We start from the raw sequence: 115,343 nt of genomic DNA on the forward strand, positions 1-115,343 counted from the left end.
CTGGCCGGTCAGCCGGTCGAACTCGGCTTGGTACTGCGCGGCGGTGAGGTTGTGCCGGGCCACCCATGGCGGGCCGCCGGTCTGCTCCCAGATGGCGGCGAACAGGGCCTGCCCGCCGACCTGGTAGCCGTCCACCTGCACGAGGCGGTAGCCCTGGCCGGTCAGCCGGTCGAACTCGGCTTGGTACTGCGCGGCGGTGAGGTTGTGCCGGGCCACCCATGGCGGGCCGCCGGTCTGCTCCCAGATGGCCGCGAACAGAGCCTGCCCGCCGACCTGGTAACCGACCACGTGCGCCGGGCGGTACCCCTGGCTGGTGAGCCGGGTGAACTCGGCCTGGTACTGCGCCCCGGTGAGGCCGTGGCGCGCGACCAGCGGCGGTCCGGGCATGCGTTCCCAGATGGCCGCGTACAGGGCCTGCCCGCCCGCCTCATAGCCGTCCACGTGCGTGAGCCGATAGCCCTGGCCGGTCAGCCGGTCGAACTCCGCCTGATACTGCGCCGAGGTCAGGTTGTGCCGCGCCGCCCAGGCGAACGGGCCGGCGGCTCGCGCCGTACCGGCGACGAGGCGCTCGGCGAACCCCGCCGCCGGCACCATCCCGGCCCTGTCCAGGCCGATGAACGCGCCCAGCGCGGCGCCCGCGTGCAGGATGGTGCGCCGGCTGTACGGCATCGATGGGTCGCCCATGTCGTCTCCCCCCAGAGTCGATCGATCATCTCGATCGTGGGACCGGGGAGGGGGGATGACATGAGCACCCCCCTACTCAATTCGGCGACGCGGAGGCGCCTTCCACCGCGTACATGACCAGCGTGGTGAGCACGTCCTTGACCGAGTCGCGCTCGCGCACGTCGCACAGCACGACCGGGATGGTCTCGCTCAGCCCGAGCGCCCGCCGTACCTTGGCCGGGTCGTGGCGGCGGGCGCCGTCGAAGCAGTTCACGCAGACCACGAACGGGATGCCGCGCTGCTCGAAGTAGTCCACCGCCGGAAAGCAGTCCTGCAGGCGGCGGGTGTCGGCCAGGACGACGGCGCCGAGCGCGCCGACGGACAGCTCATCCCACATGAACCAGAACCGGTCCTGCCCGGGAGTGCCGAACAGGTACAGCCACAGCCCATCGCGAATGGTGATGCGGCCGAAATCCAGCGCCACCGTGGTGGTGGTCTTGGACTCCACACCGGAGGTGTCGTCCACCCCCAGGCTGCGCTCGCTCAGCAGCTCCTCGGTGTGCAGCGGCCGGATCTCGCTGATCGTGCCGACCATGGTCGTCTTGCCGACGCCGAAGCCGCCCGCGATGAGGATCTTGATGGCCAAGGCCGAGGCGACCGAGGTCGCCCCCGGCTCAGAGGCTGCGTAGTCCATGCAGCACTTCCCTGTAGATGCGTTCGTCGATGGTCTGCGCCGCCGGCCGCGGGCGCTCGATGGTGACCAGGCCCTCTCGCCGCAGGTCGCTGAGGATCACCCGGGTGATGTTGAGCGGCAGCTTGAGGTGCGCCGCGACATCCGCCACGGGCGTGGGCCTGCGGCACACCGACAGCACGGTGTGATGCTCCGGGATCAGGTCCACGGGCGCGTGGGAGCCGCCGACCGTGGTGACGATGGCCACCAGGTCGAACGTCTCGCCACGCGGGCGCGCCCTGCCCCCGGTCAGCCCGAACAGCCGGATCAGCGGCCCGGGATCCTCCCCGGTCACGGTCTGGCGCCGTTCCAGGCGGGTGCCGGTGCCGCTCCCCTCGGCTGCGAGGAAAGGTGCTCGCCGACCCGCTTGACCATGAGCGCCATCTCGTAGGTGACCATGCCCAGCTCGGCGTCGCCCGAGGCGATCACGGCCAGCCGGGCGCCCTGGCCGGCGGCGGTGACGAACAGGAAGCCCCCCTCCATCTCGATGATCGTCTGACGTACGCCGCCCAGCCCGAAGTGCCGTCCCGCGCCCATGGCGAGGCTGTGGCTGCCGGCGGAGATGGCGGACAGGTGCTCGGAGTCCTCCCGGGTCAGTTCCCGGGAGCCGCCCATGGCCAGCCCGTCGGCGGACAGCACGATGGCGTGCCGGATGCCGGGGACTCGCTGGGTGAGGTCGTCGAGCAGCCAGCTCAGTTCACTTCTGGGGTCGGGCATCGGGATGGTCGTCCTTTCGATTCCATACGTCTTGTCCCTGCTCCGTTTGGCTGCGGCCTTGCTGCCAGCCGCGCTGCATGGACGACATGAGCTGGGAGAGCTCCTCCGGCGAGCGCACCGAGACGGAGCTCCGGTCCGCGCGCCTGGCGGCACGCAGTTGCGGAGCCATATTCGCCTGCGGGACCCGCATCGGCAACCCGTCGAGGTCTTCGTCCGCCTCCTGGGCCGGAACCGTGACGCTCCACTCGACTGACGGGCCGGAGGGGATGGAGGCGCCGGGCACCCGTCGCGTGACGGGGCCGGTCCTCGGCTCGGCGACGAATCCGTTTCCGGGCTCGTCCGCCGAGCCGCTCACAGGTCCGGTTCCGGTCGGCGGTGTCTGCCTCGGTGCGGGGGTGGCTTCGAACCAGGCCACGCGCTCGGGCTCCGAGTCACCTGTGGGCCAGTCCGGGATGTCGCCGGGGCCGCCCGCGTCCCCGTTGTCACCCGGGAACTCCCGGCCGTTCGCGGCCTCCGGCCCGCGGGCCGAGAAGGGCTCCGGTTCGAGGCTCGGGAAGGCATCCGAGGGGAAACTCGGGAAGGGGTCCGGAGCGACGCTGGGGAGCGGGTCCGGAGCGACGCTCGGGAAGGGGTCCGGAGCAACGCTGGGGAAGGGCTCCGGGGCCACGGACACCACGCGGGGCCGGCCGTCGGCGGGCGCCGTGCCGAGCGCGCGCATGGGCCTGGCCACGCGGCCGGTGGTGCGCTCCGCCGTGTGCGTCGCCGCGGTGACGGTCGGGGGCTCGGAGAGGGCGAGCAGGGCGGAGGGCAGCAGCACGATCGCCGTGGTCCCGTCGTACGGCGAGCGGCGCAGCGAGATCTTGATACTGTGCCGGACCGCGAGCCTGGACACCACGAACAGGCCGAGCCGGTCGCTGTCGGCCAGGTCGAACTCCGGCGGGTCGGCCAGCCGGGCGTTGAGCTCGTCGAGGGTGGACTGGTTCAGCCCCAGGCCCCGGTCCTCCACCTCGAGCGCGAAGCCGTTCGCCGCCGTCATGCTGCGGATGTGCACGGTCGTGTCGGGCGGGGAGAAGACGGCGGCGTTCTCCACCAGCTCGGCGACCAGGTGGATCACGTCGGTGACCGCGGCGCCGACCAGCAGCGGGGAGTTCGGCATCGGCGCGACCGTGACCCGGGTGTAGTCCTCGACCTCCAGCACCGCGGCGCGTACGACGTCGAACAGCGGCACGGGGTCGCGCCAGCGGCGCGCGGGGGCGGAGTCGGACAGGATGATCAGGTTCTCCGCGTGCCGCCGCATGCGGGTGGTCAGGTGGTCGAGCTTGAACAGGTCCTCCAGGACCTCCGGCTCCTCGATCCGGCGCTCCATGGTGTCGAGCAGCGCGAGCTGGCGGTGGAGCAGCGCCTGGTTGCGCCAGGCCAGGTTGAGGAAGACCTGGGCGACGCCCTTGCGCAGGGTCGCCTGGCCCACCGCGGCCTCGACCGCCGTGCGGCGTACGGCGGAGAACGCGTTCACCACGCGCTCGACCTCGGCGGTGTGAGCCGGATCGAGGCCGGGGGCCTCGGTGGTCGGATCCACGTCCAGGTCGCCGCGGCGCAGCCGCTCGACCAGCCGGGGCAGCCGCTCCTCGGCCAGCTCCACCGCGGACGACTGCAGCCGCTTGAGCTCGGAGATCAGCGAACGGCCGAACCGGAAGGACAGCGCCACCGACCCGACGACCGCCAGCAGGCCCAGGACCAGGACCAGCCCGATCCGCCAGTACGCCCCGGACTTCAGATCCTCGGACTCGATCGAGGCGCGGCCCAGCTCCGTGTGCGTGTCCCGGTTGATCACGCTGAGGAGGGACTCGGCGTCGCTCTTCCACTCGGCCGGCTCCACCGGCGGTGATCCGTTGGTGTCCCACACGAACAGCCGGTCCTCCACCGCCAGCAGCCGCTTGTACGGGGCGCTGGCGACCAGCCTGTCGTAGCTCGCCCGCAGGGCGGGACCCGCGTCACGCTCGGCGTTGGCGAAGAAGATCCTGCGGCTGGTCATCGCGGCGACGAACGAGGCCCGGTCGGTGGGGGTCATCTTGCGGTGCACGATCGTGTTGGTGAGCACGGCGTGCTCCCGGCCCAGGTACTCCGACGTGGCGCTGTAGGCCGCCATGCCGCGCACCGCCTGGTAGGACGAGACACCGCTCAACGCGTCGCGGTCGCTGAACTGCCGGTTGGCGACGTCGATCAGGTCGTTGTACGCGTCGATGACCTTCACCCGCGGGGACAACCCGCCGTCGTCCGCGGACGCGCGCAGCGACTGGAGGCCGTCGAGCGCCTGCACCAGCGCCTTCACCTCGGCCGGAGTCTCGCCGTCCGCCCCGACGTCAACGGATCCGATGACCTCGCGCAGCCGCTCGGCCTTGCTGTCGGTGATCGGCCGCTGCTCGGCCAGTGGCGCGTACGACCCGGTGCCGCGCGGTGCCGCCGCCGAAAGCTGGCGCTCCTGCTGTAACTCGATGATCAACTCCAGTACCGGCGACCCGATGGCCTCCCACCGGTCCTGCGTCTGGGAGATCGAGGCGATCTCGTCCACGCTGGAGTAAGCGATGAACCCCCACAGGGCGATCATGGAGACCAGCGGAAGCAGGAGGATCCTGAGCAGCTTGGTACGGATCGGCGGGGGCGAGCTCATCCAATATGTCCAATTCCGCGCGTGGTGTGCGCCGCTCAGCCGTCGTGAACTGGTGGTGGCCCCCCAGGTTGCCTGCCACGACTGGTACGTACGCCTGTGGTGCGTCCACTATGCCGATGGGGCACATGCACTTCAAGCTCCAGATGCGAAGAATCAGGCCAAATGGCGTGTTGACTCCATGTCAGCACACGATTCGTGATCGTCATCGTTGGCTTTTCACCCACAGTGACGATTGTCGGACCAGCGCTGCCCGAAACTGCCGCGTGATCTCCGCCTGCCATCATCCGGCCTCATGATCCGTCCCTTGCTCGCGGGCACGTGCCTGGTGAGCATGCTCCTGGGTTGCACTGCTCCCCTCCGGCCGGTGGCGACCCCCACCGTGGCCCCCGCGCCCGCCCCGGCTTCCGGCGAGGTGGCGAGCCCGGCCGTGGCGCACTATCACGCCACCGAACTGCGTCCGGGCGACTGCATCGAGCCCATGCCCACAAGCTTCATGGTGACGGTGGTGCGTTGTACGGTGCCGCATGCGGCGGAATTCGCCACCACCTACGTCATTCCGGACGGCCCGTGGCCGGGCTCCGGCGAGGTACAGGGGCTGGCCGCGGCGGGGTGCGGGCCGAGGATGCGGTACGTGGCGTCGAGGAGGGGCGAAGTCGGTGCGGCCGTACTCGTTCCGGCGGAGGCGGACTGGCCGCGATACAGAACGGCGTACTGCCTGGCCGTTCCGTTCGATGGCGGGAAACTCGTCGGCCGCGTCATCAAGTAAATTGACCCATTCTAGTAACTACTCAATAGCCGATAGTGAGATATCGGAAAATCGCCGATCACCCCGCGATATTCGCCGGCCCATGGGAGGGGTCGAGCAGGAAGTAGTATCCGCCGCCGACCGTGAGCGTGTACCTGTCGAGCGTCTGTCCGGCCAGCCGGCGCTGGACCCCGGCGAACCCCTGCTCAAGGTCGCCCTGGAAGGCCACGAACAGCATGCCCTGGTCGTCGGGGCCGTCATGGTAGGAGTAGCCCCGCCGGAGCATCCTGGGGGCGGCGACCCCTGAGGTGCCTGGGTTGGCGCGGCGGGTATGGGCGTCCAGGGGAGTGATCCGGCCCTCCGGGTCGGCGTCGAACACGGGTCTGCCGGTGGAGTGGGTGCCGTCCAGCCAGGTTCCGTCGCGGCGGCGTCCCATGACCTGCTCCTGTACGGGCACGGGCTCGAGGTCCCACAGCCGGGTGGCGAAACGGATGATGCGGACGACCTGGTAACTACCACCCACCGCCCATCGCGGTTCGCCCGAGTCGGCCGCCACGCGGACCACCTCCGCCGCGTCGGGGCTGCTCCGGTAGGAGGGGTTGCCGTAGCCCTCCATGAAGCCGAACAGGTTGCGGGCCAGTGCCCGCCCTTCGCTCAACTGGCCGCCCGCCCGGAAGCCGTGCTTCTCCCATCGGACTCGAACTCCGGGCACGGCGCGCCGCAACGAGCCGCCCACCTGCCGGGCCAGCTCGGCGGTGCCGGCGCTGACCTGGAGGAGCAGGTCGCCGTGGACCAGGGCGGGGTCGAGCACGTCTCCGACGAAGGTGGGCATCGGCGTGAGCGCGACAGGCCGGGCCGCCGCCAGGCCGGCCTTGTCGAACCACGACGCACCGAGGGCGATGGCCGCCTGTGTTCCGCCGCCGGGCTCGCGTGCCAGCCGGGCCAGCGCGTCGAGGGAGCGTACGGCATCGGCGCCGGATGGTACGTCGAGCGCGGTGAGGACGACGTGCGAGGCGGGGGGCAGGAGTGCGGCGGGCAGCGGAGCGACGTCGGCGGCCTCGAACGCCGGCTCATCGCCGGAGTCCGCGGCGGTCATCGCGCAGACGGCCGTGAGGCCGGCGAGGGCCATGGCGCCGCGCCGGGTCGTGACCCCGGAGCCGGAGGTGCGGGCTTCGGGAGTGCTCACGTCAGGGGTGCCGACCGGCGTGGTGTCACAGGTTCTCCGTACTGTTCGACAGGACACAAAACAACAGGTTTCTGATCGGGTCAAGATCTGTTGCGGAACTGAGACGCTGTAAATAATCAGTCTTGTTTTCAGTGATCGTCCCACTTAGCATTCCCAATCGCTGAGTAAAGCCTACATAAAGCGGACAGTCGGGATAATTCCGACTTTCTTTGGGCATTGTCGCGGGGAGTGCTGTATGTCGGGTTTTGTCCGTGGAAAGCTCCTGGTGATACTGCTCGCGCTGAGTGTCGTCTTTTCGCCACTCCCCGTACTGGGCCAGAGCTCCCGAACCGTCGTACCCGCGGCACTTCCCGATCGCGACAGGCCACCGCCGGCGAGCGCCAAGGCCACGGCGGCCGTCGCGGACGCGGCCGGTCCCGCCGTCTACGCCTACGACGCGGCGGGCATGCTGACCGGCGTCACGCACCCCGGCGGCGAGGCCGCCAAGTACAGCTACGACCTGGCCGGCAACCTGACCGGCATCGAGAGGTACCCCGCGACGCAGCTCTCGGTGATGAGCGTCATCCCGGTCGCCGGCCGGCCCGGTTCGACCGTGCGCGTCTCCGGCACCGGCTTCTCCGCCACCCCGTCGGGCAACGCCGTCTCGTTCAACGGCGCCGCCGCCACCGTCACCGCCGCCACCGCCACCTCGCTCACGGTGACGGTGCCGGCGAGTGTGACCACCGGTGCGGTCGCCGTCACCGTCGGCGGCACCACCGCGCAGGCGGGGACGTTCACCGTGGCCGCCCCCGGACCCGCCCTCACCGCGATCACTCCGCAGGCCGGTCCGCCGACCACCGCGGTCACCGTCACCGGATCCGGCTTCGCGAGCGCGCCGTCGGACAACATCGTCAGCATCAACGGGTTGCGCGCCGAGGTGACGTCGGCCACGGCCACGCAGCTGACGTTCGTGGTTCCCAACGGCGCGAGTTCCGGAAAAGTGCTGGTCGCGACCCCCGCCGGAGAGGCGACCTCAGCCGCGGACTTCCTGGTCCCCCTGACCGCGGTGGACCCGGCCACCATCGAGAACACGACCCGTCTGCAGATCGGCGGCGAGGGGCAGCCCATCCTCATCTCCAGCGCGGGCAAGTCCGCGCTCGTCGTGTTCGACGCCCCGGCGTCAGGCGAGGTCGACGTCGGGCTGACGGGGAGCACTCTGGGCACGATCAACGCGATCGCCTACAACTACGCGAGCACGAAACTCCAGAACGTCACCGTCAGCGGCAGCGGGGGATCACTGCACCTCAGCGGTCTCGCCGAAGGGCGGACCTACCAGCTCTTGCTCGATCCGAGCACGGCGACGGCGACGGGTCAGGTCACGGTGACGCTGTCGGCCCCGGTGTCCGGCGGCCTGCTGTCGCCCACGGCCGCGGGATCGACGGCGACGATCGCCCGGCCGGGCCAGCACGCGGTCTTCACCTTCGCCGGGACCGCGGACGCCGCCGTGAGTCTGGGATTCACCGGCACCACGATCGACAAGTTGTGGAACGTCGCCGTGGTGGCGCCGGACGGCTCGGTGGTCGACGACCAGAGCTACTCCGCCGGCGCGTCAGGTGAGCTCGATATCCCGAAGCTGCCGAGGTCGGGCACTTACCGGGTTGTCGTCGATCCCGCCCTCGCCGCGACCGGCTCGGTCACGGCGACGCTGTCGTCCCCGGTGTCCGGCGGCCTGCTGTCGCTCACGGCCGCGGGATCGACGGCGACGATCGCCCGGCCGGGCCAGGACGTGGTCTTCACCTTCGCCGGGACCGCGGACGCCGCCGTGAGTCTGGGATTCACCGGCACCACGATCGACAAGTTGTGGACCGTCGACGTGACGGCCCCCGACGGCACGAAGGTGGTCGACAGCCGGATCTTCTCCGCCGGCGCGTCGGGGGAGATCGACATTCCGAAGTTGCCGGCGTCCGGCACCTACCGGGTCGTCGTCGATCCCAACACGGGCGGCACCGGATCGGTCACGGCGACGCTGTCGTCCCCGGTGTCCGGCGGGGTGCTGTCGGCGACGGAGGCCGGGTCGGTCGTGACGATCGCCCGGCCGGGCCAGGACGCGGGGTTGACCTTCGCGGGCACCGCCGACGCCGTGGTGAGCCTCGGTCTCACCGCGAACACCTTCGGCAAGACGATCTACCTGGACGTGGTGGCGCCGGACGGGACCGTCGTCGTGGACAACCAGTACCTGTCCCCGACGACCTCCGGTGATATCGACATCGCCAAACTGCCGCAGACCGGCACCTACCAGGTGCTGATCGACCCGGACCAGGCGAGCACCGGCTCGGTCACGGTGACTCAGTCGAGCCCGGTGTCCGGCGGCCAGATCACGGCGACGGGCGCGGCCGCGGTGCTGCCGATCGCGCGGCCCGGTCAGGACGCGGTCCTGACCTTCGCCGGGACGGCGGACCGCCCCGTGAGCCTGGGGTTGACCGCGAACACGCTGACCAAGCCGGTGTACGTCAACGTGCTGGCGCCGGACGGCACGGTCACGGTGAAGAACTTCTTCGTGGGCACCGCGGCCGCCGACGAGATCGACATCGAGAAACTTCCGCAGACCGGGACGTACCGGGTGGTGATCGATCCCAACGACGCGGTCACCGGCTCGATCACGGCCACGTTGTCCGAGCCGCTCACCGGGACGCTGACCTCCACCGGCGCCGGAGTGGCGGCGGCGATCGCGCGCGCCGGTCAGGACGCGGTCCTGACCTTCGCCGGGACGGCGGACCGCGCCGTGAGCCTGGGGTTGACGGCGAACACGCTGACCAAGGCCGCGTACGTCAACGTGCTGGCGCCGGACGGCACGGTCACGGTGAAGAACTTCTACGTCTCGGCTGCGACGGCTGATGAGATCGACATCGTCAAACTTCCGCAGACCGGGACGTACCGGGTGGTGATCGACCCCACTCAGGCGGCCACCGGCTCGATCACGGCCACGCTGTCCGAGCCGCTCACCGGGACGCTGACCTCCACCGGCGCCGGAGTGGCGGCGGCGATCGCGCGCGCCGGTCAGGACGCGGTCCTGACCTTCGCCGGGACGGCGGACGCCGCCGTCAGCGTCGGCCTCACCCCCAACACCGTCAACCAGGCGATGTACGTCAACGTGCTGGCGCCGGACGGCACGGTCGTGGTGAAGAACACCTATGTCTCGGCTGCGACGGCCGATGAGCTCGACATCGTCAAACTCCCGCAGACCGGGACGTACCAGGTCGTGATCGACCCGATTAGGGCGGGGACGGGCTCGGTCACGGCCACGCTCTCCAACCGGATCGCGGCCGGCCCGCTCACCCTGGGCGGCGCCGCAGTCAACGCCACGATCGCCCGCGCCGGGCAGGACGCGGCCTACACCTTCACCGGCACCGCCGCCCAGAAGGTCAAGCTCGCCGTCACCGGGGTGCCGAGCTTCACCGGGCCGATCTACGTGGCCGTCATCAAGCCTGACGGGACCCAGCTCAGCAACACCTACGTATCCGCCAACACGACCGTCAACGTCGCGGACCTTCCCGCGGCCGGAACGTACACGGTCGTGGTCGACCCGACCAAGGGCCTGACCGGGCAGGTCGGCATCGCTCTCGCGACCAGGACCGCGCTCGCGCCGTCGGCGCCCGCCGCCACTGACGCGACATCGGGTCCGGCCGCCACCCCGTCGGCCACCCCGGCGATCCGGCCCGCCACCCTCTTCGGCGAGACGCCGTACGGCGAGGGGGACTGGAAGCCCGACAAGGGCAACCTGCAAGGCGTCGACTGGAACATCCGGCGGGCCGCGCCCGCGACGATCGAGGCGGCACAGGCTCCCGCCGGGGTCACGGCGCTGTCCGGCGTGATCCGGACGATCGACGGCAAGCCGCTGCCGAAGGTCGCGCTGACCGTCGGCCGGGTCAAGGGGGCCACCGACGGCAAGGGCCGTTTCCTGCTCACCGGTCTGCCCGCCGGAACCTCGACGCTCGACGTCGACGGTGCCGCGGCCAGCACGAAGGGCCACCGCTACGGCTTCTACTCGGTCAAGGTGGACCTGGCCGCCGGGCGGACCACCGTGCTCCCGTACACCATCTGGATGCAGCGGCTCGACACCCAGTACATGGTGAAGTTCGACTCGCCGACCACCAAGGAGGTCGTGCTCACCACGCCGAAGATCCCCGGCCTGGAGGTGCGCATCCCGGCGGGGTCGGTGATCCGCGACAAGTTCGGCAAGGTCATCACCGAGCTGGGCATCACGCCGATCCCGATCGACCGGCCGCCCTTCCCGCTGCCGCCGAACGGCATCGTGCCCGTCTACTTCACCGTGCAGCCCGGCGGCACCTTCGTCTTCCCCGACGGCGCCCGCGTCGTCTACCCGAACTACACCAAGCTGCCGCCCGGCCAGACCGTGGACTTCTGGAACTACGACCCGGAGCGGCAGGGCTGGCACGTCTACGGTCATGGCAAGGTGAGCGCCGACGCGACGCAGGTCGTACCGGATCCCGGCACCAAGGTGTGGTCGTTCTACGGCGGGATGTTCAACACGGCGGGACTGCCGAAGTGGCTGCGGGGCTGGTTCAAGGACGTCTGGGACTGGATCAACGGCGACCCGGTGCAACTGTCCACCGGCCAGCTCATGGACTCGCGCACCGACCTCGCCGTCGACGACGTGCTGCCGATCGAGGTCACCCGCACGCTCTACCAGGGCGACACCGCCAACCGTGACTTCGGGATCGGGCAGATCGGGGCCTACAACGCCTTCCTGCATTCGGAGGAGCAGTACCAGGAGGTCGACCTCTACATTCCGGGCGGCGCGATCATCCACTACGACCGGACCTCTCCCGGAACGGGCTTCTCGGACGCGGTCTTCGGCGCCGTGGACACTCCCGGCGAGTACCGAGGCTCGACCATCAGACGCGACAACACGCGCAGTGGCTGGGAACTGTGGCGGCGCGACGGCATGCGGTACTTCTTCCCGCAGTACGAGCCGCTGGCGGAGATCAGGGACCGCAACGACAACACGATCACCTTGACGCGTGACGGCCAGCTCAACCTCGTCCAGATCACCTCGCCCAACGGCAAGTGGATCAAGCTGGCGTACAACACGAACAACCGGGTCACCGGGCTGCGTGACAACATCGGCCGCACGGTGGGCTACACCTACAACGCCGGCGGCCGGCTGGAGACGGTCACCGACACCGGCGGCAAGGTCATGAGGTACACCTACGACTCCGCCGGCCGCATGTTCACCGCGACCGACACCCGGGGCATCACCTACCTGACCAACGAGTACGACGCCGCGGGCCGCGTGGCCAAGCAGACGCTGACGGACGGGCAGATCTACACGTTCGACTACGTCACCGACACCGCCGGGAAGATCACCGAGACCCGGGTCACCCAGCCGAACGGCGCGGTGCAACGGGTCACCTTCAACGCGGCCGGCGCGGCGACCAGTCAGACCGAGGCGTACGGCACGGCCGAGGCGAGCACGACGACCTTCACCCGCGGCACCGGCCAGCGGATCGACTCGATGACCGACTCCACGGGCCGGACCACGTCCATGTCCTACGACGGCGAAGGCCGGGTCACCCAGTCCACCCGGCTGGCGGGCACCCCGGCCGCGGTGAACGGTGTGAAGACCGTCTATGGCGGGCCCTTCGACCTGCCCTCGGCCGTCACCGACGAGTTGGGCAAGACCACCACGTACGAGTACGACGACAAGGGCAACCTCCTCACGGAGACCGACCCGCTGGGCCGGGTCAGCAAGACCCGCTACAACTCCGCGGGCCAGGTGCTCACCGTCACCGACGCGGCCGGCAAGGTCACCACCAACACCTACAGCCTCGGCGACCTGAAGACCTCCACCGATCCGACAGGCCGCGTCACCCGGTTCTTCACCGACAACGCGGGCCGGATCACCCAGACCACCGACCCGGCCGGAGCCGTCGCGACGATCGCCTATGACGCCCGCAACCAGATCGGCTCCGTGACGGACCCGCTGGGCCGGACGTTCGGCTTCGGCTACGACGAGAACGGCAACCGCAACAAGCTCACCGATCCGCGCAACAACTCGATGGCCTGGGAGTACGATGCCTCGGACCGGGTCACCAAGGTCACCGATCCGCTCGGCCGATCGACGGTCACGACGTACGACAAGGCCGGGCAGGTCGCCACCACGACCAGCCGCAACGGCAAGCTGACCAAGTTCGCCTACGACGCCCTCGGCCGGACCAAGCAGGTCGACTACGGCGTCAGCGGCACCACCGCCGAATCGACCGTGGTCTTCACCTACGACGAGGCCGACCGGCTCAAGCGCATCGCCGACACGGCCGCCGGGGGCGACACGGTCTTCACCTACGACGATCTCGACCGGGTCACCCGGGTCACGCGCCCGGCCGGGCAGGTCGACTATGGGTACGACGCGGCGGACCAGCGGACCAGCGTCACCGTCCTCGGCCGGGCACCCGTCACCTACGACTACGACGACACCGGAGCGGTCAAGCGGATCGCCCGCGGAAACGTGGCCGTGGCCCCGCACTACGACGACGCGGGCCGGGAGGACCGCCTGGACCTGCCCGGCGGCTGGAGCCAGCACTACGGCTACGACGACGCGGGCCGGGTCACCGGGATCACCTACCGCCACGGTACGACCGACAAGGGCGGCCTGGCCTACGGCTACGACCCGCTCGGCCAGATCGCCGACGTCACCGGCTCGTTCGCCAAGGTCGCGCTGCCGGCGGCGGTCAGCGGGATGGTCTACGACGCGGCCAACCGGCTGACCAGCCGCTCGGGGCAGACGCTGTCGTACGACCCCGACGGCAACCTCACCGGCGACGGCACCACCACCTACGACTGGAACGCCCGAGGCCAGCTCAAGGGCCTCAGCCGGGCCGGCCTGACCGCCGGGTTCCGTTACGACGCCGAGGGGCAGCGAGACCGCCGCACGGTCAACGGGGCTGTCACCGGCTACCTGGCCGGCGGGGACAACCCCATCGCCGAGACCGACGCGTCGGGGAACGTCACGGCCGAGCTGATGTCCGGCGCGATCGACCAGTGGTTCGGCCGCACCAGCGGGGCCGGGACCCAGACCTATCTCACCGATCTCCAGGGCAGCACGCTGGCGCTCGGCGCCGACGACGGCAGCCTGAAGACGGCCTACTCCTACGACCCCAACGGCGGCACGGCGGTCACCGGTGACGCGGGCGGCAACGGGTTCACCTACACCGGCCGCGAGGACGACGGTACCGGCCTGCTGTTCTACCGCGCCCGCTACTACAGCCCGACGCTCGGCCGGTTCATCAGCGAGGACCCGGTCGGCGTCGACGGCGGGGCCAACCTCTACGGCTACGCGGCCGGCGACCCGGTCAACGCGACCGACCCGAGCGGCAACAGCCCGATGCTGGCCGCCTGCCTGGGCGGCGCGCTGTTCGGCGGCGGCCTGGAATACCTGACCCAGCGGCTGTCCGGCCGCAAGATCGAGTGGGGCAGCGTCGGCACGCAGGCACTGCTCGGCTGCGGGCTCGGGATGTTCGGCAAGGCGTTCCAGTTCGGCAAGGTCGCGCAGTGCGTGGGCAACAGCTTCACCGGCGACACCCCGGTCCTCATGGCGGACGGGACGCGCAAGCCGATCAGCGAGGTGCGGGTCGGCGAGCTGGTCATGGTGACCGATCCGGCGACCGGGGCCACCCGCGGCGAGCCCGTCACCGCGCTCATCCAGGGCCTCGGGTCGAAGAGCCTCGTCGAGCTGACCGTGGACCTGGATGGAGCACGGGGCACGGTCACCGCGACCGACGGGCACCCGTTCTGGGTCCCGGACCGCCGGGAATGGGTCGAGGCCGGCGACCTCGTCCCCGGCACGTGGCTGCGGACCTCCGCCGGCACCTATGTGCAGGTCAGCGCGATCCGGAAGCTCTTCAGATGGGATCGCGTCCATAACCTCACGGTCGGCGGGACGCACACGTTCTATGTGGGCGCCGGCGCGGCGAACCTGCTGGTCCACAACGGTGCCTGCCCGAAGGCGGCCTGGCTCGGCAAGGCCAACTTCACCAGCCAGAAGACGATGAGCAAGAAGTTCGACGCCCACGCCGCCGACTTCGGCATCAAGGGCAACCGCAACAAGGCCTCGATGCAGGCGTTCGAGAAGGCCATGCGGGACCACATGGCCGCGCCGGGAACCAAGATCTACCGGTTCAACTACCGGGGACAGGGCACGGCGGTCGGGTTCATCGATCCCAGTACGGGAAAGATGGTGATGCTCCACGCGGACGGGTCGTTCTGGTCCGCCTGGAACCTCGGAAGCAAGCAGCTCGCGGGCATCATAGACAAGGGCTACCTGTATTGACGGCAGGCGGAGGCGACCCCGCGACGAGCGGGGAGCTGGCCGGGGCGCTTCTCGACGGCCCGCACCGGTTCGGCGGCCGGTGGCTGGACGAGGGCGCCAAGGTGGTGGTGCCGGTGCCCGCGTCCTGGCCGCCGGACGAACGGCTCGCGGGCCGGGTCTCCGCGGGTGCCAGGGCGTCCGGCGTGGACCACGTCCTCGCCGGGCAGGTCGGCGCGCGGCATACCGCCGAAGACGTCCTCGAGCTGCGGGTTCCGCTCGCCGGGCTGCCCCGGTCCGACAGCGGCCTCCTCCTGGCCGTTCCCGGGCTGTCCGGCGCCGTCCTCGTCACAGGGCAGGGATACGCGCTGGTCGCGGGGGAGGCCCGGTTCGTACGGGCGTGCCTGGACACCGGGATCGACGAGGCCAGGGCGAGGTTCGCCAGATACGCGAAAAGGCTGGCCGGCTCGCGGCCGGAGCTGGCGGCGGTCGCCGCGCGGTTCCCCGCGCGACGTCTGTCGGCGTCCACGCCGGCCGAGGTCGCTCCGGGATCCGGGGTGGCCGAGCAACTGGCTCTCATGAGGGCGCTGGCGCGTGGTGACCTGCCCGCCGCCTCCTTCGCGCCGGCCTGGCTGGCCGCCCGCCGACGCGCGCTCGACGAGGGAGAACGGGTCCGCGACGGCCTGGAACGCGCGCTGCTGGACGTCTTCTACGCCCTGGAGGACTACCCGGCCGACCCGGGCCTGCGCGAGCCCGGCGACCTCTCCGACGAGGAGCTGACCTCCCGGGTCCGCGCGTCCCTTGCCGGTCTCGCCCCGTCAGGACCCTGAAGCCGTCAGTCCTTGTACGCGCGCAAGGCCTCGATGACGCTGCGACTGGCGCCGGACGATCTGGCCCCCTGGAGTAAACTCCGCGTCACCGGACCACGGCGGTGAACCGGTAAATCCAGGGACGGCCGTATGAAGCGACCCACGATCGACGACATCGCCCGCAGGGCCGGTGTCTCGAAGGGCGCGGTGTCGTTCGCGTTGAACGGCCGTCCCGGTGTCTCCAGCGAGACCCGCCGCCGCATCCAGGCCATCGCCGCCGAGCTGGGCTGGCAGCCGAACAGCCTGGCGCGGGCCCTGTTCGACGGGCGGCCCGACGTGCTGGGTCTCGTCGTGGACCGGCCGGCGCGCACGCTGGGACTGGAGCCGTTCTTCATGCAACTGATCTCCGGCATCGAGGCCACGCTGTCGGCGGCGTCCGTCGGGCTGCTGCTGCAGATGACCGAGGACCCTGAGCACGAAATCACGATTTATCGGAAATGGTGGGCGCAGCACCGGGTGGCCGGGGTGTTCGTCGTCGATCTGCGGGCCGAGGACGAACGGATCGCCGTGCTGGAGGAGCTGAAGCTGCCCGCCGTGGTCATCGGCGGACCGGAGGGGACGGGGCGGCTGCCCGCCGTCTGGAGCGACGACGCCGGCGCGATCGGCGTCGTGATGGAGCACCTGGCCGGGCTGGGGCACCGCAGGATCGCCAGGGTCGCGGGGCATGAGGAACTCAGGCACACCCGCGTCAGGACCGACGCGATGCGGGCGGCGGCCGCCAGGCTGGGGGTGGCGGCCGTCACCGTGTACGCCGACTACAGCGGCGAGAGCGGCGAGCGGGCCACCCTCGACCTGCTGCGCGGGCCGGGGCGGCCGACCGCCATCGTGTACGACAACGACGTGATGGCCGTGGCGGGCACCGCCGCCGCTCGCGAGGCGGGGATCTCGGTGCCCGCCGAGCTGTCCGTCGTGGCCTGGGACGACTCCGCCCTGTGCCTGCTGGCCCGGCCCCACCTGACGGCGGTGAGCAGGGACATCGCCGCGTTCGGCGCCCAGGCCGCCCGGTCGCTGCTCAACCTGGTCCAGGGCCGGGAGGTCGCCGACTCGCGGCAGGCCGAGCCGCGCCTGGTGGACAGGGGGAGCACCGCCCCCTGCGCTGAATCGGTTCAGTAACCGAGTGGAAATATGCGCGATCAGTCATTGCAACTAAACGGGTTTAGTGATGGCATGGCAGCCAATCCCCGCTGCTCAAGTCCGGAGGGTTGATGACCCCGTTGCGCCCCTTGCATGAATCCTGGATCGTCCGCTCGGCGAGCGGCGACGTGCGGGCTCCGGCCACGGTGCCCGGTTGCGTGCACACCGACCTGCTCGCCGCCGGGCTGATCCCGGATCCCTACCTCGACGACAACGAGACCCGCGTGGCCTGGGTGGGCCGTACCGAGTGGCGTTACGAGACGGAGTTCTCCTGGGACGGCACCGAGCACGAGCACACCGACCTGGTCTGCGAAGGGCTCGACACCGTGGCCGCGATCGAGCTCAACGGTGTTCTCGTGGGCGAGACCGCGAACATGCATCGCTCCTACAGGTTCGACGTCCGCCACGCGCTGCGTGTCGGAGGCAACCGGCTGGCGATCACGTTCCGGCCGGCGCGGGAGTACGCCGAGCGGCTGAAGGAGGAGCTCGGAGACCGGCCGAGCGCCTACACGGAGCCCTACAACTTCATCAGGAAGATGGCCTGCGACTTCGGCTGGGACTGGGGGCCGACGCTGGTCACCGCCGGCATCTGGAAGCCGATCGGGCTGCACGAGTGGAGCGGTGCCCGGCTGACCGCCGTGCGGCCGGTGGTGAGCGTCGCCGACGGCGTCGCCCGGGTCGCCGTGCACGTCGAGGTCGAGCGGGCCGTACAGGAGAAGCTGCTGATCACCGCCAGTGTCTGCGGCAGGTCTGTCATGGGAGCGCTCCCAGCGGACAAAGCGCTGCTTGAGCTCGAAATCCCCCAACCTGAGCTGTGGTGGCCTCGCGGGTACGGCGCGCAGCCGCTGCACGAGCTGACCGTGACACTCGGCGACGACCTCGACGTGTGGCAGTCGAAGATCGGATTCCGGACGGTCGCGCTGGACACGGCGGACGGCGCCTTCACGATCGAGGTCAACGGCCGCCCGGTCTTCGCCAAGGGCGTCAACTGGATCCCCGACGACTGCTTCCCGGCCAGGATCGACCGCGCCCGCTACGCCGAGCGGCTCGCGCAGGCGTGCGAGGCCGGCGTCAACCTGATGCGTGTCTGGGGCGGCGGGCTCTACGAAAGCGACGACTTCTACGACCTGTGCGACGAGCTGGGGCTGCTGGTCTGGCAGGACTTCGCGTTCGCCTGCGCCGCCTATCCGGAGGAGGAGCCGCTGCGTTCGGAGGTCGAGGCCGAGGCCCGCGAGAACGTCACCCGCCTCATGCCGCATCCGAGCCTGGCCCTGTGGTGCGGCAACAACGAGAACATCTGGGGCCTGTTCGACTGGGGCTGGCGCGAGAAGCTGGCCGGGCGTAGCTGGGGCGCGGGCTACTACCTCGACCTGCTGCCCGGCATCGTGGCCGAGCTCGACCCGGGCAGGCCGTACTGGCCGGGCAGCCCGTACTCGGGGTCGATGGACCTGCATCCCAACGACCCTGACCACCACAACATCCACATCTGGGATGTCTGGAACGAACGCGACTACACGGCCTACCGCGACTACCGGCCCCGGTTCGTCTCGGAGTTCGGCTTCCAGGGGCCCGCCACGTACGCGACCATCAGGCGGGCCATCGGCGACGAGCCGCTCACGCCCGACTCGCCCGGCATGCGGCACCACCAGAAGGCGATCGACGGCGAGCTCAAGCTGGCCGCCGGGCTCAAGCCGCACTTCCCGCCGCCCACGAGCTTCGACCAGTGGCACTACCTGACGCAGGTCAACCAGGCCAGGGCGATCCAGCTCGGCGTGGAGCACTTCAGGTCCTTGTGGCCGCACTGCGCGGGCACGATCGTGTGGCAGCTCAACGACTGCTGGCCCGTCACGTCGTGGTCCGCGATCGACGGCGACGGGCGCCGGAAACCGCTGTTCCACGCGCTGCGCCGGGCATACGCCGACCGGCTGCTGACCGTGCAGCCGCGCGACGGCGGGCTGGCCCTGGTGGCCGTCAACGACACCGACGAGCCGTGGGTGAGCACGGCGGTGGCCGCGAGGCTCGGCGTGGACGGCGCGGAGCTCCAGGCCGAGAGTTTCGCCATCGAGGTGGCGCCGCGCGGCGCGGTCACCGTGCCCCTTGGCGTGGGTGAGCCGGCCGACCCCGCCAGAGAGCTGGTCGCGGTGCGCGCGGGGGAGCGCCGGGCGCTGTGGTTCTTCCTGCCGGACAAGGACCTCGACCTGCCCGAGGGGCGGTGCACGGTCACGGTCGAGGGGCGTGACGTCACCGTTGACGCTCACACGCTGGTCCGGGACCTGGCGATCTTCCCTGACCGGGTCCACCCCGACGCCGAGGTGGACGACCAGCTCATCACGCTGTTGCCCGGCGAAAGCCATCGATTCCGGCTCAATCGCGACATCGGAATGAGTGTGCCGATCACCTGGGTGAATGCCCATACCCCCCACCTGGAGATGTAGATGAGAGTCAAGCCGATCATGGCAGGCGCCGCGCTTGCCGTACTCACCGCCTGTTCGGGTGGCGGGGTGCCGCTGACCGCCGGCAGCACCGCCCCCACCTCCGCATCGGCTCCGGGCGGCGGCGCCGCCAAGGACGTGATGGTGAACGTCGCCGCCGCGACCGGCCAGTTCACCGAGAACTTCAACCCACTGGTCCAAGGCGTCCCCAACCTCATGGGCACGTGGGGGATGATCTACGAGCCGCTGATGTTCTTCAACCAGTCCAAGTCCGGCGACGTCCAGCCGCTGCTGGCCACCAAGTACGAGTTCGGCGACGACGGCAGGTCGCTCACCTTCACCCTGCGCGAGGGCGTGAAGTGGAGTGACGGCAAGCCGTTCACCGCCGAGGACGTGGCGTTCAACTTCCTCTACCGGCGGGACAAGAAGGACCTGAACGCGGCCGGCAGCAACATCAAGGACGCCCAGGTCATCAGCCCCACCCAGGTGAAGATCACCTTCACCGAGCGGATGTACACCAAGCTGTCGGACGTCGCGGGCGCCCCCACCTACATGGTGCCCAAGCACATCTGGGAGAAGATCGACAAGCCGAGCAAGGAGACCAACACCAAGCCGGTCGGCACGGGGCCGTTCATCATGGGCGAGTTCACGCCGCAGAGCTACACCCTGGTCAAGAACCCCCTGCACTGGGACACCGGCAAGCCCAAGATCGCCGGACTGCGGTTCTGGACGTACAACAACAACGACGCCTCCATGCAGGCGCTGGTCGCCGGGCAGCTCGACTGGGCCGGGATGTTCATGCCCGAGCCGGACAAGCAGTTCGTGGCCAAGGACCCGCAGCACAACCAGTACAAGAACGAGGCCCACCTCTATATCACCAACCTCATCCCGAACCTGACCAAGGCGCCGCTGAACGACCTGGCCGTGCGCCAGGCCGTCAACGTCGCACTTGACCGCGACAAGATCATCGACCTGGCGTTCGCCGGGCTCGGCAAGCCGGTCAGCCCGCTGGGCCTGGTGCTGCCGCTCTTCCAGGACTACGTCTCGCCGAAGTACGCCTCGCTGAAGCTGGCGTACAACCAGGACAAGGCCCGCCAGATCCTCGAGGCGGCCGGCTACGCCAAGGGCGGCGACGGCTACTACGCCAAGGACGGCAAGCGCCTGTCCATCACCTGCCATCTGGTGACCGGCTGGACCGACTACATCTCGGCCGCCCAGGTCATGAAGCAGCAGCTCAAGGAGGTCGGCATCGAGTTCAAGGCGAAGGAGGTCTCCTTCAACGCCTTCGTCGACATCCAGCAGAAGGGCGACTTCCAGGCGATGCTGTGGAACGCCTGGGGCGGCCCGCTCCCGTTCCAGATGTACAACAACATCCTCAACAGCAAGAGCATGCCCCCGGCCAACCAGAACATGGCCCGCTACAAGAACCAGGCCGTGGACGACGCGTTGGAGCTCGTCGCCAACACCCCGCCGGAGCAGGCGGACACCATCAAGCAGGCCATCTACACCATCCAGGACGCGGTCGTCGCCGATCTGCCCTACATCCCGCTGCAGCAGTCCAGCTCCCTGGCCGAGTTCCGGACCACCAACGTCACCGGCTGGCCCAGCGAGCAGAACCCGTACGCGCTCGGTCTGCCGTTCTCCCACCCCGACAACGGCATCGTGGCCAAGAACCTCCAGCCGGCGCAGTAGTCACATGGCATATCTCTGGCGCAAGCTCGGGTTCTACGCGGTGGCGCTGTGGGCGGCACTGACGATCAACTTCCTCATCCCGCGCCTCATCAGGGGCAACCCGGTCGACATCATCCTGTCGCGCTTCCAGACCAGGCAACCGCCGCCACCGGAGTTCCGCAGGACTCTGGAGGTCATGTTCGGGGTCAGCGACGACCCGCTGTGGATCCAGTACTTCGCCTACCTACGCCACCTGGCCACCGGCGACCTGGGCACCTCCGTCACCTACTACCCGGCCCCGGTGACCACGGTGATCGGCCAGGCGATGCCCTGGACGCTCGGGCTGGTCTCGATCTCGCTGCTGATCACGATGGGGCTGGGCGTCGGGCTGGGCATGGTGGCCGGGTGGCGGCGGGGGAGCTGGCTGGACAGCCTCATCCCGTCCACGACGTTCCTGGCCGCGATCCCGTACTTCTGGCTGGCGCTGCTCCTGCTCTTCCTCCTGGGCGGGGGGCTCGGCTGGTTCCCGCTCAACGGCGCCTACGACTACGCCCATGTGCGCATGGGCTTCACCGGCGACTTCATCGGCAGTGTGCTCTACCACGGCGTGCTGCCCGCGCTCACGCTGGTGATCTCCGGCGTCGCGGGGTGGCTGCTGGGCATGCGCAACATGATGGTCTCGACCATGGCCGAGGACTACGTGGTCATGGCGCGGGCCAAGGGGCTGCGCCCGCGCCGGGTGATGATCGCGTACGCGGCGCGCAACGCCGTGCTGCCCAGCGTGACCGGGTTCGCGATCACGCTCGGCTTCTTCGTCGGCGGTCAGGTAGCCACCGAGGTGGTCTTCTCCTATCCCGGCGTGGGCTTCGCGCTGCTGCAGGCCGTCGGTAGCGCCGACTACCCGCTCATGCAGGGCCTCTTCCTCATGATCTCGGCGGCCGTGCTGGCCGCCAACCTCCTGGTCGACCTGCTGTACGGGCTGATCGACCCCCGAGTGCGGAAGGCGGGCTGAGGTGACCGTTGTTGTGAGCCTGGCCGCTCCCCGGGACCGGCTGCTCGGCCTGCCGAGATCGGGCAAGCTCGTCACCGGCCTGGCGATCGTCGGCTTCTTCGTCGCGCTCGCCGTCATCGGGCCCATACTGGTCGGCGACCCCGAGGCCCTCGTGGCCGGACGGCTCGACCCACCGTCGGCGCAGCTCTGGCTCGGCTCGAACGACACCGGGCAGAGCGTGCTGGCCCAACTGCTGCACGCCACACGCGGGTCGATGCTGATCGGCCTGGTCGCCGGGGTGCTGGCCACGGCGGCCTCGCTGATCGTCGGCGTCGTCGGCGGGTATGTCGGCGGCTGGCTGGACGAGGCGTTCTCCCTGCTCAGCAATGTCACGCTGGTCATCCCCACACTGCCGCTGCTGATCGTGGTCGCCGACTACGTCGAGGACAGCGGCCCGATCACCTACGCCCTGATCATCTCCCTGATCAGCTGGGCGGGCCCGTCGCGGGTCATCCGGTCGCAGGTCCTGTCGCTGCGCAATCGCGACTACGTGGACGCGGCCCGGGTGAGCGGCGAGCCGGGCTGGCGGATCATGATCTTCCACATCCTGCCCAACCTCACCCCCGTCATCGCCTCCGGGTTCGTCTGGGCGGTGATCGGGGCCATCCTCACCGAGTCGGGGCTGTCCGCGCTCGGCCTGGGTGGCGGCTCCGTCACCTCCTGGGGAGGGATGCTCTACTTCGCCCAGAACGGCTCCGCGCTCTCGCTGGGCGCCTGGTGGTGGTTCGTTCCGCCGGGGCTGTGCATCGCCGCGCTCGGCACCGGGCTCTCGCTGATCAACTTCAGCATCGACGAACTGATGAACCCGCGACTGCGAAAGGCGGCCGCATGAACGACACCGTTCTGTCCGTACGCAACCTGAGCGTGGCCTACGGACAGACCCGCGCGGTCCGCGACATCAGCTTCGAGCTGGGCCGGGGCCAGGTCCTCGGCATCGCGGGCGAGAGCGGCTGCGGCAAGTCGACGCTGGCGTACGCGATCAACCGGCTGCTGCAGCCACCTGGCAGGACCACCTCCGGCGAGGTGGTCTTCCACCCCCAGGACGGCGACCCGATCGACGTGCTCGCCCTGGACGGGGAGGCGCTGCGGCGCTTCCGCTGGCGGCGGGTGGCCATGGTGTTCCAGAGCGCCATGAACGCGCTCAATCCCGTGCTCAGCGTCCGGCACCAGCTCCACGACGTGTTCACCACCCACGAGCCGTCGATGTCCAAGCGCGAGCGGGAGGAGCGCTCCCGCGAACTGCTGAAGCTGGTCGGCATCGACCCGGGGCGCATCGGCTCCTACCCGCACGAGCTGTCGGGGGGCATGCGCCAGCGGGTGCTGATCGCGATGGCGATGGCGCTCAACCCCGACGTGGTCGTCCTGGACGAGCCCACCACGGCGCTGGACGTGGTGGTGCAGCGCGACATCCTGGAGGAGATCGACCGGCTGCGGGAGATGTTCGGCTTCGCCGTCGTCTTCATCACCCACGACCTGTCGCTGCTGCTGGAGATCAGCGATCATCTAGCGATCATGTACGGCGGCCGCATCGTCGAGTACGGCACCAGCAAGGACACCCTCCTCCGGCCCCGCCACCCCTACACGGTGGGCCTGCTCAACTCCTTCCCCAGCCTGCGCGGCGAACGCCAGGCGCTGCACGGCATCCCCGGCAGCCCGCCCGACCTGTCGAAGGAGGTGACGGGCTGCTCGTTCGCGCCCCGCTGCCCGTACGCGTTCGAGGGCTGCCATGTATACGAGCCCGAACTCGACTCGATCCAGAACTCCTTCGTGGCCTGCCTGCAGTACGACCGCAGGCTGCACCCCGCCCGCCCCGACCGGCGCCTGCTGGAACGCCGCTTCGAGTACGCCGAGCACGAGGTGACCCCGTGACGTCGATGACGGTCAGCCACCTGAGCAAGACCTTCAAACTGTCCAGGAAGGAGAGCCTCAGGGCGGTCGACGACGTCTCCTTCGGCCTGCGCTCCGGCGCGACCACCGCGCTGGTGGGGGAGAGCGGCAGCGGCAAGTCCACGATCGCCCGCATGCTGGCCAGGCTCGTCACGCCCACCTCTGGCGAGATCCTGCTGGAGACCTCGAACTACCGCAAAGACGTACAGATGGTCTTCCAGGACCCGTTCGCGTCGCTCAACCCGGCCCACACGATCGGCTACCACCTGCGCCGCCCCCTGGAGATCCACAAGACGCCGGGCACGGCCGAGGAACTTCTGGAGCGGGTCAACCTGCCCGCCGCCTTCGCCCGCAGATATCCGCACGAACTGTCCGGCGGCCAGCGGCAGCGGGTGGCGATCGCCCGGGCGCTGGCCCCGCGCCCCAAGGTGCTGCTGGCCGACGAGCCGGTCTCGATGCTGGACGTGTCGATCCGGCTGGAGATCCTCAACCTGATCGACCGGCTCAAGAGCGAGGAGGACCTGGCCGTCCTCTACGTCACGCACGACCTGGCCACCGCCCGGCACTTCGCCCGCGACATCATGGTCATGTACCGGGGGCAGATCGTCGAACGCGGCCCGGCCGACGACGTCATCCTCACGCCAGGGCACCCGTACACCCGGCTGCTGGCCGAGGCCGCCCCGGACCCCTGGGCGGCGCACGAGGGCGAGCGGCCACCCCGGCAGGAGCGCAGGAACGGGCCGCCCCTCGCCGGCGGGTGCCTGTTCCGCAACCGCTGCCCGTACGTCACCGACGCGTGCGCCGGCGAGGTCCCCACGTACGGGGAGGAGCACCTCGTTCGCTGTGTCCTGCGCGCTCCGGAGCGGATGGCGATGGAACGGGATGGAACGCCCTCCTAACAGAGAAGGGGAGACCGAGGGAGAAGTTCACGATGGCGAAGTTCATGGATGTGCACAGCGGGTTCGTCGGCGTCACCGAGGAGCAGCTGCGCGAGGCTCACGAGCGCGACCTCGCGGTCGAAGGCGAGGAGGGCGTGCACTTCGAGCGCGCCTGGCTCGACCCCGAGTCCGGCAAGGTGTTCTGCCTGTCGTCCGGACCGTCGAAGGAGGCGGTGCAGCGGGTGCACGAGAAGGCCGGACACCCCACCTCGGAGATCTACGAATTGCCGATCGAGGTGGAGTAAGCACGCCTCTTACCGGCGGCACCTGAACCCGGGTGCCGCCGGAGCCGTACCTCTTGCCGAAGTCCTGTTGCGTTCAGGTCTCCGGAGGACCCCGGCGTCTTTCCAGATGGGCGGGCGATGGCATACGGCACCAAGCACGGCGACGCGGTGGACAGGAGAACCGGCGACGACCCCCCGTGGGTCGGCGGCCATCGCGTCATCCGCCGGCTCGGCGAGGGTGGGATGGGCATCGTCTACCTCGCGGAGGGCCGTGGGCGGAGACTGGTGGCGATCAAGGTCATCCACCGGCACCTCGCCGGTGACCCGGAGTTCCGCCGGCGCTTCCGCCGCGAGGTCGCGACCGCGCGGCGGGTCGCCCGCTTCTCCACGGCTCCCGTGCTCGAGGCCGATGTGGACGGCGAGACCGCGTACGTCGTGACCGAGTACGTGCCGGGGCCGACGCTGTACCGCGCGGTCATGGAGCGGGGGCCGATGTCGGGCTCGGCGCTCGAGGGACTCGCCATGAGCACGGCGGTCGCGCTGGGGGCGATCCACGCGTCGGGCGTCGTCCACCGGGACCTCAAACCGTCGAACGTGCTGCTGTCCCCCGTGGGCCCGAAGGTCATCGACTTCGGCCTCGCCTTCTCGGCCGACTCCACCACCCTCTCCGTCACCGCGATGGGCACGCCGGCGTACATGTCTCCGGAGCAGGCCCGCGGGTCGGCGACGCCGGCCTCGGATGTCTTCTCGTGGGGCGGTGTCGTGGTCTTCGCGGCCTGCGGGAAGCCGCCCTTCGGCACCGGGGCGGGTCACGGGGTGCTCTACCGGGTGATCCACGACGATCCCGTCCTCCCTCAGCTGGAGGGCGTCCTCGGCGACCTGGTGCGGCGCGCGCTGAGCAAGGACCCGACGGAGCGCCCGACGGCCGCGGAGATCGTGGACGCACTGGCCGGGGGCACGACGGAACGCCTTTCACCCGCCTTCGCGCCGCCCCGGGCCGGGGGCACTCCGCCCGTGGCGCGCCTGGGCGCCTCCCGGGATGTTCCGCCCGTGGCGCGCGGGTCCGAGCCACCGGGCGCTCCGTCCGAAGCGCCCGGGATCAAGATCCCCCGCACCGATTCCAGGGGTCAGCCGACCGCTCCCGAGCCGGGCAGGGGCCGCCGACGCCGCCGCCGGGCCACGTCCAGGCGATGGGTGTGGGCCGGCGCCGCGCTCGCCCTGGTGACGGCGGGCACTGTCCTCACCATCCAGGCGACCGCCGACCGCGGCCCGCTGCTTCCCAGCCTGTCCATGCGGACCCCCGCCGTCGCGGCGGACGCAGGCGCGCGGTGGCGGAAGCTCCCCGGCGAGAACCCGCTGCGCGCCGACGGCGTACGGTTCTACACGCAGCCGGACACCGACGCGGCCCGGCAGGCCCGGACCTGGTCGGCCCAGGGCAGGACGGCCGACGCCGCCCTCATGCGGGCCATGTCGGAGGTCCCCCAGGCCATCTGGCTCGCCGGTGGCTCGCCCGCCGACGTCTCCCGCACGGTGCGTGAGACCGTCACCCAGGCGGACCGGCAGCGGACCGTTCCGGTGTTCGTCACCAACTACATCCCGGGACGTGACTGCTGGAACGGCGGCGCCCCGAACACCGAGACCTACCGGGCGTGGATCGACGCGGTGGCCGAGGGCATCGGGAACCGGCCCGCGGTCGTCGCCCTGGAGCCCAGCGGCCTGGCGCGGATACCCGGCGGCCCGGAATGCCCGCAGGGCGGGGAGGCCGCCGCCGTCCAGCGGTACGGCGATCTCTCCTACGCCGTGGAGACCCTCACCGGCCTGGCCGACACCGCCGTCTACCTCGACGGCGGGCTGGCGGGATGGCCCGCGTTCACGCAGATCGCCGACCGGCTGGTCAACGCGGGCGCGGCCCGCGCCGACGGCTTCTACGTCAACATCGTCGGCTACCGCCCGACCGATCGCTCGCTCGCCTACGCCGCGAAGCTGTCCAGGTGCGTCCACCTGAGGACGGTGTCGCCCACGGCCTCGTGCGCCGACGCGGCTCTGGCCGCCGTGCCGGACGACGCGCCCGGCCTGCCGCACTTCATCGTCGACACGAGCCGGAACGGTGCGGGCGAGTGGCAGCCACCGGCCGGGCGGTTCCCGGTGCCGGACGAATGGTGCAACCCTCCCGGCAGAGGTGCCGGGGCACGGCCGACCGCCGGCACCGGGCGGCCGCTGACCGACGCGTTGCTCTGGCTCAACAGCCCGGGGTTCTCCAACGGCCAGTGCACCCGAGGCACCTCGGGACCGGCGGACCCGGCGTACGGCATCGTCACCCCGGCCGCCGGCCAGTGGTGGCCCGACCAGGCACTGGAGAGAGCGCGGAAGGCGGTTCCACCGCTGGCGCCCGCGACTCCATAGCCGCGGCCACCCGACGGCCGCACCACTCGCGTCAACCCCGCGACTCCCTGGTCGCGGCCACCCACGTCACCCCGCGACGGACGGCACCAGGTGCCGGTTGTGCACCAGCCAGATGGCTCGCTCCAGGTCGGGGGTGAGATAGCGGTCATCGGCCAGGGGCGTGATGTACCCCCTGAGCTCGGCCAGCAGGGTCCGCGTGACGGCGCCGAGCGGCAGGCCCGCCATCTTCTCCGCGATGAGGTCGATTCCCTGCGCGGACATCAGGTACTGGACCGCCAGCACGATTTCCAGCCGGTCGAGGTTCTCGTGCAGGTGCCGGACCGAGGCCATCGCCATCGTGTTGTGGTCCTCCTGCCCGTCCTTGACCGGCCGGGACAGGGTGCCCGCGGGCGTGGCCCTGGCCTGCATCTCCGGGATCAGCGCGGCGGCCACCGTCTGCACCTGCACCATTCCGGAGTTCAGGCCGACCGTCCCACCGGCGAGATTGGCCGGCAGGTCGTAGCTCCACCTGGGGGACAGCAGCCGCCCCGACAGCTCCTGTGACAGCACCCCGAGGTCGGTGATCTCCGCGTTCACGGTGTCGGCGAGATGCCCCATGATCGAGCCGTCCCAGTTGCCGCCCATCACGAACTCGTACCCCGGCCCCTGATCGCGCTTGAAGATCAGCGGGTTGGAGGTCGACGCGTTGGCCTCCCGTACCAGGGTCCGGCGCGTGTCGGCGAGCACGTGCCGCAGCCCGGCCATGATGTGCGGCGCCGCCCGCACCGACACCGCGTCCTGGACCCGAGGGTGGTAGTTCGCCGGATCGAGGCGTTCGCGGCCCTCTTCCGTCATCCAGCCCGAGCCCGCCACCATCGCGCGCAGCCGCGCGGCGATCGCGTTCTGCTCGGGGATGCGGCGTTCTTGGTGGGTACGCGCGTCCAGCGATCCCTGCTCGGCCCTGGTCGCCTCCATGAACAGGGCGAAAGCGCCCTCTGCCTGGTCGGCGAGTACGGTGGCCCGGTGTACGGCGTCCATCAGCGTGGCGGCCAGGACGGTGCTGCCGCTGATGATCGGCAGCGCTTCCCCGGCCTGCAAGGTGAACTCGGCGGCCAGCCCGGCCTTCGGCAGCATCTCGGAGGCGGGTCCTTCCTCACCCCGGTAGCGCACCGGCGCGTCCTCGCCGATCGCCGCCAGTCCGGCCGCCGCCTGCGGCTGCAGGTCTCCGGTGCCCAGCGAGCCGATTTGCGGCATCCGCGGCACGACCCCGGCGTTGACCATGGTCAGCAGCCGCTGGGGCACCTCGGGGCGTACGCCGACCGTTCCTCTGGCCATCTGGTTCGCCTTGAGGATCAGGGCCAGCCTGACCACGTTGTCGGGCAGCGGCTCCCCGACGCCCGCGGAGTGGGAGCGCAGCACGTTGCGCTGGAACTGCTCCGCCTGCTCGGGCGTCAGCGGACGGTCCTTCAGCGGCCCGAGCGCCTGGTTCCACCCGTACACCCGCTGGTCGGCCAGGGCCGCCAGCGCTCCGGCCCGCGTCTCGTTCATGTTCGCCCACGCGTCCGCCGCGAGCCGGGCGGAGACGGGACGGCCCTCGAGGATCGCGAAGGAGTCCCGGAGAGAGAGCGATTCGCCGTCCAGCACCAGGTCCAGCACCGGCGGCGCCGTCCCTGCGGTGGGTGCTTCAGGATCGGCGACCGCCTGCCCCGGCACGCACAGGGCGGCGAGCAGGCCCACGCCGGCGGCTATTCGTCCTACATGGGTCATCAAGGTGTCCCCCGGGGCGTCACGACGAAGATCAATGCCGCTCCGTTATAGCCACCGGACGGAGGAGAAGCAGAGAGGGCTCAACACCGGGAGACGAGTGCTCGACCAGCCCTATGACCGGCGCTTACCTCAGGGTGCTACCAGCAACGAGACGAGATCGTCCCAGCGGGAGACGAGCAACCCCAGAACGGCGCCGAAGACGCCGACGATCATGGCGAGAAGCGGGTCGACAGAGCCGTTCACCAACGACCCGGCCAGCCCGAGCAGGGCGATCACGACGAGAAGAACATTGCGGACCACGTGCGATACGCCCAAGGGCGTCTGGGAGGCGCCGAAGCAGCGGCAGGTGACGGACTTCCCCCGCCGGACGACCATGGCGACGGCTACAGCGAGACACCCGAGCAGCCCGGCGGCGATGATGAACGCCGCTGATCCGGCCCAGCGAAGGGGGACTGCGGCCAGCACGATGACCGCACCCTCGGCCGCCGCCGCGGCCACCGCCGCCGCCGGGACCTGCGCCTCGCCGACGACCGCCATCGCCCTGGTCGACTCGACGAATTCGCCCCAGGCCCGGCGGCTGGAAATCTTGCTCGCCAGGGCGAGCGTGAACATCGTGAGCAGCAGCAGTCTGCTCGCCACATCGACATACTGCATGATCACAACCTAGCGACGGTGCCGCGTACGCGGCAAGAGCGCTGCTTCCCGCGTACGGCGTACCGGTGCCATAGAGGTTCGTTACCCTCGAAGATCCACAAGCAGGGAGTGAACCGTCGTGCTGATTCGGTTGCTCGGAACCATCGAGGTGGAGCGTCCGGGCCGGACCCAGCCCGTACGGCCGCCGCAGGTCGCGCTCGCACTCGCCGCGCTGGCGTGGGAGGTTCGCCGGGTCGTGTCCGTCGAGACGCTCCTCGCCCGGGTCTGGGGCGAGCAGGTTCCGCCCGGCGCGCGGCGCACCCTGTACACGATCATCACCCGCGTCCGCCGCGACGTCCTGGCGGGTGACGGCGCCGTCGTCCACCGGCTCGGGGGTTATCTGCTCGACGTGGACGAGTCCGCGGTGGACGTGTCGCGGTTCCGGAGCCTCGCCTACCAGGCGATGGCCGAGCCGGATCCGGCGCCGCTGCTGGGTGATGCTCTCGCGTTGTGGCGCGGCGACCCGCTGACCGGGCTGCCCGGCGAATGGGCCGAGCGAGCCCGCCACCGGCTGCGCGACGAACGCAAGGAGACCATGCTGCGGTGGGCGCGGACGATGACCGGCCGTGACGCCGCGGCCGCGGTGGCGGCGCTGTCACCGCTGGCCGATGAGTACCCGCTGGACGAACTCCTGGCGGCCGCCCTGATCGAGGCGCTGCACGCGTGGGGGCGGACCGCCGACGCGCTGGCGCACTTCGCGCGGGTACGCCGGACGCTCGCCGATGAGCTGGGCGTCGAGCCGGGTACGGAGCTGCGGCGCGTCCATCGGACGCTGCTGCGGTCCGGCGACGCGGCCGAGACCGGACACGTGGTCCCGGCCCAGTTGCCGGTCGACCTGAGGGGCTTCGTCGGGCGGGCGCCGGAGCTGGAACGACTGGCCGCGATCGCGACCGGCGAACGGCCGCAGACCGCGGCGGTCTGCGCGATCTCGGGACCGCCCGGCGTGGGCAAGTCGTCGCTCGCGCTGCGCTGGGCGCACCTGAATCGCGACCGCTTCCCGGACGGGCAGTTGTACGCCGATCTCAGCACGGTCGACCCGGCCGACGGGGCCATGGTCTTACCGCGGTTCCTCAGCGCGCTCGCGGTGCCGGAAGCCCAGGTGCCGTCGGGCGCCGAGGCCCGGATCGGGCTCTACCGCAGCCTGCTGGCCTCCCGGCGGGTCCTGGTCGTGCTCGACGACGCCCGCGCCGCCGAACAGGTGCGCCCGCTGCTGGCCACCGCGCCGGGATGTCTGACGCTGATCACCAGCCGATCCGAGCTGTCCGGCCTCGCGGTCACCGCGGGCGCCTCCCTGGTACGCCTGGACGTCCTGCCGGATGACGACGCCTACCGCCTCCTGACGGCGAGGCTGGGCGAGCCGCGGCCGGCGGCGGAGCCCGAGGCCGCCGCGCTGATCATCCGCCGGTGCGGCCGGCTGCCGCTGGCCCTGGCGATCGTCGCGGCGCAACTGGCGCAGCGCACCGATCTGCCGCTGGCGGAGGTCGCCGCCGACCTCGCGCGGGCCGGCGCGGATCTGGAGCCGTTCGCTCACAGCGACCCGGCGGTGGACCTGCGCAGAGTGTTCGGGCGGTCGTATCGGGATCTGCCCGAGCCCGCGATCCGGCTGTTCCGGCGCCTCGGGCGACACCCCGGGCCGCACCTGCCGCTCGCCGCGGCAGCGAGCCTGGCCGCCCTGCCGGTGGACCGCACCCGGGAACTCGCCGCGCGGCTCGACCGCGCCAACCTGGTCGGCCTCCGCTCACCCGGCCGCCTGCGGCTGCACGACCTGCTGCGCGTGTACGCGCTGGAGCAGGAGCGGGCCGCCGACAGCCGGACGGTACAGCGTGCGGCGACGCGGCGGCTGCTGGACCACTACCTGCATTCGGCGTACGCCGCGAGCGAGGTCTGTTACCCGCACCGCGAGAACCTGAAGCTGGAACCACGGGCGCGAGGTGTCGTGCTGGAGTCCTTCGCCGGGCCGGCGGAGGCCCTGCGCTGGTACGCCGACGAGTCGGTGGCGCTGCCGGGGTTGCTGGCGGAGGCGACGGCGGCCGGGCTGGACCGGCACGCGTGGCAACTGGCGTGGGCGTTCGCGGAGTTCATGCAGCGCCGCGGTCCATGGGAGCAGATCCTGCGCGTTCAGGGCGTGGCGTTGGACGCGGCCAGGCGGCTCGGCGACCGGGCGGCCCAGGCCCGCTGCCACAACAGCATCGCCCGCGCCCATGCCAAGCTCGGCCGCGACCTGGAGGCGGTCGAGCACTTCCATCAGGCGCTCGGGCTGTATCGGGACCTCGACGAGCCGGTCCTGGAGGCGCACATCCACCTGGGCCTGACCGTCTCACTGAACCGGGTGCGACCCGGCGACGTGCTGGAGCACGCTCTGCGCGCGCAGGAGCTGTTCCGGCGCGCCGGTGATGTCGTCGGTGAGGCGCGGGCGTTGAACAACGCGGGCTGGTGGCGAGCCCAGGTCGGCGAGTACGACCAGGCGCTGGCCGACTGCCGCCGGGCGCAGCGCATCCTGGCCGAGCTCGGATACGCGCAGGGCGAGGGGCACGCCTGGGACAGCGTCGCCACCGTGCTGGAGGCCAGAGGCGACCTCGGGCAGGCGGTGGCGGCTTACGAGCGGGCGGTGGAGCTGCTGCGCGGCTGCGACGACCTGCACCCGGCCGCCGAGACGCTGGTCCGGCTGGGCGAGACGCACCTGCGGACAGGTGACACCGCGGCCGCGCTCGACGCCTGGAAGCGGGCGGCGGAGTGCTACGACGCCCTCGGCGACGCCCAGGCCGGCAAGGTGCGCGACCGCATCGCGTCCGCCGGCCAGCCGCCCCACCAGCCGCCCCACCAGCCGCCCGGCCAGCCGTCCCACCAGCCGCCCGGCCAGCGCTCCGACCAGCGGAGATAGGCCGTTAAGAAATCATTGAGAAATCGCTCAGCCCCCCGGTGCAGGCTGCGACGTGCGGCAGCGGGACGGCGGTGTGTTGGCCGTCACCGGCCGCGCCGGGCGGGCGTGGGCCCGCCCGGGACCGCCGATGGGGAGGTTCCATGCGCGTCGTGACCAGAATGGCCGACCGGCTCCTTGAGCTGATCGCGCCGCACACCGTAGCCCGGGCTACCGACTGCGGCTATGAGTGCTGCAGCTTCCCGGCATTCACCGCGAAGTACTGCTGCTACTACCCGAACGGCCACGTGTCGTGCGGCTCTTGCCAGCATTACATCTACTGCTCGTAACCGCCTTCACGGTGACGCGCCCGCCGCGATGACCGGTGCCCGGCGGTGGTCGGCCGCGGCCGGGCACACCCTCATGAGCTTTCGACACGGAGATGTCCTGTGCCTTACCTGATCGCCATCGTGGCCCTTGTCGGCGCCTTTTGCCTGGTGGACCTGCTGCTGACCCTCGGCGTGGTCCGGCGGCTCCGGGAGCAGACGAAGCTGATCGACGCGCTGTACGAAGCCGTCGGCACGGGCGCCCTGGCCGGAGCGGGCGGGGGCGGGGGCCTGGCCGTCGGTGAGGTCGTCGCCGATTTCGACGCGACGACCATGGACGGAACCCGCGTGACGCGGGACCTCCTGCCTGAGGGAACCGTCGTCGCGTTCCTGTCGCCGGACTGCAAGGGCTGCCACGAGCAGCTTCCCGAGCTGGCCTCCTGGGCGGCGAGCCAGGACCGGTCACGGGTGCTGGCCGTGGTCGACGGCCGGTCGGGTGACCCCGGGCAGCTGCTCACGACCCTGTCACCCGTCGCGCAGGTGATCACTGACGACGCGTTCCCGCAGGTCGCCGGCGCGTTCCGGGTTCAGTCGTTCCCGAGCTTCTTCCAGGTGGCCGCGGGCGGCAGGCTGCTCGCGACGGCGCCCCGGATCTCTCGGCTGCCGGCCGGGTCGCCGGCGTGACCAGCCGCGGGCCGGAGACGACACCGACGCCTCGGGTCCTGGCGGGATGCGCGGCACGCGCCGCCGGGATGGTGTGGCGGTCGGCGCCGGTCCACATGCTCGGCTACCTGGTGGTCACGCTCGTGGGCGCCGCCGCCCCGATCGCCCTGGCCTGGCTGACGAAGGCCGTGCTGGACGGTCTGGCGCAAGGCCGGACCACCATCCTGCTCGGCCTGGCGGTGACGATCGCCGTCGTGACGACGGCTGCGGTGGCGGCCACGCACGCCGCACAGTACGTGCGTGCCGAGGTGGACCGCCGGACCGCGCTGCGCTCCAAGGACGAACTGTTCGCGGCGGTGACCCGCTTCACGGGGCTGGCCCCGTTCGAGAGCCCCGCCTTCCTCGACCGGCTGCGCCTGGCCCAGCAGAGCGCGACCAACCCGGGCAGGCTGGTGGACACCGCGGCCTCCGCCGCGCGCAGCGCGGTGACCGTCGCCGGGTTCGTCGGCTCCCTGGCGCTGATCAGTCCCGCGTTCACCGGCCTGGTCCTGCTGTCGGCCCTGCCGGCGCTGCTCATCGAGCTGCGGCTGTCCCGGCAGCGGGTCGCGATGCTGTGGCGGATCGGGCCGGCCGAGCGCCGGGAGCTGTTCTACGCCCAGTTGATGTCGACCGCGGACGCCGCCAAGGAGATCCGGCTTTTCGACCTCGGCGCCTTCTTGCGCCTTCGCATGCTGACCGAGCTGCGGACCGCCAACACCGCGCGCCGCCGGATGGACCGGCGGGAGTTCTTCGTACAGGCGAGCCTGTCGGCCACCTCGGCGATCGTGGCCGGCGTGGGGCTGGTCTGGACGATCCTCGCGGCGGGCCGCGGGCAGCTCGGCGTGGGCGACGTGTCGATGTTCGTGGCGGCCGTCGCCGGTGTGCAGTCCGCGCTGAACGTCATGGTGTCGGCCGGCGTGATGGCCTACGAACAACTGCTGACGTTCCACCATCACGTCACGATCGTGACCGCGGAACCCGACCTGCCGGCGCCACACCACCCGGCGTCGCTCGCACCCCTGCGCCGGGGCATCGAACTACGCGACGTCTGGTTCAGGTACGGCGAGGATCATCCCTGGGTCCTGCGCGGCGTCGACCTGTTCATCCCGCACGGCCGTACGGTCGCGCTCGTCGGCCGCAACGGCGGCGGCAAGAGCACACTGGTGAAGTTGTTGTGCCGGTTCTACGACCCGACCCGCGGCGCGATCCTGTGGGACGGCGTGGACCTCCGCGACGTGGCGCCGGAGACGCTGCGCGCCCGGATCGGCGCGGTCTTCCAGGACTTCGTGACGTACGAGCTGACCGCGGCCGACAACATCGCCTTGGGCGACCAGGCCGCCACCCAGGACCAGACGCGGATCGAGCGGGCGGCACAGGACGCCGGCGTCCACGAGACCGTCGCGGCTCTGCCGTACGGCTATCGCACGCTGCTGAGCCGTGGATTCACCCTGGACGAGGAAGGAGAGGAGGCCGAGGGCGTGCTGCTCTCCGGCGGGCAGTGGCAGCGGGTGGCGCTCGCGCGGGCGTTCCTGCGCCGCGACCGGGACCTGATGATCCTCGACGAGCCCAGCGCCGGCCTGGATCCCGAAGCCGAGTACGAGGTGCACAGTCAGCTCGCGAGGCTGCGGTCCGGGCGTACCAGCGTGGTGATCTCCCATCGACTCGGCGCGGTCCGTGACGCCGACCGGATCGTGGTGCTGGCCGACGGCGCCGTCACCGAGGAGGGCACGCACGCCGAACTGCTGGCGGACGGCGGCACGTACGCGCGGTTGTTCACCCGGCAGGCCACCGGATACCGGGACGAAGTCCAGCCGACGGGAGCTTCACGATGATCGGCGCGATCGCTGTGCTGGTGGCCGTCGCCGGTGTGCTCGCCGTGGTGCTGCGCAAGGTCGGGTAGCCGCCGCGGCTCAGTCGGCGCTCGGCAGCTGCCGGGCCGCCCGTACACCGACCAGCAGCAACAGACCGACGGCGGCCAGGATCGCCACGGCGATGACCGGTACCAGGGCCTGGTAGCCCATCCCGCCGGCCACCAGGCCGAACAGCGGCGGGCCGAGCAGCGATCCGAGGCTGCCCGCCTGGGCGACCACGCCGTTGCCGACATCAGCGTGGTCGAGACGCTCCAGCACCAGGGGGAGAGCGGCGAAGACGAGGGCTCCCAGGAACCCGTTCTCCATCGAGACGATCCCCGCGCCGGCCTGTACGGCTGCCGCCGAACCGGGCCCGCCGTACATCAGCCAGGCAGCCGGTACGGTCAGCAGCCCGACCAGCCCCAGGACGCCGACCGGCGTGCCCCGGCGGAGCAGCACTCCCACGGCCAGCCCGCCGAACACGCTGAGCAGCGAGATCACCGAGGTCACGGCGCCGGCGGCGGTGGCCGAGCGGCCGTGCTGCTCGATGAGGAGCGTGGGCAGGAGGACGATCACCGGAATGGTCACCAACGCCGCCAGGCAGAAGGCCGCGCCGAGCACCGCCGGCCACATCAGCGCCCCGGCGCGGGGGACGGGCCCGGCCGCCGCCTGCCGCCCGGACCCGCGCGGCAGGCGTACCCGGACCACCAGCGCCATCACGAACGTCAGACCGGCGAGCAGCCCGATCCAGCCGCGCCAGCCCAGAGCGGAACCCATCGCGCCCCCCGCGAGCGTGCTCGCGCCGATCCCCATCGGGACGAACGTGGCCCAGAACGACAGGGCCATGCCGCGGTCCCGCTCGCGGGCCAGCCGGAGGATCAGCGCCGGGCAGGAGATGGTGACCAGCACGTATCCGATGCCCTCGACGCCCCGGACAGCCAGCAACCAGGCGAAGTCACCGGTGGCCACGCTCACCGCGCTCGCCGCCGCGATCAGGATCAGGCCGGCGACCAGCGACCTCTCCGCGCCGAAGCGGCGTACCAGATAGCCGGCGGGCAGGCCGACGGCGGCGCCCACGCCGACGACCGCCGAGATCACCCAGCCCAGCCGCGACAGCGACAGCCCGAGCTCGGCCGCCACCACCGGCCCGACCGAGGCGAACTTGCCGAGACTCATCGCCGCGACGACCCCGCCGAGGTAGACGATGACGATCGTCACCCACGGCGAGCTCGGCGGGGATTCCACGCTTGGCTTCGATGTGGCGGGCGTTGGCTGGGGGTCCATAAGTCTCCTTCGCACCGTTTGGGGACGCACTCCCGGATTCGATCATTGCCGCGCTGCCGGTGCCGTTCAACCCGATTCAGTCGCCGTTCGAGAGCCGAGTCGTCGCCTGGCGTACTCCTACCGTTGGCGTACATTTCCCGCTGCCGCCGCGCGTTGATCCCAAAGTGATCATCCATGCGCAAGTCAGCTCTCGCCTTACTCTTCGCGTTGGTCACGACCGCCTCGGCCGCGGTCACCATGGCCGTTCCCGCGACCGCCAACACCTTCGGCTTCTACGCCTGGCACCCCACCTGGTGCTGCCCCAAGACGGACAACCGCGACGTCTACTGGAACGCCTCCACCCTCACCACCAACATGCTGTACGCCGCCGACTACGGCATGGCCAACCTGGACTACCAGTCCGATCTGCGCATCGGAGGCTATGACAGCGCCGCCGGCACCCACACCGACGTGGTGATGTTCGACGCCTACTACGTCGACTACTGGGGCAAGGACTGGGACGGCTCCAGCACGGGCAAGAACCTCACCGGCTCCACCAAGTGCGTCAGGGTGCTGGCCCAGATAGGCGGCGAATACACCTGTGACCGGGCCGAGCTCCGCTTCGACCTGGCCGACATGACGAGCACGGCCGTCCGCAGGAAGACCGCCTGCCACGAGATCGGGCACAGCATCGGCCTGGGCCACACGAACCTCACCTCATGCATGAAGGCCGGCACGTCCACCACCGCCACCTACAGCAGCCACGACCGCTCGCACATCAACGGAGCGTGGTGACGATGCGCGACAAGCTCGTCATCGTGGCCACCCTGGTAGCCGCCGTCATCACGGGAACCGCGGCCGGCGCCGTGGTCAACACCCCCGAGCAGTCGTTCTGGGCGCAGATCCGTTACGGCGCGAGCGCGGGTGACGGCGACTACCTGTTCGACTCGCTGGCCGACGTCACGCCCGGCGCCTCGGACTCGGCCGCCTTCAAGGCCGCCGCCGCCCTTGTCCAGGGCACGATCGTGGACATCGAGCCGGGCATCGCGTTCGCCTCCGACGACTCCGACGGTTCCTCCGCGATCGTCGCCTATGACAGTGAGGACGCCGCCATCCGGTACGCCAGCCTCGTCGTGCGCGTGGACAAGGTCCTGGCCGGGCAGCTCGGCCAAGGCTACGCCGACGGGAAGATCAGACTGCAGGTCGAGCATCCGGCCACCTCGACACTGGCCGAGCTCAAGGACTCCATCGGCACGGCCGGCACCGGTCTCATGTACGTCCACAACCTGGCCGCCCGCCGGCAGCTCATCGGCCGCCCGGTCACCGATCCCGCGCAACTGGCCTACGCCCAGTCGGTGCACGTGCCGATCGGAGAGGGCCTGTTCGTCGAGGAGTCGGCGGGCAGCCCCGTCGTCGCCCCGCTCATGGACGGCGAACGGGCCGCGCAGCTCCTGGGCTACACCTACGTACCCGAGGACGAGACCGAGCCGACTCCTACGTCCACCTGCGACCACGACCTTTGCCCCCAGCCCACGGGCAAGCCGGACGCGACGGCCACCTCCGTGCCCGCCGGAGGGTCGGAGACCGCTCCCACGACGACCACGGCACCGACCCTGTCCACCCTGCGCACCAGGCTGGTGGCCAGCGCCTGCGCCGAAGGCACGGCGGCCGACTCATCGGCGTGCTGACCTCCTCCGCGAGCACGCCGTTGCGTGAGGCCGTGAGGTAACGCGGGAGCGCCGGTTAATCCGTGTGGTCGCGTTGGGCGGCGTACAGGTCGGTGACGCGGGGCGGCGAGCCCTGCTCGACGAGGAGGCTCTCCAGGTCGCCGGTGAAGTCCGGGGTGAGCTCACTGGCGGTGCCGTTGGTGCCCTGGACGCCGACGGTCACGCTGCGGGGTGCCACGTCGGCGATCGTCAGGGCGTACGCGCTGCCGCCGGTGACCCGGACGTTCCAGTGGGCGATCCGGGCCCCGAACAGCGGGCCGGACGCGGCCGAGCCGCCGACGCGGCCGTTGTTCACCAGGGTGATGTTGGTCCGGGCGTTCTCGTACGGCAGCGCCCGGTGGGTGTCGAAGGTGCCCTCGGCCATCCGGCCGCGCCGCCAGACGTTGCCCGACGAGAGGCCCTCCACGTTGAGGCCGTGGTGGACGGCGCCGGAGGGCACCGGCACGGTGAACGCCTCGATCTCGAAGTCGTCGACGAGGTTGTCGTGCGACTGCATCCGGCAGGCGAAGCTGTGGTGCGCGGCCCGGCCGCCCACGGCGACTCTGGAGAGGGTGGTCGACTTGGCGGAGGTGAAGCCGAAGCCGAGGTCGCAGTTCTCCACGCGTACCTCGCTCGCCCAGCAGTCGTGCACGGCCTGGAAGCACACCCCGTTCGAGCCGGGGTGTCTGTTGTGCGCGGTCATCGCGACCAGTTCGTTGCGGATGGTGAGCTGCTCGACGCCGCTGTCGTGGACGGTCGGCCCGATCGCGCGCAGCCGTGCCGGCCAGCCGGGACGCAGGTCGTACTTGAGCGGCTGGGCCAGGACGACCAGACGGTCACCGAGGATCGCCTCGACGCGTACGGGCCACTGGAGCGTGGCGTACTGAACGTACTGGCCGCCGGAGCCGGTGACGAGCTGCGGCGCCCGGCGCGGCCAGTCGTAGGAGGAGGACCGGGCACCGGGGATGTCGCCGGCCAGATGCGTCAGCAGGCTCGCGTCCGGCGGGTTGTCGCACTCGAGCACCACCATGTCGCCCGCGCGCAGCCGGCCGGTGTCGGAGACCAGGAGCGTCCGCTCGCCACGGGAGGCGGCGCCGGCCTCCGCGAGGGTGTCTCCCAGCAGCCAGCCCTCGGTGCCGGCGAAGTCCTCGGCCTCCGACCGGGCCCGCCGCTCGGCCGCGATGAACCAGACCTGCCCGCCGGTCCACGACCAGCGGCTGTTGCCGTTGGACTGCCGGGCCGGCCGGTAACCGTCGTCCAGCGTCCGGCTGAAGCGCAGCACGGTGGCATCGCGCCCGGCGCCGCGCAGGACGACGTCGGACCAGTGCACGAAGACCGGCGACGACAGCAGGTAGGTGCCGCGTGGCACCAGCACCACGCCGCCGCCCCGTTCCCCGGCCGCGCGCAGCGCCGCGTTGAACGCCGGGGCGCAGTCCGTCGTCCCGTCCGCGCGGGCGCCGTGGTCGGTCACCCGGGTCACCACGTCCAGGCGCGGCGGACGGGCGCCCAGGCGGTAGCCCGCGCGGGATATGTCGGGTATCAGGGGGTGGGATCCGGGCGCCTGCGCCCACTGGTCCAGCAGCGCGGCGGAGGCGTCCGAAGGGCGGCCCGGCGCCCCCTCGGTCGCCGCATGGGCGGGTTCGGCCCCCGCCACGGCGCCGCTCGCGAGCGCGGGCGCGGCGATGGCCGCCACCGCTCCACCGACGAGCGTTCGGCGGCTCAGCTTGGCGAGGTCCTGACGCATGGTGCTCCTCGGAGTCGAGCAGTGCGGTGAACTCAAAGATGGGACCTTTTGACTGTGATCCCATAGAACACCGGGCCTGTCAACTGCCTTGTGCGAGAAAGCGACGACTATACATCGGATGTTTTCCGGAAAACTTGTCTCGTCCGGATATGAGGTTGTAAGGACGTTCGGTGTTGTGACCTATTTGCTCCTATTTCGTAACAGATGAGCAGAATCATCTGATCGTTTGCTCTCTCTTCAGCCTCACCATGCACACCATTCACGGGTGCGCTCCAAAGTGTTCGCCGCAAGGGCACGTAAGGAAAGAAGGGACTGCACCTGATGCGGTCAGCAGCAGATAGAACACGGGGCGGTTTAGGCCGCCGATGGCGGCTCGCCGCGGTCGGCACGGTCGTGGCCGTGCTCATGAGCAGTCTCGTCACGTCGGCGTACGCCGATCCCGACCCGGCGCAGCAAGAGCGGGGACGGCCCAGCCCGACACCCACCGCCTCCCAGAGCCCGTCGACCCCTCCGACGCTCACCCCCGTCAGTGGTTCCTACCTTGAGGGCAAGGTGAAGGTCGCGGCGGTTCCGTCCACGGCCGGTGACAGCGTCACGAAACTCGACATCGACGGCAAGGCGCTCGACGCCACCCGTACCGTGGGCGTCTCCAAGCTCAGCTTCGACGTCGGCTCGAACTCCACGGAGGCGCAGTACCACAGCTATGTGCTCGTCAACGGCGCTCACCGCAGCGACATCGGCGACTACGTGAACACGCGGGCCACCATCGACATCCCCAACGAGCAGCTCGTCAAGGGCGAGAACACCGTCGAGATCGTCGTCGGGACGGTCCAGTCCTCGTGCGGCGTCAACTACGACGACTTCGTGCTGTCCGATGTGGGGCTCGCACTCCTCGGCGAGGCCGCGGACGGCGAGGACAACCCCTACACCCTCTCCTTCGGCGACGGAAGCTGCGGCACGAACACCTCGCTGCTGAAGCGCGCCACGCTCAAGTTCTTCGTCCAGTCCGACCCGCAGAGCACCACCGGCCTCGCCGTGGACGTGGACACGGCCGAGCTGGCCAACGGTGAGCACGCCATCACCGCCACGACCACGGCCGGGGCGACCGTCAAGAACACCGTGACCGTGAACAACGCCCCGGCCGGCGCGCCGCGGCTGCTGCCCACGGACGGCACGCTCGTGGCGGGCACCAAGCCGGTCTTCGCGACCGTCCCGGCCGCCGGCGGGGACGGGGTCAAGTCCCTCACCGTCGACGGCGCCGAACCCGTCACGAAGGCCACGCTCGGCAACGGCGCCGCGCAGCTCAGCTTCGACGTGGGCGCGGACTCGATCGACGACAAGTTCGACAACTTCCTGCTCGTCAACGGCAAGCGCATCGACCTGGGCGGCTCCTGGGTGAGCCGGCGGGTGACCATCGCGGTCCCGGCCCGGTTCCTGGTGCCCGGCGACAACGTGATCAAGGTGGTCGCCGGAGACTTCAAGGAGTCCTGCGGCAACAACCGCGACGACTTCGTCATCACGAACCTCGACCTCGTCCTGGACGGCGGCACCGTGAGCGGCCAGGACATCAAGCCGTCGTACGAGATGGGCGACGGCACCTGCGGCAGCAGCCAGACCGCGTTGCGCGAGGCCGAGCTGCGCTACAAGATCGACGCCCCGGCGGTGCACGTCATGGAGACGCTCGGCTCGGGTAACGCGACGCTCAGCTTCAACGTGGGCAGCAACTCGATCGAGGCGCGCTACCAGAACTTCGTGCTCGTCAACGGCCAGAAGGTCGTGCTCGACGGCGACTTCGTCAGCCGCCGGGTCGACTTCACGATCCCGAACGAGTTCCTGGTGCCCGGCTGGAACACGATCGACTTCGTGGCCGGCACCTTCCCGACGTCGTGCGGCGGCAACCGCGACGACTTCGCGATCTCGAACATCGCCCTCGCCCCGGCGGCGGGCACGGCGGCCGGTCAGATGCTCAAGACCTCGTACGGCATGGGCGACGGCAACTGCGGCGACACCGTGAACCCGCTGACCGAGATCGACCTCGAATTCCTTGTGGACGCCCCGGCCCGCGGCCTGCGCGCCGACCTCGACACCACCGCCATCAAGGACGGCAAGCACACGCTGTCCGCCACGTCGGCGGCGGGCGAGGTCGCCACGCGGCTCCTGGTCACCGACAACTCGGCGCCGAAGGTCGGCAAGAGCGTCCCGGCCGCGAACGAGAAGATCTCCGCCTCGGTCGTGCTGGACGTCAAGCTCGAGGACGCCTCGGGCGTGGTGTCCGGGCCGGACGTCAAGCTCGACGGCCAGCCGATCGAGCTGGGCGCCAAGGTGGGGCCGGGCCTTCGAGCCGGCTCCCACACGCTGGCCGTGACCGGGGCCGACGGGCTCGGCAACACCGCGACCCGCGAGATCGTGTTCGAGTCCGCGGGCATCCCGGACGTTCCCGCCGAGCTGACCCCGGCACTGGGGGCCGTCGACGTGTCCGACCCCGTCAAGCTTTCGGCGAAGGTCGCCGAGCCCGACGGCGGCCCGGTGACGGCGACGTTCTCGCAGGCCGAGATCCTCACCCCGAACCAGGTGTACCAGGGCACGGCCACGTCTCTCCCCACGACCTTGCAGGTTCCGGGCGAGAAGCGGGTCAAGGCCGACGGGCTCGACCCCGCCGACGGCAAGCTGCTCGACGCGCCGGCCGGGCAGGACATCACCTACCAGCGCTACGACGTCAAGGTGGAGGGGCACGTGGCCGCTCCGGTCCTGCGCTGGGAGGGCGTCATCGACCCCGAGCGCCTGGTGTCGCTGCGGGTGTGGAACACCAAGGCCAAGGCGTGGGACCTCCTCACGAGCGCTCGCGGCGCCGCCCAGGGCAAGACCGCTCTCACGGCTGTGGTCGACGAGAAGTACATCGACAAGCGGCAGGTTCACGTCCTGGTGACGGGTGAGGACCCGTTCGCCGACGACGTCGATCCCGGTGACCCGAACCACTTCGACGACCCCGCCTCGTACGACTTCTCGATCGTCCACTACACCGACACCCAGTACATCTCCGAGGGCGCGGTGGAGCAGGAGACGGCCGAGGAGCGCGCGGTGTGGGAGTCCGCCTACTCCGGTGTCGTCGACTGGATCAAGGCGAACAAGGACCAGCGCAAGATCTCCTACGTCGCGCACACCGGCGACATCATCGAGAACAACATCCGCAAGCCCACGGACGAGGCCACGCAGAAGGAGATCACCGGTGAGTTCGAGGTGTCGTCGAAGCAGCAGCGCGTGCTGGACGAGGCCAACATCCCCAACGGCGTGATCGCCGGCAACCACGACAACCAGTCGGGCACCGAGGAGGGGCCGGAGGCGATCTACAACAAGTACTACGGCCCCAGCCGCTACCAGGACGCCTCACAGGGCTGGCAGCACGCCAAGTACGGCGGCCCGTGGAAGGAGGGCGACAACCAGAACCACTACGACCTGTTCTCCGCCGGCGGGCTGGACTTCGTCGTGGTCGGTCTGTCGTTCGGCGTGACGAGGGAGGAGGCCGAATGGGCCGACTCCATCTTCAAGAAGTTCCCCGACCGCAACGGCATCCTGCTCTCGCACGACTACCTCGTGCCGAGCACCAACCCCGACGGGCGCGGCGCCGGATTCTCCGCACCCGACGGCTCGATGCTGTACAAGACGGTGGTCGAGAAGAACCCGAACGTCTTCCTCATCCTCGCCGGTCACGAACACGGCGTGGGCACCAACGTGAAGCCGAAGGTGGGCCAGGTCGGCAACGGCGTCGTCGAGCTGCTGGCGGACTACCAGTTCTACACGGTCTCGGCCGACCGTCTCGGGCTCACCGAGATCGGCGGGTACAAGCCGGACGACCAGCTCCAGTTCGGTGCGAGCTTCTTCCGGCTGCTGCAGTTCAACGTCAAGCGGGCGGAGCTGAGCATTGACGCCTACTCTCCGCTGCTCAACGACTTCGGCGCCACCGAGTTCGATCCGCTGCGCCGCTACAACGGCCGCGAGGACAACATGGTGCTGCCGGTCGATCTCACCTCCCGTACGACGAGCTTCCAGACCGACTCCCTGGCGCTCTACAAGCCCAGCCGGATCATCGGTAAGAGCACGGTCACGTCGGGCCAGGTCGCCTCGGTCACCTGGAACCGCCTCAAGGACGACACGGCCTACGCCTGGTTCGTCGTGGCGCGTTCCGCCGGCGGCGGTGTGACCGCCTCCGAGCCGAGCGTCTTCGTGACGAAGGACGAGCACGGCCGTCCCGGCAAGTGGGATGCCGACTCGCCCATGTACCACTGGTTCAACAACCGCTGATCCAGCGCCGCCCCGGACTTCGGTCCGGGGCGGCGTCCACCCCGATCTGGAGACCAGACATGCGCTGGCTGTCCGCGGTGCTCCTCGCCGCCATCCTCGGTGGCGTGCTGACGGATCTGGTGCTTCCCGCTCCGGCGGCGGCGCACGACGTCACCACCACCGCCCAGGCCGAGGTGACCGGCGCGGGCGCGAACGTCAAGGTCGTCCTCGACCTCGAGTACGACCTCCTGATGAAGTCGGCCTGGCTCTACGCCGAGGCCTACGACGCGAAGGAACGGACCGAGCAGCTCCGCCAGCTCAAGATCAACCGTGACGCCGTGACCACATACGTCACGGGCCGCTTCGAAGTGGCGTACGGCGACAAGCCGTGCGCGCCCACGCCGGTGGGCGACGCGGACGTGCGCCTGCGCGACAAGGTGGCCTTCGCCGTGGTCACCCTCACCTACGCCTGCCAGGGCGAGAGCGGGCGCGCCCACGCGATCTCCAGCGCGCTGTTCCCCGACTCCGAGTCCTTCGTCCACAGCACGAAGACCATCGTCCGGTACGACCTCGACGGGGAGAAGGGCTCCGGCGTGCTGGCCGCCACGGCTCCCACGCTACGGGTCGGCGAGCACGAGGCGTCCAGTCAGATCGGCGAGTTCTTCCTGCTCGGCGCCGAGCATCTGCTGTTCGGCCTCGACCACGTCCTCTTCCTGCTCGCCCTGCTCATCGGCGCGCGCCGCCTGCGCGACGTCATCGTCACCGCCTCCGCCTTCACCGCCGCCCACAGCATCACGTTCCTCCTGGCGGCGATGGGCGTCGTGGACGTTCCCAGCGCGATCGTCGAGCCGATCATCGCGGGCTCGATCATCGTCGTGGCGCTGGCCAACCTGCTGGGCCGTGCGGAGGACCGGCTGGGCAAGTGGCGGCTGCCCATCGTCTTCGCCTTCGGCCTGGTGCACGGGCTCGGCTTCGCCGGCGCGCTCGACATCGACCGGAGCGGCTCGTGGGAACTGCTCCTGTCGCTGCTGAGCTTCAACCTCGGCATCGAGGCCGCCCAACTGGCGATCATCGCCGTGCTCTTCCCGCTGCTGGTGCTGCTGCGCCGGACGTCCGCCGCCCGCTGGGCACTGGCCGCGATGTCGGTCCCCATCGTGGCGGTCAGCCTGTACTGGTTCGTCGAGCGGATCCCCCTGCCACTCTGACGGAAGGGGGCCGGATGGCGGGCGATCCCGCTCCGCCATCCGGCCTCTGGCTCAGGTGTTGTCCGCGCCGTTCTTGGGATTGCCGAGGCGGACGCCTTGGCGGTAGACCCACGCCCATCTCCTGCAGGCGGGGCGCACCAGGACGAAGTAGGCGTTGCACGTCCAGTTCTTCAGCGTGCTGTAGAACACGTCGTCCACCTGGGACTTGCGGTACCTGTCGAGGTAGTACTTGTAGTGCTTGTAGGTGTTGCCGATCAGCCCGTAGCCGTAGTCATGCATGTCACAGGCGGGGCGGAAGTCGAACCCCGAGGGGCGGTCCGGGGCGTTCGTGCAGTGGTCGTAGGTGATGCCCACGACATAGCGCTTGCTGGGGAGCTGCTTCCACAGCGGCTTGTGCCAGCCGTTGTGCGCGACCCAGGCCGAGCAGCCGGCCCGCTGGTAGTACAGCCACTTCCAGGCGTCGTTGCAGTAGGAAGGATAGGCCTGGGGGTTGGAGATGTCGCCGGGGAGGAAGTCGCCCGGGGCCGGCGCGGTGGCGTTGGGGTCGTTGATGCCCGTCGCGCCCTGCATGGGGGTGTTGGCGGCGGGGCGCGCGGTGTCGGTGGCGGTCGCGGTGGGGGCCGCGGTGCCGTCCGCGAAGGACAGTTGCCAGCCGCCGTCCGTGGGCGAGTCGATCGACGTCAGGCGGCCGATCTGGTCGTAGGCGTACGTCGCCGCGGGGGTGGTGCTCTGGGACGGATCGGCCACGGTGCGGAGCAGGCCGTTGGGGTCGTATCCGTAGCTGGCCACGGTCTGCGGCGCCGCCGTGCCGGAGGTGAGCGTGATCTGCTTGAGCCGGCCCGCGAAGTCACCGAACGAGGAGGAGGTGGCCGTGGTCGAGGTGGCGTACTGGACGGTCAGTGTTTCCTCGGGGGTCTCCCCGGCGGCCGGTTCCTTGACGGTGCTGACGCGGCCCTGGGAGTCGTAGGTCACCGCGGAGGTGCCGTAGGCGGTGTTGCCGGTGGCCGTCGCCCGCCAGGTGTCGGTGCCCTGCAGCCCGTCGATCTTGTTCCAGGTGTAGGTGAGGCTGAGCTCGGCATTGGTCTGGGTGAAGGTGTCGTCGCCCGTCTCCGTGGCGCCCTTGTCCATCGCGATCGTTTCGGAGATGGAGGTGCGCATGACCCCGGCCGCCGCGTCCCAGCGGCTCGTTTCGGCGATCTTGGAGCCGTCGGTGCTCTCGTAGCGGTTGACGCCGCCGCCGTCGGGGAAGGAGACGCTGCTCTTCAACTCGTAGCGGGTCGAGTTGCCCTCGTCGAGCTCGGTGACGACGATGGCGCCGGTCTGGGTCTCCAGCTTCCTGGAGATCATCCCGCCGAGGAATTCCGCCTTCCAGCCCGGCCCGAACACCGCCATCTCGGGACGGGACGGCAGGGCTGACTGCGGCCGAGCCAGATCACCGCCTCCGGTGGCCACGCCGTGCGAACGGCCGATCACACCGGCCGGCACGTCGGTTTCGCTGATCTTGAAGGTGTCGGTGTCGGTGAAGTACAGGCCCGGACCGACCTGCTGGACCACGTCTGGGTCTTCCGCTTTGGTGGTGGCGGCGGATGCCACCGGGGAGAGCAGCGGAAGTAACACCGCCGCGATGGTGATGGTGAATGTTAATCGGCGCAAGGGAGCTCCTGGAGCGAGGAAGTGATTTGATCAATCGGACATTAGATGACCGAAACTTGCTCGACAAGGGCCTGGACAAATGCTTGAGCCGATGTTCAAATCGCGTACGGAGCCGTGTCTTTTAGATACTGAATTCGTGTATCTGCGCAGGTCATCCTACTCGTGTGGTGAAATTGTAGCCGTTATGTGGCCGCGTCGAGCATAATGATACGCGCGCTCCTGGAATCGCCCGGCCGATAATGCCGAAAGGCGCTTTTCGCAGGTAAGCGGAAGCGGCCGGAGCATCGTTTCCGGCAAGCCTTCCGCGTCGCGCCGACGCCATCGACGACGCATTTCCGTGTCGCATTGTGGCGCCCCTGATTGATGGATTCCCCGCTCGCCGCGCCGGCGTGCGCCCCCGCCGCAGCCAGGTCAAACCCTCGACTGAGGGCCTCGCCTGATCAACAATGGCCCCAGGAGCCATCGATCGACCCACCGATCACAGGAGGGAGCGCGATTTGGCGGCAGTGTTCTTCGGCATCTTGGGGCCGGTATGCGTTCGCCTGGACGGTCAGCAATCCGTCGAGCTGAGCGGCAAGCAGAGCGTGGTCCTGGCCAGCCTGCTGCTCAATGTCAACACCACGGTGTCCAGGGACCGGCTGATCGCCGCGCTGTGGGAGAACGCCCCCCACTCCGCGGTCTCCAACCTTCAGACGTACGTCGCCCAGCTGAGAAAGGCGTTGCCGGCGGGCACCCGCCTCCTCACCAAAGGATCCGGCTACCTGCTGCAGGCCGGCGCGGACGAGGTCGATCTGCTCATCTTCGACCAGGAGGTGCGCCTGGCTCGGCTGCAGGCCGAGAGGGGCGAGGCCGGCGCCGCGGCTGAGCGGTTCGAGCGGGCACTGGCGCTGTGGCGCGGCCAGCCCGCCGAGGGCACCCCCTTGGGGGGCGACGTGCTCGCCCGCGTCGCCGAGGTGGAGGAGCGCCGTACGGAGACGCTGCTCGACTACGCGGAAGTGAAACTCGCCCTCGGCGCCCACAAAGAGATCATCGACGATCTCCGCCGCCTGCTGGCTGAGCAGCCCCTACGGGAGAAGGCCTGGTATCTGCTCATGCTGGCACACGCACGCGCGGGTCAGCGGGACAAGGCGCTCGACACCTACCGGCGCGCCCGCGACGTGCTCGTGGAAGAGCTCGGCGTCGAACCGAGTAAGGACCTGCAGGACCTGCAGTCCATGATCCTCGGCGGCGGCCTGCCGCCCATCGCGCCCGAACCGCGGGCGAGGGGCATCTGCCAGCTACCTCCGGACATCGCCGACTTCGTCGGCAGGCAAGGGGAGCTGGCCGCGGCGATCGAGGCGCTCGGCCCGGCCCGCCAACGAGCGACGGCCTCCGAGCCGGCGGGGGCCGAGCCCGCGCGGATCCCGCCGGAGCGGACGGTGCCCCTCTGCGTCATCTCCGGCCAAGGGGGCGTGGGTAAGACCGCCCTGGCCATCCACATCGCCCACCACGCCCGGCACGACTTTCCCGACGGGCAGCTCTACATGAACCTGCGCGGCGGGGAGAACCGCCCCACGGATCCGGAGGAGGCGCTGGGCCGTTTTCTGCGCGCGCTCGAGGTCGACAGCGCCACCGTCCCGTCGGGGCTGGACCAGCGGGCGGAGCTGTACCGCGCCAAGCTGGCGAACGGGCGCTACCTGGTGGTGCTGGACGACGCGGCGGACGAGGGCCAGCTCTACCCGCTGCTGCCGGGCACGCCGGGCTGCGCGGTCCTCATCACCAGCAGGCACCGGCTGACGGGGCTGCCCGCGGCGCGCATGATCGATCTGCCGATGATGCCGTCCGGCGAGGCGCTCGAACTCCTGCGGCACCTCATCGGCGCCGATCGGGCCGCCGAAGCGTCCGGCGCCGCCGACACGCTCGTCCAGTTGTGCGGTGGCCTGCCCCTTGCCGTACGTATCGCCGGAGCCAAGCTCGCCGCCCGGCCGCATTGGGGCTTGGACCAGTTGGTCACCAGGCTGAGCGACACCCGCAGCCGCCTGCGCCAGCTCTCCCACGGCTCTCAGGCGGTACGGGCCAGCCTCGCCGTGGGTTATCAGGGCCTGACCTCTCCGGCGCGGCGGCTGTTTCGCCTGCTCGGGCTGGTGGAAGCGCAGGACTTCGCCGCGTGGGCGGCCGCCGCCCTGCTCGACATGCCGTACGCCGAGGCCGAGGATCTGATCGAGCAACTGGTCGACGTCCGCCTCCTCGACGTCGTGGGTCACGATCCGTCCGGGCAGGCGCGGTTCCGCTTCCACGACCTGACGCGGGCGTACGCGCGAGAATGCGCCGAGACCGAGGAGTCCGAGAACGAACGGATCGCCGCGATGCGACGCGCCCTGAGCGCCTGGCTCGCCCTGACCCGCCAGGCACACGTCCGGCTGTGCGGCGGCGACTACCGCCTGCCGTACGGCCGCAGCCCGCTCTGGTCGCCCGACCCGGAGATCGTGGAACGCCAGGTACGCGACCCGCTCGCCTGGGTGGAGGCCGAGCGGGCGGGCATCGTCACCGCGGTCGGCCAGAGCGCTGCGCTGGGCGCGGACGAACTCTGCTGGGAACTCGCCTCCAGCGCCATGCACCTCTTCGAGACCCGCAGCTTCTACGACGAATGGCGCGCGACGCATGAGACGGCCCTGCTCTGCGCCCGGACCTCGGGCAACGTACGAGGGCAGGCGACCATACTCAACGGCCTGGCGGGACTGTTCCTCGCCCGCGACGACATGCCGCGCAGCGGCGAGGCGCTGGAGGAGGCCCTCGGGCTGTTCGAGAAGGCCGAGGACCGGCACGGACATGCCCTGGTCCTGGTCAACCTGGCCGAGTTCCATCGCCTCCAAGGCCGCTACGCCCAGGCCCTGGAGTCGTACGAGCAGGCGACGGAGGGCGTGGCGCTGGCCGGCGACCACGGTACGGAGATCGCCATCCTGCGGGGCATCGGCCACATCCACTTCAACCAGGGGCGGCACGACCTCGCCGGTCCGTACCTCCGGCGGGCGGTGCGGCTGGCCGACGATACGGGCGACGTCCGTTCGCGGGAGTTCGCCAGGATCATTCTCGGCGAGATCGAGCTCGCGCGAGGCGATCCCGCCGCCGCCGAGGCCGGTTTCAGCCAGGCGATGGCCTACTTCGACACGCTCGGCTTCCCCCGGGGGACCGCGTACGCGACTCTGGGGCTGGCGTCGGCCAGACTCGCCCAGCACGACTTCGCCGACGCGGAACGTCTCTTACAGCGGGCCCTGGCCATCTACGAGAACGTCGGAGAGAGCCTGGGCCGGGCCCGCGTGCTGTTCGCCTGGGCCGAGCTCCGGCGCCTGCAGGGCCGATTCGACGAGGCCGTCGCGACGTTGGCGGATGTCATAACGATCTGCCAGGCCATCCCCGCTCCCCGCCGCCACGGCCTCGCCCTGAGCGCCCTCGGTGACGTGCACCGCGACGCCGGAGACCTGCCCGCGGCCGTGGACGCGTGGCGGAGCTCGCTCGCCGTCCTGGAGGCCACCTCCTCACCGGAGGCCAAGGAGGTGGCCGCCTTGATCAAACAGCACGCCGACGACGTGCTTTGACCCGAGACCTTCGTGACCACTCGCGCTTCCCCGAGGACTCGCGGACGTAGGCTGCAGATCAGCAACCAGTCGTCGGCCTTTGCGAGATGGAAGCCTGCATGACCGTCACTCCCGCGCACCTGAGCGCCCTCGCGAGCCGCGCCGAGGCGCTCACCGCCGAGGTCCGGGCACTCTGCGACAGCGCCCCGATCGGATCGCCGGAACGCGAGCCCCTCGTGGCGGCCGGGCAGGCCGCGAACTGGCTGGCCCGAGGCGCCGAGGACCTGGAGCGCGCGGCCATGGACCTGGCCAGGCTCAAGGCCCAGCCGTGCGGCCTGCCGTGGGGCATCTGCCCCGAGCACGGCAACACCCTCTCCTCCACGGCCGGCGTCTCCACGTGCCGGGTGTGCCAGCGCACCTGGAACCACGACCGGCGCGGCCGGCCGTGCCAGGAGCCGGTGACGTGGAAGGTGATCGACCGGGCCGGGACGGAGACGAGGATGTGCGACGGGCACGTTCTCGGTGCCCGCGCGGCCGCCGCGGGCGCGACCTTCATCCGCCTCGACGAAGGCGGCGCGTAGCCGCGGGCCCAAAGTACGTGATCGTGTTGTCGGAGATCACCCCCGGTGTGAAGATCGGAGGATGTCCCGATCAAGAACCGTCATGCCCGCCCTTGCCGTCGCCGCGTCCGCGCTGCTGATCAGTGGAAGTGCCGAGGCGGCGGCGGACACCCCGTTACCCTCGGCGATCTTCCGCGCCACGCACAACAGCTACTCAGGCGGCGCCAAGAACTCGATCGCCTACCAGCTCGACCACGGCATCCGCTTCATCGAACTCGACATACACGACAACGACTACGCCACCGATCACGACTACGCCATCGGCCATGACTCGCCCGGCAACCAGGTCGACCACACCGGAAACCCCGCGTCGAACCTCCTGCGCGACTGGCTCAATGTGATCAACACCTGGTCCGCGCAGCATCCCACCGCCGCCCCGATCATGGTCGCGCTCGACGTCAAGGACAACCTGACCGACAACCCCTCCTACGCCGCGGGCGAGCCGGCCGCGCTCAACCAGGAGCTCACGTCCGTCTTCGGCTCGCGGCTGCTGCAGGCCAAGGACTACCCGGCGAGCCCGCCCACGGTGGACGCGCTGCGCGGCCGGGTGCTCGCGGTGATCTCCGGCAACGGCGAGACCCGCACCCAGTACAAGCGCGACGTCGGCTACAACCCGGCCGTCGCGATCAACGGCCGCGGCCAGGTCGTGGAGGTGCACGACTCGGGCTCCGGCGCGCTCTGGTACTGGACCGGCACGTACGGTGCCGACGGTCGCGTGACGTGGTTACGCCACGGCAAGTACGACAACGGCGTCACCCCGTCCGTCACGCTGAACGACAACGGCGACCTGGTCGAGGTCCACCAGTCCCAGACCGCGACCACGCTGTGGTACCGCGTCGGCCGCCTCGGTGCCGACGGCGAGATCACCTGGTCGGCCAGCCACCAGTACGACAACGGCGTCCTGCCGACGGTCAGGTTCACCGACGCGGCGGGCACCCAGCTCCGCGAGATACACCGCAGCCAGAGCAACACCCAGAACTGGAACTGGACCGGCGCGCTCAACGCCGGCGCGATGACGGTCTCGTGGAGCGGCAACGCCAAGACCTCCGACGCGCGCTACGACAAGACCACCTCGACCAGCGGCACGTCGCGCGTACACGTGTGGACCGGCGCCGACGGCCCGACCTCGGCCCAGACCCTGCGGCTGGACACCGACCGATACGCCGGCGACCGCATCCGCTACCAGCAGGTCGCCTTCGACGAGTTCCAGCAGGGCAACAGCGCGGAGCTCCAGCAGGGCGCGCTGTTCTACGCGGCGCCCGCCACCGAGTCCTCGTTCATCACCGCGGCACGACAGGCGGGCCGGATCGTGCGCGGCTGGGACTTCGACTCGGCGAGCGACGCGACCACCCCACTGGCCAACTATCCGGCCACCAACCGGCCCTACGACACCTGGTACCAGAACCTCCTCACCCAGTCCGGCGCCATCGAGTGATCAAGGTGGTTTGAACCCCGCAGGGAAGTCAGCCGTACCAGGCCAGAGAGAACTGAAAGGGTAATCATGAACATGCGCCCCCTCATTGTCCCTGGCCTGTCCGCCGCCCTCGCCCTCGTCGCCACCTCGCTCAGCCCCATCGCCGCCCAGGCCAGCACCCCCATCTACCTGGCCGCGTCGCTCAAGGGCGCGAACGAAGTGCCGGCCGCGGGGATGAAGGTAGGTGACGTGGACGGCAACGCCCTCGCGGTGTTCAAGATCCACGGCAACCGGGTCGACTACGCCGTCCGGTGGCAGAAGGTGGACGCGCCCAGCGGGTTCCACATCCATAAAGGCAAGCAGGGCGAGAACGGCGACGTCAGGGTCCCGTTCTTCGGCGAGGCGATGCCCACCTCGCTCCACGCGGTCAAGGGCACGGTCCTGGTCAAGGACCTCAACCTGCTCGGCCGCATCGTCAACAATCCCGGCAACTGGTACGCCAACCTGCACAACGCCGAGTTCGGCGGCGGCGCGGTGCGGGCTCAGCTGTACCGGATCCGCCCGGTGGAGCTGGAGTCGGTGCTGTCGCACGGGTTCGGCACCACGCTCACCGCGCGGGCCAACGGACGGCAGGAGGTGCCGGCGCCCGACACGAAGGTCGGTGACAGCAACGGATCCGCCGGCTGGCTGGTGCAGCCGGAGGGCAACCGGGTGTGGTTCGCCGCCTCATGGCAGCAGATCGAGGCGCCGGTCGCCTCGCACATCCACCGCGCCGCGAAGGGTAAGAACGGGCCGGTGGTCGTGCCCTTCTTCGCCGCCGAAAAGGGCCTGCCGCCCAGCGTCAACGGCGTCGCCGGCAGCGTGACCACCTCTACCGCGGTGGCCCAGCGCATCTGGAACAACCCGAAGAACTGGTACGTGAACCTGCACACCGCCAAGCTCCCCGGCGGCGCGATCCGCGGCCAGCTCTACAAGGGCGACTGGTAAGCCACCGGTCCTAAGCGATTCGGCAAGCCAGCCTCATGACCCGGAAAGGGAGCCGGGTCGATCCGGGGCGGATCACGACAAGGCTGAAAACCTCCCTGTGGGGGTTAGCGACCCGCTATCCGATCACCACACAGAGGTGCGCCATGACGAACACCGCCAATCTCGACAAGATCCTCGACAAGGCATTCGAGCAGTACGCCCTGGACAAGCTTCCTACCGCCCCGGTCAGCGCGCTCGCCGGTGTGAGCGACGCTGACGCCGAAGCGCTGGCCAAGGCGTTCAACATCAAGACCATCGGCGATCTCGGCCGCAACAAGTACCTCCGCGCCGCCGTGGCCATCGTCAACCTCGTCGACGCCAGCAAATAGCAGCGCGACACGAAGACGCCCCGCCCACCTCGAAGATGGACGGGGCGTCTCGCGCATCGCCGTCAGGTCGAGGGGACGTTGATCCTCTTGCTGGACGTCGCCCCGATGACCTCGATCCCCTGGTAGCCGAGGATGCCATCGAGCGGCAGCGACACCGTGTAGGGCGCGGTGACCGGCAGTCCGACGCCGCCGGGGAGCCTGCCGACCACTTGGATGCCCCAGTAGTCCGGCCGGTGGATGTAATACAGCGGTACCAGTTCGACCCGCATGTTCAGATAGGGCTTCTGGCCACGGACGACCAGGATGAACGTGTTGGGGATGATCCCCGGTATGACCCGCGCCTCCTCGAAATCGATGAGACGCGTCGACGAAGACCCGGGTGGCTTGCTGAGGTTTTGCGGCTTTGTGAGCTGGGCGGCGGCTGGGGTGGTCAGACAGATGGCGAGCGCGACCCCCATGGCGGCGGTGGTGAGAGTGGCGATGAGACGCTTCACGAAACCTCCTACTACTCTACGCAATCTTTCCGCTACGCATAGTAGTTGGAGGAGATGGGGAGCACCAGCGTCCGAGAGCGTGACAAAGGCTGCACCCTCCATTGCCGGACAGGCAGCGGCCCCCCGGACTACCCAAGCCGGGGGGCCTGAACTGTGCCGCCATGTAAGGCGCCAGCGGCGTTTAAGAGGGCGGATCAGTCCTGACGACGTGCGCTCTTCCATTGAGCCATCGCGGCACGAAGAGCCGCGAGCCGGATTCGAACCGGCATCTCAACAATCACAGTCCATCCTCGGTTGATCTGGCGCCGACGGCGATGCTGAGCTTAGAGCGAGAGTCTGAGTCTGATCGGCTGCCTCTGCCAGTTGGGCTACCGAGGCGCGTACCACGGGGAGGACTCGAACCTCCACTTGAGCCGTTCGTCAGGTTCAATCTGAGCTTCAGCTTCGCGCTTTCGCGCACCCCGCGCTCAACGGGGAGTCTCTAGGTCAGGCGAACAGGTAACGGAACACCGCGTCGCCGACCTCCTGGTCTTCGACGGCGGTCGCGTTGGCCTCTTCACGGGCGTACTTCACCGCGTCCTGAAGCTTCTGCACACGGGCCAGCAGCTCGTTCACGCGGCGGGCCGGCAGCGCGCCGGAGAAGGTGGTCTTCGTCCAGTAGCCGACCACGATGTCCTCGGTGAACACCTGGACCTGCGCCGGATGCTTGTCCGTCGCCTCGGCCAGGACATGGTTGCGCGGCACCTTCTTGGTGCGGGTCGTCTTGACCGGCTCGGTGCGCCACGTCTCGGCGTTGTCGTCGAACGTCCACGTCTCGGCCGAGTCGAGCGTCGGCAGCTTCGCCACGAACGTGTGCAGGTCGACGAGCTGCTTCTCCAGGAACAGCAGGTACGTGACCGGCACCCCCGAGATGATCGCCTGGCCGTCGACGACCACGTCGGCCTTGGCGAGCGCGTTCGTCCAGTCCTTCGTCGCGGTCACGTCGAACAGCCTGGTCAGCGCCGCGGTTACGTCGGCGATGACCTGCTCGGTCTTCACCTGTACGCGCGTCGACTCCGGCGGCAGTTGCTCGCCCTCGTCGTCGATCGGCTGATAGGTACGCGAGAGGCCGGACAGGAGCGGTGCCTTCTGGACGGTGTGGTAGGCGTCGGACACCGCACGCTGCGTGCCGGCCTTGACGCCTTTCTCGACCGCGAGGATCTGGTTGAGCTTGGTCACGTTCATGACCTTATGGGGTGGAGTGGCGCGTCACACCTGATTTTCAGCGTGGATCGCGGTTTGAGCTTCCAGACGGAAATCAGTACACCGGCTGGGATTGCCGACACCCGAAACCGAGAACTTGGCCCACGAGATCGCATTCACGGCCGTTCGGGTGCGGGCGGCGCCACGCAGAGGAGAGTCCGACCATGCCCAAGTACCTGATCCAGGCGAGCTACTCGGTGGACGGCATCAAGGGGGTGCTTCGCGATGGGGGCACCGCACGCTGCCGGGTGGTGGAGCGCATGCTGGAGAGCGTCGGCGGCCGGGTCGAGCAGATGTACTTCGCCTTCGGCGAGAACGACGTCTACATCATCGCGGACATGCCCAGCAATGCGGCCACGGCCGCTGTGGGCCTCGCGGTGACGGCGGCCGGAGGAGCACGGACGAAGACGGTCGTCCTGCTGACTTCGGAGGAGATCGATGAGGCGGCGCGACAGGAGGTGGCTTACCGGGCCCCCGGCGCATGACGGCGACTATATATCTTTTTGACGGTGAGTGTAGGTAGATGTCAGGTACGCGTGGGCATTCAGCGGCCTGGCACCGAGTACGCGCGAGCGCGGCGCCGCAGAAACCGCCAAGTCGCGGGACAGAGTCGGATAATCCCAGTTCAGACTGCACGTTCAAGTTCTGAAGCGGCACAGCCGGTGATGAGAATGCCGGGGTCGGCGAAGTGCTGCGGGCCGCGGTCGGCCGCCGTGATCGAGGCGGCCACCGTCTCGCCCGCCTCGATCGGCTCGCTCTCTGGCGCGGGGCCGGCACTTCACACCTAGATCGCGTTCGGTTATCGTGTGATTCTTCAGCGTGAGGGAGATGGGGCGTGTGTGACGGTATCGGCATGCCCCGGCCTCAGAACTACGCCGGCGCGGATACCGCCGCATATCTGGACGCGTGGGAGCCGGAATCGGATTAGGGACGTACCCCATGTGCATTCCAGGGCTGACTAAAACTGCTGAAGAAACTTCCAGGGGGACCTCTCCGTTTTGCGGATAACAACGCAACACCTGTGAGGAAATGTGCATGTCAGGTTTGTTCGCGCGCTGGCCGTGATCTCCGCTCTCACGCTGACCTCCGCTCTCGTGCTCTTACCCGCTGCCGCCACTACGCTGCCAGGCTCTGAGGTCAAACCCGTGCGCGTCGTCATCCTCGTCGACGAGTCGGGCAGCCTCACCGAGCAGGACGTGGTCAGGGAGCGGGCCGCTGCTCAGCTCATCGCCCTCAGCGAGCTCTCGCCCCTGTCCCAGGTGGCCGTGGTGGGCTTCGGCAGCTCCAACGGTCCCGGCCAGGCGGCCGTGGACATCGTCTGTCCGCTCACCGGGGTGGAGACCGCCCAGGACCGCGAGTCCCTGGGCAAGTGCGTGGACAAGGTGCACCGCCGTACCGACCGCGAGGGCACTGACACCGACCATGCCGCCGCGCTGGAGCAGGCGCTGGCAATAATGGACGAGCCGGACGACCGGCAGCGAGCCAAGATCGTCTTCCTGCTCACCGACGGAGTGCTGGACGTAGCCAAGAGCCCGCAGTACGGCGCGGACCCGCAGGCACGCAACCGCAACGCGCAGCGCCAGATCGAGGCCAACCTCCGGGACACCAAGAACAAGCGGGTGCAGATCTGGCCACTGGGGTTCGGCCAGGCGGACAAGGCCGCGTTGGACGCCTTCGCGGCGGGCGCCTGGCGGCAGCCCTGTGGCACGCAGGAGTCGGCCACGCCACGCGCCAGAGTGGTCAGGAACTCGGCGGACGTGGAGCGCTCGCTGCTGGAGGCCTTCGCCTACGCCAGGTGCGCGGGCATCTCCCAGCCGGACACCAGTTCGCTGGACGCGGGCGCCACCGTGGATCTGCACGTGGACATCCCGATCATCGCCACCGACGGCTCGATCGTGGTGATCAAGCGCGACAAGCGCATCCAGGTGACGTACTTCAACCCGGACGGCACTCAGGTCCCCAAGCAGGGCGAGCAGAACGAGTCGACCTTCCAGGCGGCCGGCGAGGCGGGCCCGGTGGAGTCGCTGCGCATCCGCAACCCGCTGCCGGGCAAGTGGACGATACGGCTGAAGTCGCCGCCCGGCATCCAGCGCCAGGACGTCAGCGCGACCGTGGTCTGGCAGGGCGCGCTGCGCGCCTCGATCGGGCTGAGCAACCCACGCCCGCGTCCGGGCGAGACGGTCACGATCCGGCTCCGCCTTCAGACCAGGTCGGGTGTGATCACCGACCCCGCGGCACTCGAACCGCTGCGCTTCTCCGCCCAGCTGTCCGGCGACGGCTTCCGGGAGCTCCCGGTCGAGCTCACCGACAGCGGTGACCAGCCAGACCGGGCCGCCCAGGACGGCGAGTACTCCGGCAAGGTCGTCATCCCGGACACGGCCACGGGCGCGCTCTCCTTCCTGGGACGGGTGTCCGGCCCGGGAGTGGCGAGCGACGAGCGCCCGTACGAGACCCGCATTTCGGGCCCGGCGGACACGCTGCGCGCGCAGGTCGAGCTGGAGTCGGCGACGACAGAGCCGGGAGGCGAGGTCACCGGCACCGTCCGGGTGACCAACGACGGTCAGGCCGCCCAGCTCGGGCTGCGGCTGCTCGACACGCAGGATGCCACGCTCTCTCCCAACACCCTCACCGCGCCGTCCGGTGCGTCCGAGCAGACCTTCACGCTGCGCGCGGGAAGGGCCGACGGCCCGGTCGGCGGCACGGTGCAGGTAGTGGACGCGACCGGCCGGCCGGTCGCCGAGGAGTTCGTGGATGTCACCGTCCAGCGGCCCATGCCGTTCTGGCAGCGGCTGCTCATCGCCCTGGTCATCCTCCTGGCCGTCCTGGTCGCGTTCTTCGTCTTCCACCGGATCAGAAGGGCCGCCCGGCTCCGCGCGGCCGACCCCAGCGAGCTGACGCTCCACCTCTACGACCGGGACGGGACCGAACTCTCCCGGCTGCGCGCGCCCATGGGCGAGGGACCGGAGTTCACCTTCGTCATCAACGGTGACCTCATGACACGCACCTACGACGGCCGCGGCTACACGGTGCGCCGCGGCGGCGGCCAGACCGTCCTGGTGAGCGACCCGTCCGGCCACCCGCTGGAGCCGCCGCTGCGCCCCGGTCACAAACTGCCGCTGCCGGGCGGCCTGTTCCTGGGGGTGGACGACGCCCGGGGCCAGGGCGGCGAGCAGCCCGTGTACGGCGCGGGCCAGGCGTATGACACCAGAAGCCACCGACGACCGATGCCGGGAGATGACCTGCTGTGAGGATCTTCGATCCGATGATGTTCGTGGGGCTCGGCGGCACCGGCTGCCGGGTGGGAGTCGAGCTCGAGCGCTGGCTGCGCGACGAGCTGTGCGGTCCGGACGGTATGGACCTGATCAGGAACCTCAGCTGGCAGAACTATCTGCCCTACGAGTTGCCCTCCTGCCTGCAGTTCGTCTATGTGGACCTGAACGAGGCAGAGCTGGCGCGCACCAGGAGAAGGGTGGTGCCGACCGAGAAGGAGTTCGCGGCGGCCGGCCGTACCGCCCACCTGATCCACGACGTGGTGCCGAAGTTCGACTCCTATCCGGAGGTGGCCCGCAGCCTGCGGGCGACGCTGAGCGACCACGTGAAGGATTGGCTGCCGCCCCGCGAGGGCGAGCCGCTGGTCGCGCCGCTGATGCGGGGCGCGGGACAGTTGCCGACGGTGGCGCGCGCGGCGCTGTTCGAGCGGATGCGACACGGGGTCGGCCCGGTGGTGCGGGGCATCGACGGCGCGATCGGCGCGATCGCCAACTCCGGGAGCGAGCTGGCGGCGCTGGGCGGGCGGCTGCGCCGCGGCTGCGACGTGTTCGTGGCCTTCTCCGTGGCGGGCGGCACCGGCACCGGCATCTTCTACGACTATCTGCACCTGATCGGCGACGCTTTCGCCCGCAACGGCTTCCAGGCCAGGATCTACCCGCTGGTCGTCATGCCGTCGGCTTTCACCGAAGGCAAGGGTGGCGGCAGGCGGGCCAGGCTGAACGCGGGCTCGGCGCTGCTGGACCTGTTCCGCTTGGTGGACGATCAGAACGCGCCACACGCCGGCACCCAGGTGGACGAGCAGGGCATCGCGGGGGAGCTGGGCGTGCACTACCCGGTCAGAGGCGAGGTGCGACTGCGCACCGGCACCGTCCAGACCGCCTTCCTGTTCACCATGCCGCCCGGCGTCGAACGCGAGGACCTGTCCCGCTCGATCGCCTCGCTGATCGTGTCGCTGGCCGGCACGCAGCCGCGCCTGCCGGGCGAGGGCATGGAGGACCGGGGCGACTCCTCCTTCGCCGACGACTTCATCAACCGGGCGGTCGAGCGTGAGGTCCCGGCCGCCTCGGGCATCGGCAACCGGGGCGTGTCCACCTCGTACGTCTCCTCGATGACGGTCCCCGTGGAGGAGCTGGCCGATCTGGTCAGCTCGCGCCTGCTGGCCCGGGCGGTGACGCAGTTGGGGGCGGTGCCGTCGGAGAGCAACGTCGACCAGATCAGGCGAATGTTCACCACGACCAACCTGGAGGCGCTGCACACCCGCGAGCCGCTGCCGCCACCCGAGCCGCGCCCGGCCACCGGCGCGGCCGAGATCCAGAAGGCGCTGGCCAACCGGCTGCGTGCGATGGAGGACAACCTGGCCTCGCTGGAGCGGCAGCTCTCCAGGAGCGTCCCGGTCATGGCCCAGGAGATGGACGTACAGCGGGGCGTGCTGGAAGCGCTGAGCGAGGTGGACCCCTTCCGGCTGCGCCGGGTGGTGATGGGTCTGCCGGGAGACGCGCACGAGGCGGACAAACTGGGCTTCGCCGGGCTGCTGGACCTCCGCCGGGCCCAGCCCCGCAAACCATACGAGAACATGACCGAAGCCCCGCCGCAGCCGCGGCCCATGCGCGACCGGCTGCTCCGCAAGGTGCAGTGGGCAGATCCAGGGGTGCAGGCGTCGATGGGCGACCAGGACGCCTGGTACCTGTGGCGCAGCCAGGCGTTGTGGCACAAGGCTTGGGCCGACCAGATGCCGCGCTGGGAGCTGCGCCGCAAACAGCTCATCCGCGAGGTGCGGGAGTTCGCCCAGGTCTTCGTCGAGCACGCCGAGGCCGACGCCGAGCGCTTCGCGCACCGCGCGGCCGAGCTGTACGAGACGCGGGTGGGTGTCTACCACCTGCTGCCGCCCGCGGGCGCCGAAGCCTTCTACGACACGGTGGTGCGGCGCTTCGTCGACGTCTTCGTCGCGCGGCAGATCCTGCGTCCGACCGACACCGAAGCCGGGGTGGTCAACGCGCTGCTGGGTCCGGAAGGCTGGCGGCACGCCTGTGAGCTGGCCTGGCGCACCGGCAGGCCGGCCGACGCGCTCAGCTGGGTGCGCGAGCGGCTCAAGCTGGAGGTCAAGAAGCTCTTCAGGGACCAGGACGAGGCGGCGGCGCTGGGGGAGCAGCCGCTGCTGCCCTCGCTGGCCGACCTGCTGGCCAGGGCCGCGGTGGGCGGTGGCGACGATCCGCACGTGCGGCAGTTCCAGCTCAAGCTGGCCGACCTGGTGCCCGGTGGGTTCACCCCCGACGGCACAGGCGATCTGAAGGTCCTGGTCTCCTACCCGGCCCCGGCCAAGGACCCGGACCTGGAGCGCTACCTGAAGGAGCGCATCGACCTGTCCGGTGTGGCCGACTTCCGCAACATCGACGCTGATTCGGTCACCGTCGTGCAGCTGCGTACCTCCATGAGCGTCACCCAGGTTCGCGAGCTACAGGAGGTGCTGCACAGCTGGGCCGACGCGCTGCGCGACGAACAGTCCCAGGACCACCTCAAGTGGCGCCAGCGTCTGGGCTACGACTTCGGCTACCTGGCCACCACGGAGAGGCACCGGGTGCGCATCCTCCACCGGCTGCTGAGCCTGCTGTGGAACGGGCAGGTCCACGTGGTCGAGGGCGAGCCGGAATCGCCGTCGCGCATCCGGATCGAGCTGGCGGGCGGCTCGATGACGCTGCCGCTGACCGGGTACGGCAAGGCCTCGTCCTGGCCGAGCCTGCTGCGTGCCTACGAGCAGTGGGTGATCGGCGGCGACGAGGAGTTCCGTGCCCTGATCAGCGAGCAGATCATGAATGCCTCCCCGTACGGCGTGGCCGCGTCGCCCTTGCCGCCGGATCCGCTCTACACACTGGTCATCGGCATGGCGGCCGACCAGCTCGGGCTGCTGGAGATCATGATGCCCAAGCTGCCCGCGGGTGCGCGCAACCGCGCCGAGCAATTGACCGCCTTCTGGGCGCATACCCTGCCCGCCGCGCTCGACCTGCCCTTCGAGCGGGTGGCCGACGCCGTCGCCTACAACCTGCGCGACCTGGCCGCGCTGTTGGAGGACTGACCATGGTCGAACTCCTCGACCTGCGCAAGGGCGGGCTGGAGCGGCTGAGCGCCCGGATGCTCGTGGTCGCCGACACCGATCGGCTGGCCACGGCACAGCAGGAGCTGCAGGAGGTGCTCGGCTCCCGCCTGGTCCGCTCGATGCTGGTGGTCGCGATGGGGCCGGATCTGCGCCTGCCCCCGGCACTGAACGGCGAGGCCCGCCGGGTGTTGTGGGTGGGCGACCCCTACGGCATCGTCTGGGAGAGCGACACCGGCGAGGCCGCGCTCGGGCCGAACGCGAACGCCGAGCCGATCCTGCTCGACCTGCTCACCCAGCCGGAGGTCTTCGACGCGGTGACCGGGATACTCGGCGAGATCCCCTACGGCACGGCCTCGCCCGGCTGGCGCATCGTGGCCGGCCGCATCGACCCCGAGGTGCTCGCCCAGGCCTTCCGCGAAGTGGCCGAGCGCTTCGACGCGCCCTACCACGCCGACACGGCCGGATACAGTTCGCCGCTGGCCACCGCGCTGCCGGTGCTCGGCGGCGGCGCCGACCTGCCGGCCGATCTGGTCGACGCGCTGATCCCCGAGGGCCGGATGGACGGGCTCTACCGGCGGGCCGCCGCCCGGATCGACGCGGCGGCACGGGCGCTGGAGCAGTTGCGGTACTTCAGCGGTGCCCCGGTGCGCGCCGCGATCCTCGAGAAGGTGGTGGCGGCCGGGCAGGCGCTGGCGGAGTTCCGCGACGCCATCGCGCGGCTGTTCGAGGAGACCGACCCCGTCGCGGAGGACACCGCCGAGCGGCTGGCCAGGCACGGGATCAAGTTCGCCACTCCGGCGGGCATGGGGCACCGCGAGATCGTCGCCGAGCTGCGCGCCGATGTGGAGGCGTCGCTCGGCGAGCGCAAGAGCCTGGCCCGGCTGACCGCGCGCCTGCGCGCGCTGGCCGACCAGAGCGCGCCCATCGGCAGCGCCGCCTTCGTCGACGACGTGTTCCGGCTCTGCCCCAACGAGCTGCTGGACAGGCTGCACGCGCCTGCCGGGTTTCCCCCACAACTGCTGGACCGCTTCGTCTTCTGGCGGCGCTCGCTGGGCCGATGGCGTGAGCAACTCGCGCTCGGCGAGGCCCGCACGGCGCTGGAGGACCTGCGCGCCGTGCTGGGCCGGGTGGCGGCCAGCGAATGGGCGCTCGGACGGGCGCGTACGCACGCCTCGGACTCGGCACGCACGCTGGCCGCCGAGCTCAGTGAGATCGCCGCACAGGTGGCGAACACGCTGGAGGAGTGGAGCACGCGGCAGGCGGGCCAGGCCGCCGCGGCCCCGGCGCTGGAGGAAGAGGTGATGGCACGGCTGCGCGACCGCGGCGGCCAGCTTCGCGAGATCATCGTCGGCGACCTGGTCGACGCGGTCGCCGGGTGGCTCGAACCCGGCTGGATCTCGCTGGAGCAGGGCGCCTACCGGGACGTGCGCGCCGGTCTGGACCGCCGGGTGGGCGAGACACTGCGGCAGTACCGGCACCACCTGGTACACCGGGGCGTGCAGGAGCGCCCGGACTTCGCCACCGGCGACGCCGGCCGCCAGGACCTCATCGACGCGGTCTGGCGGCAGTCCCAGCAGGTGGATCGGGCGCTCCGGGCCGAGCCCGGCGGAGCCATGCTGCAGCTGTGCGGTGATCGGGATCTGGCGCTGCTGCTGCGTCAAGCCCATGCGGTGCGCTTCGCGCCCAGGGCGGTGCGCGGCCAGGACGGCCTGTCCGGCGTCGTGTGGACCCGGTCAGGACAGTACGCGGGCACCCTACGCCTGGTGCCCCTGCGACCGGGAGCGGTGGACGATGGAACCTGAGCCGCTGAGCTTCTTCAGCCCCGAGGGGCACGCGGTGGTCTGGGAGGTCGAGGCCGAGCCATACGTGGACCCGTTCGAGCGGCGGATCACCACGGTCGTGGACGGTACCAGGATCATCGAGCGCCGGGTGCCGAGGGCCGAGGGCCGCGACCGCGAATACCTCTACGACGTGCTGGAGAACGAGGCCCGCATGGGCGCCCGCCTGCTGGCCTGCCTGTGGCGCGACTACCCGGTCGAGCTGCCCCGGCTGATCGGCTACAGCCTGGACGTCGAGGAGCCGATCGTGCTGTGGTCGGACCACCGGGGCGAGCCGGTCAGCCGGTACAACGGCTCACTGCTCATCTCCGAGCAGCGTGAGCTGCAGGCCAGCCTCTTCGGCGCGGTGCGCATCATGTCGGCCTGCGGCATCGTGCACCGGCGCATCGAGCCGGCCACGGTGCGCTGGGACGGCTCCGCCGTACAGCTCACCGGTCTCAGCCACGCCGCACTGGTCGGCGACCACCGCATCCGGCTCGGTGAGGCCCCTTACGCCTCGCCCGCGCAGCGCGAGGGTCGCGGGCGGGCCGCCACGGCCGACGATCTGTGGAGCGCGGGCATGGTGATCTACAGGACGGTCACCGGACGCGAGGTCGCCGACCGGCCCGATCTGAGTCTGGCCCCCGCGCTCCAGCCCATTCACGACGTCTTCTCCGCCGATCCGCCCACCGCGCTGGAGGTGCTGGCCCGGCTGCGCGCGCCCGACCCCCTCCAGGGCAAGCCCGTCGAGTCCGACCTCGCCCTGGAGGAAGGACGTGCCGCCTTCGACCAGGCGCGCAAGCTCAAGACCGCCGAGGAGCCCATGCCACAGCCACAGCCACAGACCCAGGTCCTGCCCGTCGAGCCCGCGCCGTCACCCTGGTGGGCACGCTGGTTGCCCCTGGTCGTGCTGATCGTGGCCCTGCTGATCTGGGTGGTGGTGGGCCGATGATCCTGTGCCCGATCTGCCTGCACGAGTTCGCCTGGAGCGAGGACGACCTGTACGAGCGCACCCCTGCCGGGCTGTATCGGCCACTTGAGCTGGGGAACGTCTCCGAGGCCCGGCGCACCGACCTGCTGCGTGCCGCCCACGTGCGCTGTCCGGCTCCGGTGGCGGACCCGAGCCTGGAGCACCACCTGCCCTACACCTACGTGCGGCATGGCAAGCCGCTGGTGATCGGGCTGGTCGGCGGCCCGGAGACGGGCAAGACCCACCTGCTGGCCGCGATGATCGGCGCTATCGAGCAGGGCGGGCTGCGCCCGTACGGGCTGACCGCGGACGCTGTGGACATCGAGCGCCACGCCGAGTACGTCGACCGCTACGTGCGGCCGCTGCTCGTCGAGCGCCGGACGCTGGCGCGCACCCAGGAGGGAGAGACCGCCGAGCTGGCCGACGCGCTGCTGATCAACGACGGGGAGCACACCACCGCCGTGGCCTTCTTCGACATCGCCGGCGAGCTGCTGCGCGGCATCGCGCACGAGGCGACCCGATTCGTGCCCGCGGTCGGCGCGTTGCTGTTCGTCGTGGACGCGGCGACCAAACCGGCCCGCATGGGCGACGAGTCCTTCCGCGCCGTGCTCGACCGGCTGCCCAAGAACGGCGGCCGGCTGGACATCCCGGCGGCCATCGTCGTCACCAAGAGCGACGGGGTGCGCTTTCAGCCGCCGGTGGACACCTGGCTGTACGGCGAGGCCGAAAGGCTCGACCCTCAGGCCGTCCTGGAGGAGAGCCGCGACGTCTACGCCTTCCTGCGACGTGGGGGCGCGCAGGCGTGGCTGTCCCCCTACGACAAGTGCCGCCACTGCACCCTGCACTTCGTCTCGGCGACCGGTGGCGCGGCGACCGAGGGGCGCTTTCCCAGGGGCGTCCGGCCACGACGCGTCCTGGAGCCCCTGGTCTCGCTGTTCGCGATGACCGGCGTCCTGCGTGGCTATCCGGAGGTGGGACTGTGACAGGCCGATGGTCGCCCCTGGACTGGATCCAGTACGAGTGGAACGAGCACCGGACCGGCCTGGGCGCGGTGCGCTCCTCGCTGGGTCAAACCCGTGGCTGGGACCACCACCTGGGCCCCTGGTTGGACCCCGGTAACACGCCGGGCGTCAGCGTCTGCCGCCTCGTGGTGGAGGGGCGGGTCGTGGTGCTCTCGCGGCTGCGCTCGGGAGGCTCCGACAGCAGGCGGACCCTGCGGGTCATGGCCTACCTGGGCGGCGACGCCTCGCCGACGGCCCGGCCGACCGTACAGCAGGCTCTTGCGCTGGCGCCGGAGTGGGCCGAGCAGGCGCCGCCGGATCCCGACCCGGTGGACCTGGGCGAGCTGACCGGCCCCTTCGCCGAGCGGCGCGACGCGCTCGAACATCAGGCTCGCGCGGGCGCCCGCGATCTTGCGCCGATCGTCTCCGCCGCGCTGCGCAACCCCACCGATGAGCTGGCCGTGGTCTCCCAAGGGGATCCGTTCGCCCAGTTGTGGGGGGTGGTGAACATCTTCGAGCTGGTGATGGGGCGGCGCCCGGAGACCTTCTCGACCTACGAGAACGACGACCGCAGGCAGGGGGCGGAGATCGTCTTCCTGCGGCAGTGGCCGGGCCCCTCCTCGCGCGCTCCGCGACGGCAGCGGGTGGACCTGCGGGAGGGGGACGTCGCGGACCTGTACGGCGAGATGGCCGCGTATGTCGTGGAGGCGTACGCCCGCGGGGCGCTGGGCGAGTTGACCAGGCGGGCGGGCCTGACCGAGGGCATGCCGGCGGGCAGGCGGATCGAACTGCTCCAAGCGGCGCTGTCCGCACCCGCCCCGACGGCCCCGCCGCCCACCAGGGCACCCCAGCCACCGCAGGCGCGGCGGCCCTCCCCGGAGCCGCCTTCCCGAGTCGCGCCAACTCCTCCTCGAGAGTCACCCGCGCCCGCCGCGGTGCGTGACATGGTCGCCGACTACCAGACATCACTTCATAAAGCCACCACGTCCACGGAGGTCCGGGCGATCCTGGAAGAGTTCGGCGAATGGCTCGCCACCCGTGCCCCCGAGCTGAAGCGGTCCCTGAACACCGCCCAAGGACACGCCGCGCTCCGCATGTTGCTGGTCCCCGAATCGCCCCCGGCGCCGCGCAAGCGGGCGCACTCGGCTTGGCTCAACCCACAGTGGCTGGTCCTCGCCGGGCTCTCGATGATCGTCCTGGTGCTCCAGATCTTCCTGCTGATCCGCTGACCAGGACTTGACGACTTCCTTACCTGGCAGGTGTGTACCCGGATCTAGCCTTGAACTGGAAGGGGCACGCCATGATCATCAATATCGTGCTCGGGCTGATCGTCATACTGGCGGTTTGGCTGGCGGTCAGCAGCATCAGGATCGTCAACCAGATAGAGCGGGGTGTGGTCTTCCGCCTCGGCAAGGTCCAGCGGGAGGTCCGCCAGCCAGGGTTCACCCTCCTCATTCCGGTCGTGGATCGCATGAAGAAGGTGAACGTACAGATCGTCACGATGCCGGTGCCCACGCAGGAGGGCATCACCCGTGACAACGTCTCCGTCCAGGTCGACGCCGTCGCCTACTTCCGGGTCGAGGAGCCGCTGCGGGCGGCCATCGCGGTGCAGGACTACCTGTTCGCGATCGAGCAGGTGGCGCAGACGTCCCTGCGCTCGATCATCGGCAAGAGCGACCTCGACGACCTGCTCTCCAACCGCGAGGAGCTGAACAAGGGCCTCGCGCTGATGATCGACAGCCCCGCACTCGGCTGGGGCATCCACATCGACCGCGTGGAGATCAAGGACGTCCATCTTCCCGAGGGCATGAAGCGATCCATCGCCCGCCAGGCCGAGGCTGAGCGCGAGCGCAGGGCCCGGGTGATCACCGCGGACGGAGAGTTCCAGGCCTCGCGGAAGCTCGCCGACGCGGCGGCCATCATGACCGAGGCCCCCGGCGCGCTTCAGCTCCGTCTGCTGCAGACCGTCGTGGAGGTGGCGGCCGAGAAGACCTCCACCCTGGTCATGCCGCTGCCCGTGGAGTTGCTGCGCTTCTTCGAGCGCTCCGCGCCAAGCGCCCCGGCAGTGGGGGCCGTTGGGCAACCCGCCCCTGCCTCGGAGCCGAAGGCCGAAGAACGGCCCGCCGTGACGAACTCCGCCACCCCCGAGCTGCCCCCGCCAGGGCCTTCCTTCGAACGGGCCGCCGCGGAGTCGGTCGCGGAGAATGGCGCCGCGCGCACGGCATAGACCAAGAAGGGGCGGCACACCTCGCATGCAACGCAGCGTTACCGGGGGTGCACGGTCGGCCGATGCGGGCTGACCCGTACGCGGACGTCGGTCGTCCGGCGGCTGAAACGATTCCTCGGTAAATACAGGGCATCTGGCGGATCCAGATCACAGACCTACCGATTACCCATAAGATGCGGTCAAAGGTGAGGAAGGGTGTGGCGTGACCGAGCGTGAGCGACCTCCGGGGAAGATCGATCCGACTGTCCCCACCGTCGCCCGAATGTACGACTATTTCCTGGGGGGCAAGGACAACTTCCCCGCCGACCGTGCGGCCGCCGAGGAGATCGTCAAGCTGGGCAGCCTGGGCGGCGCGAACGTACGGGAGGTGGCGCGGGCGAACCGCGACTTCCTGGTCCGCGCGGTGGAGGTGGCGGCCAGGGCCGGCGTGCGGCAGTTCCTCGACATCGGCACCGGTCTGCCCACCCAGGACAACGTGCACCAGGTCGCGCACCGGATCATCCCCGACGCCAAGGTCGTCTACTCGGACAACGACTCGATCGTGCTGGTCCACGCCCGGGCGCTGCTGGCCGACAATCCCGACACGGTGATCATCGACGGCGACGCGCACGACCCCAAGGGGCTCCTGGCCGCCGCCGCCCAGCACCTCGACTTCAGCCAGCCCGTGGCGGTGCTGGTCGTGGCGCTGTTCCACTACTTCAGCGACGACGACGAGGTGGCCGGCATCGTCCGGGCCCTGTGCGAGCCGCTGGTGCCGGGGAGCCTCCTGATCATCACGCACGCGTACGTGGAGCAGGGCCAGAGCATCCCCGACCGGAGGATCGAGACCGAGGACGTCTACCGGCGTACGACCTCCGGCGCGCTGCACCTGCGGGACTACGACGTGGTGCGCACGTACTTCGACGGGCTGGAGCTGCTCGAACCCGGCCTCGTGCCGGTGCAGGACTGGCGCAACGACGAACCGTTCATCGTCCCCGGGCTGGACAAGGGCGGCGTCCTGGGCGGCGTCGGCCGCGTGCCTGAGCAGGACTAGGGGAGCTCCTCACCCAAAGGGTGACCTTAAGAGATCCGTAAGTAGGTTCTGCGAGGTTATAGGCGTATCAGAACGGCTGGGCCGGACAGCCCCGCGCCTTACCAAGGAGAAGCATCATGCGGAAGATCGTCGCAAGCCTGTTCATCTCGCTCGACGGGGTTGTAGAGGACCCGGCGGATTGGCACTTTCCGTACTTCAACGACGAGATGGGCGCCGCCGTGGGGGCGCAGATGACCGACACCCTGCTCCTCGGGCGCAAGACCTATGACAGCTTCGCCGGAGCGTGGCCGGAGCGGGAAGCCGAGGGTGGCGAGGACGCCGGCTTCGCGAAGACGCTCGGCGACGCGCGGAAGATCATCGTGTCCCGCCGGCCCCTGGAGTTCACCTGGCGGAACTCCGAACTCCTGCGAGGCGACCTGGCCGAGGCCGTGAGCGCGTTGAAGAAGGAGCCGGGCGGCCCCATCGCCGTGAGCGGCTCGGTCTCGGTGGTCCGCGAACTGCTGGCCGCGGGCCTGCTGGACGAACTGCACCTGCTGGTGCACCCCATCGCCGTCCGCAAGGGCGAGCGCCTGTTCGACGAGGGGGAGAAGCCGGTCCCGTTGGAGCTGATCAAGTCCGAGACGTTCGCGACAGGCGTGCTGTACCTGGTCTACAAGCCAGCAGGGGGGATGAGCTCGTAGTTCGGGATCGTGGGTTTCAGCCGCTGGTACGCCTGCTCGTCCGCGGCCGCCGCCGCGGCTTCGGGGATCTCGACGCGGCCGAGGAAGGGGCCCCGCAGGCAGTGGTCACACCAGAAGTGGGCGTCACCGATGAGCAGGTGGGGGATCCGGAGCCGGTACACCAGGCGGAGGCAGGCTCGCCCGCAGTTGGGGCAGCGCCCGGAGATCGGTCCGGGCAGCTCGTCACGGGCCCGCACATAGGCCTGAAGCCAGCTCTCCCATCGGAGTGCCTCGTCCTGCGTGTTCGACAATGGGGCCACCTCGGTGCTCGAGCCTGTCCGGCTCTACGTACATATACCGCGATCGATGTCCGGGCGGCTCGTCGCACGAGCCGCCCGGCCCCATGAGTCACTGGTTACGTGGATGGTTGTCCCACCAATCGTCCTCGAAGGCATAGGCCCGGTCTTCGTACGGGTCCAACTCTTCCTGGGTCTGCGGGTAGGGGCCGCCCAGGCGCAGGTCCTCCACGTGGTACCGCTCGTGGGCGAGGGTGCGGGCCAGCAGTTCCTCGCTGCGGAAGGCCGCTCGCCGCAGCAGGACCCTCTGATCGGGATAGGTCACCCCGGCCAGCCCGTCTATGCTCTTGTCGATCCTGATCTTCAGGTCGTCGATCCGGATGTCCCAGTCTCGGGCCACCCGCCGGACCGTGTCCATGTTCATCGGGAGCTTCTCGCTCCAGTGCGGCCGTGGAACGGCCCTGCGTGCCAGCTTGACGGAGTCACCGCCGAACAGCCCGCGCGCCCCCGCACCATCGCCGCCGCCGTACGCCACGTCCTCCAGGGACAGCCCGTCCTCGGAGGAGCAGGCGGCGCCGGCGCCCGTCACGCCACGGCAGGGGTCCAGCTGCACCGTCGGATCCGGCGGGACGCCCGGGCCCGGGTCGACGCGGCAGTCCTGCATCGCGTCCGCGCCGAACACCCCTGAGCATTGGCCGATGACGTGCGGGGCCGGGTCGAGGCCGCCGTTGGGCTGCCCGTCGCCCGCTCCGGCCTCGATCGGCGTGAAGGCCACGCCGACCTTGTCCAGGATCTTGTCGATGGCGTTGTCGACCCGGTGATTGAGCCCCTTGTCGAGCGCGTCGGCCAGGGAGATGCCCGCCGGGCCGGGCAACTGGTCGTGGTCGATGGGGCCCGGCCTGGTCGCGCGCGTCTTCGCGGCGATGTCGGCCAGCTCCTGGGGCGTGGGCGGCGGAGGCGGCGGCGGATCCGCCTTGGGCGGGGTCTTCGTGCCCTTGCCCGGCGAGGCGCCGGGCTCGTCGTCGGCGCCGGGCGTGCCGTCGGACTTGCCCTTGCCGGGCGAGGAGCCGCCCGGGTAATCGATGGACGGTCCGCTGCCGTCCGGCCAGCCCTTCCACCAGTTGTTCTGCCACCATTTCCCGGCCAGGTAGCCAGCGCCGGCGACGACGCCGGCCGCCGCGAGACAGCCGAGCCAGAGCGGACCGCAGAACCGTGAGCCGCGCGCGGCCGCGCCGGCCGCCCCGCCACCGGTGAGGACGAAGTCGGCCGCGGTCAGGATCGGCTTGGCGATGTCGATCTTGACGACCTTGATCACGTTCTTGGCGGTGCCGCACACGAAGGCGGGGCAGCCGAAGTGACCGGTCGGGTCCACCTGGTTGAGCGGGTCGCCGTCCGCGTAGGTGAAGCGGTTGCCCTTCACCGACGGCATCGGATTCACCTCGAGTGTGTCCCTGCTGGGGAACGCGCCGGTTCCCGGGTCGTACCAGCGGGCGGCCATGTTGACCTTGCCGGTGGCCGGGTCGGTCCAGCCGCTCTGGTAGCCGACGCCCCGCTTGGTGCCTGAGCTGGCGACGACCTTCCCGTACGGGTCGTAGGCCACCGAGTCGGTCAGCACCCCCGCGCCGGTGAAGGTGGCGGTGAGGTCGCCGTGCCGGTCGGTGAAGGCGTACAGGCCCGCGACGGAGACGACGTTGCCCGCCGGATCCCTGCCGTAGAGCTCGGTACCCGCCGCGGCCGGGGTGTTGCCCAGGCCGGAGTAGCTGAACGTGCGGCCCGCGGTGGAGGCGACCCTGTCCAGCCCGTCGTAGGCGTAGGCCGTGGCACCGTCGGTGATCATCCGGTCGAACGCGTCGTAGCTCGTCGCGCTCGCGCTCCCGCCGGTCGGCGTCCTGGATCTCAGGGTGCCGCGCGCCGAGTAGGCGTAGCCGGCCGACCCGTCGGAGACCAGTTGGTTACGTGCGTCGTAGGCGGCGGCGGCCGTTCCGGCCTTGGTCCGGTTGCCCGCGTCGTCGTACTCGTAGGCGACCGAGTTCCACGACGTCAGCCTGCCGGCCAGGTCGTAGCCGTAGGTGTTGGCCGCGGCGCCCGCCGTTCCGGCCGTGGTCTTGCTGGTGAGCCGGTCGGCGTCGTCATAGCCGTAGGCGATGGCGGCCAGCACCGCGCCCGCGTTGGTCTTGAGCGTGTCGGCGGTGGGCCGGTGCGACGCGTCGTAGTCGAAGGAGCGCTTGGCGCCGCCGTAGTCCACGGCCTTGAGCTGGTTCATCGAGTCGTAGGAGTAGGTCGAGGTCCCGCCGGTGAGCGGGTCGCGGACCGTGGTGAGGCGGCTTCCCGCGTCGTAGCCGTAGGTGGCCGTGCCCGCCTTGTCGGTGCGGGTCTTCATGCGGCCGTCGGCGTCGTAGGTGAAGGACGCCGTGCCGGACGGCCCCGCCGTGCTGACGAGATGATCGCGATCGTCGTAGCCGAAGGTGTCGCCCCCGGCCGAGGTCTGCCGGCCCACGGCGTCGTAACCGAAGCTGTGGGCGGTCGTGGCGGTCTCGGCGCCCGCGCCGGTCTCCGCGGTGAGCTGGTTCAGCGCGTCGAAGGTACGGGCGACGGTGACCCCGCCCGGCTTCTTGACCTGGACGGGGCGACCGGCCGCGTCGTAGTCGGTGATCGTCTGGCGGTCGGCGAGGGCGGGATAGGCCGTGGTCGCCGGGACGAGCATCGTCACCTGGAGGTTCCACGGGTTGTAGCCGTACGTCGTCGCGTTGCCGTTGCCGTCGGTGAAGCGGGTGGTGTTGCCGACCGCGTCGTAGCCGAATGTCGTGTTGACGGTGTGCGTCGACGTGGTCTTCTCGTGCTGGCCGGCCAGCCGGTTCAGCGCGTCGTAGTCGTAGGTGGTGACCCCGCCGCCGGCTCTGTTGACGGTGACCGGGTTGCTTCCGTCGTCGTAGCCGATCGTCATCGGCCGCAGCTGCTTGCCCGACGCGTCGAGATCGGCCACCGCGGTCGCCCGGCCGGCGCCGTCGAACGTGACCGTGCTGCTGGTGCCGTCCGGGTTGGAGACCTTGGTCACCCGGCCGGCGTGGTCACGGGTGTACCAGTGGCCCTGGTTGAGCGGGTCGACGTCGACCACGACCTCGCCCGCCGCGTTGTAACCGAACTGGCTGCGCGCGCCCGACGGCGTGGTGGCGTAGGTCAGGTTCCCCGCGTCGTCGTACTCGTAGGCGGTGGTGTACCCGGCCGCGGTGGGTGTGCGGTCGACGGCGGTTTCGGAGATCCGGCGGCCCAGGTCGTCGTACGTCGCCCCGGTCACCCGTCCCGCCTGGTCCCGGGTCCAGAGCCATTCCCCGGCCACGTCGAAGCCCGAGCGCGACTGCTTGCCCGCCGCGTCGGTCGTGGCGACCACGTTGCTCAGTTGGTCGTAGGTGTAGGTGTCGCCGTGGCCGAGCGCGTCCACGGAGCGCGTCACGCGGCCCAGCGCGTCGTACATCGCGGTGGATCCCGCGACCACCGTGGCACCGGTGCCGACCTGCTGGTAGGAGGGCAGGGTGACGCTGAGCGGCCGGCTCATGCCGTCGTAGGCGAACGTGGTCCGGTAGCCCTCGGCGTCCTCGCTCGTCACGACGTCGCCGAAGCTGTTGTAGCCGGCCCGCGTCTGCGGCCTGACGTTGAACGGCGTGCTGCCCAGGTGCTCGACGGCCACCGTCGGCGCCTTGGTCATGGTGAGCCGGCCCGCCTCGTCATGGGTGTAGTCGGTCACCGCGCCACGGGGGTCGGTCATCGTCCGCGGCAGGCCCCGCTTGTCCCTGGTCCAGGAGGTGGTGAGCCATTCGTCGCCGTCCCAGACCTTCTGGGACAGGGGCCGGCCCAGCGGGTCGAGGTCGAACGTGGTCCACGTGAAGCCGCTGTCCTGCGCCTGGACCAGGGAGACGATGCGGTCGTCATCGTCGTAGCCATACGTGGTCTTGCGCTTGAGGCCGGCGGGGTCCAGCAGAGCCGCGGTGGTCCGGTTGGCGGCGTCCACGGTGTAGGCGGTCGTGCTCTTGCCGTTGCCGGTGACGCGCTGGATGAGGTTGCCCGCGCTGTCGTAGGTGTTCTGCTGGAGCGGGATGTCCCGGGTGGATCCGTCGGCGTTGTGGAAGCCCTCGGCCCAGACCGATTCGAGCAGGTTGTCGTCGTAGTAGTGGTTGCGGGTGGTGCGGCCCATGGCGTCGGTGACCGTGGCCAGGCGTCCGGCCGGGTCGTAGGCGCGGGATTCGAGGACCAGCTCCTTGGGGGAGTCGTTGTTCAGCGGGTCGCCCACCCAGTTGGCGAGGCTGGTGGTCAGCAGCAGCCCGGTCGGTCCGTAGACCTGCCGGTAGTCGGCGCCGGTGGCGTCCACGGTGCGGTTGAGGTTGCCGTAGACGTCATACCCGTAGGTGGTGGTGTTGTCGGCGGCGTCCTTGACGGACGATACGCGGGCGGCGGAGTCGTAGGTGTAGGTGGTGGTGCGGGTGGGGTCCTTGCCGGTCGGGTCCATCCGGTCGACCTGGGTGACGTTGCCGTCGACGTCGTAGGTGTAGATGGCCCACGGGAGGTGCTTGACGCCGCTGATCACGTCCGTGGTCGCGGGGCCGACCGTGGCGGTGAGGTGGTTGAGGGCGTCGTACCCCATCGAGGTGGCGACGCCGTTCGGGAACGCGTCGGAGACCTGGGCCACGGCGATGGGCCGGCCGGCGCTGTCGTAGTCGTACTTCGTGGTGAGCCCGGCCGGGTCCACCACCTGGGCGAGGTCGCCGTTCTGGCGGTAGCCGAACCGGGTGGTTTTGCCGCCGGAGGTGGTCACGGAGGCGAGCAGCGCGTCCGGGACGGTGCCGCCGTCCACGGCGGCCTCGGTGCCGTCGGTGTAGGCGTACTTGGTGGTGCGACCGGTACCGGATCCGCCCACCGGAGGTGTGGTGACGCTGAGCAGGTCGCCGGAGATGTCGTAGGTGTAGCTGGTGCGGTGGTCCGTGTCGCTCGTGGAGGTGGCCCGGGCGTCGAACGTGCCGGTGAGCTTGTCGTTGCGGGGGTTCAGCGGGTTGCCGGTGTCCAGGTAGTAGGTGAAGTAGGAGGTCTGGCAGGAGCGCGGCCCCCGGCAGGTCACCTTCATGACCGGGTTGCCCCGGTCGTCGTTGAAGAGCTGGGTGGTGTGCCCGTCCGGGTCGGTCACCGTGGCCAGGTTGCCGTTGAGGTCGTAGCCGTAGCGGGTGGTGCCGCCCGTCGCGTCGTACAGGGAGGTCGGGCGGCCGCCGTGCCGGGGGTCGAAGCTGTAGACCATCGCCTTGCCGCCCGGGTCGGCGGCGAGCACGGTGGTGGCGGGGGTGCCGAACGTCGCGACGTCGTTGTAGTGCGCCTGGATCGCGTCCGTGTGCAGGCTGCTCCAGTAGATCGCCACCTCGTCGATGGTGCCGGTGAAGTGGCCCAGCGTGTCCGAGGGCTTGGCGGGCCAGTTGCCCGCGATGAAGCCGGCGCCGACGTAGACATGGTCCTGCGCGATCGTGGAGACCGGCCCCTTGGACCTGGTCCCGACCACGGAACCGTCCAGCCAGAGCCACTGGGTGCCGCCGGAGGCCGTCAGGGCCACGTGGTGCCAGCTCGCGTCGGTCACGGCCGTGCTCGTGGTGATCGGCGCGACCGCGGCGCCGTCCCAGAACTGGCCGCGCAGCTTGCCGTCCGTCCCGACGTACAACGCCGGTGTGTAGTTCGCCTGCGGCCCGGCCGGGTCGGTGAGGGCCTGGGCCTGGTAGGCGAGCAGGACACCGGGCTTGGCGGTCTTGAACCACAGCTCCGCTGAGAGGTCGCCGCCGCCCTTGATCTCGCCGTCGGGCAGCTCCAGGTAGGAGCTGGAGCCGTTGAACCCGGCGGCCGTGTCGCCGCCCGTGGCCAGGACGATGGGCGCGGGCTGGTTCAGGGTGACGCTGTGGTAGGTCGCGTCGGTGTCGCGCCCATCGCCGTAGGCCGCGCTGGCCGCCCGGGTGCCGGAGTACTCGGCGAGGCGGTAGTACTCGCGCGGCCGGGCGCTCAGGACCGCGTTGGGGTAGTACTCGGTGGAGCCCTGCGTCTGGGCGGGGTACACCCGCCACTGCCCGCCGTTGGCGTCGGTCACCGAGGCGACGCGGTCGCTCTGGGCGTCGTAGGCGAGCGTGGCCTGCAGCTTGCCCGAAGGCAGCTTGACCGTCTCCAGCACGCCCGTGTACTGCCCGGCCTTGTACTGGGCGGTGACGGCTGTGGGGCCGAGCGGGTGGGTGTAGAAGGCGGGGTCGTCGATCTGGCCGGTGAAGTGGCCGCGCGTGTCGGTGGGCGCGGCGGGGCACCAGGTGGTCACGTAGCCCGCACCGACGCTGGCGTACGGCAGGCGGGTCGGCACGATCTGCTTGGACCGGTCGTCCACGATCGTCCCGTCCACGTACAGGCCCTGCCAGGTTCCGCTCGAGGTCAGCACCACGTGGTGCCAGGCGCCGTCGTTCACCGCCGTGGTCGAGCTCATCCCTCCGCAGCTGCCGTCGTCGGCGAGCTGGCCGTGCAGCTTCCCGTCGGTCCCGACGTAGAGCATCGGCAGGAAGCCCCAGGGGAGCGGCCCCCGGGAGTCCTCCAGCGTGTTCATCTGCGCGCCGTACAGCACGCCGGCCTTGGTGGTCCTGAACCACATCCCGACCGCCGAGTAGGTGGTGTCGTCGGTGATGTTGTACGGCATGCGCAGGTAGGAGCTCGTGCCGCTGAACGTCGCCGAGCCGTCCGTGGTCCCGGCCGGGGCGCCCGCCGCGCCGTAGGCCAGGTTGACCGCCTCCGCGTCGTCCTGGCCGACGAACTGCCCGGCCTCGTTGGTCGCGCTCTGGTGGAGCCGGTAGTACATCGTGGGAGCGGCGTCCACGACGGCCGTCCGGTAGTGCGACACCATGTCGTAGGTGTATTTCGTGCAGGCCGTCGTCGTGCCCGGCGGGCAGACGTGGGCGAGCAGGCCGTAGCCGTAGCCGTAGGTCCACGCGGGCGCTCCCTGGGCGGGATCGGTGGCGACCGAGGTCACCACCGATCCCGCCCAGGTGAAGTAGAGGCCGCGGCCGCTGAGCTTGTTCACGACCTTGGCGAGGGTGCCGTCGCCGTTGTAGGTGAGGAACTCGCCGTGCAGGTCGTCGTCGTAGATCGCGGTCAACCGGCCGCTCGGGTCGAACACGTACGCGCCGCCGGACTTGTCGCGCAGGAACCAGGCCGCATCGGTCTTGACCAAGCTCACCGACCGGCCCTCGGGCGGCGCGAACGTCCCGTCGGGGTTGCGGCCGAAGCGCGCCTGCCGCCCGTCGGGGTAGGTGACCACGACGTTGCCGGTCCAGTCCGCGTCGGTGACGATCTTCATGTCGTAGGCGGTGGTCCAGCCCACGCCGAACATCCCCGCGCGGGAGTTCAGGCTGCTGTACGAGCGGGTGATCGCCAGCGCGGGACCGGCGGTGGTGAGGCCGGCGTCCGTGGTGGTGGCCGCGTACTGGCCGGTCAGCGGGTCGACGCCCTTGACGGCGGCCGTGCCCGCGCTGTCGGAGACGTGTGAGGAGACCAGGGGCTGCGGCACGACCGTGCTGAACGTGCTCCACCCGGTCGCCGGGCTGGAGGTATTGCCGTCGGTGACCAGGGCCCGCCACACGTACTGCTCGCCCCACTTGAGCTTGCCCTGCGGCACCGTCCAGTTCGCGCTCTGCTCACCGGTGCTGGAGCCGCCCTTGACCAGGCCGGCCACGGGGCACGTGTTGAGGTCGGAGAGCAGGCAGACGTTGAAGATGAAGTTCAGCGACCCGCCGGGCCACTCGTCCTCGTCATGGCCGGTGACCGTGAACTCCGGCGTCAGCGTGGACTCCACGTACCCGCTGCCCGGCCACATCGAGTCGATCTGGGGCGGGATGTTGACCACGGTCAGGCTGACGCACCAGACGGGTACGCCCCAGTCGGAGAAGAACTGCCCGTTCGTCACCATGTCCCAGCAGACCTGGTACGAGCCCGGGTTGAGCGGGTCGATCGTGGCGCTCACCTTCGCCGAGCCGTTGTTGGCGATCGTGGCGGGCAGGCTCGCGGCCGCGGTGGAGCTGCCGACGAAGGTGCCGCCGGTGGTGTAGAGCTTGTAGCCCAGCTTCACCGTGCTGGGGGACCAGGAGTTCATCCCACTGTTGATCACCGTGACGGGGAGCCGGCCGGCGGTGTTGGCCGTCACCGGCGGGTCGATCGTGGCATCGGAGCCGATCGCGTAGAGCGCCCGCCAGGGGCTGTAATCCACCTGTAGGTACGGCGGGTTGGCCGAGTTGGCGCTGGCGAACTCCTTGAAGCTGTCGGCGGTCAGCGCCAAACCGTTGTTACCCGCGCCGTTGGTCCAGTCCGACAGGGCGGACAGGCCCGCGCTGTTGATCCCGATCCATGCCCAGCCGGCGCCGCCGCAGGTGACGCCGCCGGTGAAGCTGGCCGAGCCCCAGGTGTCGCCGAGGGTCACGCCGGGATAGGAGGCGATCGTGCCCACGTTCCAGCTACTGGTGATCGCCTTCACCGTGACCGGGTTGGCCGAGCAGGAGTTCGACAGGGTGTTGTAGAGGAAGAGCGCGGCGCCGGTCACATAGGCGTGGGGGATCTGGGCGGCGAGGTTGAAGTTGATGTAGGTGTTGTTGCGCTTGGTGCCGTCCTGGGAGCCGACCAGGAGCTGGTCACCGCCGGAGTGGTTGGCGCCGGAGTGGTTGTCGACGTAGGTGTCGGAGGCGGCGCCGCTCGTGGTGCGTACGTAGGAGGAAGGGTCGATGACCACGGGGAACGCGCGCTTCTCGGCATGCAGCCACTTCTGGTCGACGCTGACCCGCAGGACGTTGCCGATGAGGGTGTAGCCGACCGCGTCGGAGCGGGCGCCCGCGGCGTCGCGCATGAATCCGGCGGGGACGGTGACGCGGACGGCGCCTCGCTCATCGACGAACTCCACGCCCTGCGGCGAGCTTCGCGCCGTCAACCCCTTGGCCTGGAAGGGGAAGTCCCAGGGGCCCGTCGCGGCCTGGCGCGAGGTCAGGACGAGCGACTCCTTGATCCCGTTCCAGGTGGCCTCGACCTCGATGTCGGTCCCCGGCAGCACCTCACTGTATTTCGCGATATTTCCGGAAATATTGGCTTTGGTGCTTTTTGCCGCTTGGAGGGCGAAGGACAGGCTGTGGCCCTCGTCCAAGGTGAGCGATTGGAGCCTGGGGTCGGCGGCGTTGTCGGCCACCTCGACTCCGGCGTCGTTGGCCGCCTGCCGCCAGCGGCCGGCCGCGCCGGTCAGGTTGAGGTCGATGTCCGCCCACTCGCCGGTGGCCGTCTGGTACCGCACCGGCCTGGAGTACGTGCGCACGGTGTAGGTGTGATCAGGGTTCTGGAAGACCTTCGACGTCGCGTCGCCCAGCCTTGGCACCACCTGGCTCTGCTCGGCGTCGAACCCGTGGACTTCGCTGTTGCCCGGCTTGCCGGTCGCCCCGCCCACCCGCTGCGGCTTGTTCGACAGCCGGGAGACAGGTTTGGGCGTCTTCGGGGCCTCCTGGGGCACGGTCCCCTTGGGCGGTTTGGCGGCGGCCCGCTTGGCCGGCTCGGTCCGCGCCTGGGTCGCGTCCGCCGCCACCTGATGGGCACGGTTCGCCGCCGAGCCGAGCCGTTGCTCGGGGAGCGTGGGCTCCTTGGGAGTCGCGGAGGCTCCCTGAGCTGCGACGCTGATGACAAGGGTGCTCACTGTCAGTGCCGCGCAAAGACGGGTAGCCCAACGATTCCTCATGCAGACCTCCGGCGGCGACCGTAATTGCCACCTGTCCGTCCCACATCAGTACAGGGGACGTGGATCTAGGTCGTCCGAACCTTCCCGGTTAGGTATGAGATCCACTACAAGTCCGGTACTCTCGCCTCGTGCTGCACGGGCGCATCGCGGAGCAGGCCAGGATCATGCGACTTCTCGCTGGTGAGAGCGGCGCCCTGCTGATGCGCGGGGAAGCCGGGGCGGGCAGGAGCGCGTTGCTGGCCTTCGCCGCCGAGATCGCGAGTGATCAAATCGTACTCCGCGCCTCCGGTACGCCTGAGGAGTCCCATCTCCCATACGGCGGCCTGCACATGCTGCTGGCCACCACCCGCCCGCGCTGGAAACACCTGCCCGCCCAGCAGCGCGACGTCCTCGACCACCTGGGCGAGCCGGAACCGCGAGGTCAGGTGCCCGATGGCGAACCCGCCCGGCCGTACCTGCCGGTCTGGAACCTCCTGCGTCACCTGGCGGGGAAGGGGCCCGTGCTCTGCCTGATCGACGACGCGCACTGGCTGGACCGGGAGAGCCTGGCGGTCCTGTCCTTCTGCGTCCGCCGCCTCGCCGCCGCCCGCATGGTGATCCTGGTGACCGCCGAGGGCGAGCTGCCCGCGCTGCGCGGGATCGACGAGCTGGACCTGCCCGGTGTCGACCGGCAGGCAGCGCTGGACATCGTCGCCGAGCGCAGGCCGGGCATCGTCCCGCAGGTGCGTGAGCGGATCGTCGGTGATGCCCGCGGCAATCCGCTGGCCCTGTGCGAGCTGGCCGAGGGGATCAGCCCCGCGCAGGCCGAGGGCGGGCTGTCGCCGCTGGGCCTGTATACCGGCTGGTCCGGGCGTTCGCGGCGGGCCGATCAGTTGTACGGCGAGCGCTTACGCGCCCTGCCTGACCGGACTCGCTTCCTCCTCCTGCTGGCCGCCACCGACCCGGCGGCCTCGCTGCCCGAGCTGCTCGCCGCCACCGAGGCGGTTCCGGGCGCGCACTCCGAGCTCTTCGCCACCGCCAGAGCGACCCCGGCCGATCTGGAACCCGCCGAGACCGCCCAGCTCGTCGAGGTGCGGCAGGCCGGGCTCACCCCTCGCCACCTGCTGATTCTGGTCGCCGCCTACCAGTCCGCGCCGGTCTCGGCCCGCATCGCCGCGCACCGGGCCCTGGCCGAGGTGTCGCCCGAGCGGCGGGTCTGGCATCTCGCCGCCGCCGTACTGGGGCCGGACGAGGAGATCGCGCGCGAGCTGGCGGCCATCGGGACGTCGTCGGCGCTGGAGCGCGCGGCCGAGCTGACCACCGACCCCCAGTCACGCGCCCAGCGCTTTGCCGCCGCCGCGGTCGCCGCGTGCGACGCCGGTCAGTTGCGCCGCGCGGCGGACCTGGCGACCCGCGCGACCGTGCTGAGCGCCGAACCCTCGACGCTGGCCTCGGCCGCCCGCGTGCTGGCCACCGTGGAGTCCGAGATCGGCTCGCCGACCAAGGCCGCGCGGATGCTGCTCGATGCGGCGGCCAGGATCGGCGACGACGACCAAGCCATGGCCATCGTGATGATCGCCGACGCGATCCGGCTGTTCGGCTACAGCGGCGACGAGGGGCTCGCCGCCCAGATCGCCGCCGCCGTCTGGACGTCCAGCGGCGCTGCCGAGGACCGGCCCTCATGGTCCGCTCCGCTCGCCCGGTCGCTGCCCACGCTGGCGAAGATCATGGCCGGTGACCCGTTCAGCGGCTTCGCCGCCATCGGCGAGCTGGTCGAGCACACGCCCGCCCTGGCCACCCAGCAAGCCATCACCGCCACCTCTTTGGGCCTGATGGCCGCCGACGCCGGCTCGGCGCTGCGGCTGACCTCCACGCTGGTGACCGACTGCCGCCACCAGGACCTGATGGGGCTCCTGCCGTACGCCCTGCAGCTCCAGGCCCAGGCCCTCCTGCTGAGCGGCCGCAAGGCCGAAGCGCTCAGGCAGGCCACCGAGGGGCTGAAGCTCGCCCGTGACCTCGGCCAGACCCACCGCGTCGGGCATCTGAGCGGCCTGGTCGCACTGATCGCCGCGTTGAGCGGCGACGAGAAGCGCTGCCGGGCCTACGCCGAGTCGAGCCTGGCCTCCTGCGCCGACCACGACGCGCCGGCCAGCGCGGCGCTGGCCACCTGGGCGCTCGGCCTGATGGAGCTGGGGCGGGGCCGGGCGGGCGCCGCTGTGGAGCACCTCGCGCGCGTGGTCGCCGGCCCCGCGCACCACCCGGTGATCGCGGTCCACTGCGCGGCCGACCTGGTCGACGCGGCCGTCCAGGCCGACCTGCCCGATGCCGCCGCCGAGCCGCTCGCCCTGCTGGAGCGGTGGGCGGGCGACACGCGTCAGCGCTGGGTGGGCGCGGTGGCGCTGCGCTGCCGGGCGCTGGTCGCGCCGGATGGCGAGGCGGAGCCGCTCTTCATCGGCGCGCTCGACCTGCACGGCCCGTCCCCGGCCTCCTTCCAGCGGGCCAGGACCGAGCTCGCCTACGGGCAGTGGCTCCGCCGGATCAGGCGCAGGTCCGAAGCCCGCTCTCATCTGCGGGCCGCGCGGGCCGCGTTCGAGTCGCTGGGCAGCACCCCCTGGGCGGAGCGCGCCGCGGCCGAGCTGAGCGCGACAGGGGAGGCGAGCCCGGCGGAGCCGCTGCCGGAAGCACTGCGCGGGCTGACGCCGCAGGAGCGGCACGTCGTGTCCCTCGCCGCGCAGGGCTCGTCCAACCGGGACATCGCCGCCCAGCTCTTCCTCAGCCCGCGGACCGTCGGCTACCACCTCTATCGTGCCTTCCCCAAGCTGGGCATCACCTCCCGAACCGAGCTGGCGAATCTGCTGCGGCGAGCCGGCACCGGTTTCGGGACGATCACGCCGGCCGCCGAACCGGTCGCGCCTATGACCGGCCACCCCCGTCCGGGATGACGAAGTGTTTCGTCATCTCTTGCCCTCCGTGAGAAAGGCGGTCTCATGACGCAGCTTGTCGTCGAAGGCCATGGCGTATCTGTGACCCTCGATCCGGGGCGTTCGTACCGGTTGGGCCGCGATCCGGGGTCGGATGTCGTCATCGACGCCGATCACGTCTCGCGTACGCATGCCGTGCTGCGGTTCGAAGGCGGTCAGTGGATCCTGGAGGACTCGGGCAGCAGCAACGGCACGTACGTGAGCGGCCACCGCGTCGCGCGGGTCGTCGTCGGTCCGGGCACCCGGATCGGCCTCGGGCACCCGGCGGAGGGCGGACTCATCGGCTTCCGCGCCGCCCACGAAGGCGCCGCCCACGAAGGCGCCGCCCACGAAGGCGCCGCCCACGAAGGCGCCGCCCACGAAGGCGCCGCCCACGAAGGCGCCGCCCACGAAGGCGGTGCACCCGGGATCCAGGCGACGCCCACGGTCCGCCTCCCGCGCACCGGGCAGTGGCGTGCGCCGGCCGCCGTCAGGAACCTCGGCGGCGCGCAGGTCGTGCGCATCGGCCGGACGCCGGACAACGACATGGTCGTCACCGATCTGCGGGTGTCCCGGCGACATGCCGAGCTCCGGATCACCGGCGACGGCCACGAGATCGTCGACGTGGGCAGCCGCATGGGCACGTACGTCAACGGCCGGCGCGTGCAGCGGGCCCGCATCTCCCCGGACGATCTCATCGGCATCGGGCCGTCGACGTTCCAGCTCGTGGGCGACACGCTCACGGAGTACGCCGACACGGGCGAGGTCTGCCTCCAGGCGCACGACCTCACCGTCACCGTGGGGGACGGCAAGGTGCTCCTGGACCATGTGTCGTTTCCGGTCGGCGAGAAGTGCCTGCTGGCGATCGTCGGCCCCAGCGGCTCGGGCAAGTCCACCCTGCTGCGCGCACTCACCGGGCTGCGCCCCGCCGACCAGGGCGTCGTCACGTACGACGGACGCGATCTCTACCGCGACTACGCCGAGCTGCGCTCGCGGGTCGGCCTCGTGCCGCAGGACGACATCCTGCACAGCCAGCTCACCGTGCGCCGCGCCCTCATCTACGCCGCGGAGCTGCGTTTCCCCGACGACACCCGGCAGCACGAGCGCAAGGCGCGGGTCGACGAGGTGCTCCAGCAGCTCGGGCTGGAGAACCGCAAGGGCAACCGCATCTCCTCGCTGTCCGGCGGCCAGCGCAAGCGCGTCAGTGTCGCCCTGGAGCTGCTGACCAAGCCGTCTCTGCTGTTCCTCGACGAGCCGACCTCCGGCCTGGACCCGGGGCTGGACAAGTCGGTGATGCAGATGCTGCGGGGCCTGGCCGACGACGGCCGTACCGTCGCCGTCGTCACGCACAGCGTCGCCAATCTGGACATCTGTGACCGGCTCCTGGTGATGGCGCCGGGCGGGAAGATCGCCTACTTCGGCCCGCCTGACGAGGCGCTGCCGTTCCTCGGCTTCACCGACTGGGCGGACGTGTTCCTGGCGTTCGACGACCCGGCCAGGGACTGGGCCGGCGAGTTCGCGCGATCTCCCCTGCACCAGAAGTACATCGCGGCCGACCTGATCGCGCCGGTCTCGACGAGACAGCCCGTACAACGGGAGATCCCGCCGAAACAGCAGAGCTGGCCGGAGCAGCTCAGCACGCTGGTGCGCCGCTACTGCCGGGGCATCGTGGCGGACCGGCTGTTCCTCGGCATCACCATCGCCCTGCCGATCGTGATGGGCCTGCTGGCTCGCGTCGTCCCGACCGGCAACCTGATGGGCCCCCCGAACAGCAACGGCAACGCGGCGAACCTGCTGCTGATCCTGTGCATCGGCGGCTGCCTGACCGGTGCCGCGAACTCGGTGCGCGAACTGGTCAAGGAACGCGCCATCTATCAGCGAGAACGCGCGGTCGGACTGTCCAGATCGGCCTATCTCTGCTCCAAGCTGCTCGTGCTCGGCCTGATCACCGTGGCCCAGGGCGTCGTGCTGACCTACGTGGCGATGCTGAATGTGAAAACGTACGACAAGGGGGTGTTCACCGCGCCGCTGACCGAGCTCTCGCTCGCCGTCGCGTTGTTGTCGTTCACCGCGATGACCGTGGGCCTGCTCATCTCCGCGCTGGCCAAGACCAGCGAGATGACCATGCCGCTGCTCGTGCTCGTCACCCTGATCCAGCTCGTCTTCTGCGGGGCGCTGGTGCACCTGGACGGCAAGCCGGTGATGGAGCAGATCTCCTGGCTCGTACCGGCTCGCTGGGCGCTGGCCGCGTTGGCGGGCACGCTCGACGTGGGCCAGCTCATCCCGCACGTCCAGGATCCGCCGGACCCCTTGTGGAGCCAGGACTTCGGCACCTGGTTCCTGGACATGAGCGTCCTGGCCATCCTGGCGGTGGTCTGCGCTTTCCTGGTGGCCCGCATGCTGCGCCGCCATGAGCCGGCGGTGATGCGCGGCAAGTGACCGGCACTTTCGGACAATCCGCGCTCACCGATGGTTGACGTGATGGTCGAGATCGACTAAACGGGTGTCATGATCCGTAGAGCATGGTTACCAGTGGCGGTGGCGGCGAGCTGCGTGGTGGCGTTCGCGCCGCCCGCGTCCGCGGAGCCGGACGAGCCCACGACGGCCGCGGCCCCCACCACGAACGGGGCCCGGCCACCGAAGGTGACCAAGGGCCCGTGCCAGTACACCGAGACGCCCGACGACCCGGCCGTGCGCGAGGTGCCGCTGCCGCCTGACCCGCGCCACACCCCCACCCGGCCCGTCTCCGCCGTGCTGCAGACGAACCACGGCGCCATCGGGCTCACCCTCGACCCGGCCAAGGCACCGTGCACGGTGCAGAGCTTCGTCCACCTGATCCGGCACCGGTTCTACGACGTGACCTCCTGCCATCGGCTGACCGCCTACGACCGGCTGAAGGTGCTGCAGTGCGGCGACCCCAGCTTCACCGGCGAGGGTGGGCCGGGGTATCGGTACAAGGACGAGCTGCCCACCGACCTGCCGCCGTGGCCGGGGGATCCGACCGGGGTGCGGAAGACGTACGCGCGAGGTGTGCTGGCCATGGCGAACGCGGGGCCGGACACGAACGGGAGCCAGTTCTTCCTGGTGTACGGGGATTCGGGGCTGGGGCCGAACTACACCATCTTCGGCACCGTGGACGCCGCCGGGCTGGCCGTGCTGGACCGGATCGCCGCGGGTGGCATCCAGCCGACACCCGGGGATCCGGCGCCGCCGGTGGACGGCAAACCGGTGCTGCCGGCGAACATCGAGCGGGCCCGCGTCTGCCGCTAGGTCCCGCATGGGGTGAGGTTCGCCAACGCGGCGGCCGGAGTCTGAAGCTTTCAGCCGGCCGGCCGCTGGGCCAAGATCGCCATGCGTTCGCCGGCGAAGAAGGCCCGCGCGAGGCTGCCGCGGACCGCCGGCCCGGCGCCGACGCACTTGGCCACGTAATGGACGCCCACGGTGACCACGACGGCGATGAAGACGTACGCCCAAATGTCATGCAACAGCCCGGCTGCCACCCCAGAGGCCAAGATGATGATCAGGATCGCGTAGATCAGCATGGTCCACCACCACTGCTCGTAGCCGCGGGCGAAGACCTTGCCCCGCTCCGGGATGGTGGAGAACTCCGTGCGCGAGGCGCGGATGGTCCGCGTCGCCAGCCTCAGTGTGATGCCGTTGCACGCCGTTACCGCGAGGGCACCGGCCGCGGAGGTCCACGGCCAGATCCAGTACAGCTCCTCCCAGAACGTCGACAGGATCGTCGTGGGCACCGCCACCACCGCCATCGAGCGCATGAGAAGCTCCGCCGCTGTCGCCAGCCCTCCGGGAATGGCCCGGACGGAGAGCCGCGCGAAAATGGTCTGGTAGTACTTCGCGGCCACCAGTCCCTGGCAGAAGGCGATGATGTTGGCCGCCAATCCAGCGTCGGCGACGAACTCCGCCAGCTTCACCTCGCCTGTGACGACGTCATCGAATTTGAGCAGCGCGGTCTTCGCGGCGATGAACCACCAGGACGCGGTCGCGATCACCGAAAAGAGCAGGAGGTACTCCTCGAACCGTGCGTGCCCGTCGCCCAGCTTCCGCCACGCCCGCACCTGCTTGAACTGCGTGGCCACCTCCCGCGACGTCGGGGCGTATTTCGCGAACGGGTGGGCGAAATCGCTCTCCCGCACCTCGGACTCCTGCCGCACCAGCGCGAAATGGAAATCCAGGTGCTCGCCGAGGGTGTCGAACGCGAACTCCTCGGTGGCCGGCCGCAGCAGCAACCGCCGCTCGGGGCGCTCGTCTATCAAGTCCTCCAGGACGCGGCCCAGGATCGGGCTGGTGGTCCAGATCTCGTCCGGAGTCCGGCCGTCCCTGGGCGGACTCCCGGTCAGGATCTCCATGAGAATGATGCCCAGCGAATAGACGTCCGCGGTGACGGATTCGGGCCGCCTGTTCTTGATCTCCGGCGCGATGTAGACCGAGTCGTCGTGCTCGGCGATGCCCACCTGGCGGCTGTACAGGTGGTTGATGCCCAGGTCGATCAGGCGGACCTCGGCCGTCTCCTTGTCCAGGATGACGTTGTTCGGGGACAGGTCGAGGTGCTGGCTCTGCGGGTTCGTCGGGCCCACCGGGGCGCCGCCCGCCAGCCGGTGCAGCGCCGCCGTCAATTTCGCGGCGACCTGCTGCGCTTTCCTGAGGCGGGCGGCAATGGTCGGCCTGCCTGCCTCGAAGGCGGACAGGTGTTCGCCCAGCGTCTGTCCCTCCTGGAACGGCATGACGACCCATCGGTCCGAGGAGGATATGGGCTTGACGACGACAGAGGTGATCGCGTCGGTGCCGTACGTGGCCGCGTACGCGTCGGTGGCTCTGGCGATGGCGGCGAGTTTGTTCCACGGGAACAGGACGCATTTAATGGCCAGCAGCGGCCGGGCGCCCGCTTCGTTCACCGCCTGACTCCTGCGGCCTTTCAGAATGAACGACGTGGTGCCCGCCTTGTGGTATTCGATGGTGCCGAAGTCAATGTCGCCCCACGTGCGCGACTCGGCGGATTGTTCCGCGCGATTGGTCGGCCGGTAGACCACCCGGATCGCTTCTTTGAGCCACGGATCGGCGAACAGCCCGGTGCAGTATGCGTCCGTCTCCTGCTGTGCCCCCAGGTCGGGGGACTTGAAGCGGCGATCCAGCAGTTTGACGGTCACGCAGACGAGCGCCATGACGCCATGGAGCAGCGAGCCGGGCGTGGACGCGATCCTGAGCCGCGCGTCGTCGCAGGCCGTCATGAAATGGGCGCGATGCTCCATCTCGTAATTGGAGATATGGTCCAGGATATCGTTGAGAAAAGTCTCCGTGCCCTTTTGCACGGTCACCTCGTCCGCCGCCATGAGCCGACGCCTCTGCCGCTCGGGGCCGCGCCCTTCGATTTCCTCGAGCAGGGCTCCCGCATACGATCTCACTGACATCTGCGCCATGAGCGATCCTGATCCGGCGGAATGTGCGTTCAGTAAATCAAGCTCAGGCGCCGAGGATACGCGGCAGGGGCCATCGCAATCAATTCGTTACGCTCGGTATTCATGGCGTGGACCGGCGTTCCAGGGGGTTTCGGTGGGAAAGGTCCTGCGACCTCAGGTGAATCAGGGCAGAGCCTCCCAGTCCCCGAACGGACTGTCGGCTCCCGGCGCCGACTGCTTGCGGGCATGAACCACGCCATCGGTCCCGATGGCGAACATCACGGCAGCCCCGCTCGAATCAAGAGTGGCCGCCGGATAATCGACAATGGTTCCACCGAGGTCGGCCCACGCGCCATAACCGCTGCCGTTCGCGATCAACTGCTTGGTCATGCTGACCCCGGTCCCGGCGTTGCGCTCGAACATCAGGATCCGCGCGTCCGGACCAGTCGGCGTGGTGACGAGAGCGGGCTCGCCGACACCCGCGTGTCCTCCGATCACAGCAGGCGTAGTGCTCCAGGCGCCACCGGCCACGAGCTGGTAGCTGACGACCATCTCGGCGGTGCCGGCGCGGCGGTAGGCCACGTGGAGACGCCCGTCCTGGGACAGGGCGATCGAAGGCGAGCTGGCCGGGGTCAGCGACGGGACGGTGGTGTCGCGAGTGAAACTGCCATTGGATGTGGACTGATACCAGCGCAGCAGCCGAGTCCTGGAACTGGCGAACAGCTCGATGCGACCCGATGGCGTGGTGACGGCGGTGAGGCCGTCCTGCACGTCAGTGCCGTTCTGGTTCTGCCACCCGCCCCAGCCGCCGTTGGCCGCCGTCTGGACGCGGCTGCTGACCCCGCCGTTGCCGTTCTTGACGAACATCTGCATCCGGCCGTTGGCGTTGGAGGCGACCACGGGCAGGCCGATCTGTTCCTGGACTTCCCAGTCCGTGTGGGGATTGCCGAGGTCGGTCCAGCTCCCTGTCCAGGCGCCATTGGCCGCGGTCTGGGACATGGTGACGATGTGGTGGTCGGTCATTCGCCTGGCGAAGATCGCCAACCGGCCGTCGGCCTGCTTGCCCACGCTGATCGCGGGCGCCAAGGCGCCGTCCGCGCCGGCCAGCACGTGCGGGCCGTCCCACGCTCCCAGCAGGGTCTGCCCGTAGGTGTTCACCACACCGTTGCGCACCACGAAGATCTGGGGTCGGCCATCAGCGTTCCGGCCTGCCCAGTGGGTTCCCCTGGCCCAGCGGTAGTACATCCGGGTAGGCCACACGTTCGGGTCGAACGCGTGGTCGTATTGGATGTAGTGATCGATGATCGCGCTCTTGCGGGTGCTGATCGCGGTCGTCAGGTTCACCGGCGCGTCGGCGATGTTGTAGTCGCGGTAGTTCACCAGCAGAATCGGCAGGCCTGACGCCAGGGCCGCGTCCCCGGCCAACCGTCCCGCGGCCACGTGGTCGCCGTGGCCCGGGTCGTAGCGGTTGTCGACGATGGGGTCCTGGGCACGCAGCACGTTGGGCTGGTAGTGGTTCATCAACCCCGCCAGGACGGCGATCACGTCAGCGCGCTCGTACGTGTACGACTCGCTCACCAGGCCGTCCTCGGGGATGATCGTGTGATCGACGAAGTCGTCAACCCAGCTGAACCAGCCGATCTCGTTGTCCCGCATGTTCATGAACACCAGCTGGATCTGCGGATGGTCCGTGAGTGTGTACCGCTCGACCTGCCGATCCTCGATCGTCCAGGCCACCCCGGTCCACTCCTCCTGGGCGGCCGGATCCACATCCGGCACCCCCGTCATCCGGGCGTAGGCGTCCAGCATGCCGCGTTGCCGATTACGGGCTCGCTGCTCGTCGGTGTCACCGTCCCCGGTGACCTGCCCCGCGGTCATGAAGACCGTGACGTTCGCCGCCCCCGACTGGATCGAGTCGTCGATATCGGGGTTCATGAACAAGATGTCGTCGTCCTCATGCGCCACAATCTGCATGAACGCACCGGGTGCGATGGTGGGCGTGGCGACGGCCACTCCACCCATCGGCACCAACACGACAAGCGCTGCGAGCGCGGCTGACAGCCGCACCCATAACGATGTAGTCCTGCCTCCGCGCATGTGCTTCCCCCCACGCAGGCCGTGCCGAACAAAATATTTTCGTGGCCCAAAGTCGAATAGTGAATAGTCTGCAACCCGGGGGCAAGGGGAAGCCTGATAACAACTGCGTAACACACTTCAAAGGGAAGATCATTTAACCGGCTAGGTGGCTCTGACCTGGGAATATGTGCTGGCGAGGTCGTAGCTCTGTCGCCCCGGCGGCCTTCGGCGTGAACGAACAAGTACGCCTGGCGCATGACAACGGGCTCGCTTTTGCGATTGAATGAATGGCGAGTATAAAATAGAAATAAAATTCACGAGGATCGCCATTGAGCTCATCGCCTGCTCGGCCCAGTTAATCCATTCCGCTGTTGAGGTGAATTTGACGGCCGGTCAGAAATCCGACGACATCCGGTGTCGCGTGAGGTCTCCCGGACGTAACCCCGCAAATGGTGACACAGCATCCGCGACTGGTCATTTCCTCTGCGCAGCCGCCGCGCGTCAGAATGCGTCCGTTCCGCGTACCGTCCGGTTGCTGGTATTGCGGCTGGCGCGGGAGAACGCCTCCTCGGGGCTCAGGGGTGCCCACATCATTTGACGTCGCCGGCCTCGGTGCCCGCGCCTGCCGGCTGTACTCGACCGCGACAAGGCGAAAGCCCGGAACATATCCGCTGAAACTGAGCTTCCCCCTGTTCTCCGGACACTTGGCGATTATCAGGAGGATGTTTCTCATGCCCGCACCACACCCGCCAGAGTTCCGGCGCCGCGCGGCCGAGTGGCGAAATCGTATGCCTGCATCGTGATGCGATAGTCTCGGCTGGATGTCTAAAGACCGGTCGGCCAGGCGGTCAGTGCCTACCATGCGGGACATCGCCGCTGCGGCTGCCGTCTCGCAGAGCACCGTGTCCCGTGTCCTCAGCGGCGCGCCCACCGCCGTGCCCATCGCGGAGGAGACTCGCCAGCGGGTGCTGCGGACTGCCCGGGAGCTGGGCTATCGGCCCAACCCGTTGGCTCGCGGGCTGCGCGGTGCCTCGACGAACCTCATCGGCGCAGTGGTGCGCGACTTCAGCGATCTCTTCTTCGCCGGGGCGATCGAGGCGCTCGTGGTCGAGTCGATGGCGCACGGCTACAACGTTGTTCTGGGCCACGTGCCGGGCCGGGCGGGCGATGAGGCGCTCTCGCTGACCACCGTGCTGGAGACCCGGCACACCGATGCGGTGGTGCTGCTCGGTGACATGCAGCAGCATCCGCAGTTCCTGGCCGACCTGCGCAACTCGATCGTGCCGGTGGTCGCGCTCTGGCCGGGTACGAGCCCGCGCGAGTTCCCGACCGTTGACGCCGACGACCGGGCCGGCATCTGGGCCGGCCTGAGCCATCTGGTGTCCCTGGGACACAAGAGGATCGCCTACATCAACGCGGAGCTTCCCAATGAATATCGGGCGCGGGAGGATGCCTACCTCGATTTCATGCGTGATCGGTTCGGCGCCGTGCCGCCGGGCTATGCCGAGCGCAGCCTGAGCACTTTGGCCGGCGGCGATGCCGCGCTGCGGCGCCTGATGGACCGGCCCGACCCGCCCACGGCGATCGCTGCCTCGACCGATGTGGTGGCCGTGGGCGTGCTGCACGCCGCGCACAGCTTGGGCGTGACAGTGCCGGATCGCCTGTCGGTCGTCGGCTTCGACGACATTGTCATCGCGGCGCATACCGTGCCGGCGCTGACCACCGTGCGGATGCCGATATCGGAGATCGTCGGCTACGCCGTTACGCAGGCGGTCAGGCTGGCTCGCGAACCGGCCGATGCCGAGCGCCCGCCGCCTCTCGAGATTTTCAAGCCGGCATTGATAGTGCGGGATTCGACCGCACCTCCGGCGCTGAGGTGAAACCGATCATGTCAGGATCCTGACCCGCATCGCCTCCTCTGCCGCTGCGCCCAGAACCCGCTGACGATCTCGATCGGATGCAGCCGCGGTCGGCCACACGCTGCCTGCGTTCATTTGATGGCGCCACTCATCAGACCCGACACGTAGTACCGCTGAAGCAGGAAATAGAAAAGGACACACGGGATGATCGAGATGGTGACGCCGGCCTGCAGCATGCTCCAGTCCGTGCCGCCGAGGCTGGTCTCCGTCCTCGACGTGGCGAGGATCAGCGGCAGGGTGAACTTGGAGCCGCGGCTCATCATCACCAGCGCGCCGAGGAATTCGTTCCACGACGTGATGAAGGCGAAGAGCGCGGTGGTGACGATCGCGGGCACGGCAGCGGGGATGAAGACCCAGCGCAACGCCGCCCACGACGAGGAACCGTCCATGATGGCCGCTTCCTCCAGCTCCCTCGGTACGGCGCTGAAGCTGTTGCGCAGCACGTACAGGCTGAACGGCAATTGGATGGCGGTGTGCAGGATCGCGAGGCCGAGCAGCGAGTTGGTCAGGCCGATCTTCGCGAACATGAGGAACATCGGCGTGAGCAGAGCCTGGTAAGGAATGATCAGCGCGAGCAGCAACACCACGAAGATCACCTCTTTGCCCGGGACGGGGAAACGCGCCAGCGCGTAGGCCGCGGGAACGGTCAGCAGCAGCGTGAGCACAATGGTCAGCAACGCCGTGCCCAGACTGTTGGCGAGGTAGACCGGCAGCCCCTCCTGGTAACTCCACAGCCGCATATAGCTGTCGAAGCTGAGCCCGTGCGGAATGTAGGTCGGGGGAGAGGCGGCCGCCTCTTCGGTCGGCTTCACCGAGGCGAGGACCGACATCGCCAGCGGCATCAGCATGACGGTGCAGACGGCGATACAACACGCCGCCACCAGATACCTTCCGCGTCCCTTCACTGATGGCTCCGGCGGCTCAGCAGCAACTGGATCACGGTGAAGACGAGAATCGTGAAGGCCAGAATCATCGACAGGGCGGCACCGTACCCGAGCTTCAGGTAGGGGAAGGAATTCAGGTAGATGTAGAAGACCGAGGTCGCCGTCTCATTGCCCGGCTGACCGGCGGTCATGATGTAGAACTGGTCGAAGGCGAGCAGCGAGCCGATCACACTCACCAGGGTCACCAGCAGGACGGTGCGCAGGGTCAGCGGCAGGATCACCCGGGTGACCCGCTGCCGGTGGCTCGCCCCGTCGACCAGGGCGGCTTCGACCACATCCGTTGGCACGGCCTGGATCGCGGCGACGAAAAGGATCATCCCGAAGCCGATCACCTTCCAGACCACGGAGACGCTGATCGCGAAGTTGGAGACGCCGGCGTCCACGCCCAGCCACAGCACGGGTTCGTCGATGATCCCCAGGTCGAGCAGGGCCCGGTTCACCAGACCGAAATCGGTGCTGAAAAGCCAGTACCACAGCAGGCTCGACACCCCGAGACCGATCACGACCGGAATGAAGACCACCGTGCGGGTGAGCCGGCGCAGGGCGGTGTTCCTGGCGGTGAGCAGCGCCAGCAGATAACCGCCGATGATGAGGAACGGAGTTATGAGCGCGGTGTAGAGCAGGGTGAAACGGAAGGAGACCCAGAACTGGGTGTCATGGAAAGCCCGCTCGTAGTTCGCCGTCCCGACGAATCTTGGCGGGGACAGCAGGGACCAGTTGTGCAACGACATCCACGCCATCTGCACCAGGGGATAGGCGGTGAAGGTGAGCACGAAGAGTAAGGCCGGTGCCAGATAGGCGAATCCGACCAGACGGCGCCGTGAGCCGTGGCGCATGACAGCTCCTCTTGGCGAGTAAGGCGTCCACCGGGCGACGGGCCGCCCGGTGGAAACGGCCTCTCATCTACGACCGGCCGGCGATGGCCTTCATTTCCTTCTTGGCATCGGCGATGACGGTGTCGAGGCCGTCGTTACCGTAATAGGCGCGCTGCAACATCTTCAGCCACGGCCCCTGCGGCGAGTTGATCTGCTCGAAGAACGTGACCGTGTACGGCGTGCGGCCCACCGTGAGCGCTTTCGCCACGTCGCGCACCAGCGGCTCGGCCTGGAAATACTTGTTCTCCACCATGTCGGTTCGTGTGGTGAGGTTGAGCGCCTTGGCATAGACCTCGACCTGTACCTCGTCGGAGAGCAGGAACTTCATCACGTTGACCGCGTCGTTGACCCGCTTGCTCCCCTTGGGCACCACCACCAGGTCGCCGCCGATGAAGGAGGCCGAGGAATTCGGTGTCACCCCGGGCAACAGGGCGATGCCGAACTTCATCTTCGGATTCTGCTGGCGCGCCAGTGTGATGTTGAAATTGCCGGTGCCCATCATGCCCACCTTGCCGGAGCCGAACTGGAGATGGAATGTCTCGCCGTTCTCCGTGCGGCTTCCTTCGGGGACGTTGCCGGCCTTGACCATGTCGCGGGTGAACTGCAGCACCTGCTTGACGCCATCGCCGACCAGCGGCTCGCCTCCCGGGCCTGCCGCCTCGATGGTGGCCCCGGAGGCCCACATCAGCGGACCGACGGTGAAGATGTTGCAGCCGGCGCAGTTGCCGGGCAGGTAGTAGCCCTTGACGCCACCGCCCAGCGCGGTGATCTTGTCGGCGTAGCTACGCAGCTCGGCCAGGCTCGTGGGCGGCTTGTTCGGGTCGAGCCCGGCCCGCGTGAAAAGATCCTTGTTGTAGAAGAGAGCGGACACGTCCGCATAAAGGGGCACGCCGAAGAGGCGATTCTGGTACGTCGCCACGGTCATGTGCCCTTTACTGGCGGTCTTCAGCTCCGGCCAATCCTTGGCCTGGTCCGTGATGTCGACCAGTTGCTGTTCCTTTTCGAACTGCGGGGCGTAGATCAGGTCCATGCCCATCAGGTCGGGCACGTCACCCGAGGCGACACCCTGGGCGATCTTCCCCACCATCTCGGTGTGGGGAATGTAGGTTAAATTGATCTTGCAGTCGGGGTTCTTGGTGTTCCATGCCGCGACCAGCATGTCCACCATCTGCTTGTTGCCGCCTGAGCGCTCCCACATCGTCAGGGCGCCCTTGCTGGCACATGCCGTCGTCGCGGCCGGCGCTTGGCCGGCCGTGGGGGGCGGCTCCTCCTGGCCGCAGGCGGCAGCCGCGAGTAACAGCACCGCTGCGGCCGCCCGGACAGGCCACCTGGGATGGGTCCTCATTTGCCAGGCTCCTCTCTCTGGAGTGGGCCGGTGTTGACACGACCCCCTGCTGGTGCGAACGTAACCGATGATGAATACGATTGCATTCAATCGTTTTCATTTCGTGATTCGGGAGTCACCGGCTCGTCGGGTGAGAGCCAGGTGTGGTCATATTGCGCCTTCCTCGGGCGCCCTCTCAGTTCTGCGGGACCGCGACGGCCTTGCGGCCGCGTGGCGAACTGTTAACGCTCCACCAGCAATCGCCAGGTGACATATGGCCCAAGATCAGCGCATCTGAAGGGAGATCGTCCATGCCCAGTAGCGCCCTCATCCGAAACAGACTCGCCACCGCCATCAGGGTTGCCCTCGTGGCCGTGGTCGCCCTGGCGATGAGCCTGGCGGCCGCACCCACGGCGCAGGCCGCCGGCGGCGGGCCGAGCATCACCAAGAAGCAGTTCGGGACCCTGCCCAACGGACAGAAGATCGACATCTACACGCTCCGGAACTCCAGCGGGATGCGGGTGAAGATCCTCACCTATGGCGGCATCCTTCAGTCGATCGAGGTCCCCGACAGCGGGGGCAGGTTCGCCAACGTGACGCTCGGATTCGACAACCTGTCCGACTACGTCAAGAAGAGTCCGTACTTCGGGTGCATCACCGGCCGCTACGCCAACCGTGTGGCCAAGGGGCGGTTCACCCTGGACGGCAAGACGTACCAGCTGGCCACCAACGACGGCCCCAACCACCTGCACGGCGGCACCAAGGGCTTCGACAAGCGGGTCTGGGAGGCCCATCCGGTCAAGCGGCACGACAGCGTGGGGCTCATGCTGACCTACACCAGCCCGAACGGCGAGGAGAGCTACCCGGGGACGCTGCGGACCAAGGTCGTCTACACGTTGACCGACGACAACCGGATCCGGATGGACTACCGCGCCACCACCAGCCGGCCCACGATCGTCAACCTCACCAACCACGCGTACTTCAACCTGCGCGGTGAGGGCAACGGCCGGATCCTCGGCCACGAGCTGCAGATCAACGCCTCCCGCTACACGCCGGTCGACAAGACGCTCATCCCCACCGGAAAGATCGCCCGGCTGGGCGGGACACCGCTGGACTTCCGCGAGCCCACCGCCATCGGCGACCGCATCAACAGCGAGAACCAGCAGATCGTGCGAGGCGGCGGGTACGACCACAACTACGTCCTCGACAGTCGCGGGCGGGTCCTCGGACTGGCGGCCAGGGTCGTCGAGCCGGACAGCGGGCGCGTGCTCGAGGTCATCACCGACCAGCCGGGCCTGCAGTTCTACTCGGGCAACTTCCTGGACGGCACGCTGCGCGGCACCAGCGGCCACCTCTACCCGAAGCGGTCCGGCTTCGCCCTGGAGTCGCAGCACTTCCCGGACTCGCCCAACCACGAGAACTTCCCCTCGACCGTCCTGCGGCCGGGCGATGTCTACCGGACCACGACGATCTACGCGTTCTCCACGGTGTGACAACTGCGGAAGGAGCCATGAGGCAGGATCATGAAAGACATCCATCCGAAGGTCGAGGAGGCCCTCGACACACTCGGCCTGAACCGCCTCGCGCGTCGTCGCCTCCTGACCGGGGCGGGCCTCGTCAGCGCCTCGGCCGCCGCGGCCGCGCTGCTCAGCGCGTGCACCAGTGACTCGGGCGGGAACCGGCCCGCCGCCTCAGGCGGCACCGCGGCGGCGGCGGCGGGCTCCGGCGACTTCCCGTCGACGCCCAAGTGGAAGTTCGTCTTCGTCTGCCACGTCACCACCAATCCGTTCTTCACCCCCACCCAGTACGGTGCCCAGGACGCGTGCGCGCTGCTCGGCACCGAGTTCCAGTGGACCGGGTCGAAGGACTCGATCGTGGCGGAGATGGTCAACGCGACCAACACCGCCATCTCGGCCAAGGCCGATGGGCTGGGAGTGGCGGTCGTGGACAAGGCGGCCTTCAAGGAGCCCGTGAACCGTGCTCTGGACGCGGGCATCCCGGTGGTGTCCTACAACGCCGACGGCGCCCGTGACGACAAGGGGACCAGCCGGCTGGCGTACATCGGACAGGGGCTCTACGAGTCCGGGTACGCCCTGGGCCAGCGGGCCCTTCAGCAGGTGGACTCCGGCGACGTGGTGGGGTTCATCGCCACCCCGGGCGCGCTGAACATTCAGCCGCGCATCGACGGCGCCGCGCAGGCGATCAAGGACTCGGGCAAGTCGATCACCTTCGAGTCGGTCGGGACGAACGCCGACATCACCAAGGGGCTGTCGATCATCGACGCGTACGCCCAGGGCCACCCCGACCTGGCCGGGATGCTCGCCGTCGACGCCGGCTCGACGCAGTCGATCGGGCAGGTGGTCAAGAAGTACAACATGCGCTCGAAGGGCCTCAAGGTGGCCGGCGGCTTCGACCTGGTGCCCGAGTCGCTGGCGGCCATCAAGAACGGCGATCTCGACTACACCATCGACCAGCAGCCGTACCTGCAGGGCTTCCTGCCGGTGCTCTACCTCTACCTGTACAAGCTCTCCGGCGGGCTGCTGTTCCCGTCGGAGACCAACACCGGTCTGCTCTTCGTGACCAAGGACACCGTGGGGCCGTACCAGACCACCAAAACCCGCTTCGAGGGCTCGGACACCGCCCAGAAGCTGGTCGAACGGTCCGGGGCCATCGCTCACGCCTCCTAGAAGCGTTGATCGGGACTTGAGACGTACGGCTTGCGCCCGGGGAAGGCGCGGGGCGCAAGTCGTACACCCAGCCAATCCATGTGGAGGAGGGCGAGGTGCCCGACATCAGCGATGGCATCCGCGAGTCGCCGGCGCCCGCGGATGTGGCCGGACGGCCCGTGCCGGACGGGCCGCGGCGCGGCGCGAACCGGATCCTGCCCCGGATCAGGGACGGGTTCCTGCGGCGGCGCGAGGCGAGCGTGCTGGTCGTGGCGCTGGCGCTGGGGGCCTACTTCGCCTCGGCCTCCGAGGCGTTCCTGACCGGCGACAACATGGTCAACATCACCCAGGCGGCCGCGCCCAGCGCCATCGTCGCCTGCGGCATCGTGCTGCTGCTGGTCAGCGGCGAGATCGATCTGTCGGTCGGGGTGGTGGCGGCGCTGGCGCCGTTCATGACGCACTACGCGATCGACTACTGGGGGTTTCCGGCCGTCCCGGCGATTCTGCTCTCCCTGCTGACCGGCACGGTCATCGGGCTGGGGAACGGGTTCGTCACGGTCGTGCTGAAGGTGCCCTCGTTCATCACCACGCTGGGCACCTTCTACCTGGTGACCGGGATCGTGCTGACCACGTCCGGCGCCTATCCGGCCGAGATTCCCGCCTCGGTGGACAACCAGATCGGGCAGTGGCTCGGGGCGGCCAACTGGGCGCATCTCGCGTGGGCTCTGGTGATCGTGGCGTTCTTCCACGTGCTGTTCACGCGTACGCGGTGGGGGCTGCACACGATCTCCGTGGGCGGGAACCTGCTGGGGGCGCAGGAGGCGGGCGTCCGGACGGGGCGCATCAAGATCGGTAATTTCATGATTGCTGGCACTTTGGGAGCTCTTGCCGGGATATTGGAAGCCTTCCGGATTCACACGATCGACCCCAACCTCGGCGGCGGCACCGGCCTGATGTTCACCGCGGTCTCGGCGGCGGTCATCGGCGGCACGGCCCTCGCCGGCGGCTCCGGCACGATCATCGGCGGCGCCTTGGGCGCGCTGGTGCTGGCCGAGCTCCAGAACGGCTTCAACCTGATCGGCATCTCCGCCAACCCGTACTTCCTCATCCTCGGAGGCGCCATCCTCCTGGCGATGATCGCCAACGTGTATCTGAGCCGGCTGAGAAGGGCGGGCAGGACGACGTGACCTCTCCGAACGGCGACTCCACCGACGTACTGCGGGTGGAGCACGTCTCCAAGCGGTTCGGTACGGTGACCGCGCTGCGCGACGTCAACATCCGCCTGGCCAAAGGCGAGGTGCTCGGCCTGATCGGCGACAACGGTGCCGGCAAGTCCACCCTTATGAAGATCATCTGTGGCTTCCACCAGCCCGACGCCGGCCGCATCCTGCTTGACGGCGAGGAGGTGTCCTTCAAATCCGTCGACCACGCCCGCTCACTCGGCATCGACACCGTCTACCAGGACCTGGCGTTGATCAACGAACTGAGCGTCTACCACAACATGTTCCTCAACCGCGAGCCGGTGATCTTCGGCTGTCTGCTGAACAACCGCAAAATGCGCCGCCTGGCCCGCGAACACCTCGACGACATGGGCGTCAACATTCCGTCGGTGGACGTGGAAGTGGCCAAACTGTCGGGCGGCCAACGCCAGGCCATCGCCGTGGCCCGCTCCGTCTACTCCCGCTCCACAATCCTCCTGCTGGACGAGCCGCTGGCCGCGATGGGTGCGAAAGAGGGAGTGCAGATCCTCGACCTGGTCCGCGATCTCAAAGCCCGCGGCGAGGTCTCCATCATGATCATCGCCCATAACTACGCCCAGGTTCTGGAGGTCTGCGACCGGGTCAACCTCCTCCAACACGGCAGCATCACCTTCGACGAACCAACCGCCCGGACCTCCGTGAAGGAACTCACCGACCTGGTCGTGGAGGAATATCGCGCCGCTCGTACTGGGGCCCAGGCCACCCCTTGAGCGCCCCGATCTGTCATTCGCCGCCCAGATCGAGCAGGACTTTCGACGCCACGGCACGATCGCCGGCCAGGTCGAACGCTTCGACCGCCCGGGTCAGCGGGAGGGTGTGGCTGATGACCGGATGGACGGCCAAGCCCGAAGCCAGCAGCGACAGCGCGTCGTCGAACTCGTGGTCGAAGCGGAAGGCGCCCCGCATGGTGATCTCCCGGGTGACCACCACGTTGCCGGGGAACCCGGTCTCGCCAGGTGGGAGCAGCCCGAGCAGGACGACCGTGCCGCCGCGGCGTACCCGCTGTAGGCAGGTGCCGAGGCCCGCCCCGGAGCCGGACGCTTCGATGGCGACGTCGACGTCGTCCGGCCACGCCGGGTCGTCGGGGTGGTCGGCCCGGACGGTGGCCGTGGCGCCGACCCTCCTGGCGACGTCCAGGGGGGTGTCCAGCAGATCGCTGACGGTCACCTCGGCGGCTCCCGCGTGCCGCAACGCGGCGACCACCAGGGAACCGATGGGACCGGCGCCCGTGACCAGCACCCGCTTGCCGGCCACCGCCCCGGCGCGGCGGACCGCGTGCAGTGCGACGGACAGTGGCTCGGCCAGTACGGCCCTGCGCGGGTCGAGCCCGGCCGGCAGCGCTCGTACCTGATCGGCGGGTACGACCAGCCGCTGGGCGAAACCACCCTGGACGTGGGGCATCCGCGCGGCGCTGCCGAGATAGCGGGCCTGACCGCACACGTTCCGCCGGCCGCCCGCGCACTCCGGGCACGCGCCGCACGGGGTGGCCGGGTGGATCGCCACCGGTGTGCCGGCAGCCGGGCCGTCCGTGCCGGGGCCGAGCGCGTGGATCCGGCCGACGACCTCGTGGCCGAGCACCAGGGGCTCGCGGACCTGGAAGTCACCGACCGAACCGCGATGGTAGTAGTGCAGGTCCGAGCCGCAGATGCCGCCGAGGGTCACGGCCACGAGAACCTCCCCGGAGCCAGGAAGGCCGGGATCCCACTCCTCGACCCGGAGATCGCCCGCCTTGTGGACGACACAGGCACGCATATGTGCTCCCTCATAGAACGGACAGCATTCCGCCGTCGACGTACAACACTTGCCCGCTGACGAAGTCGGACGCGGGTGACGCCAGGAAGATCAAGGCGCCGATCAGGTCGGAGACCTCGCCCCACCGGCCGGCCGGGGTGCGCCCCCGCACCCAGGCGCTGAACTCCTCGTCCGCGACGAGCGCCTCGGTGAGTTCGGTCGCGAAGTATCCCGGTCCCAGGCCGTTGACCTGGATGCCTGAGGGGCCGAGGTCCGCGCACATGCCCTTGGTCAGCAGCTTCAGCCCGCCCTTGGTGGCCGCGTAGGGGGCGATGCCAGGGCGTACCGTCTCACTCTGCACCGAGCAGATGTTGATGATCTTGCCGCGGCGGCGCGGGACCATCCGGCGCGCGACCTCCCGGCCCATGAAGAAGGCGCTGGTGAGGTTGGTGCCGACCAGCCGGTGCCAGTCCTCGTCGGTGAAGTCCACCAGCGGCGCGCGGTGTTGCGTCCCGGTGTTGTTGACCAGGATGTCGATCGGTCCCACCTCGTCCTCGATCGCGGCGACATGGGCGGCCACGGCCGCGGAGTCGGTCACGTCGAAGGCGCGGGCGAAGACCTTGCCGGCCGCCGCCGGGCCGAGTCCGGCCAGTTCGGCGCGGGTCCGCGCGAGGACCGCCTCGTCACGGCCGTTGAGCACCACCGTGCAGCCGGCTTCCAGCAGCCCTTGTGCCAGCGCACGGCCGATGCCCCGGCTGGATCCGGTGATCAGCGCGATGCGCCCTTCGATGTCGAACAACGGGCTGCTGGTCACGCCGGTACCGCTTTCGTGCCACGGGTACTGAGCACAAGCCTTTTCATCCACCGCTCCACTGATGCCGCTTTGCCTGGCGGCGAGAACGCTAGTCAGAGCTCAGCGGGTTTGACCAATACCTGGTGTGTGTGACGTCATCGGCCAGCCGAATTCTTGCCGAATTCGAGGATCAACTCGTGGAAGAGATCGTGTACCGCGAGGGCGGGCTCCGACAGCGGCTGGTGGTGGGACGTGCACAGCGAGAGCTTGACCTCGATCGTGGGGTTGACGATCCGCCGCACCACCAGATTCCGTACGTCGAGGATGGCCTGCGCCGCCGACCAGGGCAGCACCGTGGCACCGATCCCGGCGCTGATGGCACTGACCAGGGTCAGGACCGACTCGATCTCGCCGACGACCTTCGGTTCGAGTGAGGCATGGCGGAAGGCGGCGTCCACGACCTGGCGGATGGTGTGGATGCGGCTCGGCAGCAGCAGGCCCACGTCGGCCAGCTCCGCGATGGAGACGTCGTCTCCCTCTGATGCCAGCCCGGTTCCCGGGGCGGCGACCAGGTAGAGGTCCTCGGTGCGCATCGGCTCGAACTGGACGCCGCGGATGGGGCCGGCGTCGTAGATGAAGGCCATGTCCATGCGACCCGTCATGATCGCTTCGCTGATGACGCCGCCGAAGTTCTCGTTGATGTGCAGCAGGATGTCCGGGTAGCGCTCCCGCACCGCCCGCAGCAGCGGCAGGGCCAGTGCCGCGCCCGTGCTGTACGGAGCCAGGCCGACCGAGACGCCTCCGGCGGGCGCCCGGCCGGACACGTCGATCGCCGCCTGCGCGTGCTCGAGCTGGCGCAGGATCAGCTGGGCGTGACGGTAGAGGGCGCGCCCGGCCTCGGTCGGCGCCACCCCGCGCTTGCTCCTGATCAGCAGTTGCTGCTTGAACTGGCTCTCCAGCATGGAGATCTGGTGGCTCAGCGCGGGCTGCGCGATATGCAGGATGTCGGCGGCGCGCGTGATGCTCCCGGCGTCGACGACCTTGACGAACGAGTAGAGACGCCTGGTGTCCATCGGCTACCTCCAGCCTTGCCAGGGGCTCATCGTACGGGGCCGGACACGGAGCCGGAGCAGGTGCGCGGTCATAGCGGGGACCTATCACGTCACACGCAATGTGTATTTGATGTGCCCATCCCCCCGCATTACGGTCACCCAAACGGTAATTCAGGCCTGACCGGCAATCCCCGGCGGGATCTTCACAGCCGCGCTCAAACCGCTTCGCGCGCAGCCACATCTCTCTTTCTGACCTCTTGAGCGGAGGACGACATGGCACACACGGTCGATCTCGTGGCCGATCTCGGTGAGGGGTTCGGCGCCTACACCATGGGTGACGACGAGGCGCTGCTGGATGTCCTCACCTCGGCCAACGTCGCGTGCGGCTTCCACGCGGGCGACCCGCGGATCATGGACGCCACCGTACGCCACTGCGTCGAGCGCGGTGTCGCCGTCGGCGCGCACCCCAGCTTCCCCGACCTGGTCGGGTTCGGCCGCCGCGCCATGGATCTGACGCCGGACGAGGTCCGTACCGACGTGCTCTACCAGGTGGGAGCCCTGCAGGCGTTCGCCGCCGCGCACGGCACCCGGGTACGCCATGTGGCACCGCACGGCCGGCTCGGCAACCTGGTCGCGACCAGGCAGGACTACGCGGCCGCCGTGGCCGACGCGGTCGCCGCCCTCGACCGGTCGATGATCGTCCTGGCGCAGGACGGGGAGCTCGCCGACGCCGCCCGCGCCCGTGGCCTGCGGGTCGGCATCGTCGGGATCGCCGACCGGGCCTACCGCGACGACGGCAGCCTGGTGCCGAGGGGCGAACCCGGCGCGGTCATCCACGACGAGCGAGAGATCAGCGAACGGACGGTCCGGCTGGTGACCGAAGGGGTGATCCGCAGCGTCGGCGGCCGGGACATCCCGGTCGAGTGCGACACCGTCCTGCTGCACAGCGATACCCCCGGCGCCGTCGCCCTCGCCCATCTCCTGCGCAAGGAACTCATCGCGGCGGGCGTGGCGATCGCCCCGCTGGCCGACGTGCTCGACGCCAGGTACGGCCTCTGAGATGGACCACGGCATCCACATCGCGGACTGCGGCGACTCGGCCGTCGTGGTCAAGGCCACCGGCGGCGGCGACCGTGCCTGGCAGGTCGTGCACGCCCTGGCCGACGCGATCGAGGCGGCCCGGCTCGGCGGGGTGCACGGCATCGTCCCCACCTACGACTCGTTGCTCGTCGAGTTCGACTGCGCCGCCACGGATCACGACACGATTCACCGTGCCCTGCGGGGCGCGGCCGGGCGGCTCGCCGAGAGCCCGGCACCGGTGCCCTCGCCCAGGCGGTTCACGGTCCCGGTGGTGTACGGCGGTGAGTACGGCCCCGACCTGCCCGTGGTGGCCGAGCAACTGGGGCTGGCCGAGCAGGAGGTCGTCGACCTGCACACCGGCCGGGACCTGATGGTGCGCTGCCTCGGCGCACCGGTGGGGGCTCCGATGATGGACGGTCCCGCGTTCCCGAGACCGGTCCCGAGGCTGGCCTCTCCGCGGACCAGCGTCCCGCCCGGGTCGATCGCCGTGGCGGGCCGGCAGGCCGTGATCTGCCCCATGCGTTCGCCGGGCGGGTGGCCGCTGCTGGGACGCACTCCGCTGCGCGTCCTCGACCTCGACTCCGAGCCGCTGACCCCGTACCGGCCCGGTGACACCTTCCGGTTCGTACCGATCACTCCCGAGGAGTGGCCCGACCACGACGGCGCGATGCTCACGGCTGAGGCGGTGGCCCGTGGCTGACACCCTCACCGTCCACCGCGCCGGTCTCTCGGTGGTGCAGGACCTCGGGCGGCTCGGCCGCTCCCGCTTCGGCCTACCCGTCAACGGCGCTCTCGACCAGTACTCCGCCCGCGTCGCCAACGTGCTGACCGGCAACGACGAAGGTGCGCCACTGCTGGAGATCACGGCATTGGGCTTCGCCTGCACACCCTCGGCCGATGTGCTCATCGCGGTGACCGGCGCCCCCGCCGAACTCACCGTCGATGACGTTCCGCGCCCCCGGTGGGAACCGGTCGTGGTCCGGGCGGGCGAAAGGATCCGCGTCACGCGCATCAGGCACGGTCTGCGCGTCTACCTCGCCGTGCACGGCTCGGTGGAGTCGCCGTTCCTGCTGGGTAGCTGCGCTCCCGACACGATCCTCGGGTTCGGGCGCACGCTGCGTGACGGTGATCAGCTCGCCATCCGTACCCCCTTTCCGCCGGTCGAGCATCCGTTCTCCGATATTCCGCTGTTCCGGTTGAACGCTTCCGTACCGCGCTTCGGCGAATCGTGGACGATCGACGTCACCGACGGCCCGGACCTGGCGGAGTTCGGTGACTCCGCGCAGCGGCTGTTCCGGTCGGAGTTCACCGTCACCCCCCAGAGCAACCACATCGGCCTGCGGATGAGCGGCGACGTGCCGCGCCGGACGGCGACCGGCGAGGTGCTCTCCCGTGGTGTGCCCGTCGGCGCGGTCGAGGTGCCGGCCGGGGACGAACTGCTCGTCCTGCACCGTGGCCGTGGCGTCACCGCCGGCTATCCCGTTCTCGCGGTCGTCACCTCGACCGGCCTGTCCGCGCTGGGGCAGACCCGCCCCGGCCAGCCCGTCCGGTTCCGGCGCCGGACGGTGGCCGAGGCCGTGGCCGCGTACCGGTCACAACGTGCCGACATAGACTCCCTGCGCACTCGCGTACGCACGGTGTTCGACGCACTCCGCGTCCTCCCGCAGCTCCCTCCGCCCCCCACCTCGTAAGCGAGTGAAGGAGACAGCCATGGCCACTGTGGCCGCACAACCGACACCCAACACCGTCGATCCGAAAACCGCCCGTAAGGTCACCCTGGCCGGGTGCGTCGGGATCTTCGCCGAGCTCTACGACAACGGCATCTTCGGCTTCATGGCCGGCACTCTGGGCACCGTCTTCTTCCCGGACTCGGCCAACGCCATTCAGCTCGTCTTCCTCGGCTATGCCGTCTCCTTCTTCTTCCGGCCCCTCGGCGGCATCATCTGCGGTCACCTCGGCGACCGCATCGGCCGGCAGCGGATGCTCGTCTTCGTCATCCTGCTGATCAGCGTCGCGACGGCGGCCATCGGCGTGCTGCCGACCTACGCCAGCGTCGGCATCGCGGCACCCGCCCTGCTCATCCTGATGCGCGTCATGCAGGGCTTCTCGGTCGGTGGCGAGGCGTCCGGCGCGATGAGCTTCCTCGCCGAGCACGCACCCGAGGGCAAGCGCGGCCTCTACACCAGTTACGCCCAGATCGCCTCCTTCCTCTCCCTGCTCACCGGCACGCTGATCGCCGCCGCCCTGACCAGCGGCCTCGGCCCGGACCGCATGGAGGCGTACGGCTGGCGGATCCCGTTCCTGCTGGCCATCCCGCTCGGTCTCACCGGCATCTACATCCGCAAGCGCATCAGCGACACCCCGAACTTCACCCGCCTCCAGGAGAGCGGCGGCCTGGCGAAGAACCCGCTGAAGGAGGCCTTCGCCTCCGCCGAGCACCGCCGCGCGATGCTGCTCGCCCTGTTCATCCCGCTGATGAACGGCTCCGGCTACTACGTGCTGTTCAGCTACATGCCGACGTTCATGAACACCCAGCTCCACTTCAGCAAGGTGCAGGCCCTGCTCGTCACCGCGACCAGCCTGGTGGCCATCTGCATCGCCATCCCCTACATGGGCCGGTTGTCCGACCGGGTCGGGCGCAAGCGGGTCCTCGCGGGTGCCGCCATCGCCATGGCGATCGCCGGGATCCCCTGTTACCTGCTCATCGGCACCGGCAGCGTTCCGCTCGCCATCCTGGGCGCGTGCATCATGGCGATCATCTTCGCCGGCCACACGGGCGTCATCCACATCCTGCTCGTCGAACTCTTCCCGACCCGGGTGCGCTACTCCGCCTACGGGCTCGGGTACAACGTGTCCGCCGCGCTCTTCGGCGGCACCGCGCCGCTGCTGATGACGTTCCTCATCGCCAAGACCGGCAACACCGGCATGCCCGCCTTCTACGCGGTCCTCACCGCACTCGGCACGCTCATCGCCGTGTCCCGGGTGAAGGACAGGGCACACCAGCCGCTGCGCGACGCGTAGCACCCCACCGCACCACTCATCCTCACGCGGAGAGATTCACATGCCCTTCTCGGACTACAAGACCGCGCTGGTGACCGGCGCCTCGACCGGAATCGGGGCGGTGGTCGTCGAGCGCCTGGCGAAGCGGGGGCTCGACGTGCACGCCGTGGCCCGCGACGCCGAGCGGCTCGGCGACCTGGCCCGGCGTACGGGATGCACACCGCACGCCGTCGACATCACCGACACCGCGGCACTGGCCGAAGCTCTGCGGGGGATCGACGTCGACGTCCTGGTCAACAACGCGGGGGTGTCCCGCCCGGGGAACATCCTGACGGCCGACGAGTTCGCCATCGACGAGCAGGTAGCGGTCAACATCCAGGCGGTGCTGCACCTCGTACGCCTGATCATGCCGGGCATGGTGGAACGCGACCTCGGGCACATCATCAACATCAGCTCGATCGCCGCCGTCTACAACTTCGGCGGCAACACCATCTACCACGCCACGAAGGCGGCCGTGCACACCCTGTCCCGTCAGCTCCGCGTCGACGGGTACGGCCGCCGGATCCGGGTCACCGAGATCTGCCCCGGCCGGGTGGAGACGGAGATCTTCGGCCGGCTGCTCGGCGACATGGAAGAGGCCCAGCGCCGGTACTACGACGGGTACGAGTCGCTCAAGCCGGAGGACATCGCCGACGCGATCGACTACGCCATCGGCTCGCCGCGCCACGTGAACATCGGACACCTGGAGATCATGCCGACCTTCCAGGTGCCCGGTGGCCTCAACTTCGAAAGGCGGACCGACTGACATGGCACTGGCGCAGCGGGTGAACCGCATCAAACCATCGCCCAGCACGGCCGCCGCCCAGCGCGTACGCGAGCTCAAGGCGCAGGGCCACGAGATCCTCGACCTCACGGTCGGCGAGCCCGACTTCGACACCCCCGACCACGTCAAGGCCGCCGCGATCGAGGCGATTGGGCGGGGCGAGACCAAGTACACGCCCGTCAACGGAACCCCGCAGCTCAGAGCGGCCATCGCCGACAAACTCGCCCGGCGGCACGGACTGAGCTACCCCACCGACCGGATCACCGTGGGCGGCGGGGCGAAGCAGATCATCTTCCTCGCCCTGGCGGCCACGCTGAACGCGGGCGACGAGGTCATCGTCCCGGCGCCGTACTGGGTCTCCTACCCGGACATGGTGCTGGCCAACGACGGCACCCCCGTCGTGGTCCCGTGCCCGGAGGCCGACGGATTCAAGCTGACACCGCGACGGCTGGAATCCGCGATCACCGACTCGACCCGCTGGGTCATCCTCAACGCCCCGAACAACCCCACGGGCGCCGCCTACACCACGGACGAACTCCGCGCACTCGCCGACGTGTTGCTCGCCCACCCCCACGTCATGGTGCTGACCGACGAGATCTACGACGAGATCTGGTACGGGCCGGAGCCGCCCCGCACCATACTCGCGGTCGAACCGCGCCTGGCCGAGCAGGTGTTCCTCACGAACGGCGTCTCCAAGACGTACGCCATGACCGGCTGGCGGATCGGCTACGGCGTGGGACCGGCGGAGCTGGTCGGGGCCGTCAACAAGCTGCAGTCGCAGATCTCCTCGTGCCCCTCGTCGATCAGCCAGGCGGCCGCCACCGCCGCGCTCACCGGCGACCAGAGCTTCATCGGCGACTGCGTCGCCGTCTACGGGGCCCGGCGCGACAAGACGGTCAAGATGCTGACCGACGTCCCCGGCTTGACCTGCACCGCGCCGAGCGGCGGCTTCTACGTGCTCGTCGGATGCGCCTCGCTGCTCGGCCGCCGGACCCCGGCCGGCGAACGGATCCATACGGACGAGGAGTTCGCCCGCTACCTGCTGGACTCGCAGCAGGTGGCCGTGATCCACGGATCCGCCTACGGAGCGCCCGGCTACTTCCGCGTCTCCTTCGCGACGTCGAGCTCCGTCCTGACCGAGGCTTGCGAGCGCATCGCCCGCGCCTGCGCCGACCTTTCCTGATCTTGGAGTGAGACTCATGCTGCGTGTCAACACGACGTTCGACCGCCCCGATCCGGCGCTGGTCGAGCGGCTGAGCGCGTACTCGTCCGCCACCATTCACGAGGCACAGGGCCGGCTCGGCGCCCTGAGCTCCACGATCAAGCCGGTCGACGACACCATGTCGCTGTGCGGCCCCGCCTTCACCGTGTGCTGCGCCCCCCGGGACAACATCATGCTCCAGGTCGCCATCGCGCACGCCCGGCCCGGCGATGTCGTCGTGGTGTCCGCCGGCGAGTACGCGGAGGCCGGTTCCTTCGGCGACGTCCTGGCCAACGCCTGCGTGGCCAAGGGCCTGGGCGGGCTGATCACCGACACCGGCGTCCGCGACACCCGCGAGCTGCGCGAACTCGGCTTCCCGGTGTTCTCCTTCAGCGTCTCCATCAAGGGCACGGTCAAGGAGACCGTCGGTCCCATGGCGGAGCCCGTACTGATCGGCGGCGAGATCGTCCGTCCGGGCGACGTGGTGCGAGGTGACGCCGACGGCGTCGTGGTCGTGCGGCGCGAAGACGTGGGCGACGTGGTCCGCAGGTCGCAGGAGCGCGTCGACGCCGAGGCCGGGTACATCGCCGCCTACCGTGCCGGAAAGAGCGTCATCGAGGTCAGCAACCTCGCCGCCGTCCTCGAAGCGAAGGGACTGGTCATCGACGATTAGGATCTTTTCGTATGAAATCTGGCCGACTGTCGGAAAGGCCGCTATGACCCACCCCCTCAGTCGGCGGTCCGCGCTGCTGGGCGCCGCGGCTGTGGCCGGCGTCGCCCTGTGGGACAGACCGGCCGAGGCGGTCGGCACCGCCGCGTTCGACGCCGCGCGTGAACGGTGGGTGGGCCTGCTGGCCGGTGGGTCGTACGACGCCGCCGACACCGGCAAGACGCGGGCGATCGAGGGCTCGGCCAACGCGGTGCTGCGCAAGCTGGATCCCGCCCCCGGCCGCCCGAGCCTGTGGCCCGACCTGCCGCTCGACGACCCCCGGACGGGCAACTTCAACCGCGCCTACAACCGCATGCGCACCCTGGCGCTGGGCTGGGCCACGCCGGGCACCGTCATGCACCGGGACGGGCAGGTCGCCGCGACCGCGGTCATGGCGCTGGACTTCCTGTACGAGCACGCCTACCACGACGGGCTCGACCGGCGGAACAGCAACTGGTACTGGTGGGAGATCGGCGTCCCCCGCTCGCTGACCGACACCTGCGCCCTGCTGTACGACGGCCTGCCCAAGGACCACCTCGAGCGCTGGCTGCGCCCCCTGCACCGCTGGTGCCCCGACCCGGAGCGCCGCGTCAGCCACCCCGGCGTCGTCGAGACCGGCGCCAACCGGGCGGGCAAGGCCATGGCGGTGGCGATGCGCGGATTGCTCACCCACGACGCGCGCCTGATCAAGCGGGCCAGGAACGCGGTCTCCGAGCTGTTACGGCCGACCAGGGGCCCAGGTGACGGCTTGTACCGTGACGGGTCGTTCATCCAGCACGACGTGTACGCCTACACCGGCAGCTACGGCGTGGACTACCTGGAGAGCGTGGCCAAGCTGATCGCCATGCTCGCGAGGTCGCCGTGGGAGATCACCGGAACGGGGAACGTCTACGACATCGTGGATCGCTCGTTCGCGCCGTTCATCTTCGACGGGCTGATGATGGACTGCGTACGCGGCCGGCAGATCTCGGTGCAGGGCCACCGTGACCACCACTCGGGGCAGAAGGCGGTCGAGGCCATCCTGACCTTGCTGGAGGCGGCACCGGAGCGCCATGCCCGGCGCTGGCGGCCGCTGGTGAAGGGCTGGCTCACCCGCGGCCAGGCCGTCCCCGCCGGCACGCTCGCCCCACTGGCGGGCATCACGGGGGCCAAGGCCCTGCTGGAGGACCCGTCGGTGCCGGTCGGCCCCCGCACGACGGGCACGTACGTCTTCGCCGACATGGACCGGGTCGTGCACCGCCGTCCCACCTGGGCCTACGCGATCGCGATGAGCTCGGAGCGCATCGGCGCGGCCGAGGCCATGAACCAGGAGAACCTGCACGGCTGGTACACCGGCGACGGCATGACCTACCTCTACACCGGCGACCTCACCCACTGGAACGACGACCTGTGGCCCACGATCGACCCGTACCGGCTGCCGGGCACGACGGTCGACAGGCGCAGACGCGCCGATCTCCGGTACGGCAAGCGTCGCCTGCCACCCACCCCGTGGGCGGGCGGCGTGGCACTCGACGGCGAGTACGGCGTGGCGGCCATGAAGCTGATCGCCGACGGTTCCTCGCTCCGGGCCAAGAAGGCGTGGTTCCTTCTCGATGACGCGGTGATCGCCCTCGGCACCGGTATCGCCGCCTCCGATGGCCGCCGCATCGAGACCATTGTGGAGAACCGCAACACCCACGACACGCATCCGCCGCTGACCCGGGGCGACGGCTGGGTCCACCTGTCCGGTGTGGCCGGCTACGCGCTGCTCGACGGCGCCGACGCGAAGGTGATCCGCGAGCAGCGCACCGGCCGCTGGCGGGACATCGACAAAGGCGCCACCACCGGAGGCGACAACACCCCCGTCACCAGGCACTACACGACGATCCTCATCGACCACGGCGTCGATCCGGGCAAGGCGCGCTACGCCTACGCCGTGCTGCCCGACGCCTCCGTCACACAGACCGCGGCATACCGCGGGCGGATCGAGATCCTCGCCAACTCCCGAGCGGTGCAGGCCATTTCCCGCGACGACGTGCTCGCCGCCGTCTTCTGGCGCGCGGGAACCGTCGAGACCGCGTATGGACCGCTCTCCGCCGACGGCCCGTGCACGCTGCTGGTCCGCCGCGACCACAAGGGGGTACGGCTCGCGGTCTCCGACCCGTCCAGGACCGCCGACGAGGTGAGGATCAGGCTGCCCTGGCCGGTGAAAGCGGTCAAGGAACGCGACCGCGGCGTGCGCAAGGCCAAGCGCGCGATCAAGGTGGAAGTCGGCGGCAGCCGCGGGCACGCCCACACCGCGGTGGTGCGCATTTGACCTTCGCCGGTCAGTGCCTGGACGGTGCAAGGTGGGCGCGCTCTCCCTGCGCGCCGAACAGGGTGAGCAACTCCGCGGGCCGGCTGTCGGCGCTGCCGATCCAGTGCGGTACGCGGGTGTCGAACTCCGCGGCCTCGCCGGCGCCGAGCCGGAACTCCTGCTCACCGAGCACGAACCTGACCTGTCCGTCGAGGACGTAGAACCACTCATATCCCTCGTGGGTCCGCATGCGCATCGTGGGCGCTCGGCCGGCGGGTGGATAGATCACCTTGTAGGCCTGGATGCCGCCGGCCCGCCTGGTCAGTGGCACCAGCACCAGCCCGGACCGCCGCACCGGCCGCAGGTGGATGCGCGGGTCGCCGGTGGGCGGCGCCGCGACGAGATCATCGAGCGGGACGCCGTGCGCCCGGGCCAGCGGCAGTAGCTGCTCCAGGGTGGGGCGGAGCTTGCCGTTCTCGAGACGGGACAGGGTGCTCGCGGTGAGGCCGGTTTCGTTCGCCAGCGCCGCCAGCGTGGCGCTCCGCGCCCGGCGCAGGCCACGCAGCCGCGGCCCAACTCCGGCCAAGACATCTTCTTCGGGGTGGTCCATGTCCCGATAATGCGGATCCGCAACTTTTCTTGCAAGGCGGGAACGGTGGTGGCGATGCTGTCGATACATCACCGGCGACGAAGAGGCAATGCAGATGGATTCCACCCGACCCCGACGACCCACTGCCGACGAGGACGCGGAACTGTTCTGGGAGCGGCACTACCGCACCCGGCGTACCTGGGACGCGCGCGTCAACCCGCTGCTCGCCGAGACCGCCGCTGCACTGCGCCCCGGCGCCGCCCTGGATCTGGGCTGCGGCGCCGGCGGCGACACCAGCTGGCTCGCCCAGCGAGGCTGGCACGTCACCGCCGTGGACATCTCCACCACCGCCGTCGAACGGGTGCGGGACCGCGCCCGCGATCTCGGCGTCGCGGACCGGGTCGCCACCGAACAGCACGATCTGGCCAGAAGCTTCCCGGACGGCGAGTTCGATCTCGTCTCCGCCCAGTACTTCCAGACCCCGTTCCCGTTGCTCCGCGGCCGAGTCCTGCGCACCGCCGCACGGGCCCTGCGCCCCGGCGGTCTGTTGCTGATCGTCGACCACGGCTCCACCGCGCCCTGGTCATGGAACCAGGACCCCGGCATCCACTACCCCACACCCACCGAGATCGCCGCCGACCTTGATCTCGACCCCGCGCACTGGTCCGTCCTGCGCGCCGACATGCCCAGCCGCCGGGCCACCGGACCCGCCGGCGAGACCGCCACCGTCATCGACAACATCCTGCTCGTCCAGCGAGCAGCCGGACCGGAGTGACGCGATGCGAAGAAACCACGCGCAGCCATCCAGGACGCGGGCGAAGGACACCACGCCGCCGCGGACCGGCGCCGACGAGAAGGCCACTCTGCGGGGCTTCCTCGACCACCTGCGGAACGCGATCGCGGACAAGGTCGCGGGCGCGCCGGAACCGCAGGTCCGAACGGGCGGAGTGCCCTCGGGCACCAACCTTCTCGGGCTGCTCAAGCACCTGGCGTTCGTCGAACGGTTCTACTTCCTCGGTGAGGATGCCGGCGACTGGGGCGCGACCATGCGGCCGTCCGCCGAGGACACCATCGACGGCGTGCTCGCCGACTACCGGAAAACCGTCGAGCGAGCGAACCAGGTCATCGACGCCTGCCCGGATCTGTCCCTGCCCGCCCCGCGACCCCCGCGCCCAGGTCCGGCACCCTCGATGCGCTGGGTCCTGGCGCACATGATCGAAGAGACCGGCTGGCACGCCGGCCACGCCGACATCCTCCGCGAGCAGATCGACGGATCCACCGGCCGCTGACAACCCGGCCACCGGCGCGCGACGCCCTGGGCCGCCTCCCGACGTCTCACCTGACTCCCTCTGAGGGACGAACGGCCTCCCGGTCGGACGGCACGGGTGTCCTTCCTCGTCAGAGGCGGCCGCCGTGGAGTACGTGCACCGCCTCGGTGTAGGCGCTGATCAGGTGCGGTTCATGGCTGACGAGGAGGATGGCCATGGCCCGTTCGGAACGCAGCCGCGACTGCAGTTCCATGACGGCGGTGGCGGTGGTGGCGGTCGCGCTGGCGGACGGCGAGGGTGAACATGGCAAGGTGGTTGGTGGTGTGCGGCCAGGGCCAGGGCTGGGACAGGATGTGGGCGCGTTCCAGGTGGCGCCATCGCGCCTGCGCCGTGGTGGCGGCGCGCATCTCGGCCTGGTAGGCGGCCCGCACCCGCGCGGGCATCGGACGGCCGATCACCGCTTGTCCTCCTGCGTGTCCTTCTGGGCGGGTGAGCAGCAGCCGTCCGCGCAGCCGTCAGCTTCGGAGACCGTGCTGCCGGACAAGGTGGCGGTGGGAACGGCGCAGCAGGCGTCTCCGCGCCAGGCTTCACGGCCTTCCTTGACTTCGACGGCGGCGATGACCAGGGCGGCGATGGGGTCGGCCCAGGACCAGCCGAACAGGCTGTTGAGTGCCAGCCCGACGAGTAGCACGCCGGACAGGTAGGTGCACAGCAGGGTCTGCTTGGAGTCGGCGACCGCGGAGGCGGAGCCGAGTTCGCGGCCGGCGCGGCGCTGGGCGGCCGACAGGAACGGCATGATGACCAGGCTCAGGGCGGCCAGGATCAGTCCGGGGGTGGAGTGTTCTGCCTCGCCGGCCCCCAGCAGCGCGCGTACGGCGTCGAAGGTGACGTAGGCGGCCAGAGCGAAGAAGGAGATCGCGATGACGCGCAGCGTGGTCTTCTCCCGTGCCTCGTGGTCGG

At 69.8% G+C, this 115,343-nt stretch carries 79 protein-coding genes and 1 pseudogene (1 of these 80 only partly in view); 53 read left to right on the plus strand and 27 right to left on the minus strand.

The features are described 5' to 3' along the window. The 5 genes from AB0F17_RS05495 to AB0F17_RS05515 all read right to left on the minus strand — a co-directional run. A partial coding sequence (locus tag AB0F17_RS05495) for a hypothetical protein (protein WP_358016678.1) occupies positions 1-684 on the minus strand: 684 nt, incomplete at its 3' end. A 76-nt stretch (positions 685-760) separates the two neighbouring features. Next, positions 761-1,357 (minus strand): ATP/GTP-binding protein, encoded by a 597-nt coding sequence (locus AB0F17_RS05500; RefSeq protein WP_358016681.1) that lies wholly within the window; start codon positions 1,355-1,357, stop codon positions 761-763. Next, complete coding sequence (locus AB0F17_RS05505) at positions 1,338-1,688, minus strand: DUF742 domain-containing protein (RefSeq protein ID WP_358016684.1); 351 nt, start codon at positions 1,686-1,688, stop codon at positions 1,338-1,340. Before AB0F17_RS05505 ends, AB0F17_RS05500 begins: the two co-directional genes overlap by 20 nt. Next, a complete protein-coding gene (locus AB0F17_RS05510) occupies positions 1,685-2,110 on the minus strand; it encodes a roadblock/LC7 domain-containing protein (RefSeq protein WP_358016687.1) in 426 nt (141 codons plus the stop codon). Before AB0F17_RS05510 ends, AB0F17_RS05505 begins: the two co-directional genes overlap by 4 nt. Further along, positions 2,091-4,778, minus strand: a complete 2,688-nt coding sequence (locus AB0F17_RS05515; protein ID WP_358016690.1) for a nitrate- and nitrite sensing domain-containing protein — start codon at positions 4,776-4,778, stop codon at positions 2,091-2,093. The genes AB0F17_RS05510 and AB0F17_RS05515 overlap by 20 nt, the downstream gene beginning before the upstream one ends. Positions 4,779-5,070: 292 nt before the next feature. Between AB0F17_RS05515 and AB0F17_RS05520 the strand changes: the two genes are divergently transcribed. Continuing rightward, positions 5,071-5,544: a hypothetical protein gene (locus tag AB0F17_RS05520; protein WP_358016693.1), complete on the plus strand. Its 474-nt coding sequence runs from the start codon at positions 5,071-5,073 to the stop codon at positions 5,542-5,544. 58 nt (positions 5,545-5,602) lie between these two features. Here the strand turns inward: AB0F17_RS05520 and AB0F17_RS05525 are convergent, their stop codons facing one another. Beyond that, complete coding sequence (locus tag AB0F17_RS05525) at positions 5,603-6,709, minus strand: Dyp-type peroxidase (RefSeq protein WP_358016696.1); 1,107 nt, start codon at positions 6,707-6,709, stop codon at positions 5,603-5,605. Positions 6,710-6,944: 235 nt separating this feature from the next. On the opposite strand from AB0F17_RS05525, the gene AB0F17_RS05530 reads away from it, so the two are divergent. The 11 genes from AB0F17_RS05530 to AB0F17_RS05580 all read left to right on the plus strand — a co-directional run bounded on the left by AB0F17_RS05530 (position 6,945) and on the right by AB0F17_RS05580 (position 27,620). Continuing rightward, positions 6,945-15,035 (plus strand): RHS repeat-associated core domain-containing protein, encoded by an 8,091-nt coding sequence (locus AB0F17_RS05530; protein ID WP_358016699.1) that lies wholly within the window; start codon positions 6,945-6,947, stop codon positions 15,033-15,035. Continuing rightward, positions 15,032-15,841: a hypothetical protein gene (locus AB0F17_RS05535; protein ID WP_358016702.1), complete on the plus strand. Its 810-nt coding sequence runs from the start codon at positions 15,032-15,034 to the stop codon at positions 15,839-15,841. Before AB0F17_RS05530 ends, AB0F17_RS05535 begins: the two co-directional genes overlap by 4 nt. 129 nt (positions 15,842-15,970) lie before the next feature. Next, the gene (locus AB0F17_RS05540) at positions 15,971-16,993 is read left to right on the plus strand and encodes a LacI family DNA-binding transcriptional regulator (RefSeq protein ID WP_358016705.1); all 1,023 of its coding nucleotides are present in this window, start codon (positions 15,971-15,973) and stop codon (positions 16,991-16,993) included. A 92-nt stretch (positions 16,994-17,085) separates the two neighbouring features. Beyond that, the gene (locus tag AB0F17_RS05545; protein WP_358016708.1) at positions 17,086-19,449 is read left to right on the plus strand and encodes a glycoside hydrolase family 2 protein; all 2,364 of its coding nucleotides are present in this window, start codon (positions 17,086-17,088) and stop codon (positions 19,447-19,449) included. Then, entirely contained in the window at positions 19,450-21,138 is a 1,689-nt protein-coding gene (locus AB0F17_RS05550) for an ABC transporter substrate-binding protein (protein WP_358016711.1), read from the plus strand. A gap of 4 nt (positions 21,139-21,142) precedes the next feature. Continuing rightward, positions 21,143-22,129, plus strand: coding sequence for an ABC transporter permease (locus tag AB0F17_RS05555; RefSeq protein WP_358016714.1), 987 nt, complete (start codon positions 21,143-21,145; stop codon positions 22,127-22,129). A 1-nt stretch (position 22,130) separates the two neighbouring features. Beyond that, positions 22,131-23,000 carry an ABC transporter permease gene (locus AB0F17_RS05560; RefSeq protein WP_358016717.1) on the plus strand — a complete coding sequence of 290 codons (870 nt, stop codon included), beginning with the start codon at positions 22,131-22,133 and terminating at the stop codon, positions 22,998-23,000. After that, entirely contained in the window at positions 22,997-24,037 is a 1,041-nt protein-coding gene (locus tag AB0F17_RS05565) for an ABC transporter ATP-binding protein (RefSeq protein WP_358016720.1), read from the plus strand. Before AB0F17_RS05560 ends, AB0F17_RS05565 begins: the two co-directional genes overlap by 4 nt. 5 nt (positions 24,038-24,042) lie before the next feature. After that, positions 24,043-24,954 (plus strand): oligopeptide/dipeptide ABC transporter ATP-binding protein, encoded by a 912-nt coding sequence (locus AB0F17_RS05570; RefSeq protein ID WP_358017367.1) that lies wholly within the window; start codon positions 24,043-24,045, stop codon positions 24,952-24,954. A gap of 32 nt (positions 24,955-24,986) precedes the next feature. Continuing rightward, on the plus strand, positions 24,987-25,238 hold the full coding sequence (locus tag AB0F17_RS05575) for an SCO4226 family nickel-binding protein (protein ID WP_214640333.1): 252 nt from the start codon (positions 24,987-24,989) through the stop codon (positions 25,236-25,238). A gap of 117 nt (positions 25,239-25,355) precedes the next feature. Then, positions 25,356-27,620, plus strand: coding sequence for a glycoside hydrolase family 6 protein (locus tag AB0F17_RS05580; protein WP_358016723.1), 2,265 nt, complete (start codon positions 25,356-25,358; stop codon positions 27,618-27,620). 66 nt (positions 27,621-27,686) lie between these two features. Here AB0F17_RS05580 and AB0F17_RS05585 read toward each other — a convergent pair whose 3' ends face one another. After that, on the minus strand, positions 27,687-29,366 hold the full coding sequence (locus tag AB0F17_RS05585; RefSeq protein ID WP_358016726.1) for an aromatic amino acid ammonia-lyase: 1,680 nt from the start codon (positions 29,364-29,366) through the stop codon (positions 27,687-27,689). Positions 29,367-29,495: 129 nt separating this feature from the next. Then, positions 29,496-30,020: a MauE/DoxX family redox-associated membrane protein gene (locus tag AB0F17_RS05590; protein WP_358016729.1), complete on the minus strand. Its 525-nt coding sequence runs from the start codon at positions 30,018-30,020 to the stop codon at positions 29,496-29,498. Positions 30,021-30,138: 118 nt separating this feature from the next. Between AB0F17_RS05590 and AB0F17_RS05595 the strand changes: the two genes are divergently transcribed. The 4 genes from AB0F17_RS05595 (at position 30,139) to AB0F17_RS05610 (ending at position 35,776) form a co-directional block, all read left to right on the plus strand. Further along, positions 30,139-32,940: a BTAD domain-containing putative transcriptional regulator gene (locus AB0F17_RS05595; RefSeq protein ID WP_358016732.1), complete on the plus strand. Its 2,802-nt coding sequence runs from the start codon at positions 30,139-30,141 to the stop codon at positions 32,938-32,940. A gap of 149 nt (positions 32,941-33,089) precedes the next feature. After that, positions 33,090-33,266: a hypothetical protein gene (locus tag AB0F17_RS05600; RefSeq protein ID WP_358016735.1), complete on the plus strand. Its 177-nt coding sequence runs from the start codon at positions 33,090-33,092 to the stop codon at positions 33,264-33,266. Positions 33,267-33,365: 99 nt separating this feature from the next. Further along, complete coding sequence (locus tag AB0F17_RS05605; protein ID WP_358016738.1) at positions 33,366-33,926, plus strand: hypothetical protein; 561 nt, start codon at positions 33,366-33,368, stop codon at positions 33,924-33,926. Beyond that, a complete protein-coding gene (locus AB0F17_RS05610) occupies positions 33,923-35,776 on the plus strand; it encodes an ABC transporter ATP-binding protein (protein ID WP_358016741.1) in 1,854 nt (617 codons plus the stop codon). Before AB0F17_RS05605 ends, AB0F17_RS05610 begins: the two co-directional genes overlap by 4 nt. Before the next feature lie 78 nt (positions 35,777-35,854). On the opposite strand, the gene AB0F17_RS05615 is transcribed toward AB0F17_RS05610, so the two are convergent. Beyond that, positions 35,855-37,039 (minus strand): MFS transporter, encoded by a 1,185-nt coding sequence (locus AB0F17_RS05615; RefSeq protein ID WP_358016744.1) that lies wholly within the window; start codon positions 37,037-37,039, stop codon positions 35,855-35,857. Positions 37,040-37,252: 213 nt separating this feature from the next. On the opposite strand from AB0F17_RS05615, the gene AB0F17_RS05620 reads away from it, so the two are divergent. Together AB0F17_RS05620 and AB0F17_RS05625 are read left to right on the plus strand one after the other, a co-directional pair. Beyond that, positions 37,253-37,852: a hypothetical protein gene (locus AB0F17_RS05620; RefSeq protein ID WP_358016747.1), complete on the plus strand. Its 600-nt coding sequence runs from the start codon at positions 37,253-37,255 to the stop codon at positions 37,850-37,852. 2 nt (positions 37,853-37,854) lie between these two features. Further along, positions 37,855-38,745, plus strand: a complete 891-nt coding sequence (locus tag AB0F17_RS05625; RefSeq protein WP_358016750.1) for a hypothetical protein — start codon at positions 37,855-37,857, stop codon at positions 38,743-38,745. 55 nt (positions 38,746-38,800) lie between these two features. Here the strand turns inward: AB0F17_RS05625 and AB0F17_RS05630 are convergent, their stop codons facing one another. Then, the gene (locus tag AB0F17_RS05630; RefSeq protein WP_358016753.1) at positions 38,801-40,507 is read right to left on the minus strand and encodes a glycosyl hydrolase family 28-related protein; all 1,707 of its coding nucleotides are present in this window, start codon (positions 40,505-40,507) and stop codon (positions 38,801-38,803) included. Between the two features lie 405 nt (positions 40,508-40,912). Here AB0F17_RS05630 and AB0F17_RS05635 point away from each other — a divergent pair, with 405 nt between their 5' ends. Continuing rightward, positions 40,913-44,806 carry a metallophosphoesterase gene (locus AB0F17_RS05635; RefSeq protein WP_358017370.1) on the plus strand — a complete coding sequence of 1,298 codons (3,894 nt, stop codon included), beginning with the start codon at positions 40,913-40,915 and terminating at the stop codon, positions 44,804-44,806. Between the two features lie 59 nt (positions 44,807-44,865). Beyond that, positions 44,866-45,990, plus strand: a complete 1,125-nt coding sequence (locus AB0F17_RS05640) for a HupE/UreJ family protein (RefSeq protein WP_358016756.1) — start codon at positions 44,866-44,868, stop codon at positions 45,988-45,990. A gap of 51 nt (positions 45,991-46,041) precedes the next feature. Here the strand turns inward: AB0F17_RS05640 and AB0F17_RS05645 are convergent, their stop codons facing one another. Next, positions 46,042-47,643, minus strand: coding sequence for a phospholipase A2 (locus AB0F17_RS05645; protein ID WP_358016759.1), 1,602 nt, complete (start codon positions 47,641-47,643; stop codon positions 46,042-46,044). A gap of 506 nt (positions 47,644-48,149) precedes the next feature. Here AB0F17_RS05645 and AB0F17_RS05650 point away from each other — a divergent pair. From AB0F17_RS05650 to AB0F17_RS05670, 5 genes are all read left to right on the plus strand, one after another. Next, positions 48,150-51,218 (plus strand): tetratricopeptide repeat protein, encoded by a 3,069-nt coding sequence (locus tag AB0F17_RS05650; protein ID WP_358017373.1) that lies wholly within the window; start codon positions 48,150-48,152, stop codon positions 51,216-51,218. Positions 51,219-51,316: 98 nt separating this feature from the next. After that, entirely contained in the window at positions 51,317-51,778 is a 462-nt protein-coding gene (locus AB0F17_RS05655; protein ID WP_358016762.1) for a hypothetical protein, read from the plus strand. A gap of 61 nt (positions 51,779-51,839) precedes the next feature. Next, positions 51,840-53,252, plus strand: coding sequence for a hypothetical protein (locus AB0F17_RS05660; protein ID WP_358016765.1), 1,413 nt, complete (start codon positions 51,840-51,842; stop codon positions 53,250-53,252). 66 nt (positions 53,253-53,318) lie between these two features. Continuing rightward, positions 53,319-54,218 (plus strand): CHRD domain-containing protein, encoded by a 900-nt coding sequence (locus AB0F17_RS05665; protein ID WP_358016768.1) that lies wholly within the window; start codon positions 53,319-53,321, stop codon positions 54,216-54,218. Between the two features lie 143 nt (positions 54,219-54,361). Continuing rightward, complete coding sequence (locus AB0F17_RS05670; protein ID WP_358016771.1) at positions 54,362-54,586, plus strand: hypothetical protein; 225 nt, start codon at positions 54,362-54,364, stop codon at positions 54,584-54,586. Between the two features lie 62 nt (positions 54,587-54,648). Here AB0F17_RS05670 and AB0F17_RS05675 read toward each other — a convergent pair whose 3' ends face one another. Continuing rightward, positions 54,649-55,080 (minus strand): hypothetical protein, encoded by a 432-nt coding sequence (locus tag AB0F17_RS05675; RefSeq protein ID WP_358016774.1) that lies wholly within the window; start codon positions 55,078-55,080, stop codon positions 54,649-54,651. Between the two features lie 486 nt (positions 55,081-55,566). Then, positions 55,567-56,298: a hypothetical protein gene (locus tag AB0F17_RS05680; protein ID WP_358016777.1), complete on the minus strand. Its 732-nt coding sequence runs from the start codon at positions 56,296-56,298 to the stop codon at positions 55,567-55,569. 188 nt (positions 56,299-56,486) lie between these two features. Here AB0F17_RS05680 and AB0F17_RS05685 point away from each other — a divergent pair, with 188 nt between their 5' ends. From AB0F17_RS05685 to AB0F17_RS05730, 10 genes are all read left to right on the plus strand, one after another. Continuing rightward, positions 56,487-56,807, plus strand: coding sequence for a GYD domain-containing protein (locus AB0F17_RS05685; RefSeq protein WP_358016780.1), 321 nt, complete (start codon positions 56,487-56,489; stop codon positions 56,805-56,807). 660 nt (positions 56,808-57,467) lie between these two features. Then, positions 57,468-59,570, plus strand: coding sequence for a vWA domain-containing protein (locus tag AB0F17_RS05690; RefSeq protein WP_358016783.1), 2,103 nt, complete (start codon positions 57,468-57,470; stop codon positions 59,568-59,570). Then, complete coding sequence (locus tag AB0F17_RS05695; RefSeq protein WP_358016786.1) at positions 59,567-62,662, plus strand: tubulin-like doman-containing protein; 3,096 nt, start codon at positions 59,567-59,569, stop codon at positions 62,660-62,662. The genes AB0F17_RS05690 and AB0F17_RS05695 overlap by 4 nt, the downstream gene beginning before the upstream one ends. Before the next feature lie 2 nt (positions 62,663-62,664). Next, positions 62,665-64,485 carry a hypothetical protein gene (locus tag AB0F17_RS05700; RefSeq protein ID WP_358016789.1) on the plus strand — a complete coding sequence of 607 codons (1,821 nt, stop codon included), beginning with the start codon at positions 62,665-62,667 and terminating at the stop codon, positions 64,483-64,485. Beyond that, complete coding sequence (locus AB0F17_RS05705; RefSeq protein ID WP_358016792.1) at positions 64,475-65,452, plus strand: hypothetical protein; 978 nt, start codon at positions 64,475-64,477, stop codon at positions 65,450-65,452. The genes AB0F17_RS05700 and AB0F17_RS05705 overlap by 11 nt, the downstream gene beginning before the upstream one ends. Next, entirely contained in the window at positions 65,449-66,453 is a 1,005-nt protein-coding gene (locus AB0F17_RS05710; RefSeq protein ID WP_358016795.1) for a hypothetical protein, read from the plus strand. Before AB0F17_RS05705 ends, AB0F17_RS05710 begins: the two co-directional genes overlap by 4 nt. Further along, entirely contained in the window at positions 66,450-67,700 is a 1,251-nt protein-coding gene (locus AB0F17_RS05715; protein ID WP_358016798.1) for a hypothetical protein, read from the plus strand. The genes AB0F17_RS05710 and AB0F17_RS05715 overlap by 4 nt, the downstream gene beginning before the upstream one ends. Positions 67,701-67,771: 71 nt before the next feature. Beyond that, on the plus strand, positions 67,772-68,698 hold the full coding sequence (locus AB0F17_RS05720) for an SPFH domain-containing protein (protein ID WP_358016801.1): 927 nt from the start codon (positions 67,772-67,774) through the stop codon (positions 68,696-68,698). A 202-nt stretch (positions 68,699-68,900) separates the two neighbouring features. Beyond that, positions 68,901-69,731, plus strand: a complete 831-nt coding sequence (locus AB0F17_RS05725; protein WP_358016805.1) for an SAM-dependent methyltransferase — start codon at positions 68,901-68,903, stop codon at positions 69,729-69,731. 116 nt (positions 69,732-69,847) lie between these two features. Continuing rightward, positions 69,848-70,411, plus strand: coding sequence for a dihydrofolate reductase family protein (locus AB0F17_RS05730; RefSeq protein WP_358016808.1), 564 nt, complete (start codon positions 69,848-69,850; stop codon positions 70,409-70,411). On the opposite strand, the gene AB0F17_RS05735 is transcribed toward AB0F17_RS05730, so the two are convergent. Together AB0F17_RS05735 and AB0F17_RS05740 are read right to left on the minus strand one after the other, a co-directional pair. Beyond that, positions 70,381-70,701, minus strand: coding sequence for a hypothetical protein (locus AB0F17_RS05735; protein ID WP_358016811.1), 321 nt, complete (start codon positions 70,699-70,701; stop codon positions 70,381-70,383). The genes AB0F17_RS05730 and AB0F17_RS05735 overlap by 31 nt on opposite strands. A 97-nt stretch (positions 70,702-70,798) precedes the next feature. Further along, positions 70,799-80,404, minus strand: coding sequence for a LamG-like jellyroll fold domain-containing protein (locus AB0F17_RS05740; protein WP_358016814.1), 9,606 nt, complete (start codon positions 80,402-80,404; stop codon positions 70,799-70,801). Between the two features lie 170 nt (positions 80,405-80,574). On the opposite strand from AB0F17_RS05740, the gene AB0F17_RS05745 reads away from it, so the two are divergent. The 3 genes from AB0F17_RS05745 (at position 80,575) to AB0F17_RS05755 (ending at position 86,655) form a co-directional block, all read left to right on the plus strand. Continuing rightward, positions 80,575-83,367: a LuxR family transcriptional regulator gene (locus AB0F17_RS05745; RefSeq protein WP_358016817.1), complete on the plus strand. Its 2,793-nt coding sequence runs from the start codon at positions 80,575-80,577 to the stop codon at positions 83,365-83,367. A gap of 45 nt (positions 83,368-83,412) precedes the next feature. Continuing rightward, positions 83,413-85,824 carry an FHA domain-containing protein gene (locus tag AB0F17_RS05750; protein WP_358016820.1) on the plus strand — a complete coding sequence of 804 codons (2,412 nt, stop codon included), beginning with the start codon at positions 83,413-83,415 and terminating at the stop codon, positions 85,822-85,824. A 69-nt stretch (positions 85,825-85,893) separates the two neighbouring features. After that, a complete protein-coding gene (locus AB0F17_RS05755) occupies positions 85,894-86,655 on the plus strand; it encodes a peptidylprolyl isomerase (protein WP_358016822.1) in 762 nt (253 codons plus the stop codon). Positions 86,656-86,705: 50 nt separating this feature from the next. Here the strand turns inward: AB0F17_RS05755 and AB0F17_RS05760 are convergent, their stop codons facing one another. Both AB0F17_RS05760 and AB0F17_RS05765 read right to left on the minus strand, forming a co-directional pair. Continuing rightward, complete coding sequence (locus AB0F17_RS05760) at positions 86,706-88,652, minus strand: protein kinase (RefSeq protein WP_358016824.1); 1,947 nt, start codon at positions 88,650-88,652, stop codon at positions 86,706-86,708. A gap of 330 nt (positions 88,653-88,982) precedes the next feature. Next, positions 88,983-90,773 carry a PIG-L family deacetylase gene (locus AB0F17_RS05765; RefSeq protein ID WP_358016826.1) on the minus strand — a complete coding sequence of 597 codons (1,791 nt, stop codon included), beginning with the start codon at positions 90,771-90,773 and terminating at the stop codon, positions 88,983-88,985. 962 nt (positions 90,774-91,735) lie between these two features. Here AB0F17_RS05765 and AB0F17_RS05770 point away from each other — a divergent pair. Next, positions 91,736-92,755, plus strand: coding sequence for a LacI family DNA-binding transcriptional regulator (locus AB0F17_RS05770; protein WP_358016828.1), 1,020 nt, complete (start codon positions 91,736-91,738; stop codon positions 92,753-92,755). 110 nt (positions 92,756-92,865) lie between these two features. Here the strand turns inward: AB0F17_RS05770 and AB0F17_RS05775 are convergent, their stop codons facing one another. From AB0F17_RS05775 to AB0F17_RS05785, 3 genes are all read right to left on the minus strand, one after another. After that, on the minus strand, positions 92,866-93,636 hold the full coding sequence (locus AB0F17_RS05775; RefSeq protein ID WP_358016830.1) for a carbohydrate ABC transporter permease: 771 nt from the start codon (positions 93,634-93,636) through the stop codon (positions 92,866-92,868). A 59-nt stretch (positions 93,637-93,695) separates the two neighbouring features. After that, positions 93,696-94,574, minus strand: coding sequence for a sugar ABC transporter permease (locus tag AB0F17_RS05780; protein WP_358016833.1), 879 nt, complete (start codon positions 94,572-94,574; stop codon positions 93,696-93,698). Between the two features lie 67 nt (positions 94,575-94,641). Then, positions 94,642-95,916, minus strand: coding sequence for a sugar ABC transporter substrate-binding protein (locus AB0F17_RS05785; RefSeq protein WP_358016836.1), 1,275 nt, complete (start codon positions 95,914-95,916; stop codon positions 94,642-94,644). Positions 95,917-96,248: 332 nt separating this feature from the next. Here AB0F17_RS05785 and AB0F17_RS05790 point away from each other — a divergent pair, with 332 nt between their 5' ends. From AB0F17_RS05790 to AB0F17_RS05805, 4 genes are all read left to right on the plus strand, one after another. Continuing rightward, positions 96,249-97,430, plus strand: coding sequence for an aldose epimerase family protein (locus AB0F17_RS05790; protein WP_358016839.1), 1,182 nt, complete (start codon positions 96,249-96,251; stop codon positions 97,428-97,430). Positions 97,431-97,460: 30 nt separating this feature from the next. After that, on the plus strand, positions 97,461-98,624 hold the full coding sequence (locus AB0F17_RS05795; protein ID WP_358016842.1) for a sugar ABC transporter substrate-binding protein: 1,164 nt from the start codon (positions 97,461-97,463) through the stop codon (positions 98,622-98,624). A gap of 95 nt (positions 98,625-98,719) precedes the next feature. After that, entirely contained in the window at positions 98,720-99,790 is a 1,071-nt protein-coding gene (locus AB0F17_RS05800; protein ID WP_358016846.1) for an ABC transporter permease, read from the plus strand. Next, entirely contained in the window at positions 99,787-100,572 is a 786-nt protein-coding gene (locus tag AB0F17_RS05805) for an ATP-binding cassette domain-containing protein (protein ID WP_358016849.1), read from the plus strand. The genes AB0F17_RS05800 and AB0F17_RS05805 overlap by 4 nt, the downstream gene beginning before the upstream one ends. A gap of 13 nt (positions 100,573-100,585) precedes the next feature. Here the strand turns inward: AB0F17_RS05805 and AB0F17_RS05810 are convergent, their stop codons facing one another. The 3 genes from AB0F17_RS05810 to nac form a co-directional block, all read right to left on the minus strand. Continuing rightward, on the minus strand, positions 100,586-101,614 hold the full coding sequence (locus AB0F17_RS05810; protein ID WP_358016852.1) for an L-idonate 5-dehydrogenase: 1,029 nt from the start codon (positions 101,612-101,614) through the stop codon (positions 100,586-100,588). Between the two features lie 10 nt (positions 101,615-101,624). Next, entirely contained in the window at positions 101,625-102,407 is a 783-nt protein-coding gene (locus tag AB0F17_RS05815; protein WP_358016854.1) for an SDR family oxidoreductase, read from the minus strand. A 134-nt stretch (positions 102,408-102,541) separates the two neighbouring features. After that, positions 102,542-103,459 carry a nitrogen assimilation transcriptional regulator NAC gene (gene nac / locus AB0F17_RS05820; protein ID WP_358016857.1) on the minus strand — a complete coding sequence of 306 codons (918 nt, stop codon included), beginning with the start codon at positions 103,457-103,459 and terminating at the stop codon, positions 102,542-102,544. A 252-nt stretch (positions 103,460-103,711) separates the two neighbouring features. Here nac and AB0F17_RS05825 point away from each other — a divergent pair, with 252 nt between their 5' ends. From AB0F17_RS05825 to AB0F17_RS05860, 8 genes are read left to right on the plus strand one after another with little or no spacing between them, the layout of a single operon-like run. Beyond that, entirely contained in the window at positions 103,712-104,497 is a 786-nt protein-coding gene (locus AB0F17_RS05825) for a 5-oxoprolinase subunit PxpA (RefSeq protein ID WP_358016860.1), read from the plus strand. 1 nt (position 104,498) lies between these two features. Continuing rightward, on the plus strand, positions 104,499-105,218 hold the full coding sequence (locus AB0F17_RS05830; RefSeq protein ID WP_358016863.1) for a carboxyltransferase domain-containing protein: 720 nt from the start codon (positions 104,499-104,501) through the stop codon (positions 105,216-105,218). Further along, positions 105,211-106,209, plus strand: a complete 999-nt coding sequence (locus tag AB0F17_RS05835) for a biotin-dependent carboxyltransferase family protein (protein WP_358016866.1) — start codon at positions 105,211-105,213, stop codon at positions 106,207-106,209. Before AB0F17_RS05830 ends, AB0F17_RS05835 begins: the two co-directional genes overlap by 8 nt. A gap of 19 nt (positions 106,210-106,228) precedes the next feature. Further along, positions 106,229-107,539: an MFS transporter gene (locus tag AB0F17_RS05840; protein WP_358016869.1), complete on the plus strand. Its 1,311-nt coding sequence runs from the start codon at positions 106,229-106,231 to the stop codon at positions 107,537-107,539. Between the two features lie 40 nt (positions 107,540-107,579). Continuing rightward, positions 107,580-108,323 carry an SDR family oxidoreductase gene (locus tag AB0F17_RS05845; RefSeq protein ID WP_358016872.1) on the plus strand — a complete coding sequence of 248 codons (744 nt, stop codon included), beginning with the start codon at positions 107,580-107,582 and terminating at the stop codon, positions 108,321-108,323. Position 108,324: 1 nt separating this feature from the next. Beyond that, positions 108,325-109,524 carry an aspartate transaminase gene (locus tag AB0F17_RS05850; RefSeq protein WP_358016876.1) on the plus strand — a complete coding sequence of 400 codons (1,200 nt, stop codon included), beginning with the start codon at positions 108,325-108,327 and terminating at the stop codon, positions 109,522-109,524. 16 nt (positions 109,525-109,540) lie between these two features. Beyond that, complete coding sequence (locus AB0F17_RS05855; protein WP_358016879.1) at positions 109,541-110,215, plus strand: 4-carboxy-4-hydroxy-2-oxoadipate aldolase/oxaloacetate decarboxylase; 675 nt, start codon at positions 109,541-109,543, stop codon at positions 110,213-110,215. A 43-nt stretch (positions 110,216-110,258) separates the two neighbouring features. Further along, positions 110,259-112,547 carry a polysaccharide lyase 8 family protein gene (locus tag AB0F17_RS05860; protein WP_358016882.1) on the plus strand — a complete coding sequence of 763 codons (2,289 nt, stop codon included), beginning with the start codon at positions 110,259-110,261 and terminating at the stop codon, positions 112,545-112,547. A 10-nt stretch (positions 112,548-112,557) separates the two neighbouring features. Here the strand turns inward: AB0F17_RS05860 and AB0F17_RS05865 are convergent, their stop codons facing one another. Next, positions 112,558-113,136: an XRE family transcriptional regulator gene (locus AB0F17_RS05865; protein WP_358016884.1), complete on the minus strand. Its 579-nt coding sequence runs from the start codon at positions 113,134-113,136 to the stop codon at positions 112,558-112,560. Positions 113,137-113,230: 94 nt separating this feature from the next. Between AB0F17_RS05865 and AB0F17_RS05870 the strand changes: the two genes are divergently transcribed. Both AB0F17_RS05870 and AB0F17_RS05875 read left to right on the plus strand, forming a co-directional pair. Further along, a complete protein-coding gene (locus tag AB0F17_RS05870; protein WP_358016888.1) occupies positions 113,231-113,890 on the plus strand; it encodes a class I SAM-dependent methyltransferase in 660 nt (219 codons plus the stop codon). A 4-nt stretch (positions 113,891-113,894) separates the two neighbouring features. After that, positions 113,895-114,404 carry a DinB family protein gene (locus tag AB0F17_RS05875; protein WP_358016890.1) on the plus strand — a complete coding sequence of 170 codons (510 nt, stop codon included), beginning with the start codon at positions 113,895-113,897 and terminating at the stop codon, positions 114,402-114,404. 109 nt (positions 114,405-114,513) lie between these two features. Here the strand turns inward: AB0F17_RS05875 and AB0F17_RS05880 are convergent, their stop codons facing one another. The 3 genes and pseudogenes from AB0F17_RS05880 to AB0F17_RS05890 all read right to left on the minus strand — a co-directional run. Continuing rightward, positions 114,514-114,693, minus strand: a complete 180-nt coding sequence (locus AB0F17_RS05880; protein ID WP_358017392.1) for a hypothetical protein — start codon at positions 114,691-114,693, stop codon at positions 114,514-114,516. A gap of 22 nt (positions 114,694-114,715) precedes the next feature. Continuing rightward, a pseudogene (locus AB0F17_RS05885) lies at positions 114,716-114,826 on the minus strand (DUF3703 domain-containing protein); the annotation flags it as partial. A gap of 11 nt (positions 114,827-114,837) precedes the next feature. Next, positions 114,838-115,343, minus strand: the 3' portion of a protein-coding gene (locus tag AB0F17_RS05890; protein WP_358016893.1) for a cation transporter. The gene runs 217 nt beyond the window's last position; the window shows 506 of its 723 coding nt (coding positions 218-723); its start codon lies beyond the right edge, outside the window; the stop codon is at positions 114,838-114,840.

Origin of the sequence: Nonomuraea sp. NPDC026600, from assembly GCF_040638335.1 — a bacterium.
GTDB lineage: Bacteria > Actinomycetota > Actinomycetes > Streptosporangiales > Streptosporangiaceae > Nonomuraea.

Bases quoted from the DNA above. Each gene is read 5' to 3' on its own strand.
- AB0F17_RS05570 (WP_358017367.1), top strand. From the start codon at position 24,043: ATGACGGTCAGCCACCTGAGCAAGACCTTCAAACTGTCCAGGAAGGAG.
- AB0F17_RS05515 (WP_358016690.1), bottom strand. From the start codon at position 4,778: ATGAGCTCGCCCCCGCCGATCCGTACCAAGCTGCTCAGGATCCTCCTG.
- AB0F17_RS05870 (WP_358016888.1), top strand. From the start codon at position 113,231: ATGGATTCCACCCGACCCCGACGACCCACTGCCGACGAGGACGCGGAA.
- AB0F17_RS05625 (WP_358016750.1), top strand. From the start codon at position 37,855: ATGCGCGACAAGCTCGTCATCGTGGCCACCCTGGTAGCCGCCGTCATC.
- AB0F17_RS05875 (WP_358016890.1), top strand. From the start codon at position 113,895: ATGCGAAGAAACCACGCGCAGCCATCCAGGACGCGGGCGAAGGACACC.
- AB0F17_RS05635 (WP_358017370.1), top strand. From the start codon at position 40,913: ATGAGCAGTCTCGTCACGTCGGCGTACGCCGATCCCGACCCGGCGCAG.
- AB0F17_RS05550 (WP_358016711.1), top strand. From the start codon at position 19,450: ATGAGAGTCAAGCCGATCATGGCAGGCGCCGCGCTTGCCGTACTCACC.
- AB0F17_RS05860 (WP_358016882.1), top strand. From the start codon at position 110,259: ATGACCCACCCCCTCAGTCGGCGGTCCGCGCTGCTGGGCGCCGCGGCT.
- AB0F17_RS05640 (WP_358016756.1), top strand. From the start codon at position 44,866: ATGCGCTGGCTGTCCGCGGTGCTCCTCGCCGCCATCCTCGGTGGCGTG.
- AB0F17_RS05655 (WP_358016762.1), top strand. From the start codon at position 51,317: ATGACCGTCACTCCCGCGCACCTGAGCGCCCTCGCGAGCCGCGCCGAG.
- AB0F17_RS05770 (WP_358016828.1), top strand. From the start codon at position 91,736: ATGCGGGACATCGCCGCTGCGGCTGCCGTCTCGCAGAGCACCGTGTCC.
- AB0F17_RS05545 (WP_358016708.1), top strand. From the start codon at position 17,086: ATGACCCCGTTGCGCCCCTTGCATGAATCCTGGATCGTCCGCTCGGCG.
- AB0F17_RS05585 (WP_358016726.1), bottom strand. From the start codon at position 29,366: ATGACCCATGTAGGACGAATAGCCGCCGGCGTGGGCCTGCTCGCCGCC.
- AB0F17_RS05510 (WP_358016687.1), bottom strand. From the start codon at position 2,110: ATGCCCGACCCCAGAAGTGAACTGAGCTGGCTGCTCGACGACCTCACC.
- AB0F17_RS05765 (WP_358016826.1), bottom strand. From the start codon at position 90,773: ATGCAGATTGTGGCGCATGAGGACGACGACATCTTGTTCATGAACCCC.
- AB0F17_RS05840 (WP_358016869.1), top strand. From the start codon at position 106,229: ATGGCCACTGTGGCCGCACAACCGACACCCAACACCGTCGATCCGAAA.
- AB0F17_RS05630 (WP_358016753.1), bottom strand. From the start codon at position 40,507: ATGCGTCAGGACCTCGCCAAGCTGAGCCGCCGAACGCTCGTCGGTGGA.
- AB0F17_RS05780 (WP_358016833.1), bottom strand. From the start codon at position 94,574: ATGCGCCACGGCTCACGGCGCCGTCTGGTCGGATTCGCCTATCTGGCA.
- AB0F17_RS05810 (WP_358016852.1), bottom strand. From the start codon at position 101,614: ATGCGTGCCTGTGTCGTCCACAAGGCGGGCGATCTCCGGGTCGAGGAG.
- AB0F17_RS05660 (WP_358016765.1), top strand. From the start codon at position 51,840: ATGTCCCGATCAAGAACCGTCATGCCCGCCCTTGCCGTCGCCGCGTCC.
- AB0F17_RS05670 (WP_358016771.1), top strand. From the start codon at position 54,362: ATGACGAACACCGCCAATCTCGACAAGATCCTCGACAAGGCATTCGAG.
- AB0F17_RS05855 (WP_358016879.1), top strand. From the start codon at position 109,541: ATGCTGCGTGTCAACACGACGTTCGACCGCCCCGATCCGGCGCTGGTC.
- AB0F17_RS05790 (WP_358016839.1), top strand. From the start codon at position 96,249: ATGCCCAGTAGCGCCCTCATCCGAAACAGACTCGCCACCGCCATCAGG.
- AB0F17_RS05665 (WP_358016768.1), top strand. From the start codon at position 53,319: ATGAACATGCGCCCCCTCATTGTCCCTGGCCTGTCCGCCGCCCTCGCC.
- AB0F17_RS05775 (WP_358016830.1), bottom strand. From the start codon at position 93,636: ATGCCGCTGGCGATGTCGGTCCTCGCCTCGGTGAAGCCGACCGAAGAG.
- AB0F17_RS05520 (WP_358016693.1), top strand. From the start codon at position 5,071: ATGATCCGTCCCTTGCTCGCGGGCACGTGCCTGGTGAGCATGCTCCTG.
- AB0F17_RS05755 (WP_358016822.1), top strand. From the start codon at position 85,894: ATGATCCGTAGAGCATGGTTACCAGTGGCGGTGGCGGCGAGCTGCGTG.
- nac (WP_358016857.1), bottom strand. From the start codon at position 103,459: ATGGACACCAGGCGTCTCTACTCGTTCGTCAAGGTCGTCGACGCCGGG.
- AB0F17_RS05850 (WP_358016876.1), top strand. From the start codon at position 108,325: ATGGCACTGGCGCAGCGGGTGAACCGCATCAAACCATCGCCCAGCACG.
- AB0F17_RS05555 (WP_358016714.1), top strand. From the start codon at position 21,143: ATGGCATATCTCTGGCGCAAGCTCGGGTTCTACGCGGTGGCGCTGTGG.
- AB0F17_RS05795 (WP_358016842.1), top strand. From the start codon at position 97,461: ATGAAAGACATCCATCCGAAGGTCGAGGAGGCCCTCGACACACTCGGC.
- AB0F17_RS05565 (WP_358016720.1), top strand. From the start codon at position 22,997: ATGAACGACACCGTTCTGTCCGTACGCAACCTGAGCGTGGCCTACGGA.
- AB0F17_RS05500 (WP_358016681.1), bottom strand. From the start codon at position 1,357: ATGGACTACGCAGCCTCTGAGCCGGGGGCGACCTCGGTCGCCTCGGCC.
- AB0F17_RS05540 (WP_358016705.1), top strand. From the start codon at position 15,971: ATGAAGCGACCCACGATCGACGACATCGCCCGCAGGGCCGGTGTCTCG.
- AB0F17_RS05685 (WP_358016780.1), top strand. From the start codon at position 56,487: ATGCCCAAGTACCTGATCCAGGCGAGCTACTCGGTGGACGGCATCAAG.
- AB0F17_RS05575 (WP_214640333.1), top strand. From the start codon at position 24,987: ATGGCGAAGTTCATGGATGTGCACAGCGGGTTCGTCGGCGTCACCGAG.
- AB0F17_RS05720 (WP_358016801.1), top strand. From the start codon at position 67,772: ATGATCATCAATATCGTGCTCGGGCTGATCGTCATACTGGCGGTTTGG.
- AB0F17_RS05760 (WP_358016824.1), bottom strand. From the start codon at position 88,652: ATGGAGCATCGCGCCCATTTCATGACGGCCTGCGACGACGCGCGGCTC.
- AB0F17_RS05620 (WP_358016747.1), top strand. From the start codon at position 37,253: ATGCGCAAGTCAGCTCTCGCCTTACTCTTCGCGTTGGTCACGACCGCC.
- AB0F17_RS05705 (WP_358016792.1), top strand. From the start codon at position 64,475: ATGGAACCTGAGCCGCTGAGCTTCTTCAGCCCCGAGGGGCACGCGGTG.
- AB0F17_RS05845 (WP_358016872.1), top strand. From the start codon at position 107,580: ATGCCCTTCTCGGACTACAAGACCGCGCTGGTGACCGGCGCCTCGACC.
- AB0F17_RS05730 (WP_358016808.1), top strand. From the start codon at position 69,848: ATGCGGAAGATCGTCGCAAGCCTGTTCATCTCGCTCGACGGGGTTGTA.
- AB0F17_RS05590 (WP_358016729.1), bottom strand. From the start codon at position 30,020: ATGCAGTATGTCGATGTGGCGAGCAGACTGCTGCTGCTCACGATGTTC.
- AB0F17_RS05700 (WP_358016789.1), top strand. From the start codon at position 62,665: ATGGTCGAACTCCTCGACCTGCGCAAGGGCGGGCTGGAGCGGCTGAGC.
- AB0F17_RS05825 (WP_358016860.1), top strand. From the start codon at position 103,712: ATGGCACACACGGTCGATCTCGTGGCCGATCTCGGTGAGGGGTTCGGC.
- AB0F17_RS05830 (WP_358016863.1), top strand. From the start codon at position 104,499: ATGGACCACGGCATCCACATCGCGGACTGCGGCGACTCGGCCGTCGTG.
- AB0F17_RS05865 (WP_358016884.1), bottom strand. From the start codon at position 113,136: ATGGACCACCCCGAAGAAGATGTCTTGGCCGGAGTTGGGCCGCGGCTG.
- AB0F17_RS05710 (WP_358016795.1), top strand. From the start codon at position 65,449: ATGATCCTGTGCCCGATCTGCCTGCACGAGTTCGCCTGGAGCGAGGAC.
- AB0F17_RS05750 (WP_358016820.1), top strand. From the start codon at position 83,413: ATGACGCAGCTTGTCGTCGAAGGCCATGGCGTATCTGTGACCCTCGAT.
- AB0F17_RS05580 (WP_358016723.1), top strand. From the start codon at position 25,356: ATGGCATACGGCACCAAGCACGGCGACGCGGTGGACAGGAGAACCGGC.
- AB0F17_RS05530 (WP_358016699.1), top strand. From the start codon at position 6,945: ATGTCGGGTTTTGTCCGTGGAAAGCTCCTGGTGATACTGCTCGCGCTG.